Below are 115,343 nucleotides of genomic sequence, written 5' to 3'. Positions count from 1 at the left end.
AAATCTAGTTTGAAAGCCTTTAAACTTTAAAATTAACGACTGGATAAATCATGCTATCAGCCTTTAAGGTTTCACAAGGCCAAAGTTCATATAAGGGAATTTTTACATCAAGCGCCAAAGGTAATTTTTTAGAATTAAATTGCATATGGTCCAGATCACTTCCCCATGCAATCAAATCTACATCTAAAGAAATATGATGCGATGGACGAACACGTCCCGAATCTGACTCAAGTTTCTTTAAAAAAGATTCTATTTGGTCACACGATAAAGTACTTTTTAATAGACATGCTGAATTCCAATAATCATCTCCAATACCATCTCGGCATGGAATTTGATAAACAGATGAAAACTGCACTTTCCCCAAAGTTGCTAATTGCGTATACGCAAAAGTAAAGTGCTGATCTGCGTCTAAATTACTCGCTAGGGCGAGCGCAAAAATTGTTTCTGGTGCGTTCAAGACGAATTCCTACAGCATTAGCTTCTGCAATGATGGCGGGCTTACGGATGGTTATGGTAATTTTTTCAATTGTTGGAAAGGTTTCAAATAAACATTTCAAAACAAGATGTGCTGCATGTTCAATTAATTCAGGTTTAGCTTGTTGAATGGTTTGAGCCGATAACTCACAAATTTGGGCATAGTTGAGTGTGTCCTCAAGTTTGTCCGACTGCGCTGCTCGGCTCAAATCATTATGGATGGTTAAATCCAACATTAAAGGTTGAATAATTTGTCTTTCCCAGTTGAAACAGCCAATCACTGTCTCAACCTTCAAGCCTTCAATAATAATGGCATCCATAAATTTAAACTGACCTTAGTGCTTTAACAACGAAGCAGGTTCCATATTTTGAACCATTTTCAAACGTTGGTCTGCATAAATATCAGTATATGGTGCGAGTACGCGCATAAAACGATCGAAATAAAGCATTTGCTTAAATAATAAAGCAAAATCACGTGGGAATTTAATCCCGTGGCGCTCTCCAACCCCTACCATATCCATCATGATATCGTTTAAATCGGCTGGATTTGAAGACAAGATCTGTTGCGGATCGGCCATTAATACGCCATTAAACAAACGCTCTAGATCTTGAGCCAACACCTGAACGTCAATTTTGTTATGGGTCATACCCATTTTCAGCATATTTTCAGCCATTGCCTGATAATCAGTTTTTTGTAAGGCGTCCATAAATGCAATACATGCAGTCCAAACTTCAGGTTTTAACTGACCGACGATACCAAAATCAATAAAACCAATACGCCCATCTTCAAGCAACATTAGGTTCCCAGCATGTAAGTCGGCATGGAAACTCTTACATAGCATGAGACTACCAAACCATGTATTCATGGCAGTAATCAGTACTTGCGATGGATCTTTAGCATATTGTTTTACGACACTAAAGTCAGTCAAAGACACACCGTATAGGCGTTGCATGGTCAAAACACGGCGTGTAGAAAACTGATGATAAACTTTAGGCGCTGTCGCTGCTTTATTTTGTGAAATATTAAGATATTCCACAAAATCATCTAAGTTTTGTGCTTCTTCAATGAAATCGACTTCACGGACCATACGGCTTTTAATTTCATCTACAATTTCAGAAAGAGCTGCGAATTTGATCTTTGGTACTGCACGTTCAAGCAACTTGGCAGCCCAATGCACTACACTTAAGTCTGTATATAAAATGGTTTCAACACCAGGCTTTTGTACTTTAATAACAACATCTTCACCTGTCGTCAGTTTAGCTGCGTGAACCTGAGCAATTGATGCAGAAGCTAATGGCTTTTCATCGATATAACTAAAAATTTGACTTAAATCGCGTCCTTCAAACTCAGATGCAAGCACACCTTGAATATAACTAAATGGTAGTGTTGGTGTCTGGTCTAAACAACCTTGAAATTCTTCTACATATTCTCGTGGGAAAAGCGATGGCGTACTCGCAATAAACTGACCAAGCTTAATATAAGTTGAACCAAGTGACTCAAAAGTCTCTCGCATGAGTTTGGCATTACTTGGTTTTTCAGTTGCGTATTTAATTCCAGCTTTGGCCGCAACCACTGCTGTTTCACCAATGCGGGCGACTGAACGCAGCCCATCAAACAAAATATTTTTTTTCATATTTCTTCAAAACCAAATCATTCAGGTTGAGTGTAGCAAATTTTGTTTAATTTACTGATTAGCTTGCCTGACAAAGTGGGCAATTTACATCTTTATCAAAACTAACAATACGTTGTGTCATATTTAAACCATCCCACAATAATAGTTTCTGCTTTAAAGGTACACGATTTAAACCTAAATACAGCAAAGTGTGATGTGCTTGTAATGACGCTATCATTACAGGAGTAGTTGCAAGCACCCCTGACTCTGCACAGCGCAGTCCTACATTGCTATGCTGTTCTTTCGGGAAAAGACATTCATAACAAGCTGAATCTCCTTCAACCATAAACATTTGCGCCTGAAAACCAATTGCTGAAGCACTAATTAGTGCGACCTGATGTTTCTTACAAGCTGCATTTACTAAATAACGAGTTGTAAAATTATCACAACCATCTAAAACCACATCTTGGTGTTCAACAAGTCTATCAATGTTATGTTCATCTAAACGTTCGTTATAGTATTCAACACAGATATAAGGGTTAATTTTCTGTAAACGTTTAGCCAAAATTTCTGCTTTGTAGCGACCAATATCTTCATGACCAAATGCGATTTGTCGTTGTAAATTACTTATCTCGATCGTATCTGCATCAATCAGTGTAATTTTCCCAACTCCTGCTCGCGCTAGTAGTTCTGCACTGCTACAGCCTATTCCGCCAGCACCGACAATCAGCACATTAGCAAGTTTGAGTTTTTCCTGAGCTTCAATATCCCACCCATCAAGTAAAATCTGACGGCTATAGAGATGCATTTCTTCATCACTTAACTCTACAAAATCGATATCTTGAAGCTCGGTCACGCGTTAATCCTTTCTCTTAGAAGCCAAGTGATTTTATGACTAAGTTAATCATTATGAAAGCTATAAAATGGAAACAACTTTTTTATTCGGTTAATACCCTATCACATTACTTCTTTCACACTTTCTGCAACAATAAGACTATCTATTTTCTGTATTACTTAGGCTAAATATGACGCAATCATATATTGCACCTGTAGAGTTAGAAAAAGCTTATCGTTTATTAAATCATGGCCCAACTGTGCTTGTTTCCGCACAACATGGAGACGACCGCAATGTAATGGCTGCCGCTTGGGCATGTGCCTTAGAGTTCAAACCAGCCAAAGTGTCCGTCGTTTTAGATAAAAGTACGAAAACTCGACAGCTTGTTGAGCAAAGCGGTTACTTCACCCTACAAGTTCCTTGCTATGCACAGCTCGATCTGACTCATCAACTTGGAACTATTAGTAAGTTGGATGATCCACAAAAACTTGAGCATTGTGGTGTTGAACTATTTTATCAAGAAGATCTTCCTAGCCCACTTGTATCAGGTTGCATCGCATGGCTTGTATGTAAACTTATTCCTGAACCCCATAATCAGTCAGCTCATGATTTATTTATTGGTACTGTTGTAGGTGCATGGGCAGATAGCCGCGTTTTTAGAGATGGGCACTGGCACTTTCAAGATGCGCCGAAAGAACTTCGCAGCCTGCACTATATTGCAGGTGGAACTTTTTATTTGATTGGTGAGGAAGTCAAAGCTCAAATTTAATCATTAAAAAGCGAGTTTCATTTAATTGCAAAAAACCGCATAACAATTGCGGTTTTTTGCAGTCAACGACATTTTTTAAAATCTAATACTTAAACTTGAGCCACTTCACGAGCAATCACCAAGCGTTGAATATCAGAAGCGCCTTCATAAATCTGGCTTACACGAACATCACGATAAATTCTCTCTACAGGGAAATCGCTCACGTAGCCATACCCACCATGAATCTGGATCGCATCCGAACACACCCGTTCAGCCATAGTAGATGCAAATAGCTTTGCCATTGAGGCTTCTTTTAAACAAGGCAGCCCCGCGTCTTTTAAAGTTGCAGCATGCAAAACCAACTGATGCGCAGCTTCAATCTGGGTCGCCATATCGGCTAAACGGAAACCAACCGCCTGATGCTGAACCAGCTCTACACCGAAGGCCTTACGCTCATTTGCATATTGCACCGCTGCATCAAAAGCAGCTCTTGCCATTCCAACAGATTGAGCAGCAATACCAATACGTCCAGCTGCTAAATTAGATAGCGCAATTTTATAACCCTCACCCTCTTGCCCTATCAAATTTTCTAAAGGAATTCGGCAGTCCTCAAAAGAAATGGTTGCGGTGTCCGAAGCATGTTGACCCATTTTGTCTTCAATACGAGTGACTAAGTAACCTTGTGTATTGGTCGGTACAAGGAAACATGAAATGCCTTTTTTGCCAGCTTGTTTATCGGTGACCGCAAATACCAAAGCCACTTGAGCATTTTTACCACTGGTAATAAATTGCTTTACGCCATTGAGTACCCAATGGTCGCCATCTCGCTCGGCTTTACATAAAATCGCGCTTGCATCAGAACCTACATGTGGCTCAGTTAAACAAAAGCATCCTAGCCATTCGCCAGATGCAAATTTTGGCAAATAGGTTTGTTTTTGCTGCTCTGAACCGTATGCCAATGTAATACCGCAAATCAAAGAGTTTTGAACACTTACGATTGTCGAAATAGCACCATCACCCGCAGCAATTTCTTCAATTGCAAGCACTAAAGATACATAATCCATTCCGGCACCGCCCCATTCATCGGGCACGGTCATCCCCATAGCACCTAGTGCACCTAAATCTTTTAATTCCTGAGCAGGAAATTCATGGGTTTTATCGCGATGTGCGGCTGTTGGTTTTAACTGATTTTGCGCATAATTACGCATCATCTCCTGAACCATACTTTGTTCAGCATTTAAGATCATTTCAGCATCCTTATTTTTATTATTTTGCTGCCATACGAATTGCACCATCTAGACGGATGACTTCACCATTTAAGTAAGAGTTTTCAGCAATATGTGCCACCAAACGAGCGAATTCTTCTGGTTTTCCTAAACGAGATGGGTACGGCACCATTTGTCCCAAAGCATCCTGTACATTTTGTGGCATCCCCTTAAGCATTGGGGTTTCCATAATTCCCGGCGCAATGGTCATAATACGAATAGCATGTCGCGCAAGCTCACGAGCAATCGGCAATGTCATCGCAACAATAGCGCCTTTTGATGCCGAATAAGCTGCCTGACCAATTTGACCATCAAATGCTGCTACAGACGCAGTGTTTACAATCACTCCACGGTCTTCTTCACCTTCTTCAACCGTGTTTTTACTCATTACATCTGCTGCAAAACGCAGCATGTTAAATGTACCTGTAACATTAATATTTAAAGTCTTTGAAAATAATGCCAAATCATGTACACCTTCACGACCAACTACTTTCGCAGAAGGGCCAATACCCGCACAGTTCACCAAACCATGCAAATGACCATGTTTTGTCAAAACATCCTTAAAGAACTGTTCAGCAGCAGCTTCATCGGCCACATCAAGTTTTACAAAGTCAGCTTTTGGCCCCCACTGTTTTGCTTGTTGCTCACCTGCTTCTACATTCATGTCTACCAAGGTAACTGAAGCACCTTGTTGGACTAAATACTCAGCTGTTGCAGCACCTAAACCAGAGCCACCACCTGTAATGACAAAATGTTTCCCTTGAATTTTCATTATGTAATGTCCTATAGAAATGTTCTTTAAACTTAGTAGTGAGAGTAAAAGTTGTTGTTTTCCGATACAATTTCAAAAAGCCTCAAAATGCTTGCAGCTTTTGATCAATCCAAATTTTAAATATGCAGTATTTCACTTGAAATATATGAAGAAAATATGAGTCTTTGACATGGTTGTCCAATCTTCTTTAAGTAAAGGCACAATTTCGATTGCACTAGTACATGAAGCACTGAGTGCAGCTTATGCCAAAGGCCTAAATACACAAATAATTCTAAATAAAGCAGGCATCCCCGCTGAATTACTGATGTCTCCAAAGGCACGTGTGCCTGTTACAACCTATGCCCAATTGTGGATAGAGCTTGCCAATGCCATGAACGATGAGTTTTTTGGGATGGATAGCCACCCCATGCGGCGTGGAAGCTATAAATTACTGACTAAACTCGTCAGTACGGCTGAAACTTTAGAAAAAGCACTCTACGATATTTTGAAGTTTTTTAACTTTGTTTTAGATGATATGCACGGAGAACTCATTCGAGAACAAAAAAAAGCTTATTTAGTGATTCATGATCGTGAACAGCCTAAACGCATGTTTACCTACGCAACCTTTTTAATATTAGTGCACGGACTTATGTGCTGGTTGGTAGACCAGCGAATTGGTTTAAATACTATTATGGTACGTTGTCCTAAACCTCAAGATATTCAGGACTATTTAGTTCGTTTTGGTGAAGATATTCAATTTAATGCTGAGATAAATCGAGTTGAGTTCGATGCCCACTATTTAGATATTAAAATTAAGAAAGATAAAAAAGCGCTTTATGATTTTTTAGAGCAAACTCCGCAAAATCTTTTAGTTCGCTTTAAAAATGAAAATGCCTTAAGTGTACTTATTCGTCGCCATTTATTGAAACTCCACCCTGCACAATGGCCCGAACTTAAAGATGTAGCTCACCAACTCAATATTTCAGAAGCCACTGTTCAACGTAGACTGAAACATGAAGGTGTAAGCTATCAACAAATTAAAAATGAAATCCGTTGTGATATTGCTGTTCAACGCTTAAGCAAAACGAATGACTCAATTCAAGATATTAGTGAAGATTTAAGCTTCCATGACCCAAGTGCATTTCACCGTGCTTTTAAAAAATGGACAGGTGTCAGCCCAGGTGCATATCGAGATAATTTAACTGGACACAAGCAATAACATATACATCGAATGAAGCTTAAGGCGTTAGAGATTAAGCTTATGATATTTATGTATTTTAAATTCAATATTTCAGATAAACGCTTTATTTAAAACTTAATAATATTCATAAAAACAGTGATTTATAATTTTATTCAAACTTTTATCTTTCAAACTGATTTATAAATCAAAATAACTAAGTTCATAAGCCTCTAAACACGTGAAAGGATGATCTCCTATTTCATTTCGGTTTTATTTTTATCATGTCTATAAAATCAAAATTTTCTCTACCAAAGACTTTGTTGGCATCAACATTGGGGTTTGTATTTGCTTCATCTGCTTTTGCAGCAATTCCGACTACACTTAAACTTGATTATGCTTACTATGCACCAACCAGTTTAGTCGTTAAAGATCAAAAGCTTCTCGAAAAAGCACTACCAAATACCCAAATTAAATGGGTTTTTAGTCAAGGTAGTAACCGCTCATTAGAATATCTCAACAGTAACAGCGTCGATTTTGCTTCTACCGCTGGATTAGCTGCTGTATTAAGTCGAGCGAATGGTAGTCTAATTAAAACGGTTTATGTACAAAGCCAACCGGAATGGACCGCGCTTGTTGTCGCAAAAAATTCACCAATTAAAAGCCTAAAAGATTTAAAAGGTAAAAAAATAGCAGCTACCAAAGGAACCGATCCTTTCTTATTTACACTACAAGCACTAGATACAGTCGGTTTGAGTAAACGTGATGTACAACTGGTTCATCTACAACACCCAGACGGCAAAACTGCATTAGAGCGTGGCCAAGTAGATGCTTGGGCTGGACTTGATCCATTAATGGCTTCAGGTCAAATTCAATCGGGTGCAAAATTGCTTTATCGTAATGTTGGATTTAATAGCTATAGCGTACTGAGCGTTAAAGAAGATTTTGCAAAGCAAAGCCCTGAAGCGGTAGAAGCCGTTATTAAAGCCTACGAACAAGCCCGAAAATGGGCAAAAGCCAATCCAGATAAAGTGGCAGCACTTTTAGCTCAAGAATCAAAACTTCCTCTACCTGTGGCTAAACTACAACTGAGCCGAACCAACTTCGATCAAAGCATTCCATCAGCAACTCAAGCACAAGCGCTAAAACGTTCTGGGAAAATTTTGACAGAAGAAGACTTGGTTAGAAAAGGTACCAACGTCAATCAAGTGGTTGATCAGTTGTTAGACCCTCGTTTTGCTCAAAAAGTCGTGAAATAGTATATGAGTGATTCACTTAACAAAGCTGAGCTAAATCACTTCTTAGCTCAGCAGGCTTCAAAATCTGAGAAAAAGCATCTAAACCACAAATTTACACGGTGGTTTAAAGTGCTACTCATTCCCCTCATCTTTTTAACGGCTTGCGAGTTTTTAGTCAGAAATGGCTATATCGATGCTTATCTACTCCCTGCACCGTCTAGTTTATGGCAATCTTTTTTAGATTTAGCTCATAGCGACCTGTTTGCCCATATTTATATTAGTACATGGCGTGTTCTGTTGGGCTTTATTATAGGAAGCGGTTTAGGTTTAATTTTTGCGATTTGGGTTGGATTAAGCAAAGAAGCAGAAGCTTATTTAGAACCAACTTTTTCAGCAATTAAATCGATCCCAAGTCTTGCTTGGATTCCCCTGTTATTGCTTTGGTTAGGAATTGACGAAGGTTCTAAAATTACATTGATTGCAATCGGAGCATTTTTTCCAACCTATACCAATACAGTTGCAGCAATTCATAATGTAGATAAAAAGCTCATTGAAGTTGGAAAAGTTTATCGGCTTAATGCTTTTCAGCGGATTATATCTATTATTTTACCGGCAGCATCTCCAGGCATTTTAACGGGTTTACGTAACAGCTTAAGTTTATCTTGGATGTTTATGATTGCAGCTGAACTGATTGCAGCCACTCAAGGGATTGGCTATTTACTCAGTGATGGCCGAGAAACGTCTCGACCAGATATTGTTATCATTGCAATTATTTTATTAGCCCTATTGGGTAAAGTAACCGATACCTTAATGAAACTTATCGAAAACTGGTTATTACGTTGGCGAGATACACTACAAAGGTAATTTTAAATCCAGCATGCCAAAGTGACTCGATCATTTTGGCCATAGTCTTGAATAGTTTTAATTTGGCTAAAACCATACTCTGTGAAAATATCTCGAACAGCTTGTCCCTGATCATAACCATGCTCTAGTACAATCCAGCCTTGCGGTTTTAACCAGTTTTTCCCTTGAGCAATAATAATTTCAATATCAGCCAGTCCCTGATGATCTGCAACCAATGCACGGCGTGGTTCTGTAGCCAAAGCTTGCATGTGTTCATCTTCAGGGTCAATGTAGGGCGGATTAGAAACAATTAAATCAAACTTTTGTGGTTCAAGTGCGTCAAACCAAGCGCCGCAGGCAAATTTCACACGTTGCAAATCATGTGCTTGTGCATTTTCTTTTGCGACTTCTAAAGTAGGCGCATAAATATCAGTTGCCGTGACTTGCCAATCTGGACGTTCACTTGCTAATGCAAGCGCAATTGCACCTGTTCCCGTTCCCAAATCAACAATATTTGCAGTATTTGGCAAATTTAGATTTAAAACAGTTTCAACTAAAACCTCAGTATCAGGTCGTGGCACTAAAGTATCAGACGTTACTTTTAAATCGAGTGTCCAAAATGGCTGTGAACCCGTCACATAAGCTAAAGGCTCACCATTTTGGATACGTTCAAGACCAGCCAAGTAATCTTGCTTTTGTTGGGCAGTTAACTCTTGCTCAAGTCTAAACTTTAATTCAAGCGAATTGATTTTTAGAAAATGCTCAAGTAACCAAGCATTTTCTTGTCGTTCATAACTGTCAGGCTCACCACGAATTGCAAGCGCTTGAGCAATATTCATTAGCCGCCATTTTCCTGTGCAAGCATCGCAAGCTGATCTGCCTGATATTCACGATGTAAGCTATCAAGTAGTTCAGTTAAATCACCTTCCATAATCGCGTCTAACTTATATAAAGTTAGGTTAATACGGTGATCTGTCATACGCCCTTGTGGGTAGTTATAAGTACGAATACGTTCAGAACGGTCACCAGAACCGACCAAATCACGGCGCATTTCAGAAGTTGCTGCATCGGCTGCTGCACGTTTAGCATTTTCTAAACGCGATACTAACAATGCCATCGCCTTAGCTTTGTTTTTATGCTGTGAACGTTCTTCTTGGCACTCAACGACTGTACCGGTTGGAATGTGAGTAATACGCACTGCCGAATCGGTTTTGTTAATGTGCTGACCACCCGCACCTGACGCACGGTAAGTATCAATACGTAAATCTGCCGGATTAATTTCAACGTTAGTATCAACGTCAATTTCAGGCAAGATCGCAACTGTACATGCTGACGTATGCACACGACCTTGTGATTCAGTGGCTGGAACACGTTGCACACGGTGAGCACCACTTTCAAACTTTAAGCGACCGTAAACGCCATCACCATCTACACGGCAAATAACTTCTTTAAAGCCACCATGCTCGCCTTCATTTTCAGAAAGCACTTCAATACGCCAGCCTTGTGTCTCTGCATATTTACTATACATGCGGAACAAATCACCAGAGAAAATTGCAGCTTCATCACCACCTGTTCCAGCACGGATTTCTAAATAAGCCGCATTAGAATCATTCGGATCTTTTGGAATCATCAAAATGTTGAGCTGGCTTTCTAATTCTTCAAGCAATGTTTTATTTGCTTGAATTTCTTCTTCTGCCATATCTTTAAAGTCTGGGTCCGACTTCATCATTTCAGCAGTTTCAATATCTTCTTCTGCTTGACGGTATTTGCCCCAAACTTCGGTAATTTCAGATAAATCACTATGTTCACGAGACAATTTACGGAAACGTTTGTTATCGGAGATCACTTCAGCATCTGCAAGCAATGCAGTAAGTTCTTCATGTCGATCACAGAGTTGATCAAGTCGTAAACGGAGTGACGCTTTCATAAGAGGAAATATCTCAAAAGTCCAAAAAGCTTATCGAACGCTATGTAAGTATAGAAGATAAGCAAAATCGTAAAAATAGCGCATAGTTTACAGATTATGCTGCTTAAATGACATATATAATCAGCCAATTCATCAACTTTCCCAATAAGTAGAGGCGTATAAATATAATGATTTCGAATAAGATTTATTTACTTGCCTATAATTTGGCTTTTCTGTAGGAAATAATAAGTCATATTTTCCCTTTATATGACAATAGAGGCTTTATTTAAAAAACCTCTTTGCTCAGCCAAATTATTTTAATTTTTTTAATAAAGTTTTACCCACTAAAACAGCCGACGCTGGGTTTTGTCCTGTAATAAGTTCACGGTCCACCACTACGTTTGGAGTCCATGCAGTGGTATTACTTTGATACTTACCTCCAAGTGACTGTAATGCAGTTTGAGGATAAAACTTCATTTCTCCACCTTTTAATAAAGCTTTAGCCTGTTCTTCTTCCTGATTACTAATCACCGTCATCCGATAATTTTTATAAATCCATTCACCAGTTTTGACTGTTTTACCTTGTTCTAGTTGGCTAATTACTTCCGAAGCATTAGGTAAAGTAGACATTAATGCAATAGGACCATGACAGACCAACGCAGTAGGTTTACCAGCTTTATGGAAAGCAGTAAGTACTTTTCCAAGTTGTTTATCTTTTAATAGATCTTGCATAGGCGCATGCCCACCTGGAATATAAATAGCATCGAACTGGTCTACACCAATTTGCTCAATACGAGATAGGCTCACAACTGGAGAATCTTGAGCAGATGTTAATTTTAGATCATGCAATAAACCTGCATACTGCTTTAACGCTTTTTCATCTTGATTAAAATATATCGCATTATTCGATGATTCATCTAAGGTTGGAGCTTTCCCTTTTGGTGTAGCGAAAGTTACTGTATGGCCTGCATCTAAAAGCATTTTTGTAGGCTGCATCAATTCATTAAGGTAAAAACCTGTTTTAAAAACCTGATTATTCTTTAGCTCTAATTGGGCTTCATCAGATAAAACAACTAATACATGAGCGGCATTTGCACTTAATGCTGCTGAAGCGGTAATCATAGCAAGGATTACTTTATTTAACTTCTTCATTATTCGACCTTCATTCCAACCATTTGCTGGTTTTATAACTGGGATGGATATATTCTACTTTTGCTAGTAAGGTAGATAAACAACCATATTTACAAATCTTTTTTGCGTTTGAGGACAAAATGTCTCGTCAATTTGACCATCTTGCAGATGTTGAAGTGTTTTTAATTGTGGCTGAAAAGCTTTCTATTAGTGCAGCTGCAATTTATTTAGCAACAACTCCTTCAGTCATTAGTAGAACAATTACACGACTTGAGAAAAGATTAGGTATTCAGTTTTTTAGAAGAACAACTCGTCATTTAAGTTTGACCGAAGCAGGTCAGCTTTATTATGAAAAGATGCAACATGCATTTCAGTTTATTGACCATGCAGAGCGAGTGATTCAAGGTGAACAACTACAAATTTCTGGAAAAATTAAATTAAGCGTCCCCACAACTTATGGGCATTATCGTTTGCCCCCTTTATTAGAAAAATTTCTTTTGCAATATCCAGACATTCAAATTGAAATCAGTATCTCTAATCGAAACGTTGATTTAATTGCTGAGGGATTCGATTTAGCTATTCGTCAAGGACACCTTCCAAATAGCTCTTTTGTGGCTCGCCCTTTAGAGCAGGCACCTTTAAAACTTGTTGCCTCACCCACTTACTTAAAACGTATGGGTACTCCAAAAACACTAGAAGAGTTAAATTATCATCAATGTATTGCCTTTGAGTTGCCAAGTAATGGCAAGGTCACTCCGTGGTTCTTTAAAGATATAGATCAGGAAATTCAGTGGATACCAACGAATCGGATTTTAATAAAAGAAGATATTTTAGGAGTCGTGTCTCTTGCTGAAAATGGGCTAGGGATATGTCAGAGTTACGAATTTATCGTTAATGAAAAAATTCAACAAGGAAAGCTACAGCCCGTACTTGAGGGTTATGCAGGTCATACACGCCCTTTCTCTTTACTATATGCACAACATAAGCATATGTCTTCTGCCACACGAGCTTTCATTGATTTCTTGTGTTCAACTGACCGTAAATAAACTTAAGAATGTTAAATGAGAATTACTTTTTTCTATATGAGTATTAAATATTCTATTTTAATAGAAAACATACAAACCAGACACTAAACTGCAATACTCAAAAGATGGTTCTCCATATTTTAGGAGAAGTGTTTTGTTACATTTGCCGTAACAAAAGATTAGGCGTCCTGCAGTTAAGGACACGGAGTAGAATATGAAATTAAATGCTTGGTTATGTAGCGCTGTTTTAGCAACTTCTATGGTTACTGTAGCGCATGCTGACAATACAACACATGTAGCAGCTGCTTCTGCTCTAGGTAGTGTCGCTGGTACTGCAATTGGTAAAAGTATGGGTGGGACATCTGGCGCAACAATTGGTGCTGCTTTAGGTGGTGCTGGTGGTGCAGCTGTTGCAAGTGATCGTCGTCACCGTACAGAATCTGCAATTGGCGGTGGTTTAGGCGGCGGTGCTGGTTATACCGTTGGTAAAAGCATGGGCGGTACGAACGGTGGTTATATCGGCGCTGCTTTAGGCGCGGCAGGTGGTTCTGCTTTAGGTAATAAAATCTCTAAAGACCGTGATGCTGACCGATCTTCTAAACACTGGAAGAAAAAACACCGTCGTCATCACTAATCAAAGTGGATGAATAGACATTTAAGCACCTTCGGGTGCTTTTTTATTTTTGATTAAATTCCACGCTACCATTTGATATACACATGATTTATCCACATATTAATACAAACCATACAAACCGACACAAAACACTCGTATCTCCGTTTGGCTTCTCCATAATTATCACGAAATTTTTTATTACATTTACCTCAAGATAAAAATACTGTCCTTTCAGTAAAAAGGACATGGAGTTCCAAGATGAAAATGAATATTTGGTTAGCTAGTGCAGTACTTGCAACGTCTTCTATGGTAACAGTTGCACATGCAGATAATGGTACGCGTGTTGCTGCAACCTCTGCTTTAGGTAGTGTAGTGGGTACAGCAATTGGTAAAAGTATTGGTGGTACCTCAGGTGCAACAATCGGTGCTGCTTTAGGTGGAGCTGGTGGTGCAGCTGCAGCAAGTGACCGTCGCAATCGTACAGAAGCTGCGATTGGCGGTGCATTAGGTGGTGGTGCTGGTTATACCGTTGGTAAAAATATGGGCGGTACAAATGGTGGTTACATCGGTGCAGCAGTAGGTGCAGCTGGTGGTTCGGCACTCGGTCGTAAAGTAGCTGAAGACCGTAATTACGATGACCGTTATGATCGCGGCCGTTATGATCGTGATGACCGTAGATATTACGATGGTGACCGTCGTTATTATAAAGGCGGTAGCCGTCGCCATGACAATGGCTTACACCGTGGTTGGTATAAAAACCGCTAATACACAAATGAATCAAAAGAGCACCTTCGGGTGCTTTTTTATTGATAGATAAAATTTAATATCGAAAAAAAACGATATACATCACATCCTATATATCGTATTATTTCGATATATCCTTATTCGAGAATATCGCATGCGATCACTTCAAGATACCAAGTTTTCAATTTTGGAACTTGCTCCCATTCGTAATGATAAAACTATCGAATTTTCATTACGCCACGCACTAGAATTAGCACAACATGCAGAAAAGCTAGGTTATGAACGTTTCTGGCTTGCAGAGCATCACAATATGGATGGTATCGCAAGTTCAGCTACAGCCGTCTTACTTGGTTTTATTGCAGCACATACACAGCATATTCGTTTGGGTTCGGGTGGAATTATGCTCCCTAACCATGCCCCTTTAGTTGTCGCAGAACAATTCGGGACGCTTGCTACTTTATATCCAAATCGTATTGAACTTGGTTTAGGCCGTGCTCCTGGTACAGACCAACTGACCATGCGAGCTTTACGTCGTGGCCATCAAGAAACAGAAGATCAATTTCCTAGAGATGTTGTCGAAATCTTAAAATATTTTGATGTACCTCAAGTAGGACAAAAAATTATTGCAACACCGGGACAAAGTACCCATGTCCCTGTTTGGTTACTTGGATCTAGTCTATTTAGTGCACAACTCGCGGCAAAACTTGGACTTCCCTACTCATTTGCATCACATTTTGCACCACGTATGTTAGGTCAAGCGATTCAACTCTATCGAGAGAACTTTGAACCTTCTGAGTATCTAGATAAGCCATATGTTTCAATGGGTGTACCTGTTGTTGTAGCAGATACAGATGAGGAAGCACAGTTTCTAGCAACCAGTGCTTACCAACGCGTATTAGGTTTAATTCGTGGAGAAAGTTTGAAGCTTAAACCTCCAGTTGAATCAATGCAGGGATTATGGAATACAGCAGAACAGCTTTCTGTTGAAAACTTCTATGCAATGGCGCAAATTGGTTCTGTAGATACAGTTCGCTCTGGTTTACAAAAACTTTTAGCGACATACGATGTTGATGAATTTATTTTTACATGTGATGTATACGATACAGCTAAACGTTTAGAAAGCTTTACACAACTCATGAATGTAAAAAAAGAACATTAAACTCTACTTCAAGCTCCCATACTTGAATTGATTTTGAGTATGGGATGACCATCTATCTGAAAAGACTTTACCCCAACTTCCTGCTTGGTTATTTATATTAAAACGATAAAAACATCATGATTTAAAAAACCAAAAGGACTTTTGGAAAATGAGTATTAATATTAAAAATAACACTTCAAAATCAGTAATTTTTCAGAATATCTCTCAAGATTTCGAAGATTTTACTGGTCAAGTAATTTCCTCAACATTAATTAAAGAGTTTGACTTTTCACATTCATCTGTCGCGATTATTGGTACAAATCAAGATAGCGTGACTCATCTTGAAAAAATCTGTCAGCAAGCAAAATTTGTGACCGTCTTCCAAATCACCCCTCATTTTATTTTGCCCCATAGTCAGATGGGTACGCATAAGTTAATTACCCACCCACTTATTATCAAAAACCGCAGGTTATTTAACAATCGTGTTAAAAGCATTCTGGCATTACGTTTTCTAGAAACTCAAGTAAATGAACCATGGCTTAAGCGTCTTTTGACTCCCAATACTGCAACCACCAAAAAAGTATTTTTTAAATCCGACAGTTATTATGCAGCACTTCAGAAACCCAACTGTAAATTGCAAACATGGCCAATTGTTAAAATTACCAATAGATCTATTCACAGCATGGATGGTATAGAACAACCCGTTGATATTATTATCAGAGCAATACCATAAAAGTAAAAAAAAACATGGTTTTAGGCCATGCTTTTTTATTTACTCATATTTTTGCAAATTACCATGATCATCGTAATGCAAAATGATGCGCTGTTTTTCTTGCAAATCATTTAGCATGTCGGAAGTAACTGAAAATTGGGCCGCTAATAATTCTACAGAACTATTAGGTGCCTTAGCACGTCGGTCCTCACCACTAAACCTAATCCAGTTATAACTTGCCCATAAAATTAAAATAAGCGCGCTAATTCCGATCATTAATGCTAAATGTAATAAGGTCTTAACTTCTGATAAGTGGTCTACCCAGACGTAATCATAAATTAAGTGACCTTCAAAAACCCATAAAAACAGTGAAACCAATGGGAAAAGCAGCCACATTAAACAAATCCAGCCAATGGTTTGTAATGTATAGTTTGCTGTTTTATTTTTGACATATTCCGGCTGATCAATATATTCAGGGATATCTAAAGTCTCTATATCCTTATTTTCCTCAAGTTTCATGGGTTATCTCCACGGAAGCCTCGGTCTGGACTTACCCAACGGGCACGTTTTTTTGTGTTAAATAAAGTTTTTGGTACCGCGACAACACTTGTAAACAAAGTCAGTAACCAGAAAAACAACGGGTACCAAATCACCCAAAAGTAATTCCTAAAAAAACGCCCTCGGTCATAACGATGATCAATCCACAAACTCACTAAAAACTGGATCAAACATGTTCCGCCTAATATTACACCGTACCACTTTGGCATAAGCGTTTTGATCTGCCATTGCTGAGGCAGCTCAATAAACAATCCCACAAAAAATAACGTGAAGATCATGATCATCACATAAGACCAGATAATACTGACTAGCGCCTCAATCATGACCGGCCACATTCTTCGAACACGCAGTTTGAACATTTGTGGAATATATTCTATAAGAACCTCTACTCCACCTTGCGCCCAGCGAAGACGTTGTTTCCATAACCCTTTAAATGTCTCAGGCATATAGATATAGCAAAGCGCTTGTGGAATATACTGAATATCCCAATGGTCGAGCTGTAACTTCCATGAAATATCAATATCTTCGGTAATTTTATCGTCTGACCAAAACCCGACTCGAGCGAGTGCAGTTTTACGAAATGCTGCAATCACACCAGATACGGTAAAAATACGACCATATGTACGTTGTGCACGTTTAATCAAACCAATAATCGAAGAAAACTCACCAACTTGTAATTTTCCTAAAATACTAGATCGGTTTAAAATTCGTGGGTTCCCCGTTACAGCCCCAATTCGCGGGAAGTTAATAAATGGTTGCATTAACCAAAGTACCGCATGCGGATGCAACAACGCATCTCCATCGATACAAACAAGATATTCGTATTTACTAACCAGTACTCCCGATCTTAAAGCTACAGCCTTACCCTGATTTTCTGCTAAGTGTACAACCCGAAGTCGTGAATCTTGCGCTGACAATTCATCTAGAATTTCGGCGGTCCTATCATTACTTCCGTCATTAACAGCAATGACTTCAAAATTAGGATATTTGGTTTGTAGCGCATAACGAATTGTTTGGCGTACTTGCGCTTCTTCGTTAAAACACGGAATGATGATACTGCATCCTTCACCTGTAGGTTCAGGAAGCGCTTGTTCGCGGTATTCTCTTTTAAAGAAAAACCAAAGTCCCCCTACCATCCATGTCCAAGCCATCAGTAAGGGATATAAAAAGGCAAAAGCAAATAGAATATCGAGTAATACTCTCATTACTTTTTCCCCTCTACTGATTCAGCAAAAGGCTGATACATCACAGGGCTAGCATTCAGACTAAGCGGATTATATAAGTACTGATGAACATCTTTTGATTTTTCAAAGTCATAGCCATCAATACCGAATTTCTGGATTCCTACTCGCTGAATAGAAAAAAGCCCTTGCTGAACCTCTTCCCAAGCATTTTTTTGCGAATTTTCTGGTAATACTAAAGTCAGCATTATTCTTTGCTTATCATTTTGATCAAGTGTATTTAAGAGCGTTAACAACTGATTAAATTGTTTTTTCTTACCAATCACATCAAACTTCAAATTGACTAAGTCATGTTGCATTAAAAGTGTTTTTATAAGCTCAGGTAGATTTTCCACATGATCTAAATCAGGTGTAAGCAATAAACTAAACTGTGCCTGATTACTCATATTTAAATAAGGTTTGACCGCTTCTTTAGTCAGTTCACTCAGTTGTTCTAGCTGTTTTGATTGTTCAATGCAACTGCTTTCTTGCACGGTTATTTTTTGCATTGCGCAATTTAAAGATGATCCTGCATTAAGCTGAACACCACTTAAATTACTGTTAAAACGCGCAATATCTTTAGCCAAATCTATAGTTAAAAATGGTCTATCTTTTCGCGGATAAGCTGGCAACTCTAATATTACCGATTGGCCTGCACGAGTTTGAGCCTGCCATAAACTACGGTTTAAAATATCTTGTTGAACAGACATTTTATCTGTAGGGAAATAGGTAACATCATATTGCCCATCTCCATCTTTGTCTTCTAAAGGCTTTAAGATTAAAGCATTGTTTTTTAAGCTATACAGTTTTGATAACAACTGCCCTAGTTTTTCATCAGTCTGAGAGTTTTGTTGCGCTGCTAAGTGCTTTAAATCCATACTCACAAAATGACGCGATTGCTTAAATAAATCTGACTCTTCGAAATTCAGAATATTTAACATGCCTTCTGTTAGTTGTTCGGCTGTAGGGTTATCAATGACTAAGCTACGCTTAAAAGTTAAGTCACTCACGCGATTCATACCATCACGTCCTAAACTGAATGAGAACTGAAAACCAGCCTGTTGTGCCAGCTTCTCTAACTGCTCATTCACGGCGCCATAAGGCCAAATAATTGCTTTAGGATTAACCCCTACTTCTTTTTTCAAAACTGCATAAGATTTTTTTAAATCCTGCAAAATACGTTGTTGATATTCCGCATCGGTTTCATAACGTGATTGCGATTTTAAATAAGAATAAGAAGTCGCAGCAGGTTGCTCATTGCCTTGAGGATTGGCTAATACCCCATGATGTAAATCATCGCTATGGCTTGCAAACTCGGCTAACCCAGATGCTTGCATTTCACGAACTTGAGCCCAGTTCACCAAGTTACCTTGACCATAGGCTTCATAACCCGCTTTTGTATTACCATTTAACCAACTTGTTGGAAGAGCAAAAACTGCTGGAATTTTATATTGCTTCAGTAAAGGAAATACTCGGCTATAGCTACTTAAAGCACCATCATCAAAGGTCAGTAGAATAGAGTTATGAGGTAATTCTTTACCTTGCTTACGTGCCTCTTCAATGTCTTTTAGACGAATCGGTTTCCAATCCGACTGACTAAGCCAATCGAGAAACTGTGCCAGATTATTGGTCTGAATCGCATAAACATCGCGGTCACCTTCCTTGAGCACATCATCTCGCACGTCATGAAAAGTTAAAGAAACCGTATGGTTTTTTGGTAGTTCAGTTTCAATGCGGGCATAGGCAAATTGTACGGGTAATAACGTTGAGGCAAACACACAGCTCAACATTTTTGACATCATATTATTCATTAAAAACGCCCTTCAAATCCGAAAATACCGTAGGTATGTTGTTCATCATGACCATCATATGGATGGTATTGCCAACCAATTCCATAATTAAGTTGCCAAGTCCGTGAGAGCTGCCATTGATGTTGATATTGCAAAGAGTATGTTGGTCGGGCTGAGTAATCTGCTTGTTTATAAAGCCCTACTCCAGCTTCAAAATGCTGTTTAAATGAGCGTTCGTACTCTCGCCAAGTGACCCAGTCATGGCTTAAATTCAACTCGGCACTGTAATGATTGCTTGGGCTAAAGTAAGCGGTCTGATCCTGACTATTGCTGCCATAAAATCCACGAACGGTTCCGTAAGTAATATGGTGAGGCGCATCAAATAATCGCTCACGCCAAAAAGTAGAAAATTCTTGTTGTTTATTACCGTCACTTATATCGGTTAAGCCATAGCTCGCTCCAATTTGGCGTGACTCATCTTTTTGCCATGTCAAAGCAGCACGGTAAGCTTGTCCATCCTCACCAGCATCAATTGCTTGTAATGGAATATTAGCCTGACTGTCATATTGCAATTGATATTGCCAGTGGTCGTTTAACCATTGCGACCAATCAAGACGAACACCTGCTTGGCCACCATCTGTACTTTGCGACAAAATTGCCGACAATGCCTTACGGTTTGCTTGCCACTCAGCACCAACACCGTAACGTTGGTCATGCACATCACCAAAACGGTATTCACCGTAACGATCTTGATGCCAAGCAAATAGACGATAATTATCTTTAATCCAAGGGCTATTAATACGAGTTTCCATTTCTCGGTCTTTTAAGCCATTTTGCCCACTCACAGAATCGCTATTTTCTGCTTTACTCTGGCCCCAAGTCGTTGAGTGCGAGATGGTTGCTCTATCACGATCATCCAACTCTTTTCGACTTTTAATTACACCGCTATCTTCAGGATAATATTGCAAAAGACTTTCTGTACTTTTGCGCCACTCAGGAATATCCCCTAAAGCCTGAGCATTTTGCATTTGGTTAATACGCGTATCTTTCGCAACGGGTGTTAAACCATTTAAACGAGCAATTGTTTGCTTTGCCTGTAACGGTTTATCTCTCCAGCGCTCAACACGAGCAAGGTTGTTAATTAAACCTTCATTAGCAGGTGCAAGATCTACTTGTTTCTGAAAATGCTTTTCTGATTGACCCAAATGATTTGCATAAGCTAAATGCATGCCTTGTAAAGCGATATAATCATCACGATCAGGATGGCTTGATTTATCTACTCCTTTGGCTTGGCTATATTTATACGTAGGGATTAAACGATCAACCTCACTTAAAAGTTGTTCAGCTTGTTTATATTTTTCTTGTTCAATATAAGAATAATAAAGCCCTGTATATACCGTCATATCTGAGTAGTTTTTTTCGGTAAGTAAGGTTTTAAAAGCGAGTTCAGCCTGCTTCGGTTGTCTTTCAGCTAAATAACTATCAGCGATCGCATGACGAACATAAGCCGGTAGCTTTTCTAACGGTACATTTAATTTAGTAAATTCATCTAATACAGTACGGCTACGCCCACGAAAGTCCAAAGCATACAAATAGTCATAATGAAATCTTAAATAATTAGGGTCTGACGGTTGAATCAAAGGCTGTATTTGCTCACCTTGTTTCAACACAGCATCAAGCTCGGCAAAGCCTTCACTATCCGACATGCCTTCCCGATTCAAATATTTATAGCGAGTAATTGCGTTATTTACACGTTGAGAAAACTCGCTGACCTGTAACCAATGTTGTAACGATTCTGTTTGCGCATTTTTATCGCTGGCAAGCAATAACTGCTGAGCTTTTTTATAAGCGCCTACAGCGGCTAAGTCGTAAGTATATTCTTGCAAAACTGCAAAAGACTTTGGTTGCTTTTGATAAGCTTGCTCGATTGCAGCTAAAGCATCTACAGGTGAATTGATGAGTCGATACGCATAAGCAATTTGAACAAATTGATCAGCTGTAAGATTTTTACTCTTAATACCAGATAAATGCACCTTAGCATTTACAGGGTCTTTAGCCTCAGCATATAGAACCGCTAATAAAATCTGCCCATCAGATGTCTTTTGAATATTAAATTTATTCGACCACTCAATTGCATCTTTAAAGTGTTTAAAATCACGAAAATTACGTATTAACGGTAGTTGCCCATATTCTGGAAAAGTCACATAATTAACATTTGCTAAATGCTGAGAAAAGGTTAATAAATCTCTTTTTTCACTTGACATGACAACTAAATAATCAGCTAGTAATTTTTGGTCATGCGGGTACTTATTTAGCAATTGCTCTAATTGCAATATTGCTTGTTGAGTTTGCCCAGATTTGTAAGTGTGAATAGCTTGCTCTCGCAATTCATCTACTTGAGCAGCATATAAATTAAGAGGCAAGATATATACCAATGAAAAAACACATTTTTTTAGCATTTTGATAATCGGATAGTCCCATATCGAGGTGGGAAAGTATAATTAAAATCAAAAACCAATCACATAACATCAAAAAATTGTGATCTATTTAACATTTTATAAATTATGGATTTTCTATGGATGATTTTCTAAAATATTTAGAAAAATTAAATAATTACTATTTTCCAGCGTAATAAAACACATACATTTCTTTTCAATAGTATTATTTAAATTTACAAATGAGTTTCAAAAAACTACGGGTTTATAACCAATAAGAACTATTTAATAATATTTAGTTTTATATATAAAACTTTTATTTTTCTTTCTAGGATATAGAGTAAATAACCATTCAACTTATTTTATAAATTAATATAAAAAAATTGAATGGTTAAAATAAATATTTGATTAAATTAACCAATACGACGTTTTAATCCTGTCATCTGTAAAATACGTGTTGAAATCTCTTCAATTGACATTTCAGTCACATTTAAATATTTAATGCCTTCTGAAATATAAATCCCTTCAATTGCTCTTAGCTCCATTTGGCATTGGCTAAAACTTGCATAACGGCTATTCGCTTTACGTTCACTACGAATTGCGACCAAACGCTCAGCATCAATCATTAAACCAAATAACTTACTACGATGAGCTCTTAATACTGCTGGTAAACGGTTATCATCCAAATCTTCTTCAGTTAATGGATAGTTTGCAACACGAATACCAAATTGAAGAGATAAGTAAATAGAAGTTGGCGTTTTACCCGAACGGGAAACTCCAATTAAGATTAAATCTGCTTTATCATAATGACGAGTACGCGCTCCATCATCATTATCAAGCGCAAAATGAACAGCATCGATACGGGCTTTATAATATTCAGAATCGGTTACCGCATGGGTCTGTCCGACCAATGTTGTTGGTGGTGTCCCAAGCTCTTGTTCAAGTTTACTAATTAAACCTTCAAACACGTCCAGATTAACCGCTTTAGCTGTATTAATAATCTCTCGCACATGCGGATCGACTAAAGTATCAAATACTAAAGGTAGACAACCATCTTTGGTTTGGCACCGATTAATCTCAACCACCACATCCATTGCCGCCTCTTCAGTTGTAATATACGGCATGATGTGAATATCAAAATCTACATTGGGAAATTGTGCTAATAACGAATGTCCAAGAGTCTCGGCAGTAATTGCAGTTCCATCAGAAATAAAAAAAACACTCCGCTTAAATTGTTTACTTTCTGACATTAAAATTCTCCTTAAACATTTGTCTTAGTGCTATATAATCTTTATAGTAAACTGATCTTACATGACTGTCGCTTAGTATAATTCTCAACTAAGCACTTTATTTTTATAATTTCATGCCAAGATAGACATTAATACTGCAAAAGTGGAGTGAAAACTTTGGAAGCGCGCGTAATCGGTCTAGAAAAATTAGGGAAACACGATGTCGAACTCGTAGGTGGGAAAAACTCATCTTTGGGTGAAATGATCAGCCATTTATCAAATGCTGGTGTATCGGTACCGGGTGGCTTTGCAACTACTGCTGCTGCCTATCGTGAGTTCTTAGACCAAAGTGGTCTTAACGCTCGAATTCAAGCAGAACTTGCTCAACTCAACGTTGATGACGTAAATGCTCTTGCAGAAACAGGCGCTAAAATTCGTCAATGGATTGTAGAGACTCCACTCACTGCAACCTTAGAACAAGAAATTCGCGCCGCTTTTACAGCACTTTCTAACGGCAACCCTGATATCGCGGTTGCCGTTCGTTCATCTGCAACTGCTGAAGATTTACCAGATGCATCTTTCGCGGGTCAACAAGAAACTTTCTTGAACATTCGCGGTATTGATAACGTACTTATTGCGATCAAAGAAGTATTCGCTTCTTTATATAATGACCGTGCAATTTCTTACCGTGTACACCAAGGCTTCGATCATGATGTTGTGGCATTGTCTGCAGGTGTACAACGCATGGTTCGTTCTGAAACTGGCGCTGCGGGTGTAATGTTTACACTTGATACAGAATCTGGTTTCCGTGATGTTGTATTTATTACAGCATCTTACGGTTTAGGTGAAATGGTTGTACAAGGTGCGGTTAACCCTGATGAATTTTACTTATCTAAGCCATTATTAAATGCTGGTAGACATTCTGTTTTACGCCGCAATCTTGGCTCTAAACACCAAAAAATGATTTATGGTGAAGAAGGTTCTGCGGGTAAATCTGTTGTTGTTGTTGATGTTGAGAAACAAGATCGCCAACAATTCGCTTTAAATGACCATGAACTACAAGAGCTTGCAAAACAAGCGCTTATCATCGAACAACATTACGGTGCACCAATGGACATCGAATGGGCAAAAGACGGTGATGACGGTCAAATTTATATTGTTCAAGCTCGTCCTGAAACTGTAAAAAGCCGCCAAAATGTAGGCACTATGGAACGCTACCTTCTCAAACAAAGAGGTACTGTTCTTTGTGAAGGCCGTTCAATTGGTCAACGTATTGGTTCTGGTAAAGTCCGTATTGTTAACTCAATTAAAGAAATGGACAAAGTTCAAGAAGGCGACGTTCTTGTATCTGATATGACCGATCCTGACTGGGAACCGGTAATGAAACGTGCTGCTGCAATTATCACTAACCGTGGTGGTCGTACATGTCACGCAGCAATTATTGCACGTGAACTTGGTGTACCAGCTATTGTTGGTTGCGGTAACGCAACAGAAGTATTAACTGACGGTCAAGAAGTAACTGTTTCTTGTGCTGAAGGTGATACAGGTTTCATTTACGAAGGTGCATTAGATTTCGAAGTTCAACGCAACTCAATTGAATCTATGCCTAAACTTTCGTTCAAAATTATGATGAACGTAGGTAACCCTGACCGTGCATTTGACTTTGCTCAAATTCCAAATGAAGGTATTGGTCTTGCTCGTCTTGAGTTCATTATTAACCGTATGATCGGTGTGCATCCTAAAGCCCTACTCAACATTGACAGCCTACCTCGTGAAACTCGCGCTGCGGTTCTAACGCGTACTGCAGGTTATGCGTCACCTGTAGACTTCTATGTTGAAAAATTAGTTGAAGGTATTGCAACTCTTGCTGCTGCATTTGGTGACAAGCCAGTGATCGTTCGTATGTCTGACTTCAAGTCAAACGAATACGCAAACTTAATTGGCGGTAAGTTATACGAGCCTGAAGAAGAAAACCCAATGCTCGGTTTCCGTGGTGCTAGCCGTTATGTATCTGATAACTTCCGTGATTGTTTCGAATTAGAATGCCGTGCACTTAAGAAAGTTCGTGATGAAATGGGTCTTACCAACATTCAAATCATGATTCCTTTTGTACGCACAGTATCTGAAGCAAAACGCGTTATTGAATTACTTGCACAAAATGGCTTGAAACGTGGCGAAAATGGCTTAAAAGTAATCATGATGTGTGAATTACCAACTAATGCCTTGTTAGCTGAACAATTCCTTGAACACTTTGATGGCTTCTCTATCGGTTCTAATGACTTAACTCAGTTAACATTAGGTCTTGACCGTGACTCAGGTATTGTTTCACATTTATTTGATGAACGTGACGCAGCGGTTAAAGCACTTCTTTCAATGGCAATCCATGCCTGCCGTAAAGCAGGTAAATATGTAGGTATCTGTGGCCAGGGTCCTTCAGACCATCCGGATCTTGCAAAATGGTTAATGGAACAAGGTATTGAATCTGTCTCTCTTAACCCAGACTCAGTTTTAGATACATGGTTCTTCCTTGCTGAAGAAAAAATCAAGCAAATCTAATAAGTTATAAAAAAAGGCCCATCCGTGGGTCTTTTTTCATCTTTAGAATAGAGAATTTTTATTTATGCAAATTTACTTGGCACGTAATAATCAACAAGCTGGGCCTTATACTTTAGAACAAGTAAATCAAATGTTGGCTAGCCAACAAATTTTGTTAACTGATTTAGCTTGGCATGAAGGCATGACAGAATGGAAAGCTTTAGGAGAATTAACCCAAGGTAAACTTGTATATCAACCTAGTGGTTATTCTGTACCTCCAATAAGCACGAATACTTCAACTAATGAAACTATTCGTCAAATTCGTGTAGAAGCTAAAGTTCATGAACTTGCATCTATTCCAGCTCGGGCTTTAGCAAAAATTATTGATTTATTGCTATGGTTACCAATCGCTGCAATTCCTTCTTTTTTCTTTAATGAAACTCAATATAAGCAACTATTCGAATTGCAAAAACAAATGCAATCCACCGAAGTCGCATCGACCAAAGCTGCAGAATTGCAACAACAACTTTTTACTTTAATTCCGATAGAAGCTTGGCATTCAATGCTTGTTTACGTCGTAATTATGCTTGCAATTCAAGCCATCCTTTTAACAAAGTTTGGGCAAAGTATAGGTAAGAAAATCGTTGGAATTAAAATTGTAGATGCTGAGGACAATAGCAAGGTTAATTTAACTCGCATCTTCTTATTAAGAAGTATTGTTTTTATCATATTAAACTTACTGTTTATGCCGATCAGTACAATTATTGACTACGCTTTTGCATTAGGACAAAAGCGACAAGCTTTACATGACAAAATTGCAAGAACAAAAGTGATCAAATGATAGTGAATGACTCATTCATTTAATGTCTAAAAAAAGAGGAGGCACCCCGCCTCCTTTTTTCTATAGAGAGTTGATATTTAAATAAAAGCTCTTTTGAAATTAGATACCCTACAAAAAAAATCGGGTTTTAAAACAATTATTTCAGCCTACTTTATGTATAGCTTAGTTTGTCGATATGAGGCATAATGCCCTACAACGTAGCGGTGTCATATAATTGAGAAGTCTAAATTTTAGAATTAGCGTTCTCAATCATGCGACACTTTAATCGCTATCCCATATTTAATTAGGGAATGGGACTCTTCACCGAGGTTGTAAAATGAGACAAACGATTTTAGCTGTATTGTCTTTATCAACGCTTGCTGCACTTTTGACTGGGTGTGGTGGTGATATGGTACTTCTAAACTCTAAAGGTCCAGTTGGTCAAGGTCAAAGTGACCTTATGATGACTGCGATCTATTTAATGTTACTTGTGGTGATTCCTTCAATCATCATGGCATTATGGTTTGGTTGGAAATATCGCGCGTCAAATAAAGATGCAGACTATAAACCTACATGGGCACACTCAACTGCAATTGAAGTTGTAGTATGGGGTATCCCTGTCATTATTATTGGTATTTTAGCTTGGTTAACTTGGTGGGGTTCCCACAAGTATGACCCATACCGTCCTTTAGAATCAGATAAAGCACCTTTAACTATTCAAGTTGTTGCTGAACAGTTTAAGTGGATCTTTATTTATCCTGAACAAAACATTGCAACAGTTAACGAAGTACGTTTCCCTGAAAAAACTCCGTTAAGCTTTAAAATCACTTCTAACTTTACAATGAACTCATTCTTCATTCCACAGTTAGGCGGCCAGATTTATGCAATGGCAGGTATGCAAACTCACCTTCATTTGTTAGCAAATGAAACTGGTGTATATCGTGGTTTCTCTTCTAACTACTCAGGTTACGGTTTCTCTCAAATGCGTTTCAAGGCGCATAGCGTTACAGAGCAACAATTCAATGAATGGGTAGCAGCGGTTAAAGCAGGTAATGGTTCAACCATTAACCCAGAAGCAGTTCAAAAAACTACGCTTGACCAAGCTGAATTGGCAACCTTACGTGATGGTGACCGCTCTAAGCATCAGATTGAGCATTTAGTAAATCGTGCTAAAGCTGCTGGTGATCAAGAAGCGCTTGCTAAAGCTGAAGCTATGAAACCGTTCCCGACTAAGCCACACCCTGTGACTTATTACTCTTCAGTTGAACCAAAATTGTTTGAAACAATTATCAACCACTATATGAGTAACTATCATGGTGTTGACCACTCTGCTGAACACGCAACAGCTGACACTCATGCTGCAGCTGAACACGCTGCTCAAGGGGAATAAGACATGGATATGATTTTTGGTAAACTGGGTTGGGACTCTATCCCGACAGAGCCAATCGTACTTGTCACCATGGTCCTTATGGCAATTGGTGCAATTGCAGTGCTTGGCGGTATCACCTATTTCAAAAAATGGGGATATTTGTGGAATGAGTGGTTTATTACGGTAGACCACAAAAAGATTGGTATCATGTATATCATCGTATCTGTTGTTATGCTTCTGCGTGGTTTCGCCGATGCGATCATGATGCGTTTACAACTTTTCCTCGCTAAAGGTGGCGGCGAAGGTTATCTACATCCTGACCACTACGACCAGATCTTCACCGCACACGGTGTAATCATGATCTTCTTCGTAGCAATGGGCCTCGTTGTAGGTATGATGAACATCTCTGTACCTTTACAGATTGGTGCTCGCGACGTTGCTTTCCCATTATTAAACTCTTTAAGCTTCTGGTTATTCGCAGGCGCTGCTGGTTTAATGATGCTTTCACTTGTATTAGGTGAATTTGCTGCGACTGGTTGGATGGCTTACCCTCCTCTTTCTGGCATTCAATATTCTCCTGGTGTAGGTGTCGACTACTATATCTGGGCACTTCAGGTTTCTGGTCTAGGTACGCTTTTATCTGGTGTTAACTTCTTCGTTACCATCATCAAAATGCGTGCGCCTGGCATGAAATTAATGGACATGCCTATTTTCACGTGGACTTCACTTTGTACGGCTGTATTAATCATTGCATCGTTCCCTGTATTAACAGGTACTCTTGCAATGCTTACTCTTGACCGTTACTTCGGCTTCCATTTCTTCACAAATGAGCTTGGCGGTAGCCCTATGCTTTATGTGAACTTGATCTGGACATGGGGTCACCCTGAAGTATATATCTTGGTATTACCAGCATTTGGTCTATACTCAGAAATCGTTGCAACCTTCTCTCGTAAAGCGTTGTTCGGTTACAAGTCTATGGTGTATGCAACTATCGCGATTACTGTTCTTGCGTTCGTTGTATGGCTTCACCACTTCTTCACCATGGGTGCTGGTGCGAACGTTAACGCGTTCTTCGGTATCATGACCATGGTTATTGCGATTCCTACTGGTGTGAAAATCTTCTCTTGGTTATTCACCATGTATAAAGGTCGCATCACCTTTACTACTCCAATGTTATGGACGCTTGGCTTCCTTGTAACATTCGGTATCGGTGGTTTAACTGGTGTACTTATGGCTGTTCCACCTGCGGACTTCTTGGTACACAACTCATTATTCTTGATCGCTCACTTCCATAACGTAATTATCGGTGGTGTGGTGTTCGGTATGTTTGCCGGCATCATTTACTACTGGCCAAAAATGTTTGGTTGGAAGCTCAATGAAGCATGGGGTAAAGCTGCGTTCTGGTTCTGGTTCTTCGGTTTCTATTTTGCATTCATGCCACTTTATATCCTTGGTTTCATGGGTATGACTCGTCGTTTGAATACATATGACAACCCTGAGTGGGATCCGTACCTTGCGATTGCATTATTTGGTGCTGTTCTTGTTGCGATTGGTATTGCATGTTTCTTAATGCAAATCATCGTTGGTTTCTTACAACGTAAAGACAACATGGACCTTACTGGCGATCCATGGGATGCTCGTACGCTTGAATGGGCGACCTCTTCCCCTGCTCCGTTCTATAACTTTGCGCATGAACCAGATGCAAGCGGTATTGACCGTTTCTGGACTGACAAAGAAAATGGTGTAGCATACGCACGTAACACTAAATATGAAGACATCCACATGCCGACTGATCGTGCTGCTGGTTTTGTCATTGCAATGTTCATTACTCTTCTTGGCTTTGCACTCATCTGGCATATTTGGTGGCTCGTTGTTGTTTCATTCGTTGCAGCTGTTGTTAGCTTGATCGTAAGCTCATTCACTAAGAATGTTGACTACTACGTTCCTGCTGCTGAAGTTGAGCGTATTGAAAACGAACGCTATGCTTTACTTGAAAAACACTTGAAGAAGGACTAAGGAAATGGCTGAAGTACTTCATCACGACAACCACGGCCATGACGGTCATCATGAACATGATGATACTGATTTAACGGTTTTTGGTTTCTGGACATACTTGATGAGTGACTTGATTCTTTTCGGATCACTCTTCATTGCGTTCGCTGTATTAAGCAGTCATGTTCCAGCAGGGACTCCAAGTGCATATGACCTATTCCATGAATCATTAGGCTACGTGTTAACTGAAACATTTGCCTTATTGATTTCATCGGTAACTTTCGGTTTTGCTGTACTTGCATCTTATAAAAAGAATGTAAATCAAGTGATCACTTGGTTATTTATTACATTCCTTTTTGGTGCGACCTTCATCGGTATGGAACTCTATGAATTCCATCACCTTGTAGAAGAAGGTCATGGTCCAACTCACAGTGCATTCTTATCATCGTTCTTTACTTTGGTTGGTACACACGGTATCCACGTAACTTCTGGTTTAGTATGGATGCTTGTATTAATGTATCAAATCAAAACTAAAGGTTTGACTTTACCGAATACACGTCGTCTTGCTTGCTTAAGCTTGTTCTGGCACTTCCTTGACATCGTTTGGATCTGTGTATTCAGCGTCGTTTACTTACTGGGAGTTCTCTAATGAGTAGTCATGAGCATAATGCTGCTGGTGCGTCACACGGTAACTTTAAGCAATACACTGTTGGATTTATCCTTTCTGTTATCCTCACCATCATCCCGTTTGGGATGGTGATGATGGGTGGTTTCAGTCGTGGTCTTTTAGTTACTGTGATTGCGATCACTGCGGTTGCTCAGGTTCTTGTACAGCTTGTGTACTTCTTACACATGAATACATCATCTGAACAACGTTGGAATATGATTGCATTCATCTACACAATCCTATGTATCGCTGTACTTTTAATCGGTTCTGTGTGGATTATGAATTACCTTCACTACAATATGATGATCTAAACTGATTGTCATGTTGAAAAAATATCTATTCCTGACTAAACCAGGAATTCTCTTCGGTAATTTCATTACCACCTTGGGCGGCTTTTTCTTAGCCGCCCAAGGCTCTATAGACATCTTATTATTACTTCTCACCCTACTTGGGACAACTTTAGTTGTGGCTTCTGGGTGTGTGGTTAATAACATTATCGATCAAGATATTGATACAAAGATGCAGCGCACCCAAAACCGCGCACTTGTTAAAAAAACAATCTCTCCTACTGTTGCGCTGATATATGCATTAGTACTTGGAGTAATTGGTTTTAGCATTTTGTGGTTCGGTGTAAATGGTTATGCATTTTTGTTTGCAATGATTGGTTTCATTGTCTATGTCGGTTTTTATAGTTTGTGGACCAAACGCACCTCAATCCATCAAACCGTCATTGGTAGCATCTCCGGAGCGAGCCCTCCTGTTATTGGTTATACAGCAGTAACTCATCAATTTGATGTGGCAGCCCTGCTTTTGTTTTTAGCATACGCTTTATGGCAAATGCCTCACTCTTGGGCAATTGCAATTTATCGTTTTGATGATTACAAGAATGCAGGAATTCCAATTTTGCCTGTAGCACGTTCTATTTATCGTACGAAAATTGAATGTGTAATCTATATTCTATTATTTGCAGCTGTTTTGAATGGGTTATATTGTTTTGGCTACACCAATGTATTCTTTTTAATTACCTTTAATGCTTTAACAGCCTATTGGTTATATTTATCAGTTATTGGATTTAAGGCCGAAAATGATCAACTCTGGGCTAAACGCTTTTTCCTCTACTCGGTCATATTAATTACCCTGTTAAGTTTGAGTTTTAGCTTTACCTATCAATCCCCTGCTCCAAATCTTCCTCTCTTTTAAACAAGAGAGGATTTCCTCTTTGTAGTAAAGAAGATTTACTTTTCTGATCAAAAGATTTGTTTTTAGTCGAACTTTTACCTATAATTCAGCCTTCGCAATTTTTGCGACATAACTTATTAAAGTTATGACTCCTTGCTTCTAATTTTTTTATTAGGGGCTGTTTAAACCGTAAGGAGCTGACAATGCGTCATTACGAAATCGTACTTTTGGTACACCCAGACCAAAGCGATCAAGTTGTAGGTATGGTTGAACGCTATATCTCTCAGATCAAAGAAGCTGAAGGTCAAATTCACCGTTTAGAAGATTGGGGCCGTCGTCAATTGGCTTACCCAATTAACAAAATTCACAAAGCGCACTACATTCTTATGAATGTTGAATGTGGTCAAACTACGCTTGATGAGTTAGAAGAATTATTCCGTTATAACGACGCGATCATTCGTAACCTTATCATCCGTCGTGAACACGCAATCACTGAAGAGTCATTGCTTGCTAAGAGTGCTGAAGAAAAGCGTGCGCGTAAAGCTCAACGCGAAGAAGCACAGCAAGTTGCTCAAGAAGCTGAATAAGGAGAACATCAATGGCACGTTTTTACCGTCGTCGCAAGTTCTGCCGCTTTACAGCTGAGAATGTTGCGTACATCGACTACAAAGATATCGACACTTTAAAACAGTACATCACTGAAAACGGCAAGATTGTTCCTAGCCGTATCACTGGTACTAAAGCTCGTTATCAACGTCAATTAGCACTTGCTATCAAACAAGCTCGCTATTTGTCTTTGATTCCGTACACTGACAACCATAAGTGAGGTGATCTGTGGACGTTATCTTATTACAACGCATTAAGAACCTTGGTAAATTAGGCGATAAAGTATCAGTTAAAGCTGGTTACGGCCGTAACTTCCTTATCCCTCAAGGTAAAGCAGTTGCTGCTACTGAAGCTAACACTGCTGCTTTTGAAGCTCGTCGTGCTGAACTTGAGAAGCAAGAAGCTGAAGTTTTAGCTGCTGCTCAAGCACGTGCTGAACAATTGAACGAAGTTAATATCGTTATCACTGCTAAAGCTGGTGACGAAGGTAAACTGTTCGGTTCTATCGGTACTCGTGACATCGCTGACGCATTAACGAATGCTGGTCTTACAGTTGACCGTGCAGAAGTTCGTTTACCAAATGGTGCGCTTCGTCACACTGGTGAATTCAACATCGCAATTCAATTGCACCATGATGTTGTTGCAGAAGTTCTCGTTACTATCGTATCTGAGTAATTTCTCATCAAAAAAAGAGCATGCTTTTGCATGCTCTTTTTTTATGTTTCAAATTTTAAAATAAGATATATTAATTCCTGATCAGTTCTTTAGTTTAATTGGTTTTTTAATTAGGTAGTTTATTTAATTTTGTTTTAAGATAGTTCTCGGCTTTACAGCCTCGTTGTGTACACCCTTCTTTATCATCAGGTCTAATTATGTCTCAGGCGAATGCCACTTCTTTAGCGCTTTCATCTCCAATAGAAAATAAAACGAGTGAATCAGGCCAACTTAAAGAGTTTCGCACTCCCCCACACAATTTAGCCATTGAGCAGGCTGTTCTGGCTGCTTTGATGACAGTTGCCGAATCCTTTGAGCAAGTCAACGATGTACTAAAAGAAAATGATTTTTACGCGACTCGTCATAAATATATTTTTCGTGCAATCGAGAAATTAGCACAAGAAAACTCACCCTATGATGCTGTCTTAGTAAGTGACTGGCTTCTAAAACAAAATTTACTTGATGCTATTGGTGGCGAAGAATATTTAATGCAGCTCATGGCTGATTCACCATCAAGTTTCTACAACTTAGAAACCTATGCCACTAAAATTAAAGAATTTTCTACGCTTCGTAGCATGATTAAAGTTAGTACTGAAATCTTACAAAATGCTTATGACACAAAAGGTCGTGGTGTTAGTGAAATTTTAGACTTAGCTGAAACAAGTATTTTCTCTTTAGCAGAACAACACAATAATAATAAAAAAGATGCAGGTCCTAAATCTATTAGTTCTGTTACCGCAGACGTTATTAGTAAGCTAGACGAGCTTTCAAAATTAGACGGCAATATTACAGGTTTAACTACAGGTTTCTTAGAACTTGATAATAAAACATCGGGTATGCAACCTGGTGACTTAATTATTGTTGCTGCACGTCCATCGATGGGTAAAACTACCTTTGCCATGAATTTGGTTGAAAGTGTTTTGCAATATAACAAACTACCTGCCCTAGTATTTTCGATGGAGATGCCAGCAGACTCGATTGCGATGCGTCTTATTTCTGCAATGGGTAAAGTTCATCAAGGACATTTACGCTCTGGTAACCTCGATGCAGATGAATGGACCAAGGTAACTGGTACAATTTTGCAGCTTCAGCAAATGCATTTGTATATTGATGACTCATCTGCTCTACCTCCAACTGAACTCCGTGCCCGTGCCCGCCGCGTTGCCAAAATGCATGATGGTAAAATTGGTTGCATTATGGTCGATTACTTGCAGCTTATGAAAGTTCCAGGTATGGGTGATAACCGTGTAGGCGAGATTTCAGAAATTTCTCGTAGCTTAAAAGCACTAGCGAAAGAAATGCAATGTCCTGTTATCGCACTTTCCCAGCTTAACCGAAGTCTGGAAAACCGTCCAAATAAACGCCCTGTAATGTCTGACTTACGTGAATCCGGTGCGATCGAGCAGGATGCCGACTTAATTATGTTTATTTACCGTGATGAGGTTTATAACAAAGAATCGAAAGAAGCCGGCACTGCAGAAATTATTATTGGTAAGCAACGTAACGGTCCAATTGGTTCAGTCCGTCTTGCCTTTGAAGGTCAATATACTCGATTTAGTAATCTCTCTCCTGAGTATTACAGCCAATATGATGATGAAGAATAAACTCTATCTCTAGCCCAAAGGAGTAAATGAGGGTGCGCCAAGCAACAGTTTATATTGATCGCAATGCACTTCAATATAATTTAAACCGTGTCAAACAACTCGCAACAAATTCAAAAATTGTAAGTATGGTGAAAGCTAATGCTTATGGACATGGAATCAAAGACTGTTTAGCAGCCTTAAATGCCTCAGATGCCTTTGGTGTCGCCTGCCTACAAGAAGGTTTAGAAATTCGTGAACTCGGATTTCAACAACCTGTTACTTTAATTGAAGGGGTATTTTCTGAAGATGAAATGCCAATTGCAGTTGAACAAAAATTTGAATGTGTGATTCACCATCAACAACAATTTGAATGGTTAATTAAACACAAACAATCCTACATTACTCAAGGCTTAAAAGTCTGGGTTAAGCTTAATAGCGGCATGAACCGTTTAGGCTTTAAAGTTACTGAAATTATTGAAGTTATTAAAACTTTAAAAGCCGAAGGATTTACCTGTGTGCTGGCGATGCACTTCGCAAATGCAGATGTAGACCACCCGCTTAACGAACAACAAAAGCAACAATTTTTACAAGTTAAACAAGCTTGTGATCCAGTTTTAGCATCTTGCTGTAACTCTGCTGCTATTTATAAATGGCCAGAATTACATTTTGATTATGTTCGCCCGGGTATTATGCTTTACGGTGCTTCACCTTTTGGGGATCAAACAGTCCATAATCTTGACTTAAAACCAGTAATGACTTTTTCAGCAGAAGTCATTGCCCTAAACCATATTCAATCTGATGAACATGTCGGCTATGGTTCTACTTTCTGCGCAAAGCAAGCCATGGATATCGCCATTGTTTCTATAGGGTATGGTGATGGTTATCCACGCGCTTATATTAAACAAAACTATGTCGCTATTGATAAACAGCTCTGCGCAGTTGTAGGGCGAGTGAGTATGGATATGCTTGCAATTGACGTAACAGGTCTGCAAGTGAAATTAGGGACACCAGTTGAACTCTGGGGCTCATACCGCCCCGTTGATGATGTTGCGGATGCAAACGGAACGATAGGTTATGAATTACTCTGCCGCCTAAGTAATCGCCCTACTCGTAAAAGCAATTAAATAATAAAATATAAAAAATCCAAGCTTGCTTGGATTTTTTATTTAAAAATTCAATATCTTATCGCCAGTAATCATCTGTTGGTTTTGGCATTTCTTGTAAACCGCGACGTAGAGTATCTGACCATTGCCGACTAATTTGTGAAAAATAGGGATCATCTTCTGTAATTCGTTTTCCCATCGGAATAACAAAACTATCTTTCTTATAAATCAATGCATCAAGTGGTAAGCCAACAGATACATTTGAACGTAAAGTTGAGTCAAAAGAAATCAGGCTACAACGTAATGCATCATCTAATGGCATTGCATAATATAAAGCTCGATCTAGAATCGGTTTGCCATATTTACTTTCACCAATTTGAAAATAAGGTGTATCTGTCGTCGCACAAATAAAATTGCCTTGTGGATAGACATTATAAAGCTGCATGTCACCACCTTTAATCTGTCCACCAACTAAAATACTACAGGCGTAATTCATTTGTTCTTGAGTGTCTGAACTAATATCCTCTAAAACAGCTTTTAAAGTTTTTCCTATCAGTTCGGCTGCCTCAAACATCGTATTAACACTATACAAATTAGGCTCTTGCTGCAAAGTAAGCGCATTTTGCAAATGACCTATAACAGCTTGTGTTGTTGCTAAGTTGCCTGCTGTTTGCAACGCCATAAAGCGCTCTCCGGTAACGCCGAAAGTATGCAATTTTCGGAACACAGAAATATGGTCAACCCCTGCATTGGTTCTTGTGTCACTGATAAACACTAAACCCTGTTCCAATCTTAGCGCACAACAATAGGTCATCTCATTCTCTTTACATTCAACATGCCAACACTTGAACCACAGACATCATGTTCTCAACTCCACCTTGCTCTCTTACACCACGAATAGGTGCTACATCGAGATAGTCACGTCCTACAGCAAGGTAAATATGATGTTTGGGTGTAAACAACTGATTGCTTACATCAAAACAATACCATTGATTTTCTAAAAATACTTCCGCCCAAGCGTGACTGGCAAGGTGCGGATAGTTTTGATCAAATAGATAACCCGAGACGTAACGTGCAGGTAATTGTAACGCACGGCACATCGCAATTAAAATGTGCGCATGATCTTGGCATACACCTTGTCCAGCATGAAATGCTTCGATCGCAGTTGTCTGAACCGAAGTACTTTCAGGCTGATAAAGTATTTTCTGTAAGATATATTCACTTAATAATGCAATATGTTGTCGGTCTTTAGTCACCACAATATTTTTTGCAAAGTCCAACATTTCCGTATCACATCGGGTTGCACCTGTCATCTGTAAAAACAAATTAGTAGGTGTAGAGAGATTTACACAACCCATTTCCACATTCTGAAGCTCAACAATTCCTTGAGCCATGAAAGTTAGATGTTGGTATGAATAACGCTGACTAGCCGTCATCCATACATTATTAAATATATCTCTTTTGATGGTTTTATCGCCTGGCACACTAATTGCCCAATTCATAACATGTTGATGAGCCGATGTTTGAGGCATCATTTTAATATACTGAATGCTATTTCGAGCAGTTTCAGTATAGCTATAATGCGTTTGATGATTAACCATCAATTTCATAATCAGCCCTCAAACATATTTTCCAACTGCTGTGTAAAAGTATAGTAAGCGTCCCACGTAAGTTGCTGCTTTAGCGCTTGCCAATTTTCATTTATATTTTCCCAATTCAAATTAGCGAGCTGTTGCACCACTATATCTAGCTCTGATATGAGAACAGATAAATCTTCTCCAAAACGCAGTTCTATATCAAATTGCTCTATTTTTTGGCCTAAATGCAAAAATAAACGAACGTCTTCATGTTCCGCTTCTAGTATTTGCGTGCATTGTTCGACTGCTTTACTCAATGCATCAGGTTGAGCTTGAAGCGTATTAATCACATTATTTAATTCTGCATAAGCATGTGATGACAAAATACCTCTTAGTTCCTGAATATTATCTTTAGCAATAATGAGCTGGTTCAGTAATGAAAATGTTTGCTTCTTGTCTAACATATAGTGATTTAGTAATTCAGCATTTTCTATCACCAAACCAAATGCTGCTGCAAATCTTGTTGCTTTCTCATCTTCTGTAAAGGGTAAATGAGAGGCTGCAAATTTAACTCGCATCAAATATCGACCCAACCAATATATTTGATGCGCACTCGAATTGAGTAAAACCATAAAGTTCCTCTTTAACCCACAATCAGGAATGTAATGTTTCGACAACCCATGTATCTTTTATACCACCACCTTGAGATGAATTTACGACCAAAGAGCCAGCTTGCATGGCCACGCGTGTTAAACCACCAGGTACAATCTCTGTACGATAAGGTGAGCTCAACACGAATGGACGCAAATCAATATGACGCTCAGCTACTCCTCCCGTAGTTAAAGTCGGAGCAACAGATAAAGCCAAAGTAGGTTGTGCAATGTACATATGAGGCATAGCTATTAACTTTTTTCTAAATTTATCAATTTCGCATGAGCTTGCTTTAGGCCCGATCAACATGCCATATCCACCTGAGCCTTGTGCTTCCTTAACAACCAATTGATCCAGATTAGAGAGTACATAGTCTAAGTGTTCTTCTTTACGGCACTGATAAGTAGGTACATTTTTTAGGATTGGTGTCTCATCCAAATAATATTGGATCATTTGGTCTACATAAGGATAAATAGATTTATCATCTGCCACACCTGTTCCAGGTGCATTTGCAATTACTACATTTTTCTGCAAATAAGCAGACATAAGACCTGCTACGCCTAAAGCACTGTCTGGTCGAAATGCTAAAGGATCTAGAAAATCATCATCTAAACGGCGGTAAATTACGTCTACTTTTTGACGCCCACGAATAGTTTTGACAAATACTTGATCATTTTCTACAAATAAATCTCGATTTGTAACTAATGGCACATCCATTTCACGCGCTAGAAAAGCGTGCTCATAATAAGCACTATTAAAACGCCCTGGTGTTAGCACCACAATAAAAGGTTGATCAGCAGGAGAATTTTCTTGCAATATTTCTTTTAAAAGTTTTGGGTAATGCTCAATCCCTTGTAAATTATTGGCTGTACATAGCTCAGGCATTAATTTCTGGCTAATATTTCGGCTCTCAATCATATAAGACACCCCAGAAGGTGTTCTCAAATTATCTTCTAATACAAAAAACTCCCCTTCACCATCACGGATAATATCGATCCCACTAATTTGTGAATAAATTTTCCCCTTTAAAGAATGTTTAAGCATATGGGGCTGGAAAGCATCATTTCCCATAATTTGTTCTTCGGGAATGATTTGTTCTTTTAAAATATGTTGTCCATGATAAATATCATCTAAGAAATAATTTAATGCCTTAACACGCTGTGCACAGCCCGCGGCAATTTTTTCCCATTGCTTTTTCTCGATTACTCTTGGAATTAAATCGAAAGGTATGGTGCGCTCCGCTCCTTCTTTATCACCATAAACATTAAAGGTAATCCTATGATAAAGAAAATGCTGCTTCGCCTGAGCATTTAGCTCTTTCAACTCATCTAAAGTACGGATGCTCAACCATTGTTCAATTTTTTTAGAAGCTGCACCATTTGACGTTACATCATCAAGCATCTCATTAAAGAACTGTGATTTTAGTTGTTCAAAGAGATTGGTTTGCACAGAAATATGTTCTAAAAAAGAGGTTGGGTTAATGAGTGCTGTTGTTGTCTGCTCTTGTATAAAAAAATCATTATCTAGATGTAATTCATGCTCTTGTTCTGACATAACCACCTCGTCTTATCATTTATCTATATTTCATTTTTAAATAAGCAATTTCAGTGCCACTTATATATCTGTAATACTTGTACGGCATCATTGTTATAACTTTCTTCTAAATCTTATCATCCTTTGTCCAACGGGCTATAAACTGAATCTGACAAACTTGCTAAATCTGTAAAGATTTTTTATTGTGTTGACACCAAAGCAATTGGATATAGATGTATTACGCTTATGTCTGTAATAGAAAAAGAAACTTCGAATAGTTTATATCGCCAATGGCAGATCTTGTCTCGCCTACCCACCGGTAAATGGATTGGGACTCGAGAATTGCAAGAAATGCTTGAGCGCGAAGGTATTGAAATCAGTTTAAGGACTATTCAGCGTGACTTAAATCAAATTGCTCAGCGTTTTCCGATAGAGAGCAATAAAGCCGTACCTCAAGGTTGGCGGTGGCAATCGGACGCTCCTATCCAGAGTTTACCTCACATGACAAGTTCTCAAGCGGTAACCTTTATGATGGTTGAGGAGCACCTTAAGCACTTACTTCCTCCAAGTCTGCTTGATGAGATGGGCCCATGGTTTGATTTAGCTAAACGTAGTCTCTCTACTCAAAATAATGTAAGACAGTGGATTAACCGTGTACGTATTGTTCCTGCAAGTCAACCCCTTATTCCACCTGTAGTGGATCGTGCCGCTCAGCAGGCAATTTATGAAGGTCTACTACAAGACAAACAGATTGAGTGTGTTTATCGGGCCCGTGTAAACCAAGGCGAAGATAAAACTTATATTTTAAACCCTTTAGCTTTGGTACAAAAAGGTGCAGTCATTTATTTAATTTGCACACGACATGACAAAACTGAAGTGCAAACATTTGCTCTGCACCGTTTTAAATCAGCAAAAGTATTAGATAGTCGTGCCCTACATCCGGTCAATTTTGATATCGATCATTATATTGATTCAGGCGCTTTAGGCTTTAGAGTGGACTATAACCAGCCAACTGAATCAATTCAGCTCACCTTAACCATGACAGAACAAACTGCGAAAACTTTTTATGAAAGTCAGTTGAGTAAAGACCAAACGATTACTCCACTTGAAGAAAATATTGTAGAAGTTACAGCTACCGTACCTTTTACATCTCAACTGGTGTGGTGGCTACGTAGTTATGGTAAGAAATTACTGCATATTGAGCCAGTTCAAGTACACAACGCTGTACGTGAAATTGAAACTGATAGTAAGTAGATATAAAAAAGAGAACCATAAGGTTCTCTTTAGATTTTTAATTATAATTTTCTTAATTTTATATTCTTCTTATATTTTTACTTGTTTTCAGATCAAGATGTTCTCCCCCACCAAAACTGATCTGCTCTTTCTTTTGCGCTATTTTGAACATGAGCATTGGCATGCCATTTCATATCCATTGTAGCGAATTGATTTCATTGTCATGGTTAAAGCCCTCTTGTTTGAACGTGAATTCAATATAACTGGCGGCTTAAAATATGTGAAATAAGAAAAAAAGGAAGCGAAATCTCTTTTCTTCCTTAGGAAGTTTCCATATATTTTTTGAACAGAAATAAAAAAGCCCAGTTTTAACTGGGCTTTTTTACACGCTTAAATAATTAAGCCGTTTTTTTCGTCATATTATTTTTACGAATCGTGATCATTACAAGTTGAACAGCTGCTGGCGTAACACCAGGAATACGGCTTGCTTGCGCTAATGTTTCTGGAAGCACTGTTTTTAATTTCTGTGTAATTTCGCGTGATAATCCAGACACAACATCATAATCAAAATCGGCAGGAATTTTAGTTTCTTCCAGACGCTTTAATTGAGCAACATCTTCATGTTGACGGTTAATGTAACCTTCATATTTCACAGCAATTTCGATTTGCTCACCCACTTGTTCTGAAACTTCAGAACCAGTAAGTTCTGCAATCTGACCAAAGCTAATATTAGGGCGTTTAAGCAAATCAATTGCGCTACATTCTTTACTTAAGTCAGCACCCGTCATCTCAACGAATTTTTTACCCATAGGGTTATTTGGTGCTGCCCATATATGTTGTAAACGAGAGGTTTCGCGCTCAACCGCTTCCATTTTTTCACAATAAGCAGCCCAACGTACATCATCAACCAAACCAAGTTCACGACCAATAGAAGTTAAGCGCTGATCCGCATTATCTTCACGCAACATCAAACGATATTCAGCACGTGAGGTAAACATACGGTACGGTTCTTTAGTACCTAACGTAATGAGGTCATCAACTAGCACACCCATATAAGCTTGGTCACGTTTAGGTGTCCACTCTTCTTGCTCCCACGCACGGCGTGCAGCATTTAAACCTGCAAGTAAACCTTGAGCACCAGCTTCTTCGTAACCTGTTGTACCATTAATTTGACCAGCGAAATACAATCCATGAATCGCTTTAGTTTCGAGGGTAAATTTCAAAGCTTGCGGATTGAAATAATCATATTCAATTGCATAGCCTGGACGTAAGATATGAGCGTTTTCCATACCACGAATTGAGCGTACAAGCTCGAACTGAACATCGAACGGTAAAGAGGTCGAAATACCATTTGGATAAAGCTCATGTGTATCTAGACCTTCTGGCTCCAAGAATACTTGATGTGAGTCTTTATCAGCGAAACGGTGAATTTTATCTTCGATTGATGGGCAGTAACGTGGACCTACCCCCTCAATAACACCCGTATACATTGGTGAACGATCTAAACCACCGCGAATAATGTCGTGGGTTTTTTCATTTGTATGCGTGATATAACAGTTTACCTGTTCAGGGTGCATAGAAGCATCACCCATGAATGACATGACTGGAGACGGGAAATCACCCGGCTGCGGAATCATCACAGAAAAGTCAACTGAACGTGCATCAATACGTGGTGGAGTACCGGTTTTTAAACGACCAACAGGTAGTTTTAATTCACGTAAACGCTGAGCAAGTGCAATAGAAGGAGGATCTCCCGCACGACCACCGCTTGATTTTTCTAAACCAACGTGGATTACACCGCCCAAGAATGTACCTGTAGTCAACACAACAGTTTTTGCATCAAAGCGAATACCCATTTGGGTAACAACACCTTTAACGGTATCGCCTTCAACAATCAGGTCATCAGCTGCTTGCTGGAAAATATCAAGATTCGCTTGATTTTCCAAAGTATCACGGATAGCAGCTTTATAGCGCACGCGGTCAGCTTGAGCACGTGTTGCACGCACAGCTGCACCTTTACGCGAATTTAAAATACGGAACTGAATACCACCTTTATCAGCAGCTAAAGCCATTGCACCACCAAGTGCATCAATTTCGCGTACTAAGTGAGACTTACCAATACCGCCAATTGCTGGGTTACAACTCATTTGGCCCAAAGTCTCAATGTTATGGGTCAAAAGCAAAGTCTGTCGTCCCATACGCGCAGCAGCAAGGGCCGCTTCCGTACCTGCGTGACCGCCACCGATAACGATAACATCATAAACTTTAGGATAGTGCATGAGTACAAAAACACCAGAAAAAAAAGACGGAACATTATAGCAAAATTATCTGCTTATTGATGTACATAATTACAAAATTGTCTTCACATAATTTACGCTACGCCACATGATTTGACATTTTGTTTCATGAATTCAATACAAAGTGAATGTTTTTAAAATTAATTCATCTTAGAATAAAAAATGTACAGCACTTCTATGACTTTAAAATTAACGCAACGAGAAGGAATACAAAATGAAAACGACCATGTTAAAAATCTTAACTGCATCTCTAATTTGTTTTTCAGGCGTAACTTTTACCCATGCTGCTGACACGAGCAAAGCCGAAACGCAAAAACAAATTCGAGTCTGCGCAAAAAAACAGCAAGGTGAATGGGTCTCTTACAATCACAACGGCGTAACCTTTAACGGTACTTGCCAACCAAATGAAAATGGCAAGTTACAATTTAAGGCCCCTGCTCCTTAATCTGTTTTTATACAAGGTTATAGTAGAAGTCATTCATTTACCGCTATATCTCATCAGTATTTTCAAAGACGGTCCATTAAAGATGGGCCGTTTTCTTTTTTAAAATGGTCTAGTCCGCTACAATACGCCTTTAAATAAAATTTTTAGGTCCTTTTCGTGAAGTGGTTACAAATACACATTACCGTTGATCAAGAACAAGTTGAGTTCACAGAAACACTTTTAATGTCTCTAGGTGCGGTAAGCGTAACGCTGGATGATGCTGAAGATCAGGCTTTACTTGAACCATTACCAGGTGAGACACCTTTATGGAATAAAGTGATTGTGACAGGCATCTATCAACAAGACGAACAAGACCCAATTGATGTCGACACTTTAGAAGCTTTCTTAAAAGCTCAACTTCCAGATGTTCCTATGCGTCATGAAGAACTTGAAGATCAAGTTTGGGAACGCGCGTGGATGGATTACTATGAGCCAATTCAGATTGGGGAAAAGTTCTGGATCGTACCTGAATGGCTAGAGCCACCAGAAGCAGACGCAACTAACATTAAGTTAGATCCAGGTCTTGCGTTTGGTACAGGTAATCACGCAAGTACTTTCCTATGCTTACAATGGCTGGGTAAAACTGACGTTAAAGATAAAATCGTGATCGATTATGGCTGTGGTTCAGGCATTTTAGGCGTAGCAGCTTTATTATTAGGCGCTAAAAAAGTATACGCTACCGATATTGATCCTCAGGCTGTTTTAGCAACAAAACAAAATGCAGAGCTTAATGGTGTATTAGATCGACTATATGTAGGTCTTCCTGAAGAGTTTGATCAAGAATTCAAACCTAAACAAGCTGATGTTTTAGTTGCAAACATTTTAGCAGGACCTTTAATGATGCTTGCGCCTGAGTTTGCAAATTTAATTAAATCTGAGGGTGAGTTCGCACTTGCAGGTGTAATTGAAGAGCAAGCTGCTGATGTTTCACGTGTTTATTCTGAATTTTTTGATATATTAGATGTCGAAAAGCGCGAAGAAAACTGGTGTCGCATTTCAGGAAAACGTAAAAAAATAAATTGAGACTTTTAACTCATGAATGAAAAACAAACCCGCTGCCCTAAGTGTTTAACAGTTTATAAAGTATCTCTTACTCAATTAACTGTTGCTCAGGGTATGGTTTGTTGCCCAAAATGTAATTCGAGTTTTAATGCATTAACCAATCTGATTAATATTGAACAGCCAGCCATGGTTAATTCATCTACTTTAGTTAATGGTTCAATGCAAACACGATATATGACACATTCACACGTGTTAGATATCTTTGACCAAAAAGTTGAGAACTCTAATATTGATCTATTAACCTATCTCAACAACTTAAATTACTTTCATAATGAACCTATTAATGCTTTACCAAACCTTAATTTGGCTGAGCAAGTATCCCCACAAGAACAAGACAACAATAAAAAACATAGTTGGTTGTACTATACGCTCTGGAGCTCTGCCAACCTTATTCTGATTTTAGTTTTTACTTTCCAGATTCTCTGGTTTAACCCTAAACTCATGCATACAAGCCCTACCGTTAGTCATGCATTTAATTATGTTTGCCAAATACTGCACTGCAACAAATCAGCAGAACTGTATCAACTTATCCATATAGAAAAGATAAAAGTTCGTAGAGTTGATGCGAACCATACCCAATTCTCAGGCATATTACTTAATCAGAATGATAAAAGTATTGAGCTTCCTAACTTAAAATTGATTTTTGCGACAGAACCAAGCAAAACTGAAGAAATCATACTAACTCCTCAGCAATATTTAGTAGAGAACTTACGGGGTATTCAGCGCATTCCATCGAACACCCCTTACCGATTCCAATTTGAGCTAAACAAAAGCAAAAAAAGCCTAGTAAATTATCGATTAGAAATTGTCCACCCCTAAAATGTAAAAAAAGTGAAAAAAAAATAAAAAAAAATGCAGTTAATTTGCTCACTTTTTCCTAGACAATGTTATGATACGCGCCACGAAAGCTTTGACTCATATACTCCTCGCTCTCAATCCAAAAAAAATACTGTTAAGCATGTGTGCTTTTCTACTTTAAGCGCATAGCCTAACTTTTTTTGTTTTTGAGGGGGCTGTAACAAATATTTAATTATTGTTACGCTTATTTTTTATTCAATACGAAGAAATATGGCAAGCTAATTGTTCTTATGTTTTAGAGTCACTGTTTTAGGATCTAAAACAGGACTCCGTATTTTTAGACCACATTTATATACTACTTTACCCAAGTTAGTATTTGATTTTCGGATTAACTCGCATGAATAGCAAATCTCCTATTTTTACTGCACAATCTGATGTTGCTCTTCGCATCCACGTGGATCGCGCAGTTCGCCATTATTTTGCACAATTGCAAGGTGAGCAACCATCTCAGGTATATGACATGGTGCTAGCAGAAATGGAGAAACCTCTTTTATCTGTAGTTCTTGAATATACACGTGGTAATCAAACACGTGCTGCAGAGATTCTTGGACTCAACCGTGGCACTTTACGTAAAAAGTTAAAAGCTCACGGTTTAATGAGTGAATAAATGATAAAATGCTCACGACGTCGTGGGCATTTTTTTATGCTTATTGGTTTTAATCCGTAGACTTGAAATTGTTGAATTAAACATCATGACTATTAAACGTGCTTTGATTTCTGTATCTGATAAGACAGGAATTGTCGAATTTGCTCAAAACCTTGCAGCTCTAGGGGTAGAACTATTATCTACAGGCGGCACATACAAGTTGCTTAAAGATAATAATATCGCGGTTGTTGAAGTATCTGAACATACTGGCTTCCCTGAAATGATGGATGGTCGTGTTAAGACATTACATCCAAAAATTCATGGCGGTATTCTTGCTCGTCGCGGTTTAGATGAAGCAGTTATGGAAGAACACAACATCGATCCGATTGATCTTGTTGTTGTAAACCTTTATCCATTTGCTGCAACTGTTGCAAAACCAGACTGTACTCTTCCTGATGCAATCGAGAATATCGACATCGGTGGTCCTACAATGGTTCGTGCGGCTGCTAAAAACCATGCTTCAGTAGGTATTGTAGTTAATGCTTCAGATTACGACACTGTAATCAATGAATTAAAAACTGCTGGTTCACTTTCTTATGAAACGCGTTTTGATTTAGCAGTTAAAGCATTTGAACATACAGCTCAATACGACGGCATGATCGCTTCTTACCTAGGCGCTCGCGTTGGTAAGACCGAAGGCGAAGCTGATTTATTCCCTCGCACATTCAATACTCAATTGAACAAAGCACAAGATTTACGTTACGGTGAAAACCCACATCAATCTGCAGCATTTTATGTTGAAGCAAATGCAAAAGAAGCATCAGTTTCTACAGCAAAACAGTTACAAGGCAAAGAATTGTCTTATAACAATATTGCTGACACAGATGCAGCACTTGAATGTGTTAAATCATTCGCAAAACCTGCTTGTGTAATCGTAAAACATGCTAACCCTTGTGGTGTTGCTGTTTCTTTAGACGGTATTAAAGCTGCTTATGATTTAGCTTATGCGACTGATCCAGAATCTGCTTTCGGTGGCATTATTGCATTTAACCGTGAGTTAGATGTTGCAACTGCTCAAGCAATTGTAGAGCGTCAATTCGTTGAAGTGATTATTGCTCCAAGTATTGCTGATGGCGTGCTTGAAGTTACTGGCGCTAAGAAAAATGTGCGTGTTTTAGTATGTGGCGAGTTACCTGCAATTGATGCACGTGCACCGCAACTTGACTACAAACGTGTTAATGGCGGCTTACTTGTTCAAGATCAAGACTTGGGCATGATCACTAAAGATGATCTTAAAGTAGTCACTAAGCGTGCACCGACTGAACAAGAAATTGATGACCTCATCTTTGCTTGGAAAGTTGCGAAATATGTAAAATCAAACGCAATTGTTTATGCTAAAAACCGCCAAACTATTGGTGTAGGTGCAGGTCAAATGAGCCGTGTTAACTCAGCTCGTATTGCTGCCATTAAAGCTGAACATGCTGGTTTGGTTGTTGAAGGCGCTGTAATGGCTTCTGATGCATTCTTCCCGTTCCGTGACGGTATTGATAATGCAGCTAAAGCTGGCATTAAATGCATCATTCAACCAGGTGGTTCTATGCGTGATGAAGAAGTAATCGCAGCAGCAGATGAAGCTGGTATTGCAATGGTGTTCACTGGTATGCGCCATTTCCGCCACTAATTTAAATTTAGTCCTCCCTAACCCTCCTTTTATTCAGGAGGGTTTTCCACAATAATGGAGCTAAACTCCACCTTGAGGAATAGAGGGGGATGAAAAGGATTAAAGTTAAGGAACAAATTAAAAATGAATATTTTAGTTTTAGGTAGTGGTGGTCGTGAACATGCTTTGGCATGGAAAATCGCGCAAGATACCAAAGTTACTCAAGTTTTCGTTGCACCAGGAAATGCTGGAACTGCAACTGAAGACAAATGCGTTAATGTTCAGCTTGATATTTTAGACAACCCTGCAATTATCGCTTTTGCTAAAGAAAATAGTGTTGAACTTATTATTGTTGGTCCAGAAGCACCTTTAGTGAATGGTGTGGTAGATGCTGCTCGCGAAGCAGGTCTAAAAATTTGGGGACCAACTCAATATGCTGCGCAGCTTGAAGGCTCAAAAGCATTTGCTAAACATTTTTTAAAGCGTCATAACATTCCAACTGCTTTTTATGAAGTATTTACGGAAGTTGATGCAGCTAAAGCTTATGTTGAAAAAAATGGTGCACCAATTGTAATTAAGGCAGACGGTCTTGCTGCTGGTAAAGGTGTAATCGTTGCAATGACCAACGAAGAAGCTTTTGCAGCAATTGATGACATGCTTGCAGGCAACAAATTTGGTGATGCTGGTTCACGTGTTGTAATTGAACAGTTCCTTGCAGGTGAAGAAGCTTCTTTCATTTGTATGATTGATGGTAAAAACATTTTACCAATGGCAACTTCACAAGATCACAAACGTATTTTTGAAGGTGACCAAGGTCCTAATACTGGCGGTATGGGTGCTTACTCTCCTGCTCCGGTGGTAACTTCTGAAATTTTCGAACGTGTTATGACTGAAATCATGCGTCCGACTGTTGAAGGTATGGCTGCTGACGGACATGTCTACACTGGTTTCTTATATGCTGGCTTAATGATTGATGAACAAGGTCAACCACGCGTAATTGAGTTTAACTGCCGTTTCGGTGATCCGGAAACTCAACCTATCATGATGCGTTTGAAGTCATCTCTTGTTGATTTGGTTGAAGCAGGTATCACAGGTAACTTACCAAGCGAAGCAGAATGGGATGAGCGTAAGTCAATCGGTATTGTACTTGCAGCAGAAGGTTACCCAGACAGCGTGCGTAAAGGCGATGTAATTTCAGGTATTGGACAATCACCTGAAGATACTAAAATTTTCCACGCAGGCACTGCAACTCGTGAAGATGGTCACATCGTGACTTCTGGTGGTCGAGTTCTTTGTGTAACTGCACTAGGCGACAGCGTGCTTGAAGCACAAATTAATGCACTTGAAGTATGCGGACAAGTGACCTTTACAGGTATGCAATATCGTAGTGACATTGGCTATCGCGCAATTGCACGAGAAAAAGCTGAGTAAAAAACTCTCAACTGATAAAAAGCCCTCTATCAAAGAGGGCTTTTTATATTTCATTCTTATTTATCAGAAAATTTCATATAAATCCCAGTTTTTATTTACTTCCAATCAATAAGATCGAAACATGTCCACTATATTGAATATGTTTTTATTGATATGATTAGAAAAAGCGTTGGAACTTTCCACAAAGTTATTGTGCCTTTAAATATTGAGGCTCATCATCTAATTCTGTTAGGGATAATAGTTATTTTTAACATTGAATACTTTTAGAAATCGCTTAAAGACTGTCAACTCATGATAGAACTGTTGTGAAAATAGTTTTATTTAGTACAGATCAAAAACGGTAAAACAAGTATCTGAGGAATTAGAAAAGAGCTAAAAGTTATAACTTTTAGCATTCAAAACTTTGTGACGTGACAACAAAACTCATTTTCTTTTCTAGAGAGCCAGCTAAATAGTTGATATCTCTCTTAATCAGGACTTTTTTTACATGAAAAAGCTGATCAGTCTTTTTTTAAGCGTGTCTGTACTATTACTTGCAGCTTGCGGGAAACAACAAAGTGAACCACAAGCTGGAAAGAGTGGTGATTCATCACAACTTCAAACTGTGGTTATTGCCTCAACTGGTTCTGACGCTGATATCTGGCGTTATATTTCGACTTTACCAGAAACTAAAGCTGCTGGTGTTAAGCTTGAGGTGAAAAACTTCACTGATTATGTTGCAATGAATACAGCTGTAGCTAATAAAGAAGTTGACTTAAACGCATTCCAATCTTATGCATATTTGGTCGCTTTCAATGCATCAAACAAAGATAAGATTGCACCAGTTGCTACAACTTATCTTGAACCAATGGGGATCTACTCAAGTAAGCATAAAAAAGTAGAAGAATTCCCTCAAGGTGCAAGTATTGCAATTCCTAATGATGCGGCGAATGAAGCTCGTGCATTATTGTTATTACAAAGTGCTGGCTTAATCAAACTTAAAACTGACTTCGACCCTGCTAAAGGCACACCAAGCGATATTATCGATAACAGTAAAAAAATTGATATTAAACCAATCCAAATGGCAACTGCTGTACGTGTAAAAGATGAAGTTGATGCAATCGTTTTAGGTAATACTTTAGCGCTGGAAGGTGGTTTAAATGTACTTAAAGATTCTATCTACTATGAGCCAGTTGATCAAAGCACTAAACTCAATGTAAATATTCTTGCGGCAGCAGAATCTCGTAAAGATGACCCAATTCTTCAGAAGGTTGGTCAGCTATACCACACTGAAGCTGTTAAAAAATACGTTGAACAACACTTTGGTGGTACAAAAGTTGACGTGAATCAGCCAATCAGCTACCTCACGGAAGCTAAATAGTAATATAATACCGGCAACGCGAAACAGGCAAAGACTCTTTGCCTGTTTTTTCTTTTTAGCATAGTTTTTGACGACATGATTCAATTTAAAAACATTTCAAAGCACTATCAGCTTAAAGGCCAAACTATACGAGCTCTGGACCAAATTAATTTGGAAATTCCAGAAGGGAGTATTTTTGGGATTATTGGCTATAGTGGTGCAGGTAAAAGTACTTTAATCCGCCTGATTAACTTACTTGAACGACCAAATGAAGGTCAGGTTATCATTAATCAAAAGGACTTCACTGCTTTGGATGCGCGTTCATTACGTCAGGAACGTGCAAATATTGGTATGATTTTTCAGCACTTCAATTTGCTACAAACCAAGACGGTTGCTGAAAATATCGAAATGCCAATGCGTCTGCTGAATTACAATAAGGCAGAACGTGAAAAGCGCTTAAATGAGTTATTGGAGTTCATTGATCTTAAGCATAAAAAAGATGCTTATCCAGATGAGCTTTCTGGCGGCCAAAAGCAACGTGTCGGTATTGCTCGTGCTTTGGCAAATCATCCAAAAATTCTTTTGTGTGATGAAGCAACCTCTGCCCTCGACCCACAAACTACTAAGTCTGTTTTAGAGCTACTCAAGAAAATCAATCAAGAGCAAAAAATCACAATTGTTATGGTGACCCATGAAATGGATGTCATTGAAACTGTTTGTGATCATGTAGCTGTGATGGAAGCAGGTAAAGTCATTGAACAAGGTTCAACGATTGATATCTTTAGTAAACCTCAACATCCGACAACTAAAAACTTCATTCAAACTGTTTTACATCAACAGTTGCCTGTGAATATTTTAAATCAACTCGAAAATCAGCATCATCATAGCATCTACTGTTTACAGTTCTTAGGCCGCTCGGCTCAAGAGCCAGTAATTCAGTCACTGATTAAACAATTTGATATTAGCTTAAATATCTTGTTCGCTAACATGACTGAAATTAATGGTACTGTGATTGGTCAAATGTTTGTGCAGCTTCTAGGTGATCCCCAGTTGATTAAACAGGCTATCGAGTTTTTAGAACAAAATGAAGTAGGTGTAGTTCAATCAGGAGATCAAGTATGAGAGATTTTATCGTACAATGGTTGACTGAACTTACTCAACCTTTCTGGCACAGTTCTCTTTCAATTGACCAGTTTGTAACAGCATTGCAAGAAACATTTCACATGGTGTTTTTTGCGCTTTTATTTGGTGGTATTTGGGGATTCATTCAAGGGATTATTCTACTTGTTACTCGTCCAGAGGGTATTTTGCCAAATAGATTCATTTATCATTTACTCAACCCGATTGTAAATGCGTTACGCTCTCTGCCATTTATTATCTTACTTATTGCAGTGATTCCTCTTACTAAGTTACTGGTAGGTACTTCAATTGGTACGTGGGCAGCGATCGTTCCTTTAACAATTTATGTTGGTCCATATATGGGACGCCTGATTGAGACTTCCCTGCTTGAAGTAAATGAAGGAATTATTGAATCTGCTCAGGCGATGGGTGCTACACCTTGGCAAATTATCTCCCGCTTTGTTTTGCCAGAAGCACGCAGTTCACTTATTTTAAACTTAACCACAGCGACCATCAGTCTCATCGGTGCAACAGCAATGGCTGGTGCAGTTGGCGCAGGTGGTATTGGTGATTTAGCTATTTCGTATGGTTACCAACGTTTTGATACAAGTGTGGTCATTTTAACAGTGATCGTCCTATTGCTCTTAGTACAGATTGTACAGACACTAGGCAACTGGCTCGCAAAAGTACGTTAAATCATCCATATAAAAAGCTCCCTACATGGGGGCTTTTTTGTTTTATATAAATCCTTTTCATCAACTAGTTGAGTGCGTGGGTTAATACTATTTTCTGTTATGATCAAAATTAGTGATTATTTACTCTTTGGATTTGGTTTTAGGATAAAACAATGCGTTATAGAATTCATTTTATTGATGTACAGAATGCCCTCCAAAACTATATCTGGATTTTAGAAGATACTGAAACCCAAGAAGCTGTTGCAGTTGATCCAACAGAGGCAGAACTCGTTACCCAATTTTGTCAGAATCATCAGTTAAATTTAAAACAAATCTGGCTTACACATTGGCATAAAGACCATATCGGTGGAGTTGCTGATTTAACTGCTGCCCAAAATATTACAGTGTATGGTCCACGTGATGAGCTTTCAAAAATTCCAGGGATTACCCATCCGTTACAGCATAATGACCATCTAAAGTTTAATGATTTAAAAGTAGAGATTATTGCGACCCCTGGTCATACTTTAGGTCATATTGTCTATTTTATTGAAGAGTTAGAAGCTGTATTCTGCGGCGACACTTTATTTGCAATGGGATGTGGTCGATTATTTGAAGGTACGGCAGAACAAATGTATCACTCACTGAGTCGTTTAGCAGCATTACCCACACAAACCAAGGTATATTGCACGCATGAGTACACACTTTCAAATGCCGAATTTGCATTAACGGTAGAACCACACAACCATGCTTTATCTGAACGAGCTGAAGAAGTCCGTGAGCTACGTAAGCAAGGATTAATCACCCTACCCAGTACCATAGAACTCGAATTAGCAACAAATCCTTTTCTCCGTGCAGAAAGTGCCGAAGACTTTGCTCACTTACGTGCCCTTAAAGATAATTTCTAAAATTAATTTTCAATAAAAGATACGGTTTCATTTTAAGAACTGTATCTTTTTGCATAGTTCAGATTCATGGTAATTATTTTTTACATTTACTTTATTCTTATTTATTCAGCTTTTTTTAAAATTTCGCCAAATTTATATTTTTTTATAAACATGCTGAAGAACACTTTTTTAAATAAAAGTTTTTATTTTTTAGTTACATAACACCACCATATTTTTATAAAAATGAAAACTGTTCTTTCTCTATCTTACTTTTTTTACAAGTTGCAAAATAAAACAAAGATTTCCCCCTTTAAAAAATCTAATTAAAACCCTATTAATAAATAAGATGTAATGCCACGGATAGAAGGAGTTCTCACGTGAAAAAGGTTGTTAAAGCTAAAAATTTGATTGCGTTTCGTATTTGGTTAGAAAAGTTAGGGTATTCAGTTAAAAATCTTGCTGATGGAAAAGGTTTTACTTTCAGTTTTAAAAAAGAATATGGTTTAGTGACCTGTGATTTGGCAGGAAATTCATTAGCGATGCAATTAGGTGAAGAGTTTGAGGATCACTTAAAAGCATAATTTTTACGACACAATTTTTTATTTAAGATTGTCTTTTTTAAAAAGATAAGTAATAGCAGAACTTTAGAATGGTTTAATTAAAATATATTTTTAGATGTTAAAAAAAATCTGTAGCTGGGCTACTCTCCCAAATTGCCCTTAGCTACAGATTTTTTTATAAGGTTATTCTGCTTTATGGTTCTTTAAGGCTTTATCTAAAAGATCTTTATCTAAAGCTTTATCCCAACGTGCAACAACAATTGTTGCGCAAGCATTACCAACTAAATTTGTTAATGCACGGCACTCAGACATAAAACGGTCAATACCAAGAATTAACGCCATACCTGCAACAGGAACAGCTGGTACAACCGATAGAGTTGCAGCCAGAGTAATAAAGCCTGCACCAGTCACCCCTGCTGCACCTTTAGAACTTACCATTGCCACAAGAAGTAAGGCAATTTGTTCACTAATGGATAAGTCTACGTTACACGCTTGGGCAATAAACAGAGCAGCCATAGTCATGTAGATATTTGTACCATCAAGGTTAAATGAGTAACCTGTTGGAATCACCAAACCGACTACCGATTTTTCACAACCTGCTTTTTGCATTTTATCCATTAAAGATGGTAAAGCTGCTTCAGAAGAACTTGTCCCTAAAACCAGCCAAAGTTCATCTTTGATATAGCGAATTAAATGAATAATTGAGAAGCCATTATAACGAGCTACAGCTCCTAAGATCACGATGACAAACAACACCGCTGTAATATAGAACGTCATAATTAATAGTAATAAATTACCAATTGATTCGATTCCATACGCACCGATGGTAAAAGCCATTGCACCAAAAGCACCGATTGGAGCTAGCTTCATTAACATACCAACCAGATAGAAAACTGGAGCTGTTAAGTTATTTAAGAAGTCGGTAATTGGACGTGCACGGTCACCCAATGCAGCCAAAGAAATACCAAATAACACCGCTACAAACAGAACCTGCAAAATCTCGCCTCCTGCCAGAGGGCTGACGAGTGTTTGCGGGATAATATTCATGAAGAAGTCAGTAATATTTGTTGCATGCGCCTTTTCAACATAAGTATTTACTTTGTCGTTGACTAAGGTAGCGGGATCAATATTAAGACCTTTACCAGGTTGGATAATATTTGCCACAATCATACCAACCACAAGCGCCAAGCTTGAGAAAGTAAGGAAATAAAGCATAGCTTTACCAGTTACACGGCCAACTCGGCTCATGTTTGTCATACTGGCAATGCCTGTAACAACAGTTAAAAAGATGACGGGAGCAATAATCATTTTAACGATCTTGATGAATGCATCACCAAGCGGTTTTAAACTTTCGCCAAGTTCTGGGTAAAAATGACCAATTAAAATGCCCAAAATAATTGCAAAGATGACCTGTACATACAAAATTTGGTGAAACTTCTGTTTTTTCTGTACCGTTTCTTGGTCAAGGGTATTGAAATCCATTATCTAAATACCTTTTTGATGGGGATAAAAAAATAAAATATAAAGCGTGCACCACAAGCTGCTTTATCAAGGAAAAGCCATTGTAAAGAATAAAAAACGGGCTGTGTTATAAATTTAAAAAATGTCAAATTCAGTAATCATGCATTAAACTGTATAAAATCATTTTAATTTTTGAGTTTTTAAAGATAAAAATATTAATAAATTCTACTCTAAGTTATTATTTATCTTTTATATTTTTAACAAAAGCAAACACAAGAATGGGTATGTAGACTTAATGATGTCACATGTGCAAAACATTTATTAAATAAATGATTTTATAAAAAACATGTAGATTATGAATTATGAAAATTTAATTTAAAAATAATAAGAAAAATTGATATATAATTTTACAACCCTATAAGCTATTACTTATTTCGGTAAATATTCTACTCAAGCCATCCTTTTAATTAAATGACATGAGAATGTGCTTTAAATAAACGTGCTAATAAAGTTTGGACATAGTCTAAGCCTAACGCTCGATCAGTGAATAAAATACGGAACAGCATAGGTGCAATCACAGCTTCAATAATTTCTTCATTATTTATAGTTAGTTCATTACGTGATTTAGCTCTGGCCTGAATAATATCAAGTTGTTGAATAATTAAAGTTTCACATTTTCGAGCATTTGAAGAATCATTTGTATATAGCACATCACGCAATAATGTTTGACCAACTTCAGAAGAGTATTCTTCAAAATATTGTTCAATCCATGCCGTGATATCAAGTTGAAATGAACCTAAATCTTTTGGCTCCATATCTGGCTTAAGTTCATTTAGAGCTACATCTGAAAATAGCTGATTGATATCGCCCCAACGGCGGTAAATAGTTGAAGGTGTTACTCCTGCTTTTTGAGCAATCATAGGTATAGTAATTTGGCTTTGCTCTAAATTTTTTTGAAGCTCTTTTACTGCTTGATGTACCGCAGTTTGAATTCTTTCACTACGACCACCTGGACGTAACCCAGTAACAACTTTTGCCATTAATCAGCTCTACTTCAAGAAAAAACAATTAAAATATTATTTGTATATACAAAATACACTAAAGCTAATTATTTGCTTTAGTGTAAAAATAATGTATAAAAGCTAAATATTCGCTTTAATGTTATTCATCTTATATGAACAATTCAAGTTCAAAACGGTCTGGATCAGTTTTTCAGTTAGATTCAAAAGTGGCGTTGACCTTAAACACAATCACGCTCATGACCTTCATGGCGGCGTCTAGTGCCCCTACGCCACTATATCGTCTGTATCAGCAGACATGGCAATTTTCGCCCGTTATCTTAACTTTAATTTTTGCAACCTACGCGTTTACCTTACTTGCTTCTTTACTCATTATTGGTTCTTTATCTGATTATATCGGACGTCGGCCCGTCATTATTTCAGCAATTTTTTTGCAAATCGCTTCAATGAGTTTTTTCCTTTTTGCCTCAGATGTTTCGATGTTATTTATTGCGCGTGGCCTACAAGGTATCGCAACAGGTCTTGCCGTTTCTGCAATTGGAGCTGCAATCTTAGATTTTAGTAAGCATCATGGTTCTCTAATTAATAGTATTGCTCCAATGGTCGGCATGGCAGTAGGAGTTTTTATTACATGTTTTATTCTGCAATTTTCAGCTCAACCTTTACATCTGGTTTTTGAACTCTTATGTATGTTGTTTGCAGTTGAACTCATTTTAAGTTTTTTTAATCCTGAGACTGTACGCAAAAGATCAGGAGCTCTGGCTTCATTAAAACCCAACATGGCTATTCCTCATCAAGCAAGAGGTGCTCTATTAAGTATTAGTCCTATTAATATCGCGCTTTGGATGGTCAGTGGTTTTTTCTTATCACTTATGCCCTCTTTACTGGCAAAAATTTTTCAGACATCTTCAGCTTGGCTAAACGGCAGTATGTTTATGGCGCTCGCCCTTTCAGGTGCGGCAGGGATTCTGACTCTTAGAAAATCTACCAATTTTCGTATTTTGCTCACGGGCACCTTATCCATCATTATTGGTGCAACCGTTTTATTTTTAGCGATCAATTTTACAAGTGCTGTGGTTCTACTTATTGGTTCTATTATTACCGGAGTGGGTTTTGGTACAGCTTTCATGGGAGCAATTCGCACAGTCATGCCCCTCGCTTTACCGGAAGAACGCGCAGGTTTAATGGCTGCATTCTTTGTTGAAAGCTATTTGGCTTTTAGTGTTCCAGCAATTCTGGCAGGCTACTTTGTGGGTAAAATCGGACTTATGAACAGTGCCAATATTTATATGAGTTTAATTATTGGTCTTGCGCTGATTGCCCTTCTAATGATTTTTAAAAATATTAAAAGCAAATAATGATTAAAAAAAACAGCCTCCATCAAGGCTGTTTTTTATTTTACTGATCACGCCAAGGTTTTAAAAAACACTTTACATACTTTTTAAATGGCCACGTAAATTGTTTTATAAAACTATTTGGAATTTTATAACCCACCGTTCCATACACGCTCGCCAAATGACTAGGCATATAGACGGTTTTAAAAATGACATCGTATAGAGGAATAAAAGCGGCGTAATTTTTATCAATGGCAGGTTTTTCTGAAGAATGATGCCAATGATGAAATTCTGGCGTTGCGATAATCCAGCGTAAATAAGGAAAGCGAAAACGCACATTGGAATGAATGAAAATAGCGTGAAACGAAATAAAAATTAAATAAGCAAAAACAGCTGAAGTATGAAAACCTAACAGGAAAATCGGTAAAGTCGCAATAAAGCGGGTCATTAACACTTCAATGACATGTAAACGAGAAGATGCTAACCAATCCATATATTCAGTCGAATGATGAATCGCGTGAAAGCGCCATAAGAAATTAACTTCATGCATAGCGCGGTGCAACCAATACACCGTAAAGTCGACCACAATGAGCAACTCAATAAATTGCAGCCAAATTGGTTGAGCTTGTACATAAGGCACAATTGGATTATCGGGCAAATGTGTAATCCAATATTGAATCGGCATGACGGTTAAAAAGCTGAATAATTGAATACCAATATGGCTGACCATGAAATACTTCATATCGGTCACCCATCCTACTCTTAATATTTTTTGTTCAGGATTTTTAGCAAAAAAACCTTCGAGTGGAATAAAAACAAACGCTAAAATAAATAAAGTCAGTACAAAATAATCGATACCTGCATAAAACGGTACACTTGGTAAAACGGGTGCTTCAATTACATCACAGCCCAAAACCGCTGCCACAAGTGAAAAACATAACCCATAAAAACCATATCGATTTTGACGAATAATTGCACTAAATGCACCAAAGCCAGCGCTAATAATAATGCCTGTGATCAGCCCATAATAAAAAAGATGATAGTGTTTTGCGTAAATAGGACGGAGTTCTGGGGTGGTTAATACACTGGGAAATAAAAAACATAATGCACCAAACAAACAAAGCAAGCTGAGTGACATTGAAATAAAGGCACTGATTTTCCCTAAACCTGCGTTCAGTTCTAAATTCTCAAATTTTGCTCTTAATTGATCTGTCATAATTTATATACAATTCTTATTGTGTATAACGCGAATGCTATCAAAGTTTAAACATAAATTGGAAATAACTTTAACCTCTTAGATCAAACCTCTTAATCTGAAAATAAAATTTTAAATAGTTGTAAATAGTTCTTATAAAACTTCAAATATTTGACCGACAGATTGAATCAGCCATTTTCTGGCAATAATATCATCACTACGATTAAACCAATTCAAGCTCACTTTAAAAGAATCCATAGCAAAAGGTAATTCAAACATTTGGACATTACCATGAGCTAGATAATGCCGAGCTGCTCGCGATGGTAAAGTCACCAACATATCTGAACTCTGCAAAACACCTTGTAAAACGCTAAAATGTGGAACTTCTAAACGAATTCGTCGCTTCAAATCCATTGTTTTTAAATATTGCTCAACTTGGATGTGCCCTGTCGATGACTTGATGGCAACATGATCTTCTTGCAAATATTGCTCTAACGTCAGTTGCTGCTGTAGCCGTGGATGGTCAGCTCTAGCAATGCATACATATCTTTCTTCAAATAAAGTACGTGTTTCTATTTTAGGCATTATGGTCTGCGTACTATTAAATACGGCTAGATCTAAAAAGCCATCAATAAGCCACTGTTCAACCTTAGACGACTGAATCTCTTCAATCTCAATTTGAATATAGGGTGCTGTTTTCTGTAAAAAAGCCATAAGACTAGGCAAGAGGCAAATCTCTCCAGCGTCCGAGAGTCCAATTCGGAAAGTTTTATTTGAGTTTTCAGGATGAAATTCCTGTGCTTGAGCAATCGCTGACTCAATATTAAAAATTGCTTGATGAAAAATCGGATAAAGCTCATGTGCAACTTTTGTAGGTTCGACGCCACCTCTGCTTCGGGTAAACAATTCATCATTTAACTGACGGCGTAAACGGTTCAAATTATAAGTTACAGAAGGCTGGCTCAAATTTAATTTATCAGCAGCTTTACTAATATGCCGAGACTCATAAATACAGACAAAAACTTTAATCAAACCTAAATCCATGGTTCTGATCCTTTAAATACTCTAAACAAAGACTTTAACTTCTTTGCTTAGAGTTTAGTTCCTTTACGGGAATAAAAGCGCTTAATTCTTATGAAGATATACTTGAATTCAGCATTACACGTTTAGTTCGATTATAAATACTTATGGCAATAACACTTAAGGTTGCCAGCACGCAAGGAATGGCTAACGCGATAAAATTATATTCAATCGGTAGATGCAAACTTAAAAGCCAGCCGCATAAAATCGGACCTAAAATCGCCCCAATACGGCCTACACCCAAAGCCATACCAATGCCAGTACTGCGAATTGGTGAAGGATAAAACTGAGCCATATAAGCGAGCAATAAAATTTGCCCGCCGATAGACGCCGCTCCTGCAATGGCAATACAGAGATATAAAATGACCATAGGTAAAGCATAGCTGAGCAAGTAGAGCGACACTGCACCTGCAAAGAAGAGTGAACAAATGACCTTACCTAGGTGAAAACGATCAGCAAAGTAACCGCCACCGATTGCGCCCAACATCCCGCCCAAGTTTAGTGCCAGTAAAAAGACCAGACTGGTTGATAAATCATATCCGGCCTCGACCATAAGTTTTGGTATCCAGTTGCCGAGCGCATACACCATGAGTAAAGCCATAAATACACTCAGCCAGAAAAATACAGTGACTAAAGCACGGTTCTCGGTAAATAGAGCAACCAAAGGTCGAGCCACAGTTTGTTGATTTTCTTGGTGTAATACGATACTCGTATGATCAGTTATGCTTTGTTCTGGTGCTAATTGTTGAAGTAAGTCACGCACCTCATTCCATTTTTTTTGGCGAACCAGATAATCAATTGATTCAGGTAAAAATTTCCAAATAATCGGCAATGAAATGAGTGGAATACCCGCCAGAATAAACATGATTTGCCAACCAAATTTAGGAACCAACCACATGCCTAAAAGCGCTGAGCTCATCCCGCCAATCGCATAGCCGCTAAACATGAGCGATACCAAAGTTGATCGTAATTTCTTTGGGGCAAACTCGGTCATTATGGCAATAACATTTGGCATTACACCGCCCAAACCTAGGCCGGCAATAAAACGATAAATGGCAAACTCTTTAGGACTGTTGGCAAAACCACATAACACCGTAAAACCGCTAAAAATGAAGACACACAGTATAATTAAACGCTTACGGCTAAAGCCATACGACTCTAATTTGTCGGCCAAACTACCGAAAATCATTGTACCAAACATCATGCCAAATAATGCAACACTGCCCAGCAATCCAGCAGTCATACTATCTAATTGCCAATGTTGCATGAGCTTAGGCAATGCAACACCATAAATGACTAAGTCATAGCCATCAAAAATAATAATGAGCGCACTCAGCAAGATCACCCGCCAATGTAATGGTGTTAATCTTGCATCATCAATCAATTGATTTGCATTTAGTTTTTCCATAATTGCTTTCCTTAGCAAATTGTGTGTAAAACAAAAATTTATTTAAATGGTTGCCATTCCTAGCTGATGTAATTGTTGCTGTGCTTCTGCAACATCCTGTTCTAGATCGTGTTGCCATAACCAATCAAAGCGATGCTCAAGATGTTCGCCAATTTCGGCAAACGTTGGGTACTGAGTTGAATAACACTCATAAATTTCGCCAGACTCACGAGAGGTTTGCTGAACACGACAAGCACGTTTTAAACGGAGCTTTTCATATATTGAAGACACATCGGTTAACTGATCTGCTTGTAAGTGTTTTGTCGACAATAAGGCCGCAAGAATTAATGCATCTTCAAGACCTTGGCCTGCTCCAGCACCTTGGTGAGGTAACATGGCATGTGCAGCGTCACCCATGACAATGACATGACCTGAGGTACTTTGATAAGTCGAAAGTTCTTCAATTTCATGTAAGGCCCAAATGGAAGGCTGTTCAATTAAACCGAGTAATGTTTGGCAGCTTTCACTCCAGTCTGAAAAATCGGAAAGCATTTGAGCTTTATCTACAGGTTTGGTCCACGGTGTATCGGCTGGTAGTACTGTATCTTCGCGGTTTGAGCAGAAAGCAACGATATTAATTTGCTCCCCCTTACGAATTGGGAACGTTAAAATATGTTTATCTTTACCCAATAACATTTGGGGAATATCTGCTAAATCTGTATCACCATTTACTTGTTGCAAAGCTTCTTTAAATGAAGTGTGAGAAATAATGCCACGATATGCCCAAGTTCCTGAAAAACGTGGATGAACTGGTGGTAAATGATGAGAAGCTAAAACATATTGGCGAGCCACGGAGCGGATACCGTCAGCCCCTATCAAATAGTCACATTCATGCTGACTACCATCATTAAAGTGCAAAATCACCTGATCGTTTTGTTCTTCAATCGCCTCTAGGCGTTTAGAAAAATGGACATTTTGCGTAGGCATGTGAGGAATAATTGCATCTAGAAAATCAGCACGATGAACAGATGACTGCCCTACACCTGTCGCGATAGATGCAGATAAATATTCATCGGTATAACCATTGCGCCATTGAAACCAAACATCTTGAAATGGTGGCGATACTTTATCTGCAATTGCATGATATTCATTGGCTAAACCTAACAGTTCAATTGCTTTGACTGCATTGGCACCAAAAGAAATCCCTGCCCCAATTTCAGAAAACTGAGGTGCAGATTCAAACATTTGCACGTCTAAATGGGCGTATTTACTTAAATTACTTGCTAAAGCCAGACCAGCAATACCACCACCAACTACGGCAATTCGAATATGTGTATTCATGTGTTTGTTCCTTAAACATCATTATCGTTTTCACATATTCATTTTTGAGAAGTTGGCTTATAAAGTCCAATTAGTATTTTTTTTGTTCAGTTATTTAAAAATTAAATAATAGCCATTTGGGCGAGCCTCTATAAAGCTTAAAGGTCGCCCATGCTAATAAATTATTTTTGATAAACTTTATGGTGTGCCTGGCGGGGTTCCAATAGCATGTTTCATTGGAGCTTCATAAGTCGTCTCGGCAACTGGTGAAACGCGCCAAATCGTATTGCCTACATCATCAGCAACTAACACAGCACCTGAGAAATCAATTGCTACACCCACAGGGCGACCATACGCTTTGCCTTTATCACTCAGGAATCCGGTCAAAATATCTTGTGGTGGACCAGAGGGTTGACCACTTCTAAATGGTACAAAAACGACTTTATAACCACTGTGAGGCTTACGGTTCCAAGAACCATGCTGGCCGATCAATGCGCCTCCTCTAAATTGTGGCATGAGTTCAGCTGTGTAAAATGCAAGACCTAAAGAAGCGGTATGATTACCAAGTGCATAATCGGGTTTAATTGCACGAGCAACCATTTCCGGATTTTGTGGTTTTACTCGCACATCTACATGTTGACCATAGTAGCTATAAGGCCATCCATAAAAACCACCGTCTTGGACTGATGTCATATAATCAGGTACTAAGTCACTACCAATTTCATCGCGCTCATTAACTACTGTCCAGAGTTTTCCACTTTGCGGTTGCCAAGCCATACCATTTGGATTACGCAGTCCTGTTGCAAATGGGCGTGACTGACCGCTTGCAATATCAAACTCTGTAATTTGTGCGCGACCTTTTTCTTGATCTAAACCATTTTCAGCAACGTTACTGTTAGAACCAACGGTAATGTAGAGCTTTGTACCTGCCGCGTTAGCAATGACATTCTTGGTCCAATGGTGATTTAAAGGGCCACCCGGTAAGTCCAACACTTTGGTTCCACTGGCCGTAATTTGAGTTTCACCTTCCTGATAAGGAAAACGCACCAGTGCATCTGTATTAGCGATATATAAATTATTACCGACCAATGCCATACCAAATGGAGAATTTAAGTTTTGAAGAAATACCGTTTTCTGATCGGCAACTCCGTCTCCATTAGTGTCACGAAGTAAGCTAATACGGTTTGCGCTCGGATGAGATGAGCCTGCACGTCTCATCACAAAAGACATTATTTTACCTTTAATGCCTTTGCTGTCTTCTGGTTTAGGCGGAGCATCCGTTTCAGCAACCAATACATCGCCATTCGGCAATACATAAAGCCAACGTGGGTGTTCAAGTCCTTTGGCAAATGCTTTCACCTTTAAACCTTCCGCGGGTTTTGGCATTACCCCACTCGGCCAGCCTTCTGCAGGTGCAATATTAACAGTAGGAAATAAACTTGATTTAGGTTCAGGTAACTTTGGATCTGGACCATAACTCTCAGTAATCGGATATTGCGAGGATGAAGCGCATCCAGCTAATGTAACTAAAACCGTAGTGCCTAAAACTGGCAGAAAAAAACGTTTAGTCATGATTTATCACCATTTATTTTTTGTCGTCATGGAAATAGCGTAATTTATGTCTACAATTAAACAAGCAACTTTAATAGAGTCTTTTGTTTATCGCTTGCAAAAAAGCTTCTTTATTTTTCGGTGAAATCATAACCGTTGCGATTTTTTCATTTTTCATATAATAAATTTTGAGTCGATCTAATGAGAGTGCTGGAGAGGAAAGTGGATTATGAGTAGGCTCTATTTGGGTAATATCATTAATATTAATTTTCCATCGGAATACTAAACTCTTAATCAGTAGAGTATTGTTTTCTACTACATAATAAGTATTAAAGATGGGAAGCCAAATAATAAAAATGACTAGACTATAAATGAGGAGATGTGGAAAATTTGAAGCTAAAGAATAAAGATGATTTGCTTCATAAATTTTTATAACAATATTGGCAGTGATAACAATAAATATGAGTAAAAGCCACCAATCAATTTTTGATCTAAATTTCAAAATTTATCCTCCATTTTTAAATTAGTTCTTAGCAATTTATTCATTCTAATTTATTTAATTTATCTTCTTAAGTTAAAGCAAAACTTACCGCCTCTTTTGCATGAATGGTCGTAGTATCAAATAAAGGAACCGAGAATTTAAGCTCACCAATCAACATACAGATTTCGGTACAACCCAATATAATCCCTTGGGCACCTTCAGCTATGAGTCTTTCTACAATAGCGATGTACTTTTGCTACGAATCTGGGTTGATCACACCTAAACAAAGTTCTTCATAAATGATGCGATGGACGATCTTTCTATCGACTTCATTTGGAATAATTACCTCAATTCCATGAACTCGTAATCGAACTTTATAAAAATCTTGCTCCATTGTAAAAGCTGTCCCTAACAGTGCAACTTTACCAATATTTTGACTCAAAATTTCTTTTGCCGTTGCGTCAGCAATGTGTAAGAAAGGAACCGTAATTGAATCTTCAATCTGTGCAGCAACTTTGTGCATAGTGTTAGTACATACTAAAATACAATCTGCCCCTGCTTTTTCCAAATTTTGTGCTTGCTCAGCTAAATATGCGCCAGCCTCTTGCCATAAACCTTTCGCTTGTAAGGCTGCTATTTCTTCAAAATCGACACTATTAATAATGATCTTAGTTGAGTGCAATTTCCCTAATTTACGATGAACCATTTTATTGATTTGTTGGTAATAAAGCGCTGTAGATTCCCAACTCATTCCGCCTAATAAACCGATTGTTTTCATTATTAAATCCTTCTATTTATTCAAAACTTATCTATATCTCTTATGAGTAAAGCCCAGCTAGAATAAAATTGCTTTCTTAGTTTATTTCTAGCCTCTCCCATTTATTAATATGAAAAGCTGTGGACTCCCAAGAAATTTCTAAGTTCAATAGACCTTATTTATGAACTTCCCAAAACAGAAAACTCCCCCATAAATCCCAAACTCTAAAACATAAGAATTCACGCAAAATTCACGACCAGCTCTTTAATTTAATCTTATAAAGTTGGCTTGGATATCGACATGAAAATTATAACTACAGCCCTAGGGCTGATTACCTTGGTAGGTTTAACGGCGTGTAAAAGTGTGCCTACTTACTCAGGTGACTATGGCAAAGCTGAACAAAAAATTACTGGTATAGAATTAGATGACCAACAGGCGCTAGATGTCGGCAATCGTTTTGTCGCTGCATTTAATACGCTTGGTACCCCTACTTTTGTGAATAACGCGAGTCATCTTTACGCTGATCAACTTTATATCAACGATACACTCTCGCAGTTCTCTCAGAAAGCAGATTTGATTAAGCATTTTGAAGGCATGAATGCCCGAGTGAGTAATGTCACTGTAAAACTCATTAGCGCAACTCATCACCAAGATACAGCCTACATTCATTGGTACATGACCTATGACTTTAAAATGCTAGGTCGCTCAAAAACCATGGCTTCTTATGGAATTAGTCAAATTAAGATTAATGAGCAACAAAAAATTATTTTCCAGCAAGATTATTGGGATCCGGCAAATGGCCTTTACCGTTCTTTACCAATATTTGGAGGAGTATATAAATGGATATTGCCGTTCAAAAAAGTCGAATCTTGATATTTCTGGGAATCTTAATCGTATCTCAAGCGAATGCGGCTGAACTGAAAAAATGCAGTTCAGCGCCTTTAATGGTGACGAGCAAGAAGGTGGGAAATGTCAGTTACTTTGCTGAAAATTGCCTAAAAAATTGGCAAAGCCAAAGCATCAAAATGGAGTTTAGCTATAACCGCGATATTCCCGAGTGGGCATTTAAACGCGCAGCCACCCACTTTTTGAAGAAAAATGTTAGCGGCTTTGATGCTAAATCTCCGCTTAATCATATTAATGAACTATATAGGCCAATTAAGAGTGGAGATCTCTATAGTCTCTACTATCAACATGAAAATCAAAAACTAGAATTAAAATTAAACCAGAAGCTGCTCGGCTCTTTGAACAATCCGAATGCAAATCAATATTTTAAAATCTGGTTTGGTAGCGAACCGTTTAATGCTAAATTAAAACAACAACTATTAAATTAATGGCTTAATAAAATCTCATGGGTAATCACTTTATCCTCATGGTTGAGGACCATTTTGAACTTGCAGCAACAGTCTGCGAATTTCTTGAAGTGCATGGTTATGTTGTCGATCATGCACGTAATTTAGATGCTGCACGGACTTTTCTCAAATCTCAGCATTATCATCTTTTGCTGCTCGACATAAATCTGCCTGATGGCTCGGGTTATGACCTATGCAACTGGCTACGCACCGAACAAGGCGTTGATATTCCCGTTCTTATGCTGACAGCAAGAGATACTTTAGATGACAAACTTAAAGGTTTTACTGCTGGCACAGATGATTATTTGGTAAAACCTTTTGATTTTAATGAGCTAGTGATGCGGATTCGTGCATTAATAAAAAGAGCAGCTGGCGAAGTCACTCACCATAAAATTCAAATTCACGACTTAATTCTTGATAGCGCAACTCAAACCGTGGTTCGTGCCGGAAATAATATCGAGTTACCCCCTATTCAATTTAAACTATTAAAAATTTTAATGCGTCAGTCTCCAAAAGTAGTGACTAAGCAAGAATTGATGATGGAATTATGGGGCGACGAAGAGCCTGAAAGTGATGCGTTACGCAGTCACATCTATAACCTAAGAAAAATGGTTGATAAACCTTTTGACCCAAAGCTATTACATACAGTGGCAGGTGTCGGTTTAAAAATTGCTTTGGAAGATTCCGCGACTTAACTTAAATAGACCACAACAATTAAGCCTGTGGTTAGCTCCAAATCGAGTTCAGGATGAGTGGTTAAATAATATTGTCGATCAAACAGCTCCACTCTCCATCCTAGTTGTTTGCAAAGCTTTTGTACCAATTGCAAACCAATGCCATGGCCTTTAGCCTTTAAGGAAAGTTGCGAATCGCTGAGCTCTTGCACCTTTACATCGTTAGGTAAAGAAATTCCAATTCCATTATCTGCAATAATCAGGCTGTTTTTTTGTTGAATAATGTCGATTTGTGAGCCTTGAGAATAGTTAAGGGCATTACGTAAAATATTACCTAAAACCATTTGAGTCATCGAAGGATATAACCAACGTGGCTGCTCAGAAACATCAGGTTGAATATTAATCTGTATCCCTTTACCTGCACTTACCGCTTCTAAACTTTCAACAAGATCCTTTACCGTTTTCGATAATAAATTTTTCTCAGATGGCAAGCTCTGTACCGTATTACGTGCAATCGCAAGTAAGGTATCAACGAGCAGCTGCATATCTTCAATTGTGTTATGAAGACGGACTAAAGATTTATCGTCTCCATATTTCGCCTGACACAGTTGCACATTACCTTTCAAAATCGTGAGCGGAGTGCGTAACTCATGACTCACATCTCCAGTAAATTCTCTTTCGCGTCGGATAAAATCACTTAAAACCTGATGATATTTTTCTAAAGCTTGTTTAAGATATTCGGCTTCCATGTTGCCATTGGTATTAATATCTCTAAAAGGAGATGCCTGAGTATCTTGATGTGCCCAATCAATATTTTCTAAAGCATTCGCTAAGCGCGTAATCGGGGAAAAATAGCGTCTTGCTCTTCGGTTTGACCACCACAAAAAGCTATATAAAACAGATAAGCTGAACATGAGTGGAGCAAGACCAAATAACCAGATCAGCTTATTAACATTACTTTCGCCAAATACCAATAGAACATGCTGACCATTACGCTCACCATAAACCGTCATTCGTTCTTTACCATCAACAAATACTCGGTGCACGCCACTTTCTAAATGCATGCCCCGAAAAGGTTGAGGCGCGACCTGTGTATTCCACCGATATCCATATAAATTTTTAGTATCTGGTAAATCAGCATTTGGATTACGTTCTATGCGTAACCAGTAATGCTCCATTTCCTGTTCTAAAGCGGTTTTAAGTAAAGAGCCCTTAATCACCCAAGCACTACAAGCCAACCCGACCACGATCGATAATGCAATCAGACCAATTTGCAACCAGTAATATCGATTGAACATTTGGGCTAATGGATGACTCGCTTTGCCATCATGTCGATTTTTTATCATATCTTTATCGCCGGGATAGGCTATAGAAATTACTATGATCGCTTTTTAAATAAAAAGTGACCAATGACCCATTCTTGACCTTGCTCAAAACCAAATAACTCAGCACAAGCCATGAAGAAAATACGCCAGCGTTGCCACCAAATATTGGCATCTTTTCCATAGATTTTTTTAAACAGTGGCTTTAGTTCGACTTCTTGATTATCCATGTTATCAAGCCAAGCATTTGCCGTTCTCATATAATGCTCACCCGACCACTGCCACTCTTGAGCCAACTCTAAATGCTCTTGAAAATGCAAAAAAGTCGAAGTCGAAGGCATTAAACCGCCAGTAAAGAAATACTTGGACATCCAATCATAATCTGATTTCACTTCAAAAGGATAATGTAAAAAGCGATGGCAAAAAATATGACACCAAAGTAAGCCATCTGCCTTTAACCAGCCCTGAATTTTTTCAAAAAGACGTTGGTAATTACGTACGTGTTCAAACATTTCGACCGATACAACACGATCAAACTTGTCTTGGTCTAATTCAAGTACATTCACATCACAGGTAAGCACTTCAACATTGGTTAAACCTCTCAACTCTGCTTGCCGAAGAATATGCTTTTTCTGAGTTGCAGAATTTGAAACAGCCGTAATCTGTGAGCGTGGATAGTTTTCTGCCATCCACAAAGTTAAAGAGCCCCATCCACAGCCTAACTCTAAAATGTGTTGACCGTTTTTAAGTTGTGCTCTTTCACAATAAAGCAGAAGAGCTAACTCTTCTGCCTCATCTAAAGTTGTGGTTTTAGTCGGGAAATAACATGCACTATATTTGAGTCTTTTTCCAAGCACCGCCTGAAAAAACTCGGTCGGCAATTCATAGTGCTGCTCGTTTGCCTTATCCGTTTCAACGGCGATTTCGCTCTTCTTCAGCATATTAAGCACATCCATGTAGCGCTGCGCCCCTTGTTCAGGGTCATAACGGCCTTCTTGGATTAAGCGCTTTTTACTTAAAGCACGAATTGCAGCTCGAATTGCATGATCTGGAATCACACCACTTTCAACAATTTTCAAAGACTGATGAACAATAAAATCCATATGCGCACCTATTTTTTGGGTTTTCGCGGAATAAACATTGACGTTTTTTGTTGATAATCAAGATAATTTTGACCGCGACTTTTAATTGCTTGTTTTTCACTAAATGGAATACCCGTGACGTAATATAAAAATAGCCACATCAGTAACGGATAAATCCACAATACGTATTGGCCTGCCGCTAAACCAATAATTGGATAGGCAAACCAGTGTAACCATTCAAAAAAATAATTGGGGTGACGTGAATAACGCCATAAACCCTGATCCATCGTTTTGCCATGATGATCTGGATTTAATTTAAATCGGTATAACTGCTGATCAGCGAGCTGCTCTCCAATAAAGGCAATTGCCATGATGACAGCAGCAATTACTAAAGCGACTTTATATCCACTACTCCATTCAGTTGTCTCTACATTGAGGAGCATCCACATCGGCAAAAAGAACACAAGCACTAAAAGTGTTTGAAAGATAAAAAATAATAAAAAGCCAATATGCTGAAACTTACCCATCGCTTTACGCATGCTCGCGTAACGTCCATCTTCTTTTTGTTCAGATTGATAACGTCTTAACAGGTGCCAAAATAATCTTAAAAACCATAAGCCGCTAAAAATACCAATAAAAAGGCGCACTTCAACTGGGGCAACTGAAATGAGTAAAGAAGACACGATAATGTTTACTGCCAGACAGAAACTCCATGCAGCATCTACAATTCCAGCTCGGCCATTTAGAGTGGCAAGTAACCAGCTCAGCAACATGATCATTAAATCTAGAATCAGTAAATTCCAAAACATGAGCAGTCTCCTTACTTGAGCTGTTTGATTTAGTAACTGGTACTTTCAAACAACAAGTGAACATTGCTTATAACGCCTTCTTTAAAGCCACCTTCGCAATAACATAAATAGAAATCCCACATGCGGATGAAGTTTTCATCAAAACCTAAAGCCAATACTTGTTCCCGCGCCGCTAAAAAACGCGCTCGCCAGTGATGAAGTGTTTGCGCATAACTTAAACCAATATCATTTAAATGTTTTAACCTTAAACCGCTTTCAGAAGCAGTTTGAGTTAATACACTTACACTAGGAATGAAGCTACCGGGGAAAATATAGCGCTTAATATAATCAACTGTATTTAGTGCTTTTTTATATCTGAAATCTTCAATGGTAATGGCTTGAATAAATGCCAAACCTTTCGGTTTTAAGAGTGCTTTACATTGATCAAAGTATGTCGATAAATATTGCGCACCAACCGCCTCAACCATCTCAATTGAAACCAGCTTATCGAACTTACCTTCGAGCAAACGGTAGTCTTTAAGTTGCACATCAATTCGATGTGCCAAGCCAGCTTCATTTACACGAGTAACGGCTTCATCATATTGAGCTTGTGAAATGGTAATGGTGGTTACTCTACAGCCATAATGTTGAGCTGCATAAATGGCAAAACCACCCCACCCACTTCCAATTTCAACTAAATGATCTAGTGGTTTTAAATCTAACTTTTTACAAATGATCTCTTTTTTTAAATCAGATGCTTCTTCGAGAGTCATGTTTTCATTTTCAAAAACGGCGCTCGAATACATTAAAGACGGATCTAAAAATAATTTAAAAAAGTCGTTGCTTAAGTCGTAGTGCTCGGCAATATTTTTACGGCTACCACTTATAGAATTCTTTCGATTTTGATACCAAGCTTTAAGAAAAAACTGGCTCGCTTGAGCAATAACATTCTGGTTGATTTGGTCCAATACAGCTCGGTTACGTGCCAAGATCTGGATCAACTCGACAAGGTGCTCGCTGCTCCAGTCACCACGGATGTAGCCTTCTGCTGCTCCCAAAACACCATTTTTTAAAATAAGATCCATCAATAAAGGATTGTGAACTTCAATCACAGCATGTAAGTCTGAAACTTCACCGACCGTCCCATTCCACGCGCCCTGAAAAGTGATCTGTCCATGACGTAGTTTGAGAAGACTCTTGAGCAATAACGGTAGTGAGTCATCTTCACCATAAAGAAATGTTTTTATCATGTCTTATCTACCTTGATCTTTTTAGGATGACGATAAAATGGAACTTTTTTTCGCCACAACTTAAATGCCTCTAAATATATTGAAAACAACATTTTAAAAGGCGCTAGGCTGTTTATAAGAGCATATCGATATTGCTGTGAAGGAAATGTGATGGGCTCAAGTTCAAAGCACATAGTGGCATCAAAGAGTTGTTTTTGTTCTTCAAAGAGCTGCATATGAATGACATTTTGCTGATCTGAAAAACTAAACCGCCAGTGGTAAGTCAACTGCATAGGCATGAATGGCGAAACATGAAATGATTTTTCAAAATGAAAATCAAAACTCTGATAATCACCCATATTTCTTTGTTGTTTTGAGCAGTCGTGTATATAAACTTTTCGTTCATTCCACGGGGTATTGGTAATTTCACTGACAATAAATACGGGTTTTCCAGTTTTATTTAAAACAAAATAAAATACGACTGAATTAAACCTAAAACCCAAACTACGAGGCAAAGCCAAGACTCTGATTTGCCAGTCTGGCCGAAGATGTGAGTTATTATTTTGCAGTATCGCTTTCTCTACTCTATCCCTTATAGAACCGTGATACATGTTTAAAAAATCATTTTTAGATAGCTTTAATACATTCCAATGATCCGTCGACCAAAGTGAGCAATCTTTTGTAATATCATCTAATTGATCTGGATCGAACCATAAATAATTTAAGGTCGATGTAAACTCATGCGGTTTAGGGCTGTAACGCCGATGACGAATAAGTGCAGGAGCGATAGCAAGTTTATTTAATAACATTTGAAAGCTCCTTATTTATTCTTATAACGCTAAGAGTTGCTCTACAACACGTGCCGCACTGCGAGCGCCGTCTTCGTGAAAGCCCCAGCCCCAATATGCTCCACAAAACGAAGTCCGATTTTGCCCATTAATTTCGTGCCAACGAGATTGAGCTTGAATCGCTTTTGCATCAAATACGGGATGCCGGTATTGCCGCTCAACCAAGATGTCTTCGGCTTTAATTTTCATATTCGGATTTAAAGTAGAAAAAATTTGAGTAGCGCAGGATAAATTCTGCAAATTGTTCATCCAGTAGGTAAAACCATAATGTATGTCGGACTCATCGTTTTGAACTTGCGAAGTTGGTGTTACATGTACATGCCAGCTTGCCCACTGCAAACGGCTTTTAGGCATAATTGAAAGATCACGATGGACGACCATTCGATTATCTTGATAACCAAATTGACTTAATATTTCTTGTTCAAGCTCTGACGCATCTTTAATTAAATTTAGGCTATCGTCAGCGTGGCTTGCAAAAATCACCCAGTCATATTGGGCTTGCCCTTCAACGGTTTCGATCAACACAGTTTCTGGTGAACGACTCACAGCTTTTACTTCTGCAAATTTCCACTCAATGGATCGGTATTTCTTTTGAATAGCTTGAATATAGCTTGCCGAACCGTGTTTAACTGTTTGCCATTGTGGGCGGTCTTTTAACTGCAACATGCGGTGATGTTGAAAAAAGCTCACCACAAATCGATATGGAATTTGTCCTACTTGCTCAACGGGTGCCGACCATAAGGCACCGCACATCGGATAAAGATGCTCATAACGGAACTCATGACTATATTTGTGAAGGTCCAAATACTCTTCAATCGATAAATTAGGATCAATATCCGCCACATCTATATCTTTATTGTCATCATAAAAACGCAGCAAATCTGAGAGCATTTGCAGAAATTTTCGGTTTAAAAAGTTCTGCGGACGGGCAAAGAGCGACCATTTTTTTGAAGGGTTATATTGAAGTCCACTGACCAGATTATTCACAGAAAAACTCATATCGCTGCTTTGAGTTTCTACACCTAATTTTTTAAGCATGTCGGTAAATAACGGGTAGTTATAGTCATTAAACACAATAAAACCACTATCTACCGCGACTTTAGCATCTTCTATCTCTAGCTCGTGAGTGTCAGTATGACCACCAAAATAGTTATTTTTTTCATACACAGTGACTTGATGTTGTTCTGACAATCTCCAAGCTGCGTAAAGTCCAGATATACCTGAACCAATAATGGCAATTTTCATAACACTTCACCGTTTTCAATTTTCTCTAGCGATAAATTTTTAATCTTTTTATATTGATAAACCTTGTCTGGTACGGGCTTTAGCCCCCACACTAAACCAAATAAAGACATCAGTTTGAGCACATAAAAGGTGATATCAATCTGCCACCAATAAAAACCTTGACGCACACTGCCAGCGTAAAAGTGGTGGTTGTTGTGCCATCCTTCACCCAAGGTAATTAAAGAAAGTAGGAAGTTATTACGACTATCATCTGGGGTATTAAACTCACGTGAACCATAACGATGAGCGAGTGAATTAATACACAAAGTTGCATGTGTTAATAGAACAGTGGAAATCACAAATCCCCACACCAAAAGCTGTAAGCCATTGGTGCCCAACTCAGGAAAATGTTGCGCAAGCCATGAACCTAATCCATAAATTGCTAAGGCCGTCAAAATCACAATAGGCAAACTAAATCGGTCTAGCCAAATCAGCTCTGGATATTTCAACCAGTCTTTAATGACTTTTTTTCGAGTGGCAAAATTCTGCTCATTTAAAAACCAGCCTACATGCGAATACCAGAAACCTGCTTTCGCTGAATGCGGGTCCTGATCTGTGTCGGTAAAGTGATGGTGATAACGGTGATGGGCTGCCCACCATAAAGGTCCGCGCTGCGCACTCATGGTCCCAATCAGTACAAAAATGAATTGAACAATACGTGATGTCTGAAAAGTTTTATGCGAAAGATAGCGGTGGAAAAAAGCAGTAATTGCAAACATGCGAAGAAAATAAAACCCCAGCATGAAGATCACAGCAAACCAAGATACGCCCACCCAAAATGCAGCTAAGCAAGCGATATGTAATAAAATAAAAGGAATAATTCTTAACCATTGAATTTTCTTTTCAATGACATATTCGCTAAAAGCACCCACTTGCGCATTTTCTGAATCTGACCAGCTATCGATCCAGCGCAGAAAAAATTTAGACATTGATTCTTCCTGATCTAAAGCATTTCTTTTGGTTCTAATTTAGAAAATGCGCAATGAATTTTATGTGAAGTTCACTCGGTTACGATATAAATATAAGCATCTACGCAACCAGCACTTCACTATTTTGACTGGGTTGTTTTAACGAGTTTAGAAACGTCATAGCCATAGCTTTTTGCGGTTTGCAGATAAGATTGATATGTCGCCTCATCAAGTTGAGGGCTACGAGAAAGAATCCATAAATATTTATGGCTTGGACCACCCACTAAAGCGACCTGATAATTTGGGTCAACTCTTAAAACCCAGTAATCGCCTTTTGTAAAAGGAACCCATCTAAGACCAGAAGGTAAAAAGCTCACCTTCAATTTACTGTTGCCTTCATTTTGCGGATAAGCAACGCCTTCCGATGAGATCATTTCGCCTTTTTTTGTCGTACAGCTATTTAAAACACCAACGGTTTTGTCCGCGTTAATAGAATAGTTTGCAGTTGTATTGGCTACACAATTACGCTGAAAAAACATCGGTAAATGCGCAATTTCATACCACTTACCTACGTATTTATTAATGTCAATAGAATCAACAGCGACAGGTTTAGTATTGATGTCGGCAAAGGTGCTCAAAGGAAGCATTAAGCTCACCGCTGCAAGGCTACTGCTGATGACAAGTGATTTAAATAATAATTTCATGATTGCCCTCTTCTGTTTATTTCATACGTGTAAACATACGCCAGAGGGCTGTGAACAAAGTGTGAATTTTAGAAATTAAGCAACATTAATTAAGGATTTAATTGTATTTCTTTGGAGCATCTGCAAATGGAAAATCAAGCTCAAAGCACACACCCTCGACCGTGTTACAAGCCTTATAGCGGCCATCATGCAGATCCATAATTGAAGCAACAATCGATAAGCCTAATCCACCTGTTTGATTCTCATCACTTCGACTTGAATGGCATTGGTAGAATCTTTCAAAAAGATGCTCAAGTTGATGATCTGCAATTGAAACCCCACCCGTTACGACAGTCAGACTCACCCATTGCTTATGCTCAATCATCTTATGTTTAGTTGCGATATAAATAGTTCGCTTGTTACCACCGTGAACCAACGCATTTAAAACAAGGTTATAAACGGCTCTTTGAAAAAGCTCAGGATCTGCAAATAACTTTTGAGCTTCTAGATTAAAACTAAAATGACAGTCTTGTTCCTCGGCCTGATATTCAAAAATCTGGCATAGCCCATCTATAACATCTTTGAGGTTTATTTCTTGTTTATTTACAAGCACCATTTTCTGATCGGCTCTTGCCAAGAAAAGCATGCTGTCAATCATGCGTTTTAATCTCTGGTAATCGTCTAAATGAGAAACCAGTAAATCTTCATATTGTTCAACCGAACGTTCGCCAGTTAAAGCAATCTCGGTTTGCCCAATCAGATTACTTAAAGGCGTACGGAACTCATGTGCAATATCTTCAGAAAAACGGTTGAGCTGGGTATAGCCTTTTTCGATACGCTCAAGCATGTGGTTTATATCTTTTGAAAGTAGCTCAACTTCTAAAGGTGAATTTGGGAGGTTTAATCTTTTCTGTAGCTGATTTGCATTAATAGAATGAGTTTGCTTGCGAAGTTGTTGTAGCGACCGTAAACCTAAATGACACGCTAAAATGCAAAGCACAAAGATTGCAAACACACCCCCGATCACATACATCAAGAGACTTTCTTGAAAAGGTAAAAGAATATTGATGCGTTCCGACCACTGTTTACCTGCAATGAGCAGATAAGGCTCATTATTAATTTTTATGGTTTTCCATGCAATTCGTGTTGGATATGGTTTGTTGGCTAAATCTTGAAATTGAAGACTGTCGCGCTGTACAAGCTCAGGTAACTGAATGTGGAGCGGATTGATATTAATTAAAGTTTTGTCTTTATGAATAAGCAAAAACAAGTTGTCTTGGTTGCCAAGCATGTTTTGATACAGCTTAGGACGCGCAATGATTTGCTCTACATTTTCACTATCTTGCAGCAAAATTTCCAAACGATTAATTCGCTCTGCTAAAGCTTTATCTTGTTGCTTTAATAAAATCTGGTTAATACCCAAATAGGTCATAAAGCCGACTGAACATAAAATTAAGGCAGAACAAAGCGTGACCAGTAATGTAATACGGACTTCAAGAGAACGTAGAAATTTAAAGTTCATAAGCTAACCGAAATTTTATAGCCCAAGCCACGTATGGTATGAATGAGTTTTAACTCATATCCCTCATCAATTTTGCTTCGTAAACGGCGTACTGCAACGTCAATAAAGTTGGTATCGGTGTCAAAGTTAATATTCCAAACTTCGGAACCAATTTGTCTGCGCGTCACGATTTGCTCTTTGTTGAGCAACAGGTAACGCAACAAATTAAATTCGGTTTTACTCAGCTCAATTACGTTTCCGTTACGCCATACTTTATGACCAACCATATCCATTTTTAAATCACTAATAGATAGCTCATTTTCTTGCAGATATTGCTGTCGTCTTAACAGACTTTTGATACGTGCCAACAGTTCAATATAGGAAAAAGGCTTAGCCAAGTAATCATCTGCACCCAACTCCAAACCTTTCACTCTATCCATCACCTGATCTTTTGCCGTTAAAAAAATCACCGGAATTTTTGAAAACTGGCGTAGTACCTGTAATACGCTCCAGCCGTCTATGTCCGGCAACATGACATCAAGAATAAGTAAGTCATATTGGTCTCTCTTTAGCATTTCCAAACCTTGCAGCCCTAAGTGAACACACTCCGCTTGATATCCAGGCTCTTTTAATCCTTTGACCAAATAACTGGCGATCTTGATCTCGTCTTCAATAATAAGGATACGCATTTTGTAGAGACTCATTTGAAAGATGACAACTTTGTAATGTGATTGTCACGCTTGAAGTTAAGCAATTTGTTTAAGATTTTCAAAGCGACATAGAGGCAATCATTATGAAAAAATTGAACTGGCTGATGTTAGCAGCCGTGCTATTCGGTAATAGTACTTTTGCACAGCCCCCTGCTTTGAATCAAGTTTATTCGTTAGATCTAAAAACTGCCCACCTGCTAGCCGACAGTGCGAAAGAGGCATGTAAAAAAATAAATCAAAATATTGCGGTTGTTGTTGTAGATCGCGGTGGTAATCCATTAACTGCCGAACGGCATGAGTTGGTGGGCCCGCATAACTTAATGGCTGCCGAGAAAAAAGCCTATACCGCGTTATCTACCAAAACATCGACCTCCGTTTTAAGCCAAAACAGTAACCAAAACCCCGATGCAAAAAATTTAACCACCGTAGCAAATTTACTTTTGTTAGGTGGCGGCGTACCAGTCCGTTTTGAGAACCAAGTGATCGGTGCGATTGGAGTTGCGGGTGCTGGCGGCGCCCAAAATGACAATCAATGCGCAAGCAAAGCCATTGAAACCGTTTTTCATTCATAAGGAGCTTCAACATGCCTAAATCATTTATTGGTTTATCTTCGTTATTTATAGCTTCCGCTACATTTGCACAAACTAATCCGCTAAGTGTGCATGTGTTAAATCTAGAAACGGGTTTACCCTCTTCTCAGGTTGAAGTCGTTTTAGAAAAAAACACCAATAACCAGTGGGTTAAACTCAACCAGCAAGTGACCGATTCAAATGGTCGTATTATTGCGCTCTATCCAGAAAATAAAAAACTAGAGCAAGGTGTTTATAAAGTTACTTTTAAAACTGAAGACTGGTTTAAAAAGAACAAACAACAAACTTTTTTTGCCGAAGTACCTGTAATTTTTAAAGTCGATGGAAGCGTAAATCACTACCACATTCCTTTATTACTTAGCCCTTACGGTTACTCAACCTATCGAGGCAATTAAAATAAAAAACCCCTTTATCTGTTGTACACAAATAAAGGGGTTGGTTAAAAAAGACGCGTTTTACGAACAAACACCATTGCTAATAACCGATTTTTTGTTTGAATCCAGCGCCACAATTGAAGAAGAAACTGTATTAATAATTTGAGTCATTGCCTCACTTGAAGCATTCACAATACCTTCCATCTTTTTAGCTTTTTGATCAATCGGCTGCTTAAACGCAATTCGACAATTGAGCTGAGATCCTGCATTAGTGATAACTTTTGCATTATTTGACTCTAATTGAGTGGGCGGTATTTGACGTTTCACTACCCAAGAGACCGCAATATTAATATAGCTTTTATCTACAATATCAAAATGAGAAAAGTCCGTAGAAACTCGATATAAAGGTTGGTTGTTTCCAGCAAGTCCACTGCTATAACTATCAATTGCCCCTAATTTTTGCTGTAAACCCGCCGACAAGGTATCGCGTAATTGCGTACCCATGGTCGATGTCCAGCGTTCGTTATTTAAAACCGTAGACTTACCACTACTGTCTTGGAGCACCAAAGGCGCACGGTCTAATCGGTCTGGAATCCCGACGGGTAATACTTCAATCACCTGCACAGTTGTTTTTGCAGCCGCAATGATTTTAGGAGACATCGTATAATAGTTTGGCGTTGGCGAACTCGAGCAGGCCGTCATGGTAACTGCCGTTAAAAACAGGCCACTCCCAAGCAGCCATTTGGCTGCTTTAGGATGCTGAAAAGATAGAGTGTTTTTATTTTTCATCATCGGTCTCTGGTGTTTTACCACGAATAATTGATTCAGGATGTTGTTCAATATAGTCTGCCATTAACTGTAATGAAGCTGCCGCACGTGTCATTTGCTGTAATGCTTTACGTACGTCTTGTTGTAACGGCGCATCACTCGACAAAATAGACTCAGATGATCTTACAGTTTTACGAACATCGTCCAAGGTTGCTTGTAAACCAGGTGCAACTTTTCCATCTAATTGTTTAACCAGTTTATCGGTAGAGGCAATTGCTGTGTTCATATTGTTGAGCGTTTTACGTACATCTTGCCCAATCTCAACTAACGGGAATTTAGTTAACTTGTCAGCAATCTGAGAAACTTGTGCTTGTAGCCCGCTCAGTTCAGTTGGTGTAGTCGGAATCACCACACGGTCATCACTCAAAATTTGTAATGTGGCTGGTTTAGCTTTAGGGAACTTATCTAGAGCAATATAGTTTTGACCCGTGAGCAAGTTGCCTGTTCTCATTTGAGCACGCCATCCATGTTCAACAAAATCTTTGAAGATTTCACTATTCGGATTAAGTGCCAAACCATTTTCAACACGTGACGGATAGATAACCGCCTCAACACGCATACGAATCTGCTTATAGTTGTTATAAAACTCTGCATTTATCGATTTAACATTACCAATTTCAATGCCCATGAAATCAATTGGCGCACCGACTGCCAATCCACGTAATGAATGATCAAAGTACATAATCACACCACGAGGTTGTCCATCCGGTTCTTTTAATGCATCAGATTTTGAGTCCCAAAGATTAAAGCGACTATGATTCGCTGCTGTGGTCGCATGTGAGTTTTCAGGGAATCCGAAAGCGATCCCCCCTGCCACAATACTTGCAAGCGATTGGGTATCTAAATTAAAGCCAGAAGCATTTAAGGTTACATCGATCCCGCTTGCCTGCCAGAAACGTGCATCGGTGGTCACAAACTTATCATACGGTGCACGGATAAAAGTTTGCAGCTCTACACTTTTACCATCATCGGACAATTTATAGGCCGTAATTTGTCCCACATTAATTCGACGATAATAAATCGGAGAACCGATATCTAAAGACCCCAAATCATCTGCATTTAAGAAAAATATTTTCCCGGGTACATCTGAAGATATGACTGGGGGTATTTCTAACCCAGTAAATTCAAGTTTTTTCTCTTCAGATTTTCCCCCATCCACTTCAATATATGAACCTGACAATAAAGTATCGATACCCGAAACCCCACTCGTCCCAATACGTGGCCGCACAACCCAAAACCGTGAATCTTTTGCTGCAAAGTTACTCGCATCTTTACGCAAATCAATTCTAGCAATCACGTGTGAACGGTCTTCTGAAAGATCTATCTGTCGTACTAAACCAATATCCACCTGTTTATAACGGACCGTTGTTTTACCAGCAACCAGTCCCTCAGCCGTCCTAAAAGATACATCAATTGTAGGGCCGTGAGACAAGAGCGCTTTTATCGCTAACGAAAGCGCGATTAAAAGAGCTATCAATGGAATAAGCCAAATTAAAAGAGGCTTCCACCGACTTTTCTTTTCTTGAGGTTCTGGTAAATCATTCATGCTATCCAGTTCAATATCGGTATCACGACGATCTGAGTTACCAGAGGTTATTTCATTTTCAGACATACTCATTGTTCTTTTATTGACTTGGATTAATGGAATCATTATTCAACGGCGGATGTTCTGCCTGAATAATCGTTGGTTTTTCTGAAGCAAAAGAAGAAGGTTTATTTGTATTTTGAGATGCGTAGAAGTTATCCCAAATAAGTCGTGGGTCAAAACTTAAAGATGCAAACATGGTTAACACCACAACCGCGCCAAAAGCAATCGAACCCGGCCCTGCTAAAATAGTCGCAAGCGATTGAATCTGAATAAGTGCTGTTAAGAGTGCCACCACAAACACGTCAATCATTGACCAACGTCCGATAAACTCAACAATTCGGTATAATTTAACGCATTGCTCGGGTAAAAACTTCCAAGCTGCCGATTGTTGAAGATATACCGCCACCAATAAAAAATACAAAATCAGTAGCTTTAACATTGGAATAAAAATACTGGCCATAAAAATGACCACTGAAACCAGATAGTCCCCACTTTGCCAAAAGTAAATAACACCACTCATGATGGTATCTTGCTGGCTGCCCAAAAGTGAGTCAGTCACCGTCATGGGAAGTACATTGGCTGGAATATAGAGAATAGTCGCAGCCACCACTAAGGCAAAAGTTCGATTTAAACTCGCGGGCTTACGTGAATGCAGTACGTTATTACAGCGAATACAACGTAACTCCTGATGGCTTTGGCCTAGACGTCTTTTTTCATTTTTCGCAGAATTTACGACACCACAGCAATGACACACAATTAATGAGAGATCTTTGGCTCTAGGATATTGCTTAATCATCAGCCCTTGCTGCGAGCTTTTTATTGGGGTCACATTTTTTATCGTTTTCATGGCAGTGACCTATCAATTTCGTTCCATATATCACTCACCTTGATGGAAGTAATATAAACCAACAATACACTCAAGATCGCAAATGCCCATAACGCAATCTCAGGAATGACCAACACCATTCCTATTAACTTTACGAGCGTAACCAGGATCCCGATTAAGAACACCTCAACCATTCCCCACACTCTCATAAAATAAAGTGTACGTAAGGCAATCACCAAAAATGCGGGTCTTCTCTTCAATATACTCACCGTACCTAACACATAGGAAAGTAATAAAAGATAGGAAAGCGGCACAATAAAAGTAGTAATTAAGATGAGTACGCCAACGAAAGCCCGATCATAATGAAACATCACCCAAACCGCACCAAGTAAGGTGGTTTCAGAGATATTTCCCTGTAATTCAATTTTTACGATAGGAAAGCTATTGGCAAGAATAAATACGATCAATGCCGTTAAGATTAAAGCCAACAGTGTCGAAAAAGGTTTGGTGTGCCGATAGAGTTCAGCGCCGCAACATACGCAATAAGCTCTTTTTCCATAAGCAAGCGGGGTTCTACGATAGACTGTATCGCACTCCTCACAACCTGCTAATTCTTTAAGCCGCATAGTTATACTCTGAAATTTATAATTTTTACTTTGTCAGAACTGCTTGCTACAACGCTTGCATAAAATTCTACTTCTAAGCAATGTGCCAAACTAATCTCATTTCTTCAAGGAAAAATTAGTGACTGCATGGATGATTTCTTAATAGTAGATAAAAACGAGTCTTTCCATTAGGGAATTACTTTTATTGGTCCTGAAACAATCATAGAGATTATTGAAGATTTATATAAACTTCATTTTTTATAGCCCAGAGTAATAAGTATGACAACTCATTACGGCTTATATTCAAAGAAGAAACAATTTTTTTACGAAGAAATTCTTAGTTTTTAAATTACAAGTCCTCAAAATGATTTTCGAAATAATTAATTTTCTTAAAAGTAGAGTAATTAAAAAAGTAGGCATTACAGTATTAAGAGTTTAGTATATCTGAATGAAATTTATTAAACTTAATATGTAATGTTTTGAGACCCATTTAACAAAAAGTTAATTTTAAGTAGGTTAGCTTCTAATTTAATTAAAAATAACCAAGCAAACAACAAAAATTAAAATTTATTATATATCAATAAACTATATAAATTTATTTAAAAATAAGACGAAGTAAAATTATTTTATTTTATGAAATGTTTCTTATATTATTGTAAGTAAATTTTACAATATATTAAAAAAATATAAGTTGATTTAATCAGTCAGAATTACTGACATGTATTGATCACAAGCATTTTAAAAGTATTAATTTTGATATTTAAACTTAAGAAAACCACTAAACTTGAAGGTTTGCTTAATTAATTTTGATACTGTATTTTAAAAATGAAAAAATAAATAAATTTATATATTAAAGATAGAGCTAATAATAAAAGTGAGATCAAAATGATTGAATGGTTACAAGGTGTTTTAAAGCACAGCCCCGAAATATTATTGTTCTTATCACTCGCAATAGGCTTCTGGATTGGACAATTCCAGTTTGGAAAGTTTCAGTTTGGTGGAGTTGCAGGCTCCTTACTTGTCGCAGTTGTTTTAAGTCTTATTGGCGTACCTGTCGATAACGGCGTTAAAGCAATTTTATTTGCTCTCTTCATTTACGCAGTAGGCTTTGAAAGTGGCCCTCAGTTTTTTAAATCACTGGGTCCACAGTCCATAAAAGAAATTTTATTAGCAGTATTCATGGCAGTGTGTGGTTTAGTCACTGTTTTAGTGATGGCTAAGATTTTTCATCTCGATAAAGGCTTGGCTGCGGGTCTCGCTGCGGGCGGCATGACTCAATCAGCCATTATTGGGACTGCGGGAGATGCAATTTCTAGACTCGATCTCCCCCTCGCAGAAATTCAAAGACTTCAAGCAAATGTCGCGATTGGCTATGCGGTCACTTACATTTTCGGTTCATTGGGAGCAATTATTGTCTGTGTGAATATCTTGCCTAAATTTATGGGTAAAGAAATTCACGACGATGCATTAAAAGCTCAGAGTGAACGACTCAAAGGCGCTTTTGAATTAGCGCCGGGTCAAGAGCTTGCCATGCCGGAAATTGTGGGCCGTATTTATAAAGTTAAACAAGCCAATGGGCTTACTATTGCGGAGATTGAAGCAAAAGAGCCGAGTATTACGATTGAACGGTTAAAACGTAAAGATCAGTTTATTGATGTTGCTCCTGAACTAACTTTACAAACTGACGACGTCATTTTACTGGTTGGTCGCCGTGCCAATGTAGTTTCAGTTGCCGAGCAAATCGGTAGCGAATTACAGTCATCGCAAGGTATGGAAATGATTATGGATACCAGCGATGTCATCCTAAGAAATTCCAAATATCTCAACCGTACTTTAGGGGATGTGAAGGCCAACACGCCTGCCTACTTAAAGCACGGTATTTATGTACTTGCGATTAAACGCAATGATGAGCCACAGCCTTTAAGTGATGATACCGTTTTACGCCAAGGCGATGTAGTTACCGTATACGGTACAAAAAGCGACCTTGACCGCTTGGTGAAAGAAGCAGGCAAAGCCCTACCTGAAAGCCTAAAAACGGACTGGATTTTTCATGGCGCAGGCCTTGTGGTCGGTTTAGTAATTGGTCTTTTTGTGATTCGTCTGGGTGATGTGCCATTAACGCTTGGTGCTGGTGGTGGTGCTTTATTATCAGGTCTTCTGTTTGGTTGGATTCGAAGCAGAAATCAGGTGCATGGCAATATGCCTTTAGCGGCTTCACAACTTTTAAAAGACTTAGGTCTTGCAGGTTTCGTTGCTGCCGTCGGCTTACAATCAGGTTTACAGGCCATTCAAACTATTAAAGAAAGTGGTCTTTCTCTCTTTATGATTGGGGTTGTGGTAACACTGGTTCCTCTCCTACTTTCTATGCTGTTTGCTCGTTACGTTCTGCGTTATAAAAACGTTGCAATCATGGCAGGTGCGCTATCTGGTTCACGCAGTGCAAACCCTGCATTCGGCGCAATCTTAGACAAAGCAGGAAACTCTATCCCGACCGTTCCATTTGCAATCACCTATGCCCTAGCAAATGTGTTCTTGACCTTACTCGGACCACTGATCGTAGGCTTGGCCTGATTTTATACATTGAATTAGAAATTTTATTCATCTCACTATAATTAAGGAGACGCCCCATGGGGAAAGTCGATTATTCTAAATACGCAAAACTCAGCCCATTTGAACTTAAAGATAATTTAATCGCATTAGCTCAAAGCAGAACTGATCGAATGATGTTAAATGCTGGGCGTGGTAATCCGAACTTTCTTGCTACTATTCCACGTAGAGCATTCTTTCAACTAGGTCTGTTTTCTGCGACCGAATCCGAATTTTCATTTTCCTATATGCCAGAGGGCTTAGGTGGTTTCCCGCGCCCCGTTGGACTTCAGGCACGTTTTGATAACTTCATTTTGGAAAACCGTGACAAACCCGGTGTGGTCTTTTTAGGTAAAGCTGTGTCTTATGTACGCGACCAGTTAGGCTTAGACCCAGATCTTTTTCTACTTGAAATGGTTGAAGGGATTTTAGGGTGTAACTATCCGGTGCCAGACCGAATGCTCAGAGTAAGTGAAACGATTATTAAAGAGTACGTCTTGCGGGAAATGGGCGTACAAGGCATGCAAAAAAGAGACTTAGATTTGTTTGCGGTTGAAGGCGGAACCGCAGCAATGGCCTATATTTTTAACTCATTAAAAGAAAATAAAATTATAAAAAATGGCGACCGTATTGCCATTGGTAGCCCTATTTTCACACCATATCTTGAGATTCCAAAACTCAATGATTATCAACTAGAAGAAGTATTAATTGCGGCAGACCCTAAACTCGATTGGCAATATCCAGAGTCGGAGCTTAGAAAGTTAGAAGATCCGTCGATTAAAGCGTTCTTTTTAGTCAACCCAAGTAACCCGCCATCGGTAAAAATGAGTGATGAAGGACTTGCGATTTTGGCTGATATCGTTAAAAAACGCCCCGATCTGATCATTTTGACAGATGACGTTTACGGTACGTTTGCCGATAATTTCAAATCACTATTTGCGATCTGTCCTGACAATACAATTTTAGTTTACTCGTTCTCTAAATACTTTGGTGCAACGGGTTGGCGACTTGGTGTCATTGCACTTTCAAATAACAATGTGCTTGATAAACAAATTGCGAACTTATCGAAAAAAGAGAAGAAAGAGCTTGAAGAGCGCTATTCATCTTTAACCACCGACCCAGCAAGCATTAAGTTTATTGACCGCTTAGTTGCCGATAGCCGAAATGTTGCTTTGAACCATACCGCGGGCCTATCGACTCCACAGCAAGTTCAAATGGTTTTATTTGCTTTATTCAACATGATGGACTCACGCCAAAGCTATAAAAAAGCAGTTAAATCTGTTGTTCGTGAACGCGATGCGGCACTTTATCGCCAACTGGGCGTCGAGGTTCCAACAGATCCAAATGCAGTCGACTATTACACGCTAGTCAACCTTGAAAATACCTCACGTATTCTCTATGGAGATGAGTTTGCCGATTGGGTTATGAAAAATAAAAACCCAACTGAACTGTTATTTAGAGTAGCCGATGAAACAGGTGTGGTTTTACTGCCAGGTTCGGGCTTCGGTGTGCAGCACCCTTCTGCCCGTGCATCTTTAGCTAACCTTAACGAATATCAATATGCCGCGATTGGCGATTCTCTAAGACGCTTTGCAGATGAAGCTTACGAGGAATATTTAAAAATTAAAAAAGGCAAATAAACGTCTATATAAAGTGAGGCGCTAGTAGCCTCACTTTATATAAGCTAGGCCTAATACACCATAGTTAAAAAATAATTAAATAATCTATTTCGATCATCTATCTGATTCTCCCCTGCAAGCTGAACCATTGCCCCATCAATCATAAATAAAAACATATAGGCATCTTGGACTGAGGCAGTCGATTTTAGCGTTAAAATCAGCTTATAAATTTCATTAATTAACCAATTGCGATAATCAATTACTACCTTATAGGCAATGGGATAGAGCTTTTCAATTTCAAAAATTGCCTTAAATGGCAAATGGTAAAATCCTTCTAAATGGGCATGAAGAAAATAAACCTCCTTGAGTTTATCGAGCACCATTTGCTCACGATAAGAATTGAAAATTGAACATACTTTTACTTTGAGTGCCTCTGTTTGGAAAGTGAGACACATTTCGATGAGTCGTGCTTTTGAATGAAAGATGTTATAGAAAGTGGCTTTAGGAATTTTGGCCTCAGCAATAATTCGGTCAATGCCTACCTTATTAAATCCATATAAATTAAATAAGTCTTTTGCTGTGTGAAGCACTCTGAGTGCTCTAAACGAAGATTCTAAATTTTTCATGTATACCGCTTAAAATAATTTTTTGTTGTATATAAAAGAGAGAAAAGTGCCGTCACTCTTAAAATGAGCGCTAAATACAGGCATGCAGAAGCTGCACAATAATGGTGTGCTCGCCTATCTCTGGTTTATTGTTGCTATGTTTTAGTCGTAACGATTCTTAAAGTGTAGAAACCTAAAGTCGGTTAAACCGTTTTAAAGACTGTTTAAGCGGTATGAATAGAAAGAATTTGGCAAACGTTGCCAACGAGAAAGAAGAAATAGTACGCATAACGGCGGACTCCTTTTGATTTAGAAGAGTCTTACCAATTACTGCTAAATAATGGTGGCAAGACTAGAAGGGTTAGCAGACTGGTACAAAAGGAAACCAGCACACCCGAAGGTGTCCCTCCTAGCCTCACCATAAAGGCGTGACTTAAGAGAACGCACAAAAACCCAAACAGCATTGTTGTGCGCCTTTTGTAGACGGTCTGCTAAAACCGACTGGCAATGTAGGCCAGCAGGCAAAGGATAATCGGCAAGGTTTAGAGTGTCAATGTAAGGTTGAATAGAAAATAGTTAAATAATTATTGTTTTTCATTCAATTAGATAGTTAAACTAAATTCTAATTCAACTTAAATTTAAAGATATACAAATACTGCTAACAAATGGAGGCAAGACGAAAGAAGGTTGACAGACTAGTTAGACCCTAGCACACCCTAAAGTGTCCTACTTCCGTTTTGCCATAAAAAAGAAGGATAATCTTTAAATTTTAGACCGTCAATTTGGTTCCGAATATAAAATATCTCTTTCATTATTATTAAAATTCAATTAGATATTAAAGCTTAATAATAGCTAAGTTCTGCTTTAAAGAAGCTAAATAATTCGATTCAAAGTATGATTTGTAAATAAAAATTGATCAAAACAAAAAAGCCAACTCTTTCGAATTAGCCCTAATTACCTCACGACCACGTCTGTGAAAATTGCTTTTGATTTTATTGTTCGCGACAATCTTCATCATTTTTGTTATCACTTTAAATTAAACTTTCTTTGTGACAATTCAATTAAAAAAACCACCCGAAGGCGGTTTTCTAAAATTTGTATTTAGCCCGTCATTTTCACTTTTTCAAAGTTTTTGTGAAAGCTTGAGAATTGAAGTACTCAGTAATTTCCTCACCCTGATTTTTAGGTTTCTCATCGGGTAAAGCAACTGAATCAAACTCTAGTCTTAAGCTAATAAACTCAGGAATAAAATTCTTGATGGGAGGTGGGGTTTTAGGGCCGCCTTCAGTAATTTTTTCGACAAATCCTGCTAGCCATAAAATATATTCATCTTCATGACTGTAATGCGGAATTAAACTTACATCAATTTTCACCTTACACTCATGGAGAGGTTTACTAAAAGCTTCATTGAAATCAATGTAGTTGTACTTAAGTTTAAATACGGTTCCTGCTATTTCTTTACGAATAAAAGTCATCAGATTATTAAGGTTTTCAATGGTGTCATCTGAAAAGAGCTCATTTTCTTCAACTTTCCTATACACACTTTCTGCAATCATCAGATATTGAGGCATTAAAGTATCTCTATTTATTAAGTGGTATTTGGACTGCTCTTAAGTAAGTATGCTTTAACTTAAGTAACATCTTGTAAATTTAAGAAACATTAGGTAACTATTGTATAGCTATTATTAATAGATATTTATAATTAATTTTCATTTTTTCTAAATATTTATTACTTCATAATTATATTTATAAAAAACAATAATATAAATATACAATTTATTATTCTTTCTTAAGCATAGTAATGAATATGGTTTAAAAGAAAATATAATTTTTTATAGTTTTTGAATATTAATCCTATTTAATTTAAGAGAGTTTTTGGGATAAAAATAAGTCCATGTATAAAAACGTAAAAACGAGAAATTCATCACATTTTCAGCAAAACTAGTTGCGATTTTATTAGTATCACAACCCAGTTAAAGGTATAGCTTGAGAGCATTTCTAATCTGGCTCATAAAGATCATTAAAAATCTAACTTCACTAAGGTCAAATGGTTTGATTGATATGCACCTGTATCGATAAAAAAGCAATTATTTAGCTTCAGCATAGTTTCAACCACTGTATGGCCTAAATAAATCTCGTCAATATTTTGAACAGTGCCATAATCTTCTCGATTTTTTATGCGAGACCTGCCCCACAAAACTTCGGCATAAGATAAGAACGTATTAGAAACTTCCGAGTTCTTCATCTCAACGTGAGCTTTCAAAGCATCCCAATTATCGAGCCGCATATCTCCATGAAGGATGCCAATCTTTTTTCGGTGTGTATGCAGCTCAAGCATAATCGGTAGTTTTTTTAACTGAGCGACAATCTGGCTTCGAGTCTTGTCCTCTAGTGCATAAAACCATTCACCGCCATATTTTTCATGGATTTTTCGAAAGTAAGAATTATAGTTGCCTTGAATACATAGTTCTTCGTGATTGCCCCGAACCATCGTAAACCACTTTTTATCTATAAGCTCAAGGCACTCATAACTCTGCGGGCCTTTATCAACTATATCTCCCACACTAATTAATAAATCTTGGTCAAAGTTAAAATTAAGGTTTGCAAGTTCTTTCATTAAAAGTGAATAACAGCCGTGTATATCACCCACTACATATATATTTTGATATTTTAAATCAGCATCTTGAATGACCTTGCACATCTCTCTCATGGTTTAAGCTTTATTTTCACCATTCCGAGCAAAGACTTTAACTTCACTTCGAATCCAGATATGTCGAGATGGAAAATAAAACTGATAAGCCAATTCATAAGACTCAAATAAAGCCAACTCAGATTGATGGGTTGCCCAATAATAGGCAGTCATTCCCTTTTCCATACGGATACTTAAATAGTAAGGAACATCAAAGTTGTTCGAAACAATCATAAAACTCATCGTATTTGGTCTAGCTATTTAGTTCTGCTGTGTAGCGTTAGCTTTAATTGAATCTAACGAATGTAAAATCGGAGCCAACATAGATTCAGCAATTTTCATGGCTTCTGTCTCAGATTTATTGGAAATGGCTTGAACAAGTTCGCTGTGTATTTGCTGATTTGGGTCAGGTAAATTTTTATTGGTCACCAGCTCTAAAGTGTATTGATAGCTTGAGTTTAAAAAATATTCATAGGTTGCTTGTAAGGCTTTATTATGAGTTGCCTTAGCAATTGCTAAATGTAGTTTCTTGTCACTTAACATGAAGTTAGCAACGTCGTCTTCGTTTGTTTTAGCTCTATTTTCCAAGCACTCAATGACATCACGCATATCTTCAGGCGTACTATGTCGAGCAGCTAATTTGGCAATCTCAATTTCTAATAAACATCTCACTTCTACGTGTTCATACAAGTCAGAATGATGAATTGAATTAATCACAATCGAAAAGTCATTTTTGGTTCGTACAAAGGTGCCAAGCCCTTGTTTGACTTCTAAAACACCTAAATATTCTAAAATTTTGATTGCTTCGCGGATGGTGTTTCGCCCCACTCCTAAACCTTGCACAAGCTCGGGTTCAGTTGGAATTTTCTCGTCTACTTTCCAAACGTCATTTTTAATATTCTGGCGTATAACATGAATTACTTCGTCTACGAGAGATCTTTTTTGGATTTGCTCAATCATTAAAATTGGTACTAGCAAGCGAAAACATACGGTGATACTATCATCCTATGTTTGATTATTCAAATTCTCTTTCTTGCATTTTAAAAGGTTGAACTCATGGAATTAAGTCAGACAATTTCAAATCTTATTTTTGAAATTCAAAAACTTACTCAAGCAGTCGAAAAGATTTCCAAAACCCAAGAAGTTTCTGTGGACGTCTTAGATGAAGCGATTGCCTTTAGATGGGAAAGAGAAAATAACAAAGGTTCACTCATTGCTATTCGTAAACCTCAACTCATTTCGTTTAATCATCTGTGCAATATCGACAACCAACTGAACAAAGTGAAGTTAAACACAGAAGCTTTTGCAAAAGGGTTATTGGCAAATAATGTACTCATGACTGGCTCACGTGGTACAGGTAAGTCATCTATTGTAAAAGCCTGTTTAAATGAATATCACCACTTGGGTCTTCGAGTGATTGAGCTTGAGAAAAAGTATCTAGAAGATTTACCTAAAATCATTAATTTACTGCAAGATCGTGAAGAGCGTTTTATCATTTTTTGTGATGATTTGGCGTTTGAAGCTGGCGACACAAGCTATGCAACTTTAAAAACTGTATTAGACGGTTCATTAGCCACTAGCTCAGACAACACTCTTATTTATGCAACATCAAATCGAAAGCATATGGTGGCCGAATACAATAAAGATAATACCGAGTTAAATGTAGGCGAAAACGGCGAGTTACGCCCAGGTGACAGCATTGAACAAAAAATTTCTTTAGCAGACAGATTTGGTCTACAAATTAATTTTTATGGTTTTAGCCAGCAAGAATATTTAAAAACAGTTCAATACTGGCTAAATGAATATGAATGGCAACAGCGCGAAAGCTGGGAAACAATTCAGTTAAAAGCTATTCAATATGCGACTCAGCAAGGTAACCGCTCTGGAAGAATTGCCAATCAATTTGCCAAAATGATTGTGGGCCAAGAAATGCTGAGCGCAGCAGGTTTAGCGGTTTAAGCTTTTCTGGCCAAAAAATATTTTCAGTAAAAGTTCTTTTAAAGAGAGCTTTTACTGAAGTTTTAACTAATCAACACTCTCATTTTCTGAGGTATCTTCCTTATTTAAAATCCGCCCTTCTTGTTTTGGTCGAATCAATGGTGCAGTCGGTCTTGGATGATGAGTGTGTGTATATTGCATACCTACTCCTGCATTTACGTCATCTGCCGCGATTTCAGTTTCAAAACGCTCATTATCCAAATCACGAATTTCCTCGGTAATTCTTTCTACCTCGTCTTCATCCACACCAAGCTCTTGCAAAATCACGCCACCAAACTTAATTGCAGATTCAAATGTTTCACGGATCATAAAGTCCACTTTTTGTTTGACTAAATGTAGTGAATGCTCACGGTCATATGAACGGACTAATAGTTTTGCTAAAGGAAATTCATGGGTCACGAGCTCTACAATTCGATTGGTCGTTTCCTTGCTATCCACACAAACCACAATCGCTTGTGCTGTTGCCGCGCCAGACGCATGCAGAATATCTAGACGGCAGCCATCTCCATAATAAATTTTAAAACCAAATTTTTCGGCGTTTCGAATCATGTCGGTATTATTATCAATAATGGTGACATCGACACCTCTTGCTAACAATAATTGACTGGTGACCTGTCCAAAACGTCCAAATCCAATCATTAAAACGCTACCGCTTAAACCCTCGGCAATATTGATATTTTCTAACGAAACCTTCGTTTTTGCTTGAGTGAAACGTTTGAAAATAATACCGACAATTGGGGTCAACACCATTGAAAGCACAACAATGGCGGTTAAGTTAGATTTAACGGTACTATCAATAACTTGTGCGCTTAATGCAGCCGAGAAAAGTACAAAAGCAAACTCTCCACCTTGAGCCATGAGTAAGGCACGATCCAACGCTTCAGTATGAGGGCTTTTCGTTACTCGAGCGACTATATAAATCATGAGCGCTTTGACAAACATTAGGGCAACTACGCCACTCACAATAAGTTGCCAGTTCTGAGCAACTACCGATAAGTCCAGTGACATACCCACTCCAAGGAAAAACAGGCCCAGTAAGATTCCACGGAACGGTTCAATATCCGCTTCAATTTGATGTCTAAATGTTGATTCAGATAAAAGTACACCCGCTAAAAAAGCACCCATCGCCATGGACAAACCGCTGACTTGCATCAGTAACGCTGCACCCAACACCACCAATAATGCGGCGGCAGTCATGACTTCTCGGGCTTTAGCAGCAGCCAAGAGTCTAAATAATGGATTAAGTAACCAATACCCTGCAGCAATAAGCCCTGCAATTGCGATTAAACCAATTCCTATATTTTCTAATCGTACCGATGTGCTTTCGACCACATGATTCGGTGCCATAAAAGCAACAATAGCCAGCAATGGCACAATGAGTAAATCTTCAAATAGTAAGATGGCTACAATCTTTTGCCCACGTGGCTGAGTCAAGTCACCACGATCACCCAAGAGCTGCATTACAATGGCAGTCGAGGTTAATACGAAACCTGCCGCACCAATAAAAGCCACTTGCCATGTAAAGCCAAATAACAGCCCAACGCCAGTCAAAGCCAGCGCACAAATGATGATCTGAAGTGTGCCAAGACCAAAAATTTCGCGTCTAAGACTCCACAAATGTGATGGCTGCATTTCCAAACCAATCACAAAGAGGTACATCACAATTCCCAACTCGGCAATATGCAAAATTGCAGTGGAATCTTGAAAAAAAGCAAAACCAAATGGGCCAATAATCAGACCCGCAATTAAATAACCTAATACAGAACCCAAGCCAATACGTTTAAAAATAGGGACTGCGATTACAGCTGCTGCCAATAAAACTACGGGGGCAACCAAGCTAATTGAATGTGCTTCTGAGCTCATACATTTCTCATTTTATTTATCTGCAATTTATTCTATGTGAAACTAGGTTTAAGGGCGATTATTAGTTTTGAGAAAAAGCATCCTAAAAATTAAATGATTTAAGTCATCCGAAATAAAAATTGAGCCTAGAGATATGAATCAGATACTCATGGATAAACACCTATAAAAAAAGCCCTAACGGGCTTTTTTCAAATTAAGCAATAAATTTCAACATGAGCTGAATAACCGTTGCATTAATTAAGTCGACAAAGAATGCGCCACAAAGCGGAACAATCAAAAAGGCCTTATGCGATGGACCATACATATTGGTAATGGCTTGCATATTTGCAACGGCGGTTGGAGTTGCGCCCATACCGAAACCACAATGACCTGCTGCTAACACTGCCGCATCGTAATTTTTACCCATAACACGGAACGTCACAAATGCTGCATATAAAGCCATGGTCAGTGTTTGAGCACCTAAAATCACTACAAGCGGACCAGCCAAATCTGCAAGTTGCCAAAGCTTTAATGAAAGCAATGCCATTGCTAAATAAAGCGACAAAGACGCATTGCCAAATACATCAATCGCACGGTCAAAAATATCAATTTTCAACACGCTTTCTAAAATGTTTCTTAAGATTACACCGCCACCAAGTGCCCAAACGAAAGTTGGTAACTCGAACCAAGTTCCCTTACTAAAGCCAGTCATAAATTCAGCAAACGCTAAACATGCTGCAAACATACCCAGCGTAGTAATCGCATTATCTGCTGTAATTAAACGAACTTGATGCGGGTTTTCAAACGGTGCAAGGTCATCTGAGTTTTGTTCAACATGCGTATCACGATTTTGGATTTCAGCATTAGTTTTTGCTTGAGCAAGACCGTAACGGTTGATAAGCAGTTTCGCTAACGGCCCTCCAATCACACCACCAATAATCAAACCAAAAGTCGCGCTCGCCATCCCTAATGCTAAAGCACCTTGAATACCATGTTGAGTTTCTAAAATTTCACCCCATGCGCCAGCTGTACCATGACCACCTGTTAAGGTAATTGAACCAGCAATTAAACCAATAAGTGGATCAAGACCAAGTAAAGTCGCAAGACTCATACCTACAGCATTTTGCACAACAATAAATGAAGCTACACAAACCAAGAAGATGACTAAAGCCATACCACCTTCTTTAAGCTTCATAAAATTGGCACTTAAACCAATTGAAGCGAAGAACACGAGCATAAAGCTAGTTTGTAATTCGCTACTAAAAACAATGCTGTACCCCCACAGAGTGTGGATGAGTAGAGAAACTACAGCAGCCACTAAACCACCAGCTACAGGTTCGGGAATATTGTAGCGTTTTAAAAAATCAATTCGATTTACAAGAAAGCGGCCCAACAATAAGACGATAACCGCCGAAATTAGTGTATAAAAACCATTAAAAACAAATTCCATATATACTACTTTCTGATTACATTCCTAACGGATTGTAAAATAATTATATTTTTATTTTTAATATTTAAAAAAAAGACAAACAAACTTTACAAAATCCCTCTTTATTAAATAATATAAAAATAAATCAATATGTTATTTTGAGTATTTAGTAAAAATCATGATGTACTCTCTCTTAAATTTCGATATTGTTTCGGAGTTTGTTTAGTCCACCGCTTAAATGCTCGAGTAAAATGAGTAACTTCAGAATAACCAAGTTTCTCAGAAATATAAGAAATACTATTTTCATGATGATTCAATAATTTTTTTGCATGACGCTCTCTCATTTGATCCAGCAAAGCCTGAAATGTAATCCCTTCCTTAGCCAACTGGCGTTGTAAAGTTCTTTCAGTTAAATGCAATTTTTCGGCAACATCTTTCATTTTAAAGAAGCCTTCTACTTCATCAAAAAGTAACTCACGCACTAAAGCCGTCAGTGGATGTTTTTCTCCGCGTTTAGCGGCTAACTTGTTTAAATCATGCTTACACTGTTCACGAGCTAAACGTGCCGCCAATGGGTCAGCCATAATTAACGGCAATGCCAAAAAATTTTCCGAAAAAACCAAACGGTTGAATGGCTGATTAAATTGAATCTCACATGGTAGCAATTCTTTAACTTGCTCTAAGAAAGCGGGTTCAGGGTAATTTAATTCGGCTTTTATTTCTAATTTTTGCCCGGTAATGGCATTCGACATTTGGGCAAAGCCCACCATCAAAAATGTCATCCCTACAATCCCCATTTTAAAGTTCGCCATGGGTTGGTCTAAATATAACAAAGCTACATCGTTTTCTATTTCAAGTCGTGGTTTTAGCGCTGGACAACGTAGTCCAATAAACTGTTCCATCACATTTAAAGCTTCACCCAAATTTTGTGAAACCATTGCAGCAAGACCAACTGAACCATGACAAGACACGGTCATTTGCAGACCAAGATAGATACCTAATGCAGGCTCATTGGTCAGTTCGACTGCCCTATTCAGTAGATCATTAAAAATATTGAAATCTAAATACCAAAAGGGTTCCAACAGTTGCTCAACAGAAACTCCACTTCCTTCCAAGAGTTCTTCAGGAGATACATTTAGCTTTTGGACGACATCAGCCATAAGGCTGACATAGGTTCCTGGTAAAGACGGATTCACAATACGCTCTCTTTATTTTTCTCGATAAAATGTCGTGAAATGGTCAAAACTGTCATTTCAAGAACTATGACACATATTTCAGATTCGGCATAGTACCTCTTACTAAGTTGCCGCATTTTTATCCACTTCGTACAGGATAAAAATCTAATAAAGATTGGTGAAATATGAAAGCTCTGGTTACTGGTGGTGCTGGTTTTATTGGTTCCCACATTGTACGTACTTTACTCAATGAGAATTACGAAGTACGTGTACTGCATTTACCTCAAGAAAAATTAACCAATTTAGAAGGGTTAGATGTTGAGTTAATTGCGGGCGACATTACCGACCCAGCAAAAATGGATGAAGCAGTCGCAGGTTGTGATTTGGTTTTCCATACTGCCGCAATTTATGCCTTATGGCTTCCGAAGCCTGAGCTTATGCGTAAAGTCAATGTTGAAGGAACACGAACCGTACTCAATGCTGCAAAAAAAGCTGGTGTTAAACGTGTTGTATACACTAGTACAGGTGCATGTTTTGCAGGACAACCCAAAGGCATTCAGGCCACCGAAACCAGTCCATTTGCTTTAGGCGCGACTGGAGATGCTTACGTTTTAACAAAATTTGAAGCACATCAGGTTGCCTTACAGTTTGCCGCGGGCGGCTTAGATATTGTGATTGTCTGCCCGACAGGTCCAATTGGCCCTCAAGATATTGCCCCAACCCCGACAGGAAAACTTTTACTCACCATCGCTACCATGCCTGCCCTTGCTGTACCGGGTGCAATTAACAACATGGTTGATGTACGTGATGTAGCAAAAGGCCATATCTTGGCCGCGCAAAAAGGTAAAAGTGGCGAGACCTATATTTTAGGTAATCGAGATCTTGACGGCGTAGCGATGGCAAAAACAGTTCATCACCTCTTGGGCATCTGGCGCCCAGTAATGACCATTCCAAGTGTAGTTGAAGGCGTCTCATCTCAGCTTGCGGGCCATGCAGCTTTGTGGGTAACAGAGCATATTACTCATAAAGCTCCCCTTGTGACCCCTTCGGCAGCCAAAATCGGTCAGCTCGGCACCTCATTTAATTGTACAAAAGCCGTGCAAGAGCTTGGACTTCCACAAACGCCCGTTGAAATTGCAGTACGTGATGCATTGCAGTGGTTTGCAGCCAATGGTTACGTCAAATCTCGTAGCTTGATCAAAAAAATTGAGTCAATTTCGATCTGATTTAAGTAGGCAGGATTCTACTATGAGCACATTTATTGATCATCATATTGTTGCACGGAAAGTACAGTTTGATTTTTCTCAAACACCTCGGCATTGGGTTCCAAACGATGTGTTAACGACACATGTGCTGAACAGCATGCACGTTCTTTTACCTGCTGTTGAGCACTGGTTTTGTCGCCTTGCAAACAAAACGTTGCCCTATGTTGAAGATAAAAACCTGAAAGCAGATATCCGTGGTTTTATTGCCCAAGAAGCGGCCCACGCCAATGCACATAAAGGTGCAGAGATTTATTTTCAGACCCATGGCATAGATCCAACACCTTTTAAAGATTTTTTAAACTGGTTCTTTAAAGATGGCTTTATGGGCGACACTCCTTTTGGAATTTATGGCCCTTTTAAGCGCTATCCAAAACAGTGGCTCGCCTTTCGTATGGGTATTATTGCAGGGCTTGAACACTATTTCTGTTTCTTTGGTACATGGGCTTTAGATGCAGAAGGCCTAGAAGGTGCAGATCCAGCCATGCTAGATATTGTACGCTGGCACGGTGCCGAAGAAGTTGAGCATCGCACAGTTGGCTATGATGCTTATCGAGCTTTAGCTGGAGACGGCGTTAAAGGCTATTTAGGCAGACAGCTCAGCATGGGGTTTGCTTTTGCTGCAATGGTTGGGTTCTGGCTCGGTTCAACGGTCTATCTTTGTCATCTCGATGGAACCAAAGAAGCCCAAAAAATTGCTAAAAAAAATCCATTGGCCTTAGTTTGGCTATTTCAAAAAACTGCAAAGAAAAAGAAAAGCTTACCTGATCTCGGCATGATTTTGACTGCTTTAAAAGGATGGAGCAAATTGAGCTATCACCCTGAATATGATGGTGATGTCGAAAAAGCTTTAGCTTATTTAGCTCAGTCCCCAGCAGCTCAATTAGCCGCAGAGGCTTATGCCAAAGCGCTTTCTTCAAAAATGAAAAGCTGAGCAGTGCCATGATTCAAGTCGAGCAATTAACGTTAAACCGTGATGGACTCACTTTGCATGGGACTTTATATGGTGAAGCTGATGCCTCTTTAGTAGTACTTATACATGGTTTTCCCGACACACCGCATAGTTGGGACCACGTATACCCTTTACTCGTAAAAGCAGGCTATCAAGTTTTTGTCCCTTGGTTGCGTGGTTACACCCAAGATTCTGTAAATCGACAGGCACATTACGGTCTCGCCTCTGCTCTTGCAGATTTAGCAGCTTGGTTAGAACTTTTAAAAGCAAAAGGACGCTTAAAAAATAAAGCTCACCTCGTTGGACATGACTGGGGAGCTGCGATTGCAATGAGCTTTGCAAGTGGGCAATCCGAAGCTTTGCATAGCATGAGTTTGTTGGCCGTTCCTCCTATTCCAAATCTTAAGGATATTGTTAAAGCCATACCTAATTTCCCGCGTCAGCTCTACATGTCTTCTTATATGTTGCTCATGCAATCAAGATTTGCTGAACAGGTGCTATCTCGTAATAACGCAGGTTTTGTAGAAAAAATCTGGCGTAAATGGTCACCTACTTGGAATTTTACTGAGTCAGATTTTTCACCTACCCGCGCGGCTTTTCAAAATTCCGATATTGCTTGGGCAGCTACCCGCTATTACCACAACTTATTTGCAGTTTTAAATTCAGACAACCTTAAAGCAAATCAGCACTTATTAAGTCCAGTCACCACACCCACACTGGCTTTAGCTGGTTTGGCTGATGGCTGTATGAATATACGGCTACATCAAGCTTTAGCTCAGACATCTTATTTCCCACAAGGAATTGAGAGTGTCTATGTTCCCAACTGTGGTCATTTTTTACAAGCCGAACAACCCAACATTATCGCTCAGTACTTAATTCAACATTTTCAAAAGACTGATCGTTCCACTTAAGGCTGCATCAACTCTATCAGTCAAGTTATTTATACTTTATTTCAGGATTTTTCTATGAATAAATTAGTCAAACCCTCTACCCCAACTCAACTTGTAGATGTACTTATTATTGGAGCTGGTCCCTCAGGTTTAAGTACTTGCATCAAGTTAAAAGAGCAAGGAATTAAAAACGTTGTCATTTTAGATATGGCTAGCCGTATTGGTGGCACATGGGCATTAAATGATTACCCAGGCCTATTTTGTGACGTACCGAGTGAAATGTATTCTCTAGGATTTGCTCCAAATCCAAACTGGTCACGAACCTATGCGCCTCAAGCCGAAATTCGACAATATTTAGAAGATGTGGCTTATAAGTTTGAGATTGTGAACCAGATTAAACTTAACACCGAAGTCACGCATGCTGAATGGAATAATGACTTAAATCGCTGGCTCATTAGCACACGTGATGGTAAAAAATATAGTGCAAAAATCTTTGTACCTGCGACAGGTTTTATTGGCGAAGCAAAAATGCCGAGCTTCCCGGGTCAAGAAAAGTTTAAAGGCACTATGTTTCACTCAGGTAAGTGGAATCATGAGCATGATTTAACAGGTGAAAAAGTAGCTGTGATCGGTAGCGGCGCTTCAGCTATTCAGTTTTTACCAGCCATTCAGCCTAAAGTCGGCCATCTTTATAGTTTCCAACGTACGCCTTCATGGGTTTTACCAAAACCGGACTTTGCCGTTCCAAATATTGTAAAAGTTACATTTAAGAAAGCGCCAATTTTAGAAAAAATTATTCGTGAAAGTGCGCTGTGGAGTCTAGAACCTTCACTTCCTATTTTCATGAATGAAAATATTATGAGAAAACTGCATGCCTTAGGAAAGTTAAATATCTTTTTAGGTGTTAAAGACCCAGAAATGCGTAAGGCATTAACACCTACGCATACCTTAGGTTGTAAGCGCCCAATGTTTTCTAATAACTGGTATATGGCTTTAGCCAAACCAAATGTGACTGTCCTCTTTCAGGGCTTATCTCATATCACTGAAAATGGTGTAGTCGGTGAAGACGGCAAAGAAATTAAAGTAGATACCATTATTTTTGGTACTGGCTATGCTGTCGCAGAACCTGCGATTTATAAAATTATTAAAGGTGCAGCAGGCCGCAGTTTAAGCGAGGTATGGCAGCGTCAACCGCGTGCATACATGGGCATGTCAATTCATGGTTTCCCTAACATGTTTATGATGCTAGGTCCAAACTCTCAAAACACCGTGGGTTCAGTGATGTGGACCGCTGAGCAGCAATCCGTTTATACCGCAAAAATGGTGAAGTTAATACAGCAGCAACGTCTGGACCGTATTGAAGTCAAAGCAGATGTTCAAAAACGTTTTAATGACCGTATAGATAAGCGATTGGCTAAAATGCCGGTAAGACCAGATGTTTGTAAAAGCTATTATCTAGATGATGCGGGTCGTAACCATATTATTTGGCCCGAGTTTGGTTTTGTGATTAAACATAAGCTGCATCACGTCAATTTGAAAGACTACGACACCACAACTAAAGTAATTAAAGTGGTCGCTTAATAAACTCATTCAATCTAAGTAAAAAAAGATCAAGATACCGAAGTATCTTGATCTTTTAATAAGTACGAATTAAAAACCAAATAATGAAGCAAGCCAGTTAAAGAAACTAAAAACAACGTTATCGGTAGTTTTAGGTTCAGTTGTCGGCTGTGAAGGTGTTGGTGGATTTGTTACTGGCGGTTGAGTCGTTGGCTCTACTGACGGCGGTGTAGTTGGTGGTGTTACTGCTCCAGTCTGGTTTCCGGCTGCTGACCATTTCACCAATACATCATTGATTTGATGAGTATACTGACAGATTACAGCACCGTATTTATCAGTACCCGCAATACCGTTATTAATACCAATTAAGGTATTATCATCTGACAGCCAAGGACCACCAGAATCCCCTGCATTCATAGACGCGGTTGCTTTGTAGTAAATCCCTCGTGCTAATGGTGAAGAGCCTACATCTCGAATATTGATATATGAAGTGCCATATAAATTTTCAGGTAAGGCCGCACCCGTACTACTACGACCTAAATAAGCCGTTACATCACCACGCCCAATATTTTGCCTTGCTTCAGTTTGACTACATGCGGCTGGAATTTTGGCTACGGTTGCACCGCTATTATTATCAATAGGGTGAGATAGGCGTATTAAAGCGATGTCTACATCAGGAATCTCAACCCAGCCTTCATCTTTTTTAAAAGATGCTGCTTGAACTTGAGATAAAAAACTCGCCCCATATTTCACCGTCCCACCAAGTGTATAGCCTTGATTCGCACTATCACCCCAAACTGCCGCCGTACAATGTGCCGCCGTTAAAACTACATCATTGCGAATTAATACTCCTCCACAAGTATTACCTGATGTCTGTGAGAAAAAAAGGAAAGGTTTGGTGACGGTAAATTCTAGTTTTACAAAAGAACTTGAGTTATCTGCTGCCATGACTGAAGAACTGTATATAACTAATGCTAGAGCATTAATTAGTCCCCCAATATTTTTTTTATACATGTTTATCTCCTTCAAATATTTAGAAGTATTTAGGGTGTTATGACTGTTTTTTTGATAAATATTTCACAGGACTGCGATGATTTATCAGCCAGAGATTAACCACTTAACTTCTTGAGGAGAACTTCATTTCACGACATAACTGACCTTTTCACGACAATATGAAATCATATTAATTTCTATTTATTTTTCATAAAGTTACTCTATAAAAAATAATCAAAATTTAAGTTCTTTACTGCTTTTAATTTAGTTATCGATAACCTAACAAGTCTTTATCGAGTTGATTAAACTGTTCTTCTAAAAAATCCAGCAGCCTTTTAATGGCAGGTAACAATCCTTTTCTAGAAGCATAAGCCGCATGGACAATACCGCTTGTAGGTTTCCATTCAGGTAAAACCACAATCAGTTCTTTACGCAAAATATATTCGTGAGCCATCATAATCGGTAAAGGAGCAATACCTAAGCCATGAATAACAGCCTGTAATACCCCGGTCATGTCATTCACAATTAAATCTGGGTCATGCTGGAAATGAGTTGTTCCATGCTCCTGATGATGAAGTACCCACACACTTTGTTGTTCTGCATTACCAAGCCCAATAGTTCTGAACTGATGCAATTCATCTAAAGTTTGAGGTATCGGCTGCTTAGACAAAACACGAGGGTGCGCGACTAAACACTGATCACTGGTCACAAATTTTTTCATGACCAAACCACTATCTTTGAGGGGCGGATAGCGAACACGAAAAGCAATATCAATTCCTTCATTTAAGACATCAACATTTCGGTTGGTCACATCAATATAGATTTTTATTTTTGGGAATTGCAGCATAAATTTAGTCAGAAACTCGCCCATGTGATGATGCAATAACGCAGGCGGACAAGACACCCGAATCGTTCCACGCGGCTCTGACTGGTTTAAATCAATAAATTCTTGGGCATTTTCAGCATCGATCAAAATCGCGTGACAGTATTGATAATATTGTTGGCCGAGTTCAGTCACACTAAATTGTCTAGTGGAACGATGCAATAAACGTACACCGAGTCTTTCTTCTAAAAGTGCAACTCTTCGGCTGAGTTTAGATTTTGGAATATCGAGCGCTCTAGCAGCAGCAGAATAACCACCATATTCAACAATTTTTGCAAAGTAATATAGATCGTTTAAATCCTGCATTTCCTACCTCTTATTGTTCAAATAATAGAACACTAAAATCAAATTTCGGCAGCTTCTAGGCTCATATTTTCGTTATATCTTAATTAAACAAGAAGTGAATAACTATACAAAAACAGCTATCCCCCTGTTTTATTTAGTCATCCTTCCAACTTTAAATTTATCGAAATAAAGTGGAGCATAAAATGAGTACACCAGCAAATTTTAACGGTCAAGCACCCGTAATCGACCCAAATAATGTCGCAATGCTACTAATCGATCATCAAAGTGGCTTATTTCAAACTGTAAAAGATCTTACTGTTCCTGAGTTACGTGCAAATGTGGTTACTCTGGCTAAAGTTGCAACGCTATGTAATGTGCCAGTGATTACCACTGCTTCTGTTCCTCAAGGTCCAAATGGTCCCTTAATTCCAGAAATTCACCAGTTTGCTCCTCATGCACAATATGTTGCCCGTAAAGGTCAAATTAATGCTTGGGATAACCCTGACTTTGTTGAAGCAGTCAAAGCAACAGGTAAAAAACAACTGATTATTGCAGGTACTATTACCAGCGTATGTATGGCTTTCCCAAGTATCAGTGCAGTTGCTGAAGGTTTCCAAGTCTTTGCGGTGATTGATGCATCTGGAACATATTCAAAAATGGCTCAAGAAATTACATTAGCTCGAGTTGTGCAAGCTGGCGTGGTGCCAATTGATACAGCGGCTGTGTGTTCAGAGCTACAAAAAACATGGCATCGTAGTGATGCGGCAGACTTTGCAGCTGCCTATAGTGCAATTTTCCCACCATACCAAATGCTCATCGAAAGCTATCAAAAAGCGCAAGATGTTGTTAAAAACAATGAAATGCTAGATTCTGAAAGAACCTAATTCATCAGTTTTTCAGCCTAAATGTCCAATCTCTTACGATTGGACATTTAAAATAAATCTATTAAAACCCAAGCTGTGCTTTAGTGCGCTCTTCCAAAGCTTTTGAGTCGTGTTGTTCTGGATGAAAATCTAATTTGTAATAGTCCAAATAATCTTTCCATAAAGTACTTAAAAAACCATTCCTTCCAAGAATTAATGCATTAAATTCTTTTAAGTGGAGTAACTTCCATGCGGAAAAGTGAGTTATGCCCAAATACACCGTACCCGCTGCCATTATTCCTGCCATATATAAAGTCACAAATGGCATCACAAGAAGCCGAATGAAATTGCCCCCAGAGACATCTTGATATAAATCGAAGGCCACACTTTTATGTTCGCTTTCTTCTACCGCATGCCATAACCAGATATTTTTTAAAGTTTCATTACTCGATAAACGCTCCTGCAAATCGGAACGTCTCATAATCTGCCGTGCAATAATGGCCGTAAAATGTTCAGCAGCCGAAGTAATTGCTAATTGCTGGGTTGGTGTGAAATATTTTTTCAGCCTAGCCATTAACCATTCCACATTGGCTGAAACAGGCTCGGTATCGAGTCCAGATGACTGTATAAGTTGGTTCAGATGTTCATGTTCTTTGGCATGCATCGCCTCTTGTCCAATAAAGGCTGCAATATCTTTTTGAAGTCGCTCTGTTTTAGCCTGATTTTGTAAGTTTCTTACACTATGTACAAAAAATCGCTCACCCGCAGGAAACATAGCAGACAAAGTTGCCAGCCAGTACTCTCCCCAAGGGTTATCCTTAAATAAAGTAGCTTGAGACTGATTAAAATTAAAACTCATATGGCGCACAGGAAAGTGAGCACCTCGATCAAAGACTTTAGCTAGAATTCCCATTTTTTATTCCTTCATTGTTTCATTGAATACAATTCAATGAATTTATTTTTCTAAGGTTTAATCACTTATCTTGTAATTGATTGCATTTCGCTACTATTAAAAAAATGCTTAAGCCATCTCACCTAAGCATCTTTTTAAAGTTAGTTAGCCACTTACATACTATTCATTTAGACAAGAATCTGATGGTTGTCCCATAAAGTATTTAAAGTAGTGTTGACATTATTTAAGGTTAAAAATGAGGTACTGTTATAAACGGTCCCTGCACCATCTCGGTCAATGCTTAAAATACTGTTATTTCCATTGAGGTCTAATGAGAGATAAGAAAAAATAGAGTTTACAGTACTGCCATTGGCATAATTAATGAGCAGTTCACTAATATCAATTTTGTCAGCTTCACTGTCAGTTAAAGTATTGCCGACTTTAAAGTCTTTCCAAATATCAGCTCCGTTACCACCCGTTACATCGTTTGTATTTAATAGTTTATATAACGCAGTGTCAGAGCCTAAACCACCAATCAAAGTATCGTTATCTTTTCCACCATTTAAAATGTCATTACCCGCACCGCCATTTAGAACGTCATTGTTGGTACCACCACTTAAAATGTTATTACCACTGTTCCCAACAATGGTATTACCATTTCCATTACCCGTTCCATCAATGTTGTCTGTTCCCAACAGATTCAAATTATTAAGTGCATTGCCGCTATCTAATGCATAACTCACAGTTGAGTTAATGGTCTCGAATCCTTCATTAATTTTCTCGATAATGACATCATTTACATTATCAACATAATAGATGTCATCACCCAAACCTCCAATCAACGTATCAATCCCAATTCCGCCATTGAGGCTATCATTGCCGACTCCACCATCTAAAGTGTCGTTTCCTTCACCACCGTTTAATGTGTCATTTCCAGCAAATCCATTTAAAATGTTGTTACCAGCATTACCAGTGATTAAGTTATTAAGCGTATTCCCGTTGCCGTTTAAATTATCCGTGCCATTTAAAGTGAGGTTTTCTAGGTTATCTCCTAAGGTATAATTTATATCGGAGATTACTTTATCATTCCCCTCACTAGTATTCTCTACAATGCTATCACCTACATTGTCTACATAATAAGTATCGTCACCCGTTCCACCAATCAGGCTATCTGCACCTTTTCCTCCATCAAGTGCGTCATTTCCGGCACCGCCCAATAGAACATCGTCTCCCCAATTTCCTTTTAAAGTGTCGTTGCCAGCGCCACCTTCTAAACGGTTAGCTAAACTGTTACCGACTAAAATATCATCGTAAGCACCGCCAATTGCATTTTCGATTTGAGTACCAAGGTTGATGCTCAATTGATTTGCAGTTGATATATGAGAAGATTTTTCACCAATATAACTCCAGCCGCCCTGATTAAGATCGATAGTAGCGGCTTGTGTAGCGTTACTTGCATTGACTGTATCGACACCTGCACCATCCCATATTAAAACGCCTTTAGTGCTATCAAACACATAGCTATCATTACCTGCACGCGCGGAACTATTCACCCCATATATCGCTTGCAAAGCAGCAACATCAAATGGCGCAAAAGAGCCATCATATGACATACCAGTACGGTCATACGACATGACTGACCATGCCCGTGTGTCTTCTTCTTTTGAGAAACTATCAATAGTGGAACCTTCAAAAGTATGACGTAACCCTAAAGCATGCCCCAACTCATGCGGATAACTCGCAGTTACCCAAGTACCCGCTGGGTCAAACCAAAAATCAGGGCCAAACGCCACATCTGAACCAACAAAAGCTCCGCTTGGATACTGTGCATAAGCCGTAGCCGCAGTGCTATTGCGGTATGCAGCAACAGTATTAAGCTGTGATGCATTGTCTGTTAACGTAAAAGTTAATGCTGAAAACTCAGAAGCTTTCTGATAAACCTGAGTCATAAAGTCTTGCTGAGCTTGGCTAAAAGGACTCCACCATGCAGGTGCTTGACCATTTGCATCGAGTAGGTAATCAGGTGCGGTTGAAGGGAAAATATACTTAAAGTCTGGATTACTATTTGTTGTGGCAACAAGCGCGCGTACCCAGTAATTCACTCCAACCGTCGGATCTAGTTGGGCATGATCAATCGTCACGCCATCGGCAAATTGAATACTAAAGTTTTTATTATTGTTGGCAAGATAGCCAGTTAGCTTAACAATATCACTATCGCTGTATTGAATATTTAAAGTGGTTTTATCAAAACTGTATTGAACGTCGGTAGATTTAACATCTGTAAACACAATTGTGTTATTGCCTGAGTAATCTCCATTAATTGTGTCTATCCCATCTCCTAAAGAAAAACGATAAGTGTCGTCACCTTCCCGCCCATTTAACGTGTCATTACCTTTACCTCCAGTGATCACATCATTTGGAAGAGTACCCGAAAAGTTGTCGGCGTTATCAGTCCCATTCCACGTTGCAGTTTTTCCTGTTAGAAACTGTTGATAGGTTTGGACTACGCCATCTGAAAGAATGTAGTTGTTAATATAGGCTTTTAAAGTGATGCTATCCGTTGCTGAATAATTAATGACTAACTCATTATTAACATTCGTTGTGAATGTAATATCTTTTGCAGAAACATTGGTAATTTGGATGGTGTTTTTACCCGAATAATCGTTAATGGTATCGTTACCATCTCCTTTGCTAAATTGATAAGTATCGTCGCCACTTCCTGAAGCTAACCAATCGTTTCCAATTCCACCTACAGTTAAGTCATTACCAGTTCCACCATATAACTTATCATCGCCAGCACCACCATTTAACGTATCGTTTCCTGCATTTCCGTTTAAGGTATCATTACCTTCAAGTCCATTAATAATATCATTCGATGCAAAGCCATTAATCGTTTCATTGCCTTTGGTGCCAGTGAGTGTAATATTTTTATTGGTGAGTAATTGATCGAGTGTGGCAGTTGTCCCATCTAAAAATTTAAAGCTACTTACATTCCCTTCAATTAATACTGCATCAGTATCAGAGTATTTGACTTCTAAATTACTTCCACTGCCTTGTATAGATAGATCTGCCAAATTACTCGCCATAAACTGAATCGTGTTATTTCCACTATAGTCAGTGACTTTATCTATTCCGTCCCCTTTGCTGAATTGATAAATATCGTCTCCGACTCCACCAAATAGACGATCATTTCCCGCACCACTACTTATTTGATCGACTAAATTTGTGCCTACAATCCACTCACTGTTTGCAGTAGAAATATTTAGACCATTACCCCCACTTGTAAATAAAACCTGTTTTTCGACCCCATCACTGAAAATCATGCGAGCTTTAGCAAGAGAATTAAAATTAAGTGAATAGTAAGTTCCTGAATAATTAGTGACATATAAGACATTATTTATATATTCAATTTGCCTAATATCATTTGAAGTAAAATTATCAAACTTTAGCCATAAACCATTTTGATCATTGCCATAAGTTACCATTGGGGTTTCCTTTTTTTTGTTATTGGAAAAGGAAATATTATTTAATTATTCTTAATAGAAGAACCTCTTTGGGCGACAAAAATTACCATTTGGCGACATATTTTTTATTTTTTTAAATTTGGCTAAAGATTAAATTTGAATAGAGTTTTAAAATTTTTTTATTTTTAATTATATATAACAGTTTTATAAATTTAAGATAATTACCTCTCAAACTTATTTAAAAATAATTCTTTTTGATACATTTAAAGCAAAATCCTGTCTTTTGGGTCACTGAACTCATCTTTTATTCCATTTAATATCCGTAAAAGACCAGCTCGTCACTGCTCTGGGCAACATCTTTATAGGTTTTATATTCAATGAGTTTATTGCTTAAAGTTCGTCAGAACGTTCCACAGCTACAGTCTATTAAAAAATCTCTTCAGACACGTGCTGGTCAAAAAATACCTCACATGCTGATCAATGCATCAGATCTCTTTTTCAGAGGCCCTCAAATTGCCTTGTCAGGAAAAACACCTTTTGATGTGATTTATAAGCATGAAATTATTAGTTTACGCCATTATAGAAATGAGACCGACACATTTATATCTAAGCACCGCGTACCGTTAGTGATCGTTCCGCCGCTAGCAGTGAACATGCTCATTTATGATTTGTTTCCTACGCGTAGCTTTGTACGCTATTTTTTAGCGCAAGGTTTTGATGTCTATTTAATTGACTGGGGCATCCCAACTCGGCACCAAGCAAAATACAATTTCGGCACTTACATTAAAGTTTTTATGCCTGAAATGCTAAAGCAAGTTCGCGCCTACAGTGGTCAACAACAGCTTTCTTTACATGGTTGGAGTTTAGGCGGTGCACTTTCACTCTGCTATACCGCATTATTTAAAGATAAAGATATTAAAAACCTGATTATTCTGGCATCTCCTATCGACACACATAAAGCGGGTTACATGGGGAAACTATACGGTAGCCTCACCAAACCTGCCGAATGGGTTCGTAAACATACGCCGTTTCGTATTCGCCATCATGTACCAAGTGAAGCATTTCATATTCACGGCTGGCAAAATACCCTTGGTTTTAAATTAACCGACCCGATTGGAAATCTGAAAACATATTGGGAACTTTTTAAGAATCTTGATAACCGAGAATTTATTGTCGACCATGCAACCTCAAGTTCATTTATCGATAATATGCTGGCTTACCCAGGTGGAGTCATGCGCGATATTATTCTCCGCTTCTGGATTGATAATGAGCTGTCTAAAGGCGTGGTTAAATTTGGTGAACTTACCGCCTATCTAAAAGACATTAAATGTTCAGTATTAGCTGTCGGTGGTAACACAGATATTATCGTGACAGCTGATGCTGTTAAGCCGCTTATGGATTTGATTAGTAGCGAAGACAAAACCTTTAAAGTCGTGCCAGGTGGCCATATGGGTGTGGTTTCTGGTAGCCAAGCACCGACTACAGTCTGGCCAGAAGTGAGTCAATGGTTAGTTGAGCGCTCAGATTAATCCATTAAAATATTAGCGAAAACCAGCCTAATTAACCTTAGACTGGTTTTAATTCCCACTAAATTTTTAAAGTTTTGCACAAATCTTCTAGAACTGTGTTGATCTCTTTTGTAACGTTCTAGAGGCAAAAGCTGAAAATTTATGGGTCAAAGATTATGAGTAACTGGGTGGATATTTCAAAAGATACCAATACTGGTATCAAAACAATCCGTGCCCATTTTACGGGTCATGCTTATGATCCCCATTGGCATTCAAGTTATTTAATTGGTGTAACTGAATCTGGTATTCAACAGTTCCATTGTCGTAAAAAACAAATTAATAGTCATGCTGGGCAAGTATTTATGCTTGAACCAGAAGAAATTCATGATGGACATGCACCTGCATCTGATGGCTTTACCTATCAAATGCTTTATCTACACCCCGAATGGTTGAAGCAACGTATTCAGGGATTATTTCATAACAGCCCTGATCATTACGAGTTAGTAATTGATGCACCATTAAAGTCCGATGAGCAACTTGCAATTATTACGTCACAAGCATTTCAGCATTTGCATTATAAAGAAATGAATATTGTGAAAGACAATAGTCTTGACTTGCTCATTCAATATATTGCTCAAGGGAAATGGCTAAGAAGAGCTCAACAAACATCGTCTATGCATGGTCCTCGAGTCGCTCATCAAATTCGAGATATTCTGCATGACCATTTATTTGATGATATTGGATTAGAAGAGATTTCAAATATGATCGGCCTAGACCGATATCATATTCACCGTATTTTTAAAGCTGCCTTTCACTTAGCTCCTCACCAATATCTGATTCAACTCAGACTTACACGAGCAAGAGAGCTACTTTCCAGAAGCATCTCACCTGCACAAGTTGCTTCAGATTTATGTTTTGCCGATCAAAGCCATTTGAGCCGCTGGTTTAAACGTTGCTATGGTTTAACTCCCGCCGCCTATAAAAAAATCTGCACAAATCTTTAAGATTAATAGTTTAAATTAATTCATCTTATAGTTGCTCTTTAATGAAGCCGATAAAATAAGAAATCTCACTATATTTTTATTATTTACGATTATTAATTTAATTATTCAAACAAAAAACTTCATACTTCTAAATTCAAGTAGTCATCATAAAATATATATTTTTCCTAATGTGTTTTTAATAACAATATTTTTTGGTTCATTATTTTTTATTTAAAAAAAACTTAATAGACTGATGTTACTTTTTGTTATTTATGCAAAGTTTAGCTTACTCCTTAAACCAATATAAACTTCTGAAAAATATATATTTAATACAAAATCAACTTTGTAAATTTTGTATATTTTTTATACAATTGTAGGCAATTTCTCACAATCATGTAAGCCAAAACTTACAACATAACCGTTTGTTTTTCCTATAATTAATTTCAGTACATATAAGCACTCTTTACTATTAAATAGAAAGCTTAATATTAATAAAGAGATCTGGAGAAAATGATAAATTCATCTTTATTAATAGAAAAACTCTTAATAATAGAAAAAGAATCTCAAAAAATTAATATGTACTATCTTTCCTCTGGAAACAGAGGAAAGATAATTTTTTTAATCATCAGATAGGGTATAGAAAATGTTTATTGCAAAAAATATATTTGTATATTTACTATCAATGTTAGCTTTATGCTTACTGATTATTCTTTTTAACTATATAGGAATGAACGAGACGATTAATCTTCTTCTCTCTTCAGCGCTTTTTGGGATATTTATTACTTGGTATTTCAAAGGTAGTGGACTGTGCCTTGCTTTATTTGGCTTTTTTTATTGGGCAATGTTTATCATTAGCCAAAGCCTAGAAGTGATATGGATGCTCGCAACCACAGTTATTGTATATTTAGTGATGACTAGAATACTACCTAAACTCAAGACCATCCATATCGGTGTAATAGCCAAATAGCTAGAACGGGTTCACTCCCCGATTTACCATACCCACTTTTTTAACTGTCTTAATTTTGGTTTGCTCAGCAGTAACTAATTCTTTAAGAAAATCTTTTAAATTTTGCTCATCGAGACGAATAGGATTAAAAGTAGTTTCTCCCATTTTTAGAAAGAAAGATTCAATATTTGTATTGCGTTGCACATATTTCATTGACCATCTCTGAAAAGAGTTTTGTTCAATGGAATATGTACACAACCATTTAACATTGTGGTGTCTTTCATCATTTGTAATTTTTTCAAATAACCTTTCAACCACCTCTTGTTCACCTTCTAAACATTGAAAGAAAGCATTATCAGCATAATAAAGTACGCCACAGATCTTATTTAAATCATTGAAATCTCTGGCTTCTGTCAAAATATCACGTAGATCTTGCAATAAATCTTCATTTTTTTCGTTTCGTTGGCTGGCATAACACAGGCGAACGTTCATTAGCAATTCCGTGAAATATAAAATTTCTTTATTTAAAGATTTTCTAATCTAACATACATCTGTTACAAATAATTTATATTTCACATATATTTTAAAGTTTATATTAAAATTAAATTAGTAATTACATATACTTATAATTAAAGATTAATTGTGATATAAAAATAAAAAGCCCGTTTACTCAGAGCCTTAAAGCTTTAAAAAAACCATCAATATATTTAAAGCCAAAATAAAAAAAAGCACTAAAAAGTGCTTTTTTTGTTTGCTGTATATTATTGTGGAATAATATTTACAGCATTTGGGCCTTTTTGCCCTTGAGTAACAGTAAACGTTACACGTTGACCTTCGTGCAAAGTTTTGAAACCTGAACCAGAAATTTCTTTGAAGTGAGCAAACACATCTGGACCATTATCTTGTTGAATAAAACCGAAACCTTTAGTTTCGTTAAACCACTTAACTGTACCACTTACTGTATTAGACATGATATATCCTACTGATTTCTAATATTTTAGAATCATTAAACAAATAATGACGCTATCATAACTTTGAAAAAAGAATAACAAATTGAGCTTAATATCTTAAAAAACGAAGGATTATGACTAAAACTACGATACTTAAAAGAAGATTTACTAACAAGACTTTTTTCTAGTTAACTAAATCATACAGGAAATAAATTAGTATTCAAGGCTTTTATTTAAATAATTTTCAAAAGGTAACTTAAATAAATAGAAAACAATAGCTTAAAAAAATATTAAGAAATTCAGCATATTGTCTGAGTAAATAATAATCTATTATTTACATAACCATGAAACAGCAGAAATCGAAATATCTATTTATAAAATTACTTGAGCCTGAATAAAAGTCGTTTTTAAAAAATTATAGATAATAAAAAACTCCTAAATAGGAGCTTCATCTTTTATTCAATGGCAGAGGATCAAGGACTCGAACCTTGACGAACGGTTTTGGAGACCGTCATGCTACCATTACATCAATCCTCTATATTTATGATTAAACACACTGAATTTAATCATAAAAAAAGCAAGATCATTGTCTTGCTTCTTTCAATGGTGGGGGCGAAGAGACTCGAACTCTTACACCTTGCGGCGCTGGAACCTAAATCCAGTGCGTCTACCAATTTCGCCACGCCCCCATCTGGGACATTTATTTAAAATAAATGTGGCAGAGGATCAAGGACTCGAACCTTGACGAACGGTTTTGGAGACCGTCATGCTACCATTACACCAATCCTCTTCCAAGATCTAGATGACTTAACATCTACATCAAACTTTAAGTTTCTAACTTAAAGTGGTGGGGGCGAAGAGACTCGAACTCTTACACCTTGCGGCGCTGGAACCTAAATCCAGTGCGTCTACCAATTTCGCCACGCCCCCGATGGCTGTGTATATTAGCGATAAGATCTAACAGTGACAAGTGTTTTTTTTCTAAAAAAAACTAACCGTGTAAATTGTATACAGATACTAGATCAATGATTTTTATCAATTTGAATCTGCTTTAAGCAATTTATTGCTTCACTGGCATTTGAAAAGCGGTTTTGCTGCTGTTTTTGTAATAATCCTGTGAGCAATGGATAAAAATTGAGAAATTGCGGAGGCAATCCAATCGTTAAGTTTTGACAATGTAGTATTGCCCAATCACGATAACTAATTGCTTCTAAGCGAGTTTGGGTTAACCATTCATATAAAACGATACCCAATGCATATAAATCACTTTGTATGCTCTTATACCCTCCTCGAAATAGTTCAGGAGCCATATAACGAGGTGTTGCATCCATGATTAATTCTTGACTTGAGACCGGCCTCGTTTTCTCAAAATCAATCAAATAAGGCTTTTGCTGAAACTCTCTAAAATGTTCTGTCTTGACATCTCCATGAATCCAGCCAAATTCATGCAGTTCAGCAAGTTTATTTATTGCGCACCAAATCTTTCGATATATGTCACTAAAATCAGTTTCCTCATTCAATGAATCAAACCATACATCACTATCAGGTAAAATTAAAACCTGACCTAAGGAATGTTCTAGCTGAGGAATTAAGCTGACTTCAATCAGTTTGTAAGGTAAAAGCCATGTTGAGTTCTTAAGATTAATTTCTTTGTAAAATAATTGCTCATGCAAGAAATCTTGCTCACTTTGAGCATGGGTTTCAGGCAAATGATATTTTAACCAGTAATTCTTAGTGTCTATGGTACATGTCCATAAACACCGCCCTAACGCTGCACTTGCTGGCTTTGTCACACATATTAAGTTTTCTATTGGGGAAGCAAAATCATGCTTCAGCATAGTAAGACTCAGGCTGTTGTTTCTTTTCTTCAAAACGCAAGACCTCTAAACAATGCTGAATTGTTTTACCAATACGAGCATGCGTCTCAATTGAAGAAATTTTTGGCCAAGTCGCACGCTCCCCTTCTCTTTGCAAGCGCTTAAACAAATGTGGACGCGGATTTTGCAAAGTATAGGTATAGTGACTTAGGCTATATTTAGCAATGATATTTACATCACCATAATAACGTTGTCCCATTACGCCATATCCATGATCTAACAATCTTCTGACTGGAGATATAGAACCAAGTCGCTGACGTGTAAAATCCATAACGCCCATTGATAAAACTTTACCTTGGCGTCTTAGAATTCTTTCAGGCCAACTTAGTACGTCTTTACGAAAGCGATCCGCAT

107 protein-coding genes, 4 tRNA genes and 1 pseudogene (1 of these 112 running past the window's edge) are annotated in these 115,343 nt (G+C 38.3%); 50 read left to right on the top strand and 62 right to left on the bottom strand.

Annotation, left to right across the window (positions count from 1 at the left end; translation table 11 throughout):
• Positions 1 to 19: 19 nt before the first annotated feature.
• The 4 genes from SOI76_RS06640 to moeB are packed head-to-tail and all read right to left on the bottom strand — an operon-like array spanning position 20 to position 2,943.
• Positions 20 to 457, bottom strand: coding sequence for a 2-amino-4-hydroxy-6-hydroxymethyldihydropteridine diphosphokinase (locus SOI76_RS06640; RefSeq protein ID WP_104078936.1), 438 nt, complete (start codon positions 455 to 457; stop codon positions 20 to 22).
• On the bottom strand, positions 414 to 794 hold the full coding sequence (gene folB, locus SOI76_RS06635) for a dihydroneopterin aldolase (protein ID WP_104078937.1): 381 nt from the start codon (positions 792 to 794) through the stop codon (positions 414 to 416). The genes SOI76_RS06640 and folB overlap by 44 nt, the downstream gene beginning before the upstream one ends.
• Before the next feature lie 15 nt (positions 795 to 809).
• Entirely contained in the window at positions 810 to 2,108 is a 1,299-nt protein-coding gene (locus SOI76_RS06630; RefSeq protein WP_002119658.1) for an ABC1 kinase family protein, read from the bottom strand.
• Between the two features lie 58 nt (positions 2,109 to 2,166).
• Positions 2,167 to 2,943, bottom strand: a complete 777-nt coding sequence (moeB, locus tag SOI76_RS06625; RefSeq protein WP_104078938.1) for a HesA/MoeB/ThiF family protein — start codon at positions 2,941 to 2,943, stop codon at positions 2,167 to 2,169.
• A 169-nt stretch (positions 2,944 to 3,112) separates the two neighbouring features.
• Between moeB and SOI76_RS06620 the strand changes: the two genes are divergently transcribed.
• The gene (locus SOI76_RS06620; RefSeq protein WP_104078939.1) at positions 3,113 to 3,691 is read left to right on the top strand and encodes a flavin reductase family protein; all 579 of its coding nucleotides are present in this window, start codon (positions 3,113 to 3,115) and stop codon (positions 3,689 to 3,691) included.
• 89 nt (positions 3,692 to 3,780) lie between these two features.
• On the opposite strand, the gene acads is transcribed toward SOI76_RS06620, so the two are convergent.
• Positions 3,781 to 4,917, bottom strand: coding sequence for an acyl-CoA dehydrogenase family protein (gene acads, locus SOI76_RS06615; RefSeq protein ID WP_104079239.1), 1,137 nt, complete (start codon positions 4,915 to 4,917; stop codon positions 3,781 to 3,783).
• A 19-nt stretch (positions 4,918 to 4,936) separates the two neighbouring features.
• The gene (locus SOI76_RS06610; RefSeq protein ID WP_104078940.1) at positions 4,937 to 5,707 is read right to left on the bottom strand and encodes a 3-hydroxyacyl-CoA dehydrogenase; all 771 of its coding nucleotides are present in this window, start codon (positions 5,705 to 5,707) and stop codon (positions 4,937 to 4,939) included.
• Positions 5,708 to 5,876: 169 nt separating this feature from the next.
• Between SOI76_RS06610 and SOI76_RS06605 the strand changes: the two genes are divergently transcribed.
• The 3 genes from SOI76_RS06605 to SOI76_RS06595 all read left to right on the top strand — a co-directional run bounded on the left by SOI76_RS06605 (position 5,877) and on the right by SOI76_RS06595 (position 8,965).
• A complete protein-coding gene (locus SOI76_RS06605; protein WP_104078941.1) occupies positions 5,877 to 6,905 on the top strand; it encodes an AraC family transcriptional regulator in 1,029 nt (342 codons plus the stop codon).
• Between the two features lie 242 nt (positions 6,906 to 7,147).
• Positions 7,148 to 8,122, top strand: coding sequence for an aliphatic sulfonate ABC transporter substrate-binding protein (locus SOI76_RS06600; protein WP_104078942.1), 975 nt, complete (start codon positions 7,148 to 7,150; stop codon positions 8,120 to 8,122).
• Positions 8,123 to 8,125: 3 nt separating this feature from the next.
• Positions 8,126 to 8,965 (top strand): ABC transporter permease, encoded by an 840-nt coding sequence (locus SOI76_RS06595; RefSeq protein WP_104078943.1) that lies wholly within the window; start codon positions 8,126 to 8,128, stop codon positions 8,963 to 8,965.
• A gap of 2 nt (positions 8,966 to 8,967) precedes the next feature.
• On the opposite strand, the gene prmC is transcribed toward SOI76_RS06595, so the two are convergent.
• The 3 genes from prmC to SOI76_RS06580 all read right to left on the bottom strand — a co-directional run bounded on the left by prmC (position 8,968) and on the right by SOI76_RS06580 (position 12,002).
• Positions 8,968 to 9,783: a peptide chain release factor N(5)-glutamine methyltransferase gene (prmC, locus tag SOI76_RS06590; protein ID WP_032055663.1), complete on the bottom strand. Its 816-nt coding sequence runs from the start codon at positions 9,781 to 9,783 to the stop codon at positions 8,968 to 8,970.
• Positions 9,783 to 10,871 carry a peptide chain release factor 1 gene (gene prfA, locus SOI76_RS06585; protein WP_002119588.1) on the bottom strand — a complete coding sequence of 363 codons (1,089 nt, stop codon included), beginning with the start codon at positions 10,869 to 10,871 and terminating at the stop codon, positions 9,783 to 9,785. The genes prmC and prfA overlap by 1 nt, the downstream gene beginning before the upstream one ends.
• Positions 10,872 to 11,162: 291 nt before the next feature.
• The gene (locus SOI76_RS06580; protein WP_205668363.1) at positions 11,163 to 12,002 is read right to left on the bottom strand and encodes a type 1 glutamine amidotransferase domain-containing protein; all 840 of its coding nucleotides are present in this window, start codon (positions 12,000 to 12,002) and stop codon (positions 11,163 to 11,165) included.
• A 119-nt stretch (positions 12,003 to 12,121) separates the two neighbouring features.
• Here SOI76_RS06580 and SOI76_RS06575 point away from each other — a divergent pair, with 119 nt between their 5' ends.
• The 5 genes from SOI76_RS06575 (at position 12,122) to SOI76_RS06555 (ending at position 16,234) form a co-directional block, all read left to right on the top strand.
• On the top strand, positions 12,122 to 13,027 hold the full coding sequence (locus tag SOI76_RS06575) for a LysR family transcriptional regulator (RefSeq protein ID WP_104078944.1): 906 nt from the start codon (positions 12,122 to 12,124) through the stop codon (positions 13,025 to 13,027).
• 193 nt (positions 13,028 to 13,220) lie between these two features.
• Complete coding sequence (locus tag SOI76_RS06570; protein WP_016140574.1) at positions 13,221 to 13,640, top strand: glycine zipper domain-containing protein; 420 nt, start codon at positions 13,221 to 13,223, stop codon at positions 13,638 to 13,640.
• 237 nt (positions 13,641 to 13,877) lie between these two features.
• Entirely contained in the window at positions 13,878 to 14,384 is a 507-nt protein-coding gene (locus SOI76_RS06565; RefSeq protein WP_016140573.1) for a hypothetical protein, read from the top strand.
• A 133-nt stretch (positions 14,385 to 14,517) separates the two neighbouring features.
• Positions 14,518 to 15,522 (top strand): LLM class flavin-dependent oxidoreductase, encoded by a 1,005-nt coding sequence (yhbW, locus tag SOI76_RS06560; protein ID WP_104078945.1) that lies wholly within the window; start codon positions 14,518 to 14,520, stop codon positions 15,520 to 15,522.
• Between the two features lie 148 nt (positions 15,523 to 15,670).
• Entirely contained in the window at positions 15,671 to 16,234 is a 564-nt protein-coding gene (locus tag SOI76_RS06555) for a flavoprotein (protein ID WP_104078946.1), read from the top strand.
• 39 nt (positions 16,235 to 16,273) lie between these two features.
• On the opposite strand, the gene pgaD is transcribed toward SOI76_RS06555, so the two are convergent.
• The 5 genes from pgaD to SOI76_RS06530 all read right to left on the bottom strand — a co-directional run bounded on the left by pgaD (position 16,274) and on the right by SOI76_RS06530 (position 23,466).
• Positions 16,274 to 16,732 (bottom strand): poly-beta-1,6-N-acetyl-D-glucosamine biosynthesis protein PgaD, encoded by a 459-nt coding sequence (gene pgaD, locus SOI76_RS06550; protein ID WP_005073598.1) that lies wholly within the window; start codon positions 16,730 to 16,732, stop codon positions 16,274 to 16,276.
• Positions 16,729 to 17,976 carry a poly-beta-1,6-N-acetyl-D-glucosamine synthase gene (gene pgaC, locus SOI76_RS06545; protein WP_104078947.1) on the bottom strand — a complete coding sequence of 416 codons (1,248 nt, stop codon included), beginning with the start codon at positions 17,974 to 17,976 and terminating at the stop codon, positions 16,729 to 16,731. The genes pgaD and pgaC overlap by 4 nt, the downstream gene beginning before the upstream one ends.
• Positions 17,976 to 19,802, bottom strand: a complete 1,827-nt coding sequence (gene pgaB / locus SOI76_RS06540) for a poly-beta-1,6-N-acetyl-D-glucosamine N-deacetylase PgaB (protein WP_104078948.1) — start codon at positions 19,800 to 19,802, stop codon at positions 17,976 to 17,978. The genes pgaC and pgaB overlap by 1 nt, the downstream gene beginning before the upstream one ends.
• Positions 19,802 to 22,240: a poly-beta-1,6 N-acetyl-D-glucosamine export porin PgaA gene (pgaA, locus tag SOI76_RS06535; protein WP_104078949.1), complete on the bottom strand. Its 2,439-nt coding sequence runs from the start codon at positions 22,238 to 22,240 to the stop codon at positions 19,802 to 19,804. Before pgaA ends, pgaB begins: the two co-directional genes overlap by 1 nt.
• A gap of 389 nt (positions 22,241 to 22,629) precedes the next feature.
• Entirely contained in the window at positions 22,630 to 23,466 is an 837-nt protein-coding gene (locus SOI76_RS06530; protein WP_002119749.1) for a pyruvate, water dikinase regulatory protein, read from the bottom strand.
• 147 nt (positions 23,467 to 23,613) lie between these two features.
• Between SOI76_RS06530 and ppsA the strand changes: the two genes are divergently transcribed.
• The 12 genes from ppsA (at position 23,614) to alr (ending at position 36,034) form a co-directional block, all read left to right on the top strand.
• Positions 23,614 to 26,001 carry a phosphoenolpyruvate synthase gene (ppsA, locus tag SOI76_RS06525; RefSeq protein WP_171073827.1) on the top strand — a complete coding sequence of 796 codons (2,388 nt, stop codon included), beginning with the start codon at positions 23,614 to 23,616 and terminating at the stop codon, positions 25,999 to 26,001.
• Positions 26,002 to 26,065: 64 nt separating this feature from the next.
• Positions 26,066 to 26,821, top strand: a complete 756-nt coding sequence (locus tag SOI76_RS06520) for an RDD family protein (RefSeq protein ID WP_104078950.1) — start codon at positions 26,066 to 26,068, stop codon at positions 26,819 to 26,821.
• Positions 26,822 to 27,137: 316 nt separating this feature from the next.
• Positions 27,138 to 28,190: a ubiquinol oxidase subunit II gene (cyoA, locus tag SOI76_RS06515; RefSeq protein ID WP_016140564.1), complete on the top strand. Its 1,053-nt coding sequence runs from the start codon at positions 27,138 to 27,140 to the stop codon at positions 28,188 to 28,190.
• Positions 28,191 to 28,193: 3 nt separating this feature from the next.
• Complete coding sequence (gene cyoB, locus SOI76_RS06510) at positions 28,194 to 30,185, top strand: cytochrome o ubiquinol oxidase subunit I (protein WP_005068497.1); 1,992 nt, start codon at positions 28,194 to 28,196, stop codon at positions 30,183 to 30,185.
• Between the two features lie 4 nt (positions 30,186 to 30,189).
• Entirely contained in the window at positions 30,190 to 30,810 is a 621-nt protein-coding gene (cyoC, locus tag SOI76_RS06505; RefSeq protein WP_016140562.1) for a cytochrome o ubiquinol oxidase subunit III, read from the top strand.
• Positions 30,810 to 31,139, top strand: a complete 330-nt coding sequence (gene cyoD / locus SOI76_RS06500; protein WP_016140561.1) for a cytochrome o ubiquinol oxidase subunit IV — start codon at positions 30,810 to 30,812, stop codon at positions 31,137 to 31,139. Before cyoC ends, cyoD begins: the two co-directional genes overlap by 1 nt.
• A 10-nt stretch (positions 31,140 to 31,149) precedes the next feature.
• Positions 31,150 to 32,028: a heme o synthase gene (gene cyoE, locus SOI76_RS06495; RefSeq protein WP_104078951.1), complete on the top strand. Its 879-nt coding sequence runs from the start codon at positions 31,150 to 31,152 to the stop codon at positions 32,026 to 32,028.
• 182 nt (positions 32,029 to 32,210) lie between these two features.
• Positions 32,211 to 32,594, top strand: coding sequence for a 30S ribosomal protein S6 (gene rpsF / locus SOI76_RS06490; RefSeq protein WP_002119610.1), 384 nt, complete (start codon positions 32,211 to 32,213; stop codon positions 32,592 to 32,594).
• A gap of 11 nt (positions 32,595 to 32,605) precedes the next feature.
• Complete coding sequence (gene rpsR / locus SOI76_RS06485; RefSeq protein WP_000090661.1) at positions 32,606 to 32,833, top strand: 30S ribosomal protein S18; 228 nt, start codon at positions 32,606 to 32,608, stop codon at positions 32,831 to 32,833.
• Between the two features lie 8 nt (positions 32,834 to 32,841).
• The gene (gene rplI, locus SOI76_RS06480; protein WP_000382591.1) at positions 32,842 to 33,288 is read left to right on the top strand and encodes a 50S ribosomal protein L9; all 447 of its coding nucleotides are present in this window, start codon (positions 32,842 to 32,844) and stop codon (positions 33,286 to 33,288) included.
• A 197-nt stretch (positions 33,289 to 33,485) separates the two neighbouring features.
• A complete protein-coding gene (dnaB, locus tag SOI76_RS06475) occupies positions 33,486 to 34,931 on the top strand; it encodes a replicative DNA helicase (RefSeq protein ID WP_016140559.1) in 1,446 nt (481 codons plus the stop codon).
• A 32-nt stretch (positions 34,932 to 34,963) separates the two neighbouring features.
• Positions 34,964 to 36,034, top strand: coding sequence for an alanine racemase (gene alr / locus SOI76_RS06470; protein WP_104078952.1), 1,071 nt, complete (start codon positions 34,964 to 34,966; stop codon positions 36,032 to 36,034).
• Positions 36,035 to 36,092: 58 nt separating this feature from the next.
• On the opposite strand, the gene SOI76_RS06465 is transcribed toward alr, so the two are convergent.
• From SOI76_RS06465 to SOI76_RS06450, 4 genes are read right to left on the bottom strand one after another with little or no spacing between them, the layout of a single operon-like run.
• On the bottom strand, positions 36,093 to 36,827 hold the full coding sequence (locus SOI76_RS06465; RefSeq protein ID WP_016140557.1) for a proteasome-type protease: 735 nt from the start codon (positions 36,825 to 36,827) through the stop codon (positions 36,093 to 36,095).
• A 16-nt stretch (positions 36,828 to 36,843) separates the two neighbouring features.
• Complete coding sequence (locus tag SOI76_RS06460) at positions 36,844 to 37,623, bottom strand: transglutaminase family protein (RefSeq protein ID WP_104078953.1); 780 nt, start codon at positions 37,621 to 37,623, stop codon at positions 36,844 to 36,846.
• 2 nt (positions 37,624 to 37,625) lie between these two features.
• Positions 37,626 to 38,222 (bottom strand): alpha-E domain-containing protein, encoded by a 597-nt coding sequence (locus tag SOI76_RS06455; protein WP_057074515.1) that lies wholly within the window; start codon positions 38,220 to 38,222, stop codon positions 37,626 to 37,628.
• 22 nt (positions 38,223 to 38,244) lie between these two features.
• The gene (locus SOI76_RS06450; protein ID WP_104078954.1) at positions 38,245 to 39,795 is read right to left on the bottom strand and encodes a circularly permuted type 2 ATP-grasp protein; all 1,551 of its coding nucleotides are present in this window, start codon (positions 39,793 to 39,795) and stop codon (positions 38,245 to 38,247) included.
• A gap of 225 nt (positions 39,796 to 40,020) precedes the next feature.
• Between SOI76_RS06450 and SOI76_RS06445 the strand changes: the two genes are divergently transcribed.
• Positions 40,021 to 41,028: a helix-turn-helix transcriptional regulator gene (locus SOI76_RS06445; RefSeq protein WP_205668364.1), complete on the top strand. Its 1,008-nt coding sequence runs from the start codon at positions 40,021 to 40,023 to the stop codon at positions 41,026 to 41,028.
• Between the two features lie 377 nt (positions 41,029 to 41,405).
• Here SOI76_RS06445 and mnmG read toward each other — a convergent pair whose 3' ends face one another.
• The gene (gene mnmG / locus SOI76_RS06440) at positions 41,406 to 43,286 is read right to left on the bottom strand and encodes a tRNA uridine-5-carboxymethylaminomethyl(34) synthesis enzyme MnmG (RefSeq protein ID WP_104078955.1); all 1,881 of its coding nucleotides are present in this window, start codon (positions 43,284 to 43,286) and stop codon (positions 41,406 to 41,408) included.
• Between the two features lie 232 nt (positions 43,287 to 43,518).
• Between mnmG and SOI76_RS06435 the strand changes: the two genes are divergently transcribed.
• The 11 genes from SOI76_RS06435 (at position 43,519) to SOI76_RS06385 (ending at position 53,982) form a co-directional block, all read left to right on the top strand.
• Positions 43,519 to 43,749, top strand: coding sequence for a hypothetical protein (locus SOI76_RS06435; protein ID WP_000859008.1), 231 nt, complete (start codon positions 43,519 to 43,521; stop codon positions 43,747 to 43,749).
• A 156-nt stretch (positions 43,750 to 43,905) separates the two neighbouring features.
• Positions 43,906 to 44,811: a 50S ribosomal protein L11 methyltransferase gene (gene prmA / locus SOI76_RS06430; RefSeq protein ID WP_104078956.1), complete on the top strand. Its 906-nt coding sequence runs from the start codon at positions 43,906 to 43,908 to the stop codon at positions 44,809 to 44,811.
• 12 nt (positions 44,812 to 44,823) lie between these two features.
• On the top strand, positions 44,824 to 45,669 hold the full coding sequence (locus tag SOI76_RS06425; RefSeq protein ID WP_104078957.1) for a zinc-ribbon and DUF3426 domain-containing protein: 846 nt from the start codon (positions 44,824 to 44,826) through the stop codon (positions 45,667 to 45,669).
• A gap of 376 nt (positions 45,670 to 46,045) precedes the next feature.
• Entirely contained in the window at positions 46,046 to 46,315 is a 270-nt protein-coding gene (gene fis, locus SOI76_RS06420) for a DNA-binding transcriptional regulator Fis (RefSeq protein ID WP_001086304.1), read from the top strand.
• Positions 46,316 to 46,400: 85 nt separating this feature from the next.
• Positions 46,401 to 47,975, top strand: a complete 1,575-nt coding sequence (purH, locus tag SOI76_RS06415) for a bifunctional phosphoribosylaminoimidazolecarboxamide formyltransferase/IMP cyclohydrolase (protein WP_025465553.1) — start codon at positions 46,401 to 46,403, stop codon at positions 47,973 to 47,975.
• Between the two features lie 123 nt (positions 47,976 to 48,098).
• Positions 48,099 to 49,385: a phosphoribosylamine--glycine ligase gene (gene purD, locus SOI76_RS06410; RefSeq protein ID WP_104078958.1), complete on the top strand. Its 1,287-nt coding sequence runs from the start codon at positions 48,099 to 48,101 to the stop codon at positions 49,383 to 49,385.
• A gap of 487 nt (positions 49,386 to 49,872) precedes the next feature.
• Positions 49,873 to 50,745 (top strand): MetQ/NlpA family ABC transporter substrate-binding protein, encoded by an 873-nt coding sequence (gene yhcJ / locus SOI76_RS06405; RefSeq protein WP_104078959.1) that lies wholly within the window; start codon positions 49,873 to 49,875, stop codon positions 50,743 to 50,745.
• A gap of 75 nt (positions 50,746 to 50,820) precedes the next feature.
• A complete protein-coding gene (locus SOI76_RS06400; RefSeq protein WP_016140547.1) occupies positions 50,821 to 51,846 on the top strand; it encodes a methionine ABC transporter ATP-binding protein in 1,026 nt (341 codons plus the stop codon).
• Positions 51,843 to 52,538 (top strand): methionine ABC transporter permease, encoded by a 696-nt coding sequence (gene metN, locus SOI76_RS06395; RefSeq protein ID WP_016140546.1) that lies wholly within the window; start codon positions 51,843 to 51,845, stop codon positions 52,536 to 52,538. Before SOI76_RS06400 ends, metN begins: the two co-directional genes overlap by 4 nt.
• Positions 52,539 to 52,690: 152 nt before the next feature.
• Positions 52,691 to 53,422, top strand: a complete 732-nt coding sequence (gloB, locus tag SOI76_RS06390; protein WP_104078960.1) for a hydroxyacylglutathione hydrolase — start codon at positions 52,691 to 52,693, stop codon at positions 53,420 to 53,422.
• A 356-nt stretch (positions 53,423 to 53,778) separates the two neighbouring features.
• Positions 53,779 to 53,982: a hypothetical protein gene (locus tag SOI76_RS06385; protein ID WP_002119766.1), complete on the top strand. Its 204-nt coding sequence runs from the start codon at positions 53,779 to 53,781 to the stop codon at positions 53,980 to 53,982.
• 162 nt (positions 53,983 to 54,144) lie between these two features.
• On the opposite strand, the gene SOI76_RS06380 is transcribed toward SOI76_RS06385, so the two are convergent.
• Positions 54,145 to 55,443, bottom strand: coding sequence for a dicarboxylate/amino acid:cation symporter (locus SOI76_RS06380; protein WP_016140544.1), 1,299 nt, complete (start codon positions 55,441 to 55,443; stop codon positions 54,145 to 54,147).
• Positions 55,444 to 55,889: 446 nt separating this feature from the next.
• Complete coding sequence (locus SOI76_RS06375; RefSeq protein ID WP_032054186.1) at positions 55,890 to 56,462, bottom strand: TetR/AcrR family transcriptional regulator; 573 nt, start codon at positions 56,460 to 56,462, stop codon at positions 55,890 to 55,892.
• 134 nt (positions 56,463 to 56,596) lie between these two features.
• Here SOI76_RS06375 and SOI76_RS06370 point away from each other — a divergent pair, with 134 nt between their 5' ends.
• Positions 56,597 to 57,799, top strand: coding sequence for an MFS transporter (locus SOI76_RS06370; RefSeq protein ID WP_205668365.1), 1,203 nt, complete (start codon positions 56,597 to 56,599; stop codon positions 57,797 to 57,799).
• A 40-nt stretch (positions 57,800 to 57,839) separates the two neighbouring features.
• On the opposite strand, the gene SOI76_RS06365 is transcribed toward SOI76_RS06370, so the two are convergent.
• The 7 genes and pseudogenes from SOI76_RS06365 to racD all read right to left on the bottom strand — a co-directional run bounded on the left by SOI76_RS06365 (position 57,840) and on the right by racD (position 65,567).
• Positions 57,840 to 58,991 carry a sterol desaturase family protein gene (locus SOI76_RS06365; protein ID WP_104078961.1) on the bottom strand — a complete coding sequence of 384 codons (1,152 nt, stop codon included), beginning with the start codon at positions 58,989 to 58,991 and terminating at the stop codon, positions 57,840 to 57,842.
• Positions 58,992 to 59,123: 132 nt separating this feature from the next.
• The gene (locus SOI76_RS06360) at positions 59,124 to 60,014 is read right to left on the bottom strand and encodes a LysR family transcriptional regulator (RefSeq protein ID WP_009391740.1); all 891 of its coding nucleotides are present in this window, start codon (positions 60,012 to 60,014) and stop codon (positions 59,124 to 59,126) included.
• 88 nt (positions 60,015 to 60,102) lie between these two features.
• A complete protein-coding gene (locus tag SOI76_RS06355; protein WP_104078962.1) occupies positions 60,103 to 61,458 on the bottom strand; it encodes an MFS transporter in 1,356 nt (451 codons plus the stop codon).
• A 42-nt stretch (positions 61,459 to 61,500) separates the two neighbouring features.
• Entirely contained in the window at positions 61,501 to 62,778 is a 1,278-nt protein-coding gene (gene salA / locus SOI76_RS06350; protein WP_104078963.1) for a salicylate 1-monooxygenase, read from the bottom strand.
• A gap of 177 nt (positions 62,779 to 62,955) precedes the next feature.
• Positions 62,956 to 64,329 carry a PQQ-dependent sugar dehydrogenase gene (locus SOI76_RS06345; protein ID WP_104078964.1) on the bottom strand — a complete coding sequence of 458 codons (1,374 nt, stop codon included), beginning with the start codon at positions 64,327 to 64,329 and terminating at the stop codon, positions 62,956 to 62,958.
• Positions 64,330 to 64,399: 70 nt separating this feature from the next.
• Positions 64,400 to 64,810: a PH domain-containing protein gene (locus SOI76_RS06340; protein WP_104078965.1), complete on the bottom strand. Its 411-nt coding sequence runs from the start codon at positions 64,808 to 64,810 to the stop codon at positions 64,400 to 64,402.
• A gap of 67 nt (positions 64,811 to 64,877) precedes the next feature.
• Positions 64,878 to 65,567 (bottom strand): annotated as a pseudogene (gene racD / locus SOI76_RS06335) (aspartate/glutamate racemase family protein).
• A 279-nt stretch (positions 65,568 to 65,846) separates the two neighbouring features.
• Here racD and SOI76_RS06330 point away from each other — a divergent pair.
• From SOI76_RS06330 to cusR, 3 genes are read left to right on the top strand one after another with little or no spacing between them, the layout of a single operon-like run.
• Entirely contained in the window at positions 65,847 to 66,419 is a 573-nt protein-coding gene (locus SOI76_RS06330; protein ID WP_205668366.1) for a nuclear transport factor 2 family protein, read from the top strand.
• Positions 66,386 to 66,880, top strand: a complete 495-nt coding sequence (locus tag SOI76_RS06325; protein ID WP_104078966.1) for a chalcone isomerase family protein — start codon at positions 66,386 to 66,388, stop codon at positions 66,878 to 66,880. Before SOI76_RS06330 ends, SOI76_RS06325 begins: the two co-directional genes overlap by 34 nt.
• A 17-nt stretch (positions 66,881 to 66,897) precedes the next feature.
• Positions 66,898 to 67,593, top strand: coding sequence for a response regulator transcription factor (gene cusR / locus SOI76_RS06320; protein ID WP_000526530.1), 696 nt, complete (start codon positions 66,898 to 66,900; stop codon positions 67,591 to 67,593).
• Here cusR and colS read toward each other — a convergent pair.
• The 10 genes from colS to irlR form a co-directional block, all read right to left on the bottom strand.
• Complete coding sequence (colS, locus tag SOI76_RS06315) at positions 67,590 to 68,918, bottom strand: sensor histidine kinase (protein WP_104078967.1); 1,329 nt, start codon at positions 68,916 to 68,918, stop codon at positions 67,590 to 67,592. The genes cusR and colS overlap by 4 nt on opposite strands.
• 32 nt (positions 68,919 to 68,950) lie before the next feature.
• The gene (locus tag SOI76_RS06310) at positions 68,951 to 69,997 is read right to left on the bottom strand and encodes an SAM-dependent methyltransferase (protein WP_104078968.1); all 1,047 of its coding nucleotides are present in this window, start codon (positions 69,995 to 69,997) and stop codon (positions 68,951 to 68,953) included.
• 8 nt (positions 69,998 to 70,005) lie between these two features.
• The gene (locus SOI76_RS06305; protein WP_104078969.1) at positions 70,006 to 70,785 is read right to left on the bottom strand and encodes a DUF1295 domain-containing protein; all 780 of its coding nucleotides are present in this window, start codon (positions 70,783 to 70,785) and stop codon (positions 70,006 to 70,008) included.
• Between the two features lie 29 nt (positions 70,786 to 70,814).
• A complete protein-coding gene (locus tag SOI76_RS06300; RefSeq protein ID WP_104078970.1) occupies positions 70,815 to 72,014 on the bottom strand; it encodes an SAM-dependent methyltransferase in 1,200 nt (399 codons plus the stop codon).
• Complete coding sequence (locus SOI76_RS06295; protein ID WP_104078971.1) at positions 72,011 to 72,802, bottom strand: DUF1365 domain-containing protein; 792 nt, start codon at positions 72,800 to 72,802, stop codon at positions 72,011 to 72,013. The genes SOI76_RS06300 and SOI76_RS06295 overlap by 4 nt, the downstream gene beginning before the upstream one ends.
• 21 nt (positions 72,803 to 72,823) lie before the next feature.
• Positions 72,824 to 74,086, bottom strand: coding sequence for an NAD(P)/FAD-dependent oxidoreductase (locus tag SOI76_RS06290; RefSeq protein WP_104078972.1), 1,263 nt, complete (start codon positions 74,084 to 74,086; stop codon positions 72,824 to 72,826).
• Positions 74,083 to 75,054, bottom strand: coding sequence for an acyl-CoA desaturase (gene desC, locus SOI76_RS06285; RefSeq protein ID WP_104078973.1), 972 nt, complete (start codon positions 75,052 to 75,054; stop codon positions 74,083 to 74,085). The genes SOI76_RS06290 and desC overlap by 4 nt, the downstream gene beginning before the upstream one ends.
• A 119-nt stretch (positions 75,055 to 75,173) precedes the next feature.
• Positions 75,174 to 75,737, bottom strand: a complete 564-nt coding sequence (locus SOI76_RS06280) for a lipocalin family protein (protein ID WP_104078974.1) — start codon at positions 75,735 to 75,737, stop codon at positions 75,174 to 75,176.
• 97 nt (positions 75,738 to 75,834) lie between these two features.
• Entirely contained in the window at positions 75,835 to 77,238 is a 1,404-nt protein-coding gene (gene czcS, locus SOI76_RS06275) for a heavy metal sensor histidine kinase (protein ID WP_104078975.1), read from the bottom strand.
• Entirely contained in the window at positions 77,235 to 77,906 is a 672-nt protein-coding gene (irlR, locus tag SOI76_RS06270) for a heavy metal response regulator transcription factor (protein ID WP_104078976.1), read from the bottom strand. Before irlR ends, czcS begins: the two co-directional genes overlap by 4 nt.
• A 125-nt stretch (positions 77,907 to 78,031) precedes the next feature.
• Between irlR and SOI76_RS06265 the strand changes: the two genes are divergently transcribed.
• Complete coding sequence (locus SOI76_RS06265; RefSeq protein ID WP_104079244.1) at positions 78,032 to 78,499, top strand: GlcG/HbpS family heme-binding protein; 468 nt, start codon at positions 78,032 to 78,034, stop codon at positions 78,497 to 78,499.
• An 11-nt stretch (positions 78,500 to 78,510) separates the two neighbouring features.
• Positions 78,511 to 78,912, top strand: coding sequence for a hydroxyisourate hydrolase (gene uraH, locus SOI76_RS06260; RefSeq protein WP_104078977.1), 402 nt, complete (start codon positions 78,511 to 78,513; stop codon positions 78,910 to 78,912).
• A gap of 60 nt (positions 78,913 to 78,972) precedes the next feature.
• Here uraH and SOI76_RS06255 read toward each other — a convergent pair whose 3' ends face one another.
• Genes SOI76_RS06255 through pqiA form a run of 4 tightly spaced genes read right to left on the bottom strand, consistent with a single transcriptional unit; the run spans position 78,973 to position 82,759 of the window.
• Complete coding sequence (locus SOI76_RS06255; protein WP_205668367.1) at positions 78,973 to 79,680, bottom strand: membrane integrity-associated transporter subunit PqiC; 708 nt, start codon at positions 79,678 to 79,680, stop codon at positions 78,973 to 78,975.
• Positions 79,670 to 81,337, bottom strand: a complete 1,668-nt coding sequence (pqiB, locus tag SOI76_RS06250) for an intermembrane transport protein PqiB (RefSeq protein ID WP_104079245.1) — start codon at positions 81,335 to 81,337, stop codon at positions 79,670 to 79,672. Before pqiB ends, SOI76_RS06255 begins: the two co-directional genes overlap by 11 nt.
• A 7-nt stretch (positions 81,338 to 81,344) precedes the next feature.
• Positions 81,345 to 82,154 carry a paraquat-inducible protein A gene (locus SOI76_RS06245; protein WP_104078978.1) on the bottom strand — a complete coding sequence of 270 codons (810 nt, stop codon included), beginning with the start codon at positions 82,152 to 82,154 and terminating at the stop codon, positions 81,345 to 81,347.
• The gene (gene pqiA, locus SOI76_RS06240; protein WP_104078979.1) at positions 82,151 to 82,759 is read right to left on the bottom strand and encodes a paraquat-inducible protein A; all 609 of its coding nucleotides are present in this window, start codon (positions 82,757 to 82,759) and stop codon (positions 82,151 to 82,153) included. The genes SOI76_RS06245 and pqiA overlap by 4 nt, the downstream gene beginning before the upstream one ends.
• Before the next feature lie 864 nt (positions 82,760 to 83,623).
• On the opposite strand from pqiA, the gene aspT reads away from it, so the two are divergent.
• Both aspT and asdA read left to right on the top strand, forming a co-directional pair.
• Positions 83,624 to 85,309, top strand: coding sequence for an aspartate-alanine antiporter (aspT, locus tag SOI76_RS06235; RefSeq protein ID WP_104078980.1), 1,686 nt, complete (start codon positions 83,624 to 83,626; stop codon positions 85,307 to 85,309).
• Between the two features lie 56 nt (positions 85,310 to 85,365).
• A complete protein-coding gene (asdA, locus tag SOI76_RS06230; protein ID WP_104078981.1) occupies positions 85,366 to 86,964 on the top strand; it encodes a bifunctional aspartate transaminase/aspartate 4-decarboxylase in 1,599 nt (532 codons plus the stop codon).
• A gap of 50 nt (positions 86,965 to 87,014) precedes the next feature.
• Here the strand turns inward: asdA and SOI76_RS06225 are convergent, their stop codons facing one another.
• The 5 genes from SOI76_RS06225 to SOI76_RS06205 form a co-directional block, all read right to left on the bottom strand.
• Positions 87,015 to 87,569, bottom strand: a complete 555-nt coding sequence (locus tag SOI76_RS06225) for a TetR/AcrR family transcriptional regulator (RefSeq protein ID WP_104078982.1) — start codon at positions 87,567 to 87,569, stop codon at positions 87,015 to 87,017.
• Between the two features lie 1,094 nt (positions 87,570 to 88,663).
• Entirely contained in the window at positions 88,664 to 89,119 is a 456-nt protein-coding gene (locus tag SOI76_RS06220; RefSeq protein ID WP_104078983.1) for a hypothetical protein, read from the bottom strand.
• 449 nt (positions 89,120 to 89,568) lie between these two features.
• Positions 89,569 to 90,258, bottom strand: a complete 690-nt coding sequence (locus SOI76_RS06215; RefSeq protein WP_104078984.1) for a metallophosphoesterase — start codon at positions 90,256 to 90,258, stop codon at positions 89,569 to 89,571.
• 3 nt (positions 90,259 to 90,261) lie between these two features.
• A complete protein-coding gene (locus tag SOI76_RS06210) occupies positions 90,262 to 90,471 on the bottom strand; it encodes a hypothetical protein (RefSeq protein WP_104078985.1) in 210 nt (69 codons plus the stop codon).
• 27 nt (positions 90,472 to 90,498) lie between these two features.
• Positions 90,499 to 91,197, bottom strand: a complete 699-nt coding sequence (locus SOI76_RS06205) for a FadR/GntR family transcriptional regulator (protein ID WP_104079247.1) — start codon at positions 91,195 to 91,197, stop codon at positions 90,499 to 90,501.
• Positions 91,198 to 91,293: 96 nt separating this feature from the next.
• Between SOI76_RS06205 and SOI76_RS06200 the strand changes: the two genes are divergently transcribed.
• Positions 91,294 to 92,196 (top strand): ATP-binding protein, encoded by a 903-nt coding sequence (locus SOI76_RS06200; protein ID WP_104078986.1) that lies wholly within the window; start codon positions 91,294 to 91,296, stop codon positions 92,194 to 92,196.
• Between the two features lie 66 nt (positions 92,197 to 92,262).
• Here the strand turns inward: SOI76_RS06200 and kefBC are convergent, their stop codons facing one another.
• From kefBC to SOI76_RS06185, 3 genes are all read right to left on the bottom strand, one after another.
• Positions 92,263 to 94,098: a monovalent cation:proton antiporter-2 (CPA2) family protein gene (kefBC, locus tag SOI76_RS06195; protein WP_104078987.1), complete on the bottom strand. Its 1,836-nt coding sequence runs from the start codon at positions 94,096 to 94,098 to the stop codon at positions 92,263 to 92,265.
• Between the two features lie 193 nt (positions 94,099 to 94,291).
• Positions 94,292 to 95,527: a sodium/glutamate symporter gene (gltS, locus tag SOI76_RS06190; protein ID WP_032054212.1), complete on the bottom strand. Its 1,236-nt coding sequence runs from the start codon at positions 95,525 to 95,527 to the stop codon at positions 94,292 to 94,294.
• Between the two features lie 155 nt (positions 95,528 to 95,682).
• Positions 95,683 to 96,702, bottom strand: coding sequence for an AraC family transcriptional regulator (locus tag SOI76_RS06185; RefSeq protein WP_104078988.1), 1,020 nt, complete (start codon positions 96,700 to 96,702; stop codon positions 95,683 to 95,685).
• Between the two features lie 164 nt (positions 96,703 to 96,866).
• Here SOI76_RS06185 and SOI76_RS06180 point away from each other — a divergent pair, with 164 nt between their 5' ends.
• The 4 genes from SOI76_RS06180 to SOI76_RS06165 are packed head-to-tail and all read left to right on the top strand — an operon-like array spanning position 96,867 to position 101,366.
• Positions 96,867 to 97,907: an NAD-dependent epimerase/dehydratase family protein gene (locus SOI76_RS06180; RefSeq protein ID WP_057074467.1), complete on the top strand. Its 1,041-nt coding sequence runs from the start codon at positions 96,867 to 96,869 to the stop codon at positions 97,905 to 97,907.
• A gap of 22 nt (positions 97,908 to 97,929) precedes the next feature.
• A complete protein-coding gene (locus SOI76_RS06175; RefSeq protein ID WP_104078989.1) occupies positions 97,930 to 98,877 on the top strand; it encodes a metal-dependent hydrolase in 948 nt (315 codons plus the stop codon).
• A gap of 8 nt (positions 98,878 to 98,885) precedes the next feature.
• Positions 98,886 to 99,806, top strand: coding sequence for an alpha/beta fold hydrolase (locus tag SOI76_RS06170; RefSeq protein ID WP_104078990.1), 921 nt, complete (start codon positions 98,886 to 98,888; stop codon positions 99,804 to 99,806).
• Positions 99,807 to 99,860: 54 nt separating this feature from the next.
• Positions 99,861 to 101,366, top strand: coding sequence for a flavin-containing monooxygenase (locus SOI76_RS06165; protein ID WP_104078991.1), 1,506 nt, complete (start codon positions 99,861 to 99,863; stop codon positions 101,364 to 101,366).
• Between the two features lie 69 nt (positions 101,367 to 101,435).
• Here the strand turns inward: SOI76_RS06165 and SOI76_RS06160 are convergent, their stop codons facing one another.
• Together SOI76_RS06160 and SOI76_RS06155 are read right to left on the bottom strand one after the other, a co-directional pair.
• On the bottom strand, positions 101,436 to 102,359 hold the full coding sequence (locus SOI76_RS06160; protein WP_104078992.1) for a trypsin-like serine protease: 924 nt from the start codon (positions 102,357 to 102,359) through the stop codon (positions 101,436 to 101,438).
• Between the two features lie 247 nt (positions 102,360 to 102,606).
• Positions 102,607 to 103,527: a LysR substrate-binding domain-containing protein gene (locus SOI76_RS06155; protein WP_001153333.1), complete on the bottom strand. Its 921-nt coding sequence runs from the start codon at positions 103,525 to 103,527 to the stop codon at positions 102,607 to 102,609.
• Between the two features lie 182 nt (positions 103,528 to 103,709).
• Between SOI76_RS06155 and SOI76_RS06150 the strand changes: the two genes are divergently transcribed.
• Entirely contained in the window at positions 103,710 to 104,390 is a 681-nt protein-coding gene (locus SOI76_RS06150; protein ID WP_032033394.1) for a hydrolase, read from the top strand.
• 61 nt (positions 104,391 to 104,451) lie between these two features.
• On the opposite strand, the gene SOI76_RS06145 is transcribed toward SOI76_RS06150, so the two are convergent.
• Entirely contained in the window at positions 104,452 to 105,282 is an 831-nt protein-coding gene (locus SOI76_RS06145; RefSeq protein WP_000511746.1) for a metal-dependent hydrolase, read from the bottom strand.
• A 167-nt stretch (positions 105,283 to 105,449) separates the two neighbouring features.
• On the bottom strand, positions 105,450 to 108,746 hold the full coding sequence (locus tag SOI76_RS06140) for a M10 family metallopeptidase C-terminal domain-containing protein (RefSeq protein ID WP_104078993.1): 3,297 nt from the start codon (positions 108,744 to 108,746) through the stop codon (positions 105,450 to 105,452).
• A gap of 356 nt (positions 108,747 to 109,102) precedes the next feature.
• Here SOI76_RS06140 and SOI76_RS06135 point away from each other — a divergent pair, with 356 nt between their 5' ends.
• From SOI76_RS06135 to SOI76_RS06125, 3 genes are all read left to right on the top strand, one after another.
• A complete protein-coding gene (locus tag SOI76_RS06135) occupies positions 109,103 to 110,254 on the top strand; it encodes an alpha/beta fold hydrolase (RefSeq protein WP_104078994.1) in 1,152 nt (383 codons plus the stop codon).
• A gap of 155 nt (positions 110,255 to 110,409) precedes the next feature.
• On the top strand, positions 110,410 to 111,237 hold the full coding sequence (locus SOI76_RS06130) for an AraC family transcriptional regulator (protein WP_104078995.1): 828 nt from the start codon (positions 110,410 to 110,412) through the stop codon (positions 111,235 to 111,237).
• A 622-nt stretch (positions 111,238 to 111,859) separates the two neighbouring features.
• Entirely contained in the window at positions 111,860 to 112,183 is a 324-nt protein-coding gene (locus SOI76_RS06125; protein ID WP_032054225.1) for a hypothetical protein, read from the top strand.
• Here the strand turns inward: SOI76_RS06125 and SOI76_RS06120 are convergent, their stop codons facing one another.
• The 8 genes from SOI76_RS06120 to SOI76_RS06085 form a co-directional block, all read right to left on the bottom strand.
• Positions 112,184 to 112,654 carry an AnBLUF65 family BLUF photoreceptors gene (locus tag SOI76_RS06120; protein WP_104078996.1) on the bottom strand — a complete coding sequence of 157 codons (471 nt, stop codon included), beginning with the start codon at positions 112,652 to 112,654 and terminating at the stop codon, positions 112,184 to 112,186.
• Between the two features lie 269 nt (positions 112,655 to 112,923).
• Positions 112,924 to 113,133, bottom strand: coding sequence for a cold-shock protein (cspA, locus tag SOI76_RS06115; RefSeq protein WP_003650775.1), 210 nt, complete (start codon positions 113,131 to 113,133; stop codon positions 112,924 to 112,926).
• Between the two features lie 442 nt (positions 113,134 to 113,575).
• Positions 113,576 to 113,649: transfer RNA gene (locus SOI76_RS06110), tRNA-Trp, on the bottom strand.
• Between the two features lie 67 nt (positions 113,650 to 113,716).
• Positions 113,717 to 113,801: transfer RNA gene (locus SOI76_RS06105), tRNA-Leu, on the bottom strand.
• Between the two features lie 27 nt (positions 113,802 to 113,828).
• A tRNA-Trp gene (locus tag SOI76_RS06100) sits at positions 113,829 to 113,902 on the bottom strand.
• 55 nt (positions 113,903 to 113,957) lie between these two features.
• Positions 113,958 to 114,042: transfer RNA gene (locus SOI76_RS06095), tRNA-Leu, on the bottom strand.
• Between the two features lie 92 nt (positions 114,043 to 114,134).
• Positions 114,135 to 114,950: a protein kinase domain-containing protein gene (locus SOI76_RS06090; RefSeq protein ID WP_205668368.1), complete on the bottom strand. Its 816-nt coding sequence runs from the start codon at positions 114,948 to 114,950 to the stop codon at positions 114,135 to 114,137.
• Positions 114,937 to 115,343: the final stretch of a DUF3336 domain-containing protein gene (locus SOI76_RS06085; protein WP_032053442.1), read on the bottom strand. The gene runs 1,102 nt beyond the window's last position; 407 of the gene's 1,509 nt are visible here — the last part of the coding sequence; its start codon lies beyond the right edge, outside the window; it ends in the stop codon at positions 114,937 to 114,939. Before SOI76_RS06085 ends, SOI76_RS06090 begins: the two co-directional genes overlap by 14 nt.

Source organism: Acinetobacter pittii (assembly GCF_034064985.1).
Taxonomy (GTDB): domain Bacteria; phylum Pseudomonadota; class Gammaproteobacteria; order Pseudomonadales; family Moraxellaceae; genus Acinetobacter; species Acinetobacter pittii_H.
Note: the sequence above shows the minus strand (reverse complement) of the source record. Positions and strands in the feature narration are given on the sequence as shown.

What these genes read in the sequence shown, in the direction of transcription:
- aspT (WP_104078980.1), top strand. Translation starts at nt 83,624, where the DNA reads ATGATTGAATGGTTACAAGGTGTTTTAAAGCACAGCCCCGAAATATTA.
- SOI76_RS06170 (WP_104078990.1), top strand. Translation starts at nt 98,886, where the DNA reads ATGATTCAAGTCGAGCAATTAACGTTAAACCGTGATGGACTCACTTTG.
- SOI76_RS06610 (WP_104078940.1), bottom strand. Translation starts at nt 5,707, where the DNA reads ATGAAAATTCAAGGGAAACATTTTGTCATTACAGGTGGTGGCTCTGGT.
- desC (WP_104078973.1), bottom strand. Translation starts at nt 75,054, where the DNA reads ATGTCTAAATTTTTTCTGCGCTGGATCGATAGCTGGTCAGATTCAGAA.
- SOI76_RS06380 (WP_016140544.1), bottom strand. Translation starts at nt 55,443, where the DNA reads ATGGATTTCAATACCCTTGACCAAGAAACGGTACAGAAAAAACAGAAG.
- SOI76_RS06605 (WP_104078941.1), top strand. Translation starts at nt 5,877, where the DNA reads ATGGTTGTCCAATCTTCTTTAAGTAAAGGCACAATTTCGATTGCACTA.
- yhbW (WP_104078945.1), top strand. Translation starts at nt 14,518, where the DNA reads ATGCGATCACTTCAAGATACCAAGTTTTCAATTTTGGAACTTGCTCCC.
- colS (WP_104078967.1), bottom strand. Translation starts at nt 68,918, where the DNA reads ATGATAAAAAATCGACATGATGGCAAAGCGAGTCATCCATTAGCCCAA.
- fis (WP_001086304.1), top strand. Translation starts at nt 46,046, where the DNA reads ATGAATAGCAAATCTCCTATTTTTACTGCACAATCTGATGTTGCTCTT.
- cyoD (WP_016140561.1), top strand. Translation starts at nt 30,810, where the DNA reads ATGAGTAGTCATGAGCATAATGCTGCTGGTGCGTCACACGGTAACTTT.
- SOI76_RS06160 (WP_104078992.1), bottom strand. Translation starts at nt 102,359, where the DNA reads ATGTATAAAAAAAATATTGGGGGACTAATTAATGCTCTAGCATTAGTT.
- SOI76_RS06225 (WP_104078982.1), bottom strand. Translation starts at nt 87,569, where the DNA reads ATGAAAAATTTAGAATCTTCGTTTAGAGCACTCAGAGTGCTTCACACA.
- SOI76_RS06360 (WP_009391740.1), bottom strand. Translation starts at nt 60,014, where the DNA reads ATGGATTTAGGTTTGATTAAAGTTTTTGTCTGTATTTATGAGTCTCGG.
- SOI76_RS06325 (WP_104078966.1), top strand. Translation starts at nt 66,386, where the DNA reads ATGGATATTGCCGTTCAAAAAAGTCGAATCTTGATATTTCTGGGAATC.
- dnaB (WP_016140559.1), top strand. Translation starts at nt 33,486, where the DNA reads ATGTCTCAGGCGAATGCCACTTCTTTAGCGCTTTCATCTCCAATAGAA.
- gltS (WP_032054212.1), bottom strand. Translation starts at nt 95,527, where the DNA reads ATGGAATTTGTTTTTAATGGTTTTTATACACTAATTTCGGCGGTTATC.
- acads (WP_104079239.1), bottom strand. Translation starts at nt 4,917, where the DNA reads ATGATCTTAAATGCTGAACAAAGTATGGTTCAGGAGATGATGCGTAAT.
- czcS (WP_104078975.1), bottom strand. Translation starts at nt 77,238, where the DNA reads ATGAACTTTAAATTTCTACGTTCTCTTGAAGTCCGTATTACATTACTG.
- SOI76_RS06220 (WP_104078983.1), bottom strand. Translation starts at nt 89,119, where the DNA reads ATGCCTCAATATCTGATGATTGCAGAAAGTGTGTATAGGAAAGTTGAA.
- SOI76_RS06530 (WP_002119749.1), bottom strand. Translation starts at nt 23,466, where the DNA reads ATGTCAGAAAGTAAACAATTTAAGCGGAGTGTTTTTTTTATTTCTGAT.
- SOI76_RS06205 (WP_104079247.1), bottom strand. Translation starts at nt 91,197, where the DNA reads ATGATTGAGCAAATCCAAAAAAGATCTCTCGTAGACGAAGTAATTCAT.
- SOI76_RS06435 (WP_000859008.1), top strand. Translation starts at nt 43,519, where the DNA reads ATGAAAACGACCATGTTAAAAATCTTAACTGCATCTCTAATTTGTTTT.
- SOI76_RS06460 (WP_104078953.1), bottom strand. Translation starts at nt 37,623, where the DNA reads ATGAAATTGATGGTTAATCATCAAACGCATTATAGCTATACTGAAACT.
- SOI76_RS06570 (WP_016140574.1), top strand. Translation starts at nt 13,221, where the DNA reads ATGAAATTAAATGCTTGGTTATGTAGCGCTGTTTTAGCAACTTCTATG.
- SOI76_RS06355 (WP_104078962.1), bottom strand. Translation starts at nt 61,458, where the DNA reads ATGGAAAAACTAAATGCAAATCAATTGATTGATGATGCAAGATTAACA.
- SOI76_RS06135 (WP_104078994.1), top strand. Translation starts at nt 109,103, where the DNA reads ATGAGTTTATTGCTTAAAGTTCGTCAGAACGTTCCACAGCTACAGTCT.
- SOI76_RS06290 (WP_104078972.1), bottom strand. Translation starts at nt 74,086, where the DNA reads ATGAAAATTGCCATTATTGGTTCAGGTATATCTGGACTTTACGCAGCT.
- SOI76_RS06465 (WP_016140557.1), bottom strand. Translation starts at nt 36,827, where the DNA reads ATGACCTATTGTTGTGCGCTAAGATTGGAACAGGGTTTAGTGTTTATC.
- cusR (WP_000526530.1), top strand. Translation starts at nt 66,898, where the DNA reads ATGGGTAATCACTTTATCCTCATGGTTGAGGACCATTTTGAACTTGCA.
- cspA (WP_003650775.1), bottom strand. Translation starts at nt 113,133, where the DNA reads ATGTCTAATACAGTAAGTGGTACAGTTAAGTGGTTTAACGAAACTAAA.
- uraH (WP_104078977.1), top strand. Translation starts at nt 78,511, where the DNA reads ATGCCTAAATCATTTATTGGTTTATCTTCGTTATTTATAGCTTCCGCT.
- folB (WP_104078937.1), bottom strand. Translation starts at nt 794, where the DNA reads ATGGATGCCATTATTATTGAAGGCTTGAAGGTTGAGACAGTGATTGGC.
- SOI76_RS06140 (WP_104078993.1), bottom strand. Translation starts at nt 108,746, where the DNA reads ATGGTAACTTATGGCAATGATCAAAATGGTTTATGGCTAAAGTTTGAT.
- irlR (WP_104078976.1), bottom strand. Translation starts at nt 77,906, where the DNA reads ATGCGTATCCTTATTATTGAAGACGAGATCAAGATCGCCAGTTATTTG.
- cyoB (WP_005068497.1), top strand. Translation starts at nt 28,194, where the DNA reads ATGGATATGATTTTTGGTAAACTGGGTTGGGACTCTATCCCGACAGAG.
- SOI76_RS06330 (WP_205668366.1), top strand. Translation starts at nt 65,847, where the DNA reads ATGAAAATTATAACTACAGCCCTAGGGCTGATTACCTTGGTAGGTTTA.
- cyoE (WP_104078951.1), top strand. Translation starts at nt 31,150, where the DNA reads ATGTTGAAAAAATATCTATTCCTGACTAAACCAGGAATTCTCTTCGGT.
- SOI76_RS06370 (WP_205668365.1), top strand. Translation starts at nt 56,597, where the DNA reads ATGAACAATTCAAGTTCAAAACGGTCTGGATCAGTTTTTCAGTTAGAT.
- SOI76_RS06575 (WP_104078944.1), top strand. Translation starts at nt 12,122, where the DNA reads ATGTCTCGTCAATTTGACCATCTTGCAGATGTTGAAGTGTTTTTAATT.
- SOI76_RS06450 (WP_104078954.1), bottom strand. Translation starts at nt 39,795, where the DNA reads ATGTCAGAACAAGAGCATGAATTACATCTAGATAATGATTTTTTTATA.
- SOI76_RS06365 (WP_104078961.1), bottom strand. Translation starts at nt 58,991, where the DNA reads ATGACAGATCAATTAAGAGCAAAATTTGAGAATTTAGAACTGAACGCA.
- prfA (WP_002119588.1), bottom strand. Translation starts at nt 10,871, where the DNA reads ATGAAAGCGTCACTCCGTTTACGACTTGATCAACTCTGTGATCGACAT.
- gloB (WP_104078960.1), top strand. Translation starts at nt 52,691, where the DNA reads ATGCGTTATAGAATTCATTTTATTGATGTACAGAATGCCCTCCAAAAC.
- SOI76_RS06295 (WP_104078971.1), bottom strand. Translation starts at nt 72,802, where the DNA reads ATGTTATTAAATAAACTTGCTATCGCTCCTGCACTTATTCGTCATCGG.
- SOI76_RS06125 (WP_032054225.1), top strand. Translation starts at nt 111,860, where the DNA reads ATGTTTATTGCAAAAAATATATTTGTATATTTACTATCAATGTTAGCT.
- SOI76_RS06425 (WP_104078957.1), top strand. Translation starts at nt 44,824, where the DNA reads ATGAATGAAAAACAAACCCGCTGCCCTAAGTGTTTAACAGTTTATAAA.
- SOI76_RS06305 (WP_104078969.1), bottom strand. Translation starts at nt 70,785, where the DNA reads ATGTTTTGGAATTTACTGATTCTAGATTTAATGATCATGTTGCTGAGC.
- SOI76_RS06245 (WP_104078978.1), bottom strand. Translation starts at nt 82,154, where the DNA reads ATGAAAACGATAAAAAATGTGACCCCAATAAAAAGCTCGCAGCAAGGG.
- pqiA (WP_104078979.1), bottom strand. Translation starts at nt 82,759, where the DNA reads ATGCGGCTTAAAGAATTAGCAGGTTGTGAGGAGTGCGATACAGTCTAT.
- SOI76_RS06210 (WP_104078985.1), bottom strand. Translation starts at nt 90,471, where the DNA reads ATGATTGTTTCGAACAACTTTGATGTTCCTTACTATTTAAGTATCCGT.
- cyoA (WP_016140564.1), top strand. Translation starts at nt 27,138, where the DNA reads ATGAGACAAACGATTTTAGCTGTATTGTCTTTATCAACGCTTGCTGCA.
- SOI76_RS06455 (WP_057074515.1), bottom strand. Translation starts at nt 38,222, where the DNA reads ATGGTTTTACTCAATTCGAGTGCGCATCAAATATATTGGTTGGGTCGA.
- SOI76_RS06565 (WP_016140573.1), top strand. Translation starts at nt 13,878, where the DNA reads ATGAAAATGAATATTTGGTTAGCTAGTGCAGTACTTGCAACGTCTTCT.
- SOI76_RS06310 (WP_104078968.1), bottom strand. Translation starts at nt 69,997, where the DNA reads ATGGATTTTATTGTTCATCAGTCTTTGAAAATTGTTGAAAGTGGTGTG.
- SOI76_RS06400 (WP_016140547.1), top strand. Translation starts at nt 50,821, where the DNA reads ATGATTCAATTTAAAAACATTTCAAAGCACTATCAGCTTAAAGGCCAA.
- SOI76_RS06520 (WP_104078950.1), top strand. Translation starts at nt 26,066, where the DNA reads ATGCAAATTTACTTGGCACGTAATAATCAACAAGCTGGGCCTTATACT.
- pgaD (WP_005073598.1), bottom strand. Translation starts at nt 16,732, where the DNA reads ATGAAACTTGAGGAAAATAAGGATATAGAGACTTTAGATATCCCTGAA.
- SOI76_RS06200 (WP_104078986.1), top strand. Translation starts at nt 91,294, where the DNA reads ATGGAATTAAGTCAGACAATTTCAAATCTTATTTTTGAAATTCAAAAA.
- SOI76_RS06620 (WP_104078939.1), top strand. Translation starts at nt 3,113, where the DNA reads ATGACGCAATCATATATTGCACCTGTAGAGTTAGAAAAAGCTTATCGT.
- rpsR (WP_000090661.1), top strand. Translation starts at nt 32,606, where the DNA reads ATGGCACGTTTTTACCGTCGTCGCAAGTTCTGCCGCTTTACAGCTGAG.
- SOI76_RS06375 (WP_032054186.1), bottom strand. Translation starts at nt 56,462, where the DNA reads ATGGCAAAAGTTGTTACTGGGTTACGTCCAGGTGGTCGTAGTGAAAGA.
- pgaB (WP_104078948.1), bottom strand. Translation starts at nt 19,802, where the DNA reads ATGAATAATATGATGTCAAAAATGTTGAGCTGTGTGTTTGCCTCAACG.
- SOI76_RS06145 (WP_000511746.1), bottom strand. Translation starts at nt 105,282, where the DNA reads ATGGGAATTCTAGCTAAAGTCTTTGATCGAGGTGCTCACTTTCCTGTG.
- asdA (WP_104078981.1), top strand. Translation starts at nt 85,366, where the DNA reads ATGGGGAAAGTCGATTATTCTAAATACGCAAAACTCAGCCCATTTGAA.
- pqiB (WP_104079245.1), bottom strand. Translation starts at nt 81,337, where the DNA reads ATGAGTATGTCTGAAAATGAAATAACCTCTGGTAACTCAGATCGTCGT.
- mnmG (WP_104078955.1), bottom strand. Translation starts at nt 43,286, where the DNA reads ATGCACTATCCTAAAGTTTATGATGTTATCGTTATCGGTGGCGGTCAC.
- cyoC (WP_016140562.1), top strand. Translation starts at nt 30,190, where the DNA reads ATGGCTGAAGTACTTCATCACGACAACCACGGCCATGACGGTCATCAT.
- SOI76_RS06165 (WP_104078991.1), top strand. Translation starts at nt 99,861, where the DNA reads ATGAATAAATTAGTCAAACCCTCTACCCCAACTCAACTTGTAGATGTA.
- yhcJ (WP_104078959.1), top strand. Translation starts at nt 49,873, where the DNA reads ATGAAAAAGCTGATCAGTCTTTTTTTAAGCGTGTCTGTACTATTACTT.
- SOI76_RS06265 (WP_104079244.1), top strand. Translation starts at nt 78,032, where the DNA reads ATGTTAGCAGCCGTGCTATTCGGTAATAGTACTTTTGCACAGCCCCCT.
- SOI76_RS06600 (WP_104078942.1), top strand. Translation starts at nt 7,148, where the DNA reads ATGTCTATAAAATCAAAATTTTCTCTACCAAAGACTTTGTTGGCATCA.
- SOI76_RS06155 (WP_001153333.1), bottom strand. Translation starts at nt 103,527, where the DNA reads ATGCAGGATTTAAACGATCTATATTACTTTGCAAAAATTGTTGAATAT.
- SOI76_RS06445 (WP_205668364.1), top strand. Translation starts at nt 40,021, where the DNA reads ATGTCTGTAATAGAAAAAGAAACTTCGAATAGTTTATATCGCCAATGG.
- SOI76_RS06300 (WP_104078970.1), bottom strand. Translation starts at nt 72,014, where the DNA reads ATGATAAAAACATTTCTTTATGGTGAAGATGACTCACTACCGTTATTG.
- kefBC (WP_104078987.1), bottom strand. Translation starts at nt 94,098, where the DNA reads ATGAGCTCAGAAGCACATTCAATTAGCTTGGTTGCCCCCGTAGTTTTA.
- metN (WP_016140546.1), top strand. Translation starts at nt 51,843, where the DNA reads ATGAGAGATTTTATCGTACAATGGTTGACTGAACTTACTCAACCTTTC.
- pgaA (WP_104078949.1), bottom strand. Translation starts at nt 22,240, where the DNA reads ATGCTAAAAAAATGTGTTTTTTCATTGGTATATATCTTGCCTCTTAAT.
- pgaC (WP_104078947.1), bottom strand. Translation starts at nt 17,976, where the DNA reads ATGAGAGTATTACTCGATATTCTATTTGCTTTTGCCTTTTTATATCCC.
- SOI76_RS06555 (WP_104078946.1), top strand. Translation starts at nt 15,671, where the DNA reads ATGAGTATTAATATTAAAAATAACACTTCAAAATCAGTAATTTTTCAG.
- SOI76_RS06090 (WP_205668368.1), bottom strand. Translation starts at nt 114,950, where the DNA reads ATGCTGAAGCATGATTTTGCTTCCCCAATAGAAAACTTAATATGTGTG.
- SOI76_RS06255 (WP_205668367.1), bottom strand. Translation starts at nt 79,680, where the DNA reads ATGAAAAATAAAAACACTCTATCTTTTCAGCATCCTAAAGCAGCCAAA.
- prmC (WP_032055663.1), bottom strand. Translation starts at nt 9,783, where the DNA reads ATGAATATTGCTCAAGCGCTTGCAATTCGTGGTGAGCCTGACAGTTAT.
- SOI76_RS06280 (WP_104078974.1), bottom strand. Translation starts at nt 75,737, where the DNA reads ATGAAATTATTATTTAAATCACTTGTCATCAGCAGTAGCCTTGCAGCG.
- SOI76_RS06180 (WP_057074467.1), top strand. Translation starts at nt 96,867, where the DNA reads ATGAAAGCTCTGGTTACTGGTGGTGCTGGTTTTATTGGTTCCCACATT.
- salA (WP_104078963.1), bottom strand. Translation starts at nt 62,778, where the DNA reads ATGAATACACATATTCGAATTGCCGTAGTTGGTGGTGGTATTGCTGGT.
- SOI76_RS06130 (WP_104078995.1), top strand. Translation starts at nt 110,410, where the DNA reads ATGAGTAACTGGGTGGATATTTCAAAAGATACCAATACTGGTATCAAA.
- SOI76_RS06630 (WP_002119658.1), bottom strand. Translation starts at nt 2,108, where the DNA reads ATGAAAAAAAATATTTTGTTTGATGGGCTGCGTTCAGTCGCCCGCATT.
- purD (WP_104078958.1), top strand. Translation starts at nt 48,099, where the DNA reads ATGAATATTTTAGTTTTAGGTAGTGGTGGTCGTGAACATGCTTTGGCA.
- purH (WP_025465553.1), top strand. Translation starts at nt 46,401, where the DNA reads ATGACTATTAAACGTGCTTTGATTTCTGTATCTGATAAGACAGGAATT.
- rpsF (WP_002119610.1), top strand. Translation starts at nt 32,211, where the DNA reads ATGCGTCATTACGAAATCGTACTTTTGGTACACCCAGACCAAAGCGAT.
- SOI76_RS06595 (WP_104078943.1), top strand. Translation starts at nt 8,126, where the DNA reads ATGAGTGATTCACTTAACAAAGCTGAGCTAAATCACTTCTTAGCTCAG.
- SOI76_RS06580 (WP_205668363.1), bottom strand. Translation starts at nt 12,002, where the DNA reads ATGAAGAAGTTAAATAAAGTAATCCTTGCTATGATTACCGCTTCAGCA.
- SOI76_RS06175 (WP_104078989.1), top strand. Translation starts at nt 97,930, where the DNA reads ATGAGCACATTTATTGATCATCATATTGTTGCACGGAAAGTACAGTTT.
- SOI76_RS06215 (WP_104078984.1), bottom strand. Translation starts at nt 90,258, where the DNA reads ATGAGAGAGATGTGCAAGGTCATTCAAGATGCTGATTTAAAATATCAA.
- SOI76_RS06345 (WP_104078964.1), bottom strand. Translation starts at nt 64,329, where the DNA reads ATGACTAAACGTTTTTTTCTGCCAGTTTTAGGCACTACGGTTTTAGTT.
- SOI76_RS06150 (WP_032033394.1), top strand. Translation starts at nt 103,710, where the DNA reads ATGAGTACACCAGCAAATTTTAACGGTCAAGCACCCGTAATCGACCCA.
- SOI76_RS06120 (WP_104078996.1), bottom strand. Translation starts at nt 112,654, where the DNA reads ATGAACGTTCGCCTGTGTTATGCCAGCCAACGAAACGAAAAAAATGAA.